Source organism: Cupriavidus sp. a3, from assembly GCF_051015765.1.
GTDB classification, from domain to species: Bacteria; Pseudomonadota; Gammaproteobacteria; order Burkholderiales; family Burkholderiaceae; genus Cupriavidus; species Cupriavidus oxalaticus_A.
Window position 1 is genome coordinate 3,386,380 of sequence record NZ_CP170643.1, and the last position, 112,427, is coordinate 3,498,806.

Consider the following 112,427-nt stretch of genomic DNA (forward strand, 5'->3'; position numbering starts at 1 on the left):
CCCCGTGAAGTCAAAGCCCTGCCTAAGCGCTACACCGTCCGGTTCCTCAGAAAGGACCTTAACTGAACGGCATTACCTGTCCAAGGCGGCCTTTTCCTCTGCAACGGCGCGACGGTCGCCGCTATGGCTTACTTCTTAAGCACCAGGTCGCCCGGCAGCGACTCGATATACGCAGCGATATCCTTCAACTCCTTGCGCGTGAACGGACGCGGCTTGCCATCCTTGCCGGTCACGGCCGGATTGGCGTTGACCTGGCCGGCCATGATCGCATTGGAGCGGCCCACCAGCGCGTTGCCCGACACCTGGTACGACGCCATCGCGTGGTACAGGTAGTCGGCATGCTGGCCGGCCAGCTTGGGATAGTCGGGCGAGATCGGCTTGTTCAGGCCCTCGCCGTGGCAGGCCACGCAGGCACCCTTTTGCACCAGCGCCTTGCCGTTGGCGAGGTCGGCGGCCGAAGCCGGCAGTGCGGCGGCACCCAGCACGAGTGCGCCGAGCGCGATCGAAAGCGTCTTGAGCGTCTTCATGATGGGTCTCTTACTTCAGGGCGTTGTTCTGGGTATTCGGCTTCTGCTGCGAGTAGTAGGCCGCCACGTCGGCGATTTCCTGCTCGGTCAGCGTGGCCGCGATGCTGCGCATGGTCGGGTGCTTGCGCTCGCCCTTCTGGTACGCCTTCAGCGCGTTTTCGATGTACTTGGCGCTCTGGCCGCCCAGCATCGGCACTTCATAGATCTCGGGGAATGACGCACGGTAGCCCGGAATGCCGTGGCATCCGATGCACATTGCAACCTTGTCCTTGGCAGCGTCTCCATTGCCCTTGACTTCCTGTGCCTGCGCGCCCATTGCAGCCGCGCCCAGCACCACCATCGTGAGGAGCTTTTTCATTGTCTTTGCGGATTGGAAATTAAACCGTGCGTGACCTGCCCTGCCGGGCGGAGACGGTTTCAGAATGCTTCTGGGGGAAAGCCTGGCTTGTCGGTGGGGTTGCAAGAGTTGCAACCCGCCAGACCCGCCCAGACATTCGGCATCCGGGATCATTGCCGTGATGTGGAACACATTCTGGAACCACCTCGCGCAATCGCCGCGACCCGGGCGGGCCGCTGGGACTTCTGAGCGCGGACTGCCGGATACTGGAGAACTGGACGTGGGGGCGCGTCAAACCGGCGCATTGTACAGCAGGCGGCACCTGGCAGTCCAGCAACCGCCCCTCGTTGCAGGCCGCCTGTCAGGCCCGCCCAACACGAACCACAAAGGTCTTTTATACTGGCCCACTCCGGGAAAGCGCACGACCGTTCGCAGACGCTCGATGGCAGGCCCGGACGAACCATACCGCCCATAATGAAAGCGCGCGTGACAGCGCGAAGAGACTGCGCCAAACACGCCAACCCGGCCCGAACCGACCAAGACAGGGCCGTCACCTCCAGGTTGCCTCATGTCAAACACCGCCAACGCTTCCGCCCAAGCTTCTTCCGCCCAGCAGGCCCGTTTCGAGGGCAGTGACCAGTATGTCGCCACCGACGACCTCAAGCTGGCCGTCAACGCCGCGCGCACGCTGCAGCGCCCGCTGCTGATCAAGGGCGAGCCCGGCACCGGCAAGACCATGCTGGCCGAGGAAGTGGCCGCCGCGCTCGGCATGCCGCTGCTGCAGTGGCATATCAAGTCGACCACCAAGGCGCAGCAGGGCCTGTACGAATACGACGCGGTCTCGCGCCTGCGCGACTCGCAGCTCGGCGACGACCGCGTGCACGACATCCGCAACTACATCGTCAAGGGCGTGCTGTGGCAGGCCTTCGAGGCCGACCAGCAAGTGGTGCTGCTGATCGACGAGATCGACAAGGCCGACATCGAATTCCCCAACGACCTGCTGCGCGAACTCGACCGCATGGAGTTCTACGTCTACGAGACGCGCGAACTGGTCAAGGCGAAGCACCGTCCGCTGGTGATCATCACCTCGAACAACGAGAAGGAACTGCCCGACGCCTTCCTGCGCCGCTGCTTCTTCCACTACATCAGGTTCCCGGACGCCGACACCATGCAGCAGATCGTCGACGTGCACTACCCCGGCATCAAGCGCGAGCTGGTCGCCGCCGCGCTGGAATCGTTCTACGAGATGCGCAACCTGCCGGGCCTGAAGAAGAAACCGTCCACCTCCGAGCTGATCGACTGGCTCAAGCTGCTGATGTCCGAGGACATCCCGCCCGATGCGCTGAAGAGCCCCGACAAGAAGGCCGCGATCCCGCCGCTGCACGGCGCGCTGCTGAAGAACGAGCAGGACGTGCACCTGTTCGAGCGCCTGGTGTTCATGAACCGCGCCAACCGCTGAGCGAGCATTCTGTCATGACCGCTTTTGCCAAACCCGTGACCCTGGCCGGCAAGCACGCCACGCTGGAGCCGCTGCGACCCGAGCATGCCGACGGCCTGCGCGCCGCCTGCGCCGACGGCGAGCTGTACAAGCTCTGGTACACCAGCGTGCCCGCGCCCGAGCGCATGGAAGCCGAGATCGTGCGGCGCCTGGGCCTGCAGGAGCAGGGCTCGATGCTGCCGTTCGCGGTGCGCGACGCCGCGGGCGAACTGGCGGGCATGACCACTTACATGAATATCGACGCGGCCAACCGGCGCGTGGAGATCGGCTCGACCTGGTACGCGCGCCGGGTCCAGCGCACGCCGCTGAACACCGAGTGCAAGCTGATGCTGCTCGGCCATGCCTTCGACCAGCTCGACTGCATCGCCGTTGAATTCCGCACGCACTGGATGAACCAGCAGAGCCGCGCCGCGATTGCGCGCCTCGGCGCCAAGCAGGACGGCGTGCTGCGCAACCACCAGCGCATGCAGGACGGCTCGTTGCGCGATACCGTGGTGTTTTCGATCATCGCCAGCGAATGGCCGACGGTGCGTCAACACCTGCAATTCCAGCTTGACCGTCCGCGCTGAAGCGGCCGCCTATCACCTGAGCAAGGCATCATGCTGATCGACTTCTTCTTCTCGCTGCGCCACGCCAAGCTGCCGGTCTCGGTCAAGGAATACCTGACCATGCTGGAAGCGCTCAAGGCGCAGGTCATCACGCCCTCGATCGACGAGTTCTACTACCTGTCGCGCATGACGCTGGTCAAGGACGAGAAGCACTTCGACAAGTTCGACCAGGCCTTTGCCGCCTACTTCAAGGGTGTGGAAAGCCTGGTTGACTGGAAGTCCGACATCCCGCTCGACTGGCTGCAGAAGACGCTGGAGCGCGAGCTGTCGGCCGAGGAAAAGGCCAAGATCGAGGCCATGGGCGGCCTCGACAAGCTGATGGAGCGCCTCAAGCAACTGCTCGAGGAGCAGAAGGAAAAGCACGAGGGCGGCAACAAGTGGATCGGCACCGGCGGCACCTCGCCGTTCGGGCACGGCGGCTACAACCCCGAAGGCATCCGCATCGGCGGCCCGAGCAAGGGCAACCGCACCGCGATCAAGGTGTGGGAAGCGCGCACCTACAAGGACTACGACGACCAGGTCGAACTGGGCACGCGCAACATCAAGGTGGCGCTGCGCCGCCTGCGCCGTTTTGCGCGCGACGGGGCCGACACCGAGCTGGACCTGGACGACACTATCCACTCGACCGCGGCCAATGCCGGCCTGCTCGACATCAAGCTGCGGCCCGAGCGCCACAACAAGGTCAAGGTGCTGATGCTGATGGACGTGGGCGGCTCGATGGACGACCACATCAAGCGCGTGGAAGAACTGTTCTCGGCCACCAAGACCGAGTTCAAGCACCTGGAGTACTACTACTTCCACAACTGCCTGTACGACTACGTGTGGAAGAACAACCGCCGCCGCCACGCCGAGAAACTGGCCACGTGGGACCTGCTGCACAAGTACACGTCCGACTACAAGATCATCTTCGTCGGCGACGCGACCATGAGCCCGTACGAGATCCTGCAGCCCGGCGGCTCGGTCGAATACAACAACGCCGAGGCCGGCGCGGTGTGGCTGAACCGCATGACCGAGCAGTTCCCACACTTCGTCTGGCTCAACCCCGAGCCCGAAGGCCTGTGGCAGTACCGCCAGTCGATCACGGTGATCAACCAGCTGATGAAGGGGCGCATGTACCCGGTCACGCTGGCGGGGCTGGAATCGGCGATGAAGGTGCTGTCGAAGTGAGTGAGTGAATGCCGCGTTAGGGACGATCGGCCTGTTCCCTTGCGCGGCATCACCCGCCGCTTTCGTACTGCAGCAGCGCAGACCACTCGCGGCAGGCCTTCTTGTCGGCCGGGTTCTCCCCGGCGCAGTTGGTGCCGGCCGGGCTCGGGCCGGCATTGACACCATGGCCTGGCGCCCGAACAGCCGGCCGCCCTGGTTGGAGTTGCCGGCGTCGAGCGCTGAGCCGCGCAGCGGCGCCCGCCTTGGCTGCGGCGAGTCAGTCCACCGTGATCCCTGCCTGCCGGATGAACCTGCCATAGCGCGCCCGGTCGGCGATCTGCCGCTCACCGTACGCGCGGATGCTCATCGGCTCCGCCGTGCCGCCCAGCTTCCTGACGCTTTCCTGTAGCGGCGCAGCGGACAGTGCCTGGTTGATCTCGCGGTTCATGCGTTCCAGGATGGCCGGCGGCGTGCCTGCAGGCGCATAGACCCCGAAGGTCGAATCGCCGTCCACATCCCGCAGGCCGGCTTCGGCCAGCGTGGGCACATCGGGGAACTGCGGTGCGCGCCGGGCGCTGGCCACCGCGAGCAGGCGCAGCTTGCCGCTGGCAACGTATTGCAGCCCCGGCCCCGGGTCGAACATGAACTGGACCTGCCCCGCGAGCAGGTCGCCCAAAGCCGGCGCCGCGCCCTTGTACGGCACGTGCACGGCATCGAGCCCACCCGACCGCTTGAACATTTCCGCCGCGATATGCGGCGTGCTGCCGTTCCCGGCCGAGCCGTAGCTGAGCTTGCCCGGATGCTCGCGCACGTAGCTGACGAACTCGCCCAGCGTCTTGACCGGCAGCGAGGGATGCACCAGCAGGTAGACCCGCACCAGCGCCACGGATGCCACGGGCGTCAGGTCCCTGAGCGGGTCGTAGGGCATCTTCTTGTAGAGGAAGGGATCGATCGCCACCGCACCGCCGGAGGTCAGCAGGAAGGTGTATCCATCCGGCTGTGCCTTGGCCACGGCATCGCCGCCGACGATGCCGTTCGCGCCGGGCCGGTTATCCACCACCACGGGGCGTTTGAGCGCTTCGGACAGGGTCGGTGAAATGCCGCGGGCCAGCGTGTCGGCCGCGCCGCCGGCCGGGAAGTTCACCACCAGCCGGATCGGCTTCACGGGCCACGGCGTGGCATTGCCTTGTGCAGCCGCGCTGCCGGCCAGGCCCAGCGCGCACATTGCCACGGCAATGGGGCGCGCAATGCGGGAAGGGAATCGCATATGCTTTGTCTCCTGAATGTTCTCGTTATGTGCGGGCGGCCAGTGGCCGCCACCGGCCACCACCGGCCACCACCGGCCGTCCTGCTCAGAACGGATACTGCCTCGGCGTGGTCTGCATCGTGATCCAGCGCAGTTCGGTAAAGGCCTCGATGCCGGCCTTGCCGCCAAAGCGGCCATAGCCGCTGGACTTGACACCGCCGAACGGCATCTGGGCTTCGTCATGCACGGTGGGCCCGTTGACATGGCAGATGCCCGACTCGATGCGCCGCGCGACTTGCATGGCGCGCGCGATGTCGCGCCCGAACACGGCAGCGGAAAGCCCGTACTCCGAATCATTGGCGCAGGCGATGGCCGCTTCCACGCCACTGACGCGCACGACCGCCTTGACCGGCCCAAACGATTCCTCGTGGTAGATGTCCATCTCCGGCGTGACATGATCGAGCACGGTCGCGGCCATCAGCGTATCCGTGGCCTTGCCGCCGCAGGCGAGCTTCGCGCCCTTTGCCAGCGCATCGTCGATCATGGCGTTGCAGCGCTCGACCGTGCTCATGTCCACCACCGAGCCCAGCACCGCCGGCCCCGAGCGCGGATCGGCAAGCGGCAGCGCGGCGGCACGCGCGGCAAACCATGTCACGAATTCATCGGCCACGGCGGCATCGACCACGATGCGCTCGGTGGACATGCAGATCTGCCCGGAGTTGGCGAAGGCGCCGAAGATGGCGGCGTCGACCGCGGCATCGAGGTCGGCATCATCGAGCACCACCAGCGGCGCCTTGCCGCCCAGTTCGAGCACCGCCGGCTTCAGGTGGCGCGCGCAGGCCTGCGCAATCAGCCGGCCCACGCGCGTCGAACCCGTGAAGTTGACGCGCCGTACCGCCGGATGGGCCACCATGGCCTCCACCACCTCGGCGGCGTCGGCCGGCGCATTGGTGATGAAGTTGACCACGCCCGGCGGAAAGCCAGCTTGCGCGAGCGCATCGATGATCAGGCCATGCGTTGCCGGGCAGATCTCCGAGCCCTTGAGCACCACGGTGTTGCCGCAGGCAAGCGCGGTCGCCACCGCACGCACGCCGAGGATGACCGGCGCGTTCCAGGGCGCGATGCCAAGCACCACGCCCGCGCCCTGCCGCACCGCCATGGCAACGCTGCCCGGCACGTCAGACGGAATCACGTCGCCATGAATGTGCGTGGTCAGGGCGGCCGCCTCCTGCAGCATGCCGACGCCCAGATGCACGTTGAAGCCGGCCCACTGGGCCGAGGCGCCGGTCTCCGCCGCCATCGCCGCCGCGATCGCCGCCCCCTTGCTTTCCAGCGACTGCGCGGCGCGCATCAGCAGCGCCCGGCGATCGCCCGGGCCCGTATCGCGCCACGCCGGGAAGGCATCGGCCGCTGCCGCCACGGCGGCCAGCGCATCCGCCTTGCCGGCGGCCGGGGCGCGCGTGGCGACGCTCTGGTCCAGCGGGTTGCGGCGCTCGAAGGTTGCGCCGCTGGCGGCCGGCGTACGCTCGCCGCCGATCAGCATGGTGATGGTCTGCATGGTCTGTCTCCTCTGTTGTTCTGGCATGCCGGCGCGGCATGGAAAGGGAAAGCGGCTAGGCCACCTCGATCTCGACCACGGTCGGCACGCTGGATTGCAGCGCCGTGGCCAGCGCATCGGGCAGCGCTGACGCGGTGCGGATCCGCACCGCCTCGCAGCCATGGCCGCGCGCGAGCGCCACGAAATCGAGGTCGGGCAGAGCCGTGCCCACCAGCGGATCGCCGTGGCCGAAGCCGAAGGTGGGCGCGAATTCCTGCAGCGCCGCGTAGCGGCGGTTGTTCAGCACGATGAACGTGATCGGCAGTTTCAGCTGCGCGGCGCTCCACAACGCCTGGATCGCGTACATGCTGGACCCGTCGCCGACCAGGCCGATCACCTTGCGCCCTGGCTTGCCCAATGCCACGCCAACAGCCGCCGGCAGCCCGAAGCCCAGGCCGCCGCTGCACATCGTGTAGAAGGTCTCGCTGCGCACGATCGGCAGGTAGCGATGCATCACCGGGCGCGCGCTCGGCGCTTCCTCGACGATGATCGACTCCGGATCGCGCAGCTCGGCCAGGGTCTGCAGCACGTAGGCCACGCTCATCGGCGCGCCCGGCTGCGCGCGCGGCGCGGGCTGCCTTGGCGGCGGGGCTTCGCGGCGCGGCGGGGCGGGACGGGCCAGCAGGCCGGCCACACCCTGGCGGATGCTGCCGACCGCGCTCGTGCCCGCCGGTGCCCAGGCTGCGGCACTGGCGTCCTCGGTCAGCTGGACCAGCTGCGCGCCCGGCGGCACGTGCGGGCCGAAGCCCTCCACGTGATAGGTGAACGCGGGTGCGCCCACGGCAAAGATCAGGTCATGCCCGGCCAGCAGCGCGACGATCTTCTCGCGCATGGCCGGCAGGAATCCGGCAAACAGCGGATGGTCTTCGGGAAAGCCGCAGCGCCCTGACATCGGCGCGACCCACACCGAAGCCTGGTGCCGCTCGGCCAGCCGCACGACGTCATCCCAGGCGCCGTCACGATCGACGGCCGCGCCGACCACCAAAGCGGGACGGCGGCTGGCGTCGAGCGCGTCGCCGATCTGCGCGAGCAGCGCGGGCTGGGCCCCGATCTCGGTGCTGACCGTGCGCGGCAGTACCGGCTCGCAGGGACGGGCCCAGTCATCGGCCGGAATGGAGATCAGCACCGGCCCGCGCGGCGGCTGCATGGCGATGTAGTAGCCGCGCGCAATCGCCAGCGGCACGTCTTCGGCGCGTGCCGGCTCGCAGCTCCACTTCACGTATGGCTTGGGCAGCTCCGTTGCCTGCGCCGAATAGAGGAACGGTTCGTACGGCAGGATCGAGCGCGCCTGCTGGCCGGCAGTGATCACCAGCGGCGTGCGGTTCTTGAAGGCAGTGAAGATGCTGCCCATGGCATGCCCGACGCCGGCGGCCGAGTGCAGGTTGACGAAGGCGGCGTTGCGCGTGGCCTGGGCGTAGCCGTCGGCCATGCCGACCACGACCGACTCCTGCAGGCCCAGCACGTAACGGAAATCAGCAGGGAAATCCAGGAATAGCGGCAGTTCGGTCGAGCCGGGATTGCCGAACACCGAAGTCATGCCAAAGGCCCGGAGCAGGTCCAGGACGGCGCCGCGGACAGTGACAGGCAGCTGGGGTGGGCTGGAAGGGGCGATAGGCGCCATGGCGGTCGGTTCCTAGGGCTGGGATGGGTTGACTTGCGCCACAGTATGGACACGCTGCCCTTGCCTGAAAATTGCCAATTCCGGGCAAAGTCATTACCATTCTGCATGACCCTCGATCTGCGCCAAATCCAGGCCTTCCTTGCTGTCTGCGAGCACCGCAGCCTGGGGCGCGCCGCGGCCCACCTGAACCTGACCCAGCCGGCGCTAAGCCGTACCATCCAGCGGCTGGAAGCCCAACTGGGTGCCCCGCTGTTCGAACGCTATTCCACCGGCATGGTGCTGACCGCCTACGGCGAGGCGCTGCTGCCCCACGCCACCCTGCTGCGCCACGAAGCCGACCACGCCATCGAGGCCGTCCGCGCGCTGCGCGGGCTGGCCAGCGGCACCATCCGTGTCGGCGCCGTCGCCAGCGTGGTCAGCGGCGTGCTGCCGCAGGCCATCGAGGCCGTGCTGGCGCGCTGGCCCAATCTGCGGCTGCGCATCATCGAAGGAGTGGGCGATTTCCTCGCCGATGCGCTGGCCAAGCGCGAGATCGACCTGGCCATCGGCATTGCCCTGCCGGAAAACGACGAGATCTGCGCCGTCAGCGATGTTGGCTGGAGCGATACCAGCTACGTGGTGGCCGCAACCGGCCATCCGCTGATGGGCAAGCGCGGCCTGAAGCTGGCCGATACGCGGGGCTGCCACTGGGTGATGCCGCCGCGCGGCACCGCGCCGTTCGAGGAACTGCTGCGTCTGTTCGCGCGGCATGAACTGGCGCCGCCCGAGATCGTTGCCGAAACGCGCTCGATCATCGCGCTCAAGAGCCTGGTCGCGCGCGCCGGCTTCCTCAGCTGGATTGCCGAGCCGATGTACCAGGCCGAGCAGAAGGCCGGGCTGATCCACCCGCTGCCGATACCCGGCGCCAGCGCGCCGCGCCGGCTGACCGTCTACCGGCGCCGGCACGGCATCCTGCCAGCGCCGGCAGTCAGGCTGCTGGAGCAACTGCGTAACCTGACTGCAACGCAAGCCTAGCGCGCCGGACCCGCTTGCCCGGACGAGGCGGCCCGTGATCCGGCGGCCGGCACATCTGCACCCTCCATCACCCACTTGCGGAAAATCTGCAGCGCCGGCAGGTGCTGTTTCTGCTCCGGATAGCACAGGTAATAGCCTTTCTTTGCCAGCACCTGCGCCGGATGCGCGACCACCAGCGCCCCGCTGGCGAGTTCCTGTTCGATCAGGCAGCGCGGGATCAGCGCAATGCCCAGCCCCGACAGCGCGGCCTGCGTCAGCAACGAGAACTGGTCGAAACGCGCGCCGCTCCACGCCTGCCGCGTGGTTACGCCGAGCGTGGCGAACCAGTCGGGCCAGGCCTCGGGCACGGTGGTGTGGTGCAGCAGCGGATAGTGCAGCAAGGCGGCCGGCGTGCGCGCGACGCCGTGCGGTTCCTGTGCCAGCAGGCCCGGCCGGCATACCGGTAGCACTTCGCGTCCGGTCATGTAGTCAGCCAGGCTGCCTGGCCAGACGCCATCGCCGAAGCGGATCGCCGCATCCAGATCCGGCTCGGAAAAATCGTAGCCCTGCGCATGCGGCACGAATTCCAGCGTTACCTCCGGATGCCGCGCAAAGAACTGCGGCAGGCGCGGGATCAGCCACTTCGCGCCCAATGTCGGCATGCTTGCGATATGCAACACGCCGCCGCGGCCCTGGCGCGCCATCAGTTCGACGGTGGCGGCCTCCAGTTCGTTGAGGCTTGGCCCGATGCGCTCCAGGTAGCGCTCTCCCGCCGTGGTCAGCACCAGGCGCTGACGCACGCGCTCGAACAGCTCCACGCCAAGGTAAGCCTCCAGGCTGCGCACCTGCTTGCTGACCGCCCCCTGCGTCACATGCAGTTCGCGTGCGGCGACGGTGAAACTGTTGTGCCGGGCCGCGGCCTCGAAGGCCTGCAACTCGGTCAGCGACGGACACATGCGTCGCATAATTCACCTCTACTTCACGACCAAATGGAATGAGCTAGGGATTTTATTTCGTTTGCGAGGGTCCTGCCTGGACGAGCAGAATCGTGAAAACGCCTTTGTCTCTTTCTCGATACCTTTCCCCACACATCATGCAACGTCGCCACCTCCTCCGCGTCCTGGCCGCCACCTCGGCCGCCCTCGCCACCGGCCTGTCGTTCAGCGCCGCCGCCCAGTCCGGCTACCCGACCAAGCCGATCACGCTGGTCGTGCCCTTCCCCGCCGGCGGCACCACCGATATCGTCGCGCGCATCGTTGCCGACAAGCTCGGCCAGCAACTGGGCCAGGCCGTGGTGGTCGACAACCGCGGCGGCGCCGGCGGCAGCATCGGCACCACCTTCCTGTCGAAGGCGGCGCCCGACGGCTACACGCTGGGCATTGCCACGGCCTCGACCCACGGCATCAACCCTGCGGTCTACCCGCGCCTGTCCTACGATGCAACCAAGGACTTCACCACCATCACCAACCTGGCCTCGGTGCCGAACGTGATGAGCATCAACCCGGCGGTCAAGGCCACCGACATGAAGTCCTTCATCGCGCTGGCGCAATCGCAGCCGAACAAGCTGGCCTATGGCTCGGCCGGCAACGGCAGCGTCTCGCACATGATGGGGGAACTGTTCAAGATGAGCAGCAAGACCGAACTGCTGCACGTGCCGTACAAGGGCGTGGGCCCGGCGCTGAACGACGCGCTGGCCGGCCAGGTGCAGGTGCTGTTCGACAACCTGCCGTCGTCGCTGCCGTTCATCGAAGGCGGCAAGCTGCGCGCGCTGGCCGTGGCCGCGCCCAAGCGCGTGGCGGCGCTGCCGAACGTGCCGACCTTCGCCGAGCTGGGCCTGGGCGAGGTCAACGACGCCGCGTGGTTCGGCCTGATCGCGCCGGCCAACCTGCCGGCCGACATCCAGAACAAGCTGCATGCCGCCGCCGTCAAGGTGCTGGCAACGCCGGAAGTCAAGGCCAAGCTGGAAAAGCTGGGCGCGACCCCGGTGGGCGACACCCCGGCTCACTTCGCCGCGCAGATCAGGAGCGAAGTGGCCAAGAACAAGCGCGTGGCCGCGGCCGCCAAGATCTCGCTCGACTGACCACTGGCGCAGCACCATGACCGATACCGACCGAACCACCGCGGATAGTCCGTACTTCCTGTACCAGCCGGAGGGCGAGCCCGCCCCGCTGTTCCTGGATTCGCCGCACAGCGCGACCACCTACCCGACGGACTTCCGCCCCGATCCCGCCCTGCCGCTGCAGCTGCTGCGGCAGGCCGAGGACACCTTCGTCGATGAGCTCTACGCCGGCGCGCCGGCGCGCGGCATCCCGCTCTTGTGCGCGGGCTTCCCGCGCAGCTACCTCGACGCCAACCGCGCGCTGGAGGAAATCGACGAAGCCCTGCTCGACGCCCCCTGGCCCGGCGCGAAGCAGGAAACCTCCAAGACCCGGCTTGGCAAGGGCCTCGTCTGGCGCGTGCTCGACAGCGGCGAGGCGATCTACGACCGCAAGCTCGGCGTCGAAGAAGTGCAGTCGCGCATCAACCGCTGCTACCTGCCCTACTACGCGCAGCTACAGAAACTGGCCGATCACGCCGTCACCAGCCACGGCAGCGCCTGGCACATCAACTGCCATTCGATGCCGAGCCACGCCGCGCCATACGCGACCGAGTTCCCCGGCCTGGAGCATCCCGACTTTGTCGTCGGCGACCGTGACGGCACCACCTGCGACAAGCGCTTCACCGACCGCATCGAAGGCGTGCTCAAGGACATGGGCTACGAGGTCTGGCGCAACCACCCCTACAAGGGCGTGGAAATCGTGCGCGTGGTCGGCCAGCCGCAGGCCGGTCGCCACAGCCTGCAGCTCGAGGTCAACCGCAAGCTGTACATGGACGAGGTGGGCCTGACCCACACCGCCGGCTTCGCCAAGCTGCGCCATGACCTGAACGCACTGCTCGACGATTTGCTGCGCTTTACGCGCGCGATGCCCTCGCGCGTGGCCTGAGGCGTTTGCCAACGCACCACGGCCGGGCCGCGCGGGATCACCGCGGACCGGCCGTGCGGGTTCCCCGCAGTTGTGCGGCGTGGGAAATATCTGCTAGAAAGCAGGCCCCTTCCTGCGCGTCGTCATTGCGTTAGAAGAATAGGTAACAAGATTTAGGAACTTTGCCGGATAGGTTTCCTCTATCATGGCATTCCTTTGCGAAGCTACCCGGCCTGCCGGCCCCTGCGCCGGCAAGCCAATCCCAGAACGCGAACACCGCAAACACTGTGATCCGACGAATTTCCGAACTGCTCGGCAGCCGGCTCCGCATGGTGGCTGCCGCGGTGGCCGGTGCGATCGGGCTGGCGGGCTGCGCCAACATGCCGGCCGACGAGGCCGCCGCGCAGGCCCCTGCTGCCGCCGCCCCGACGGCCGCTCCTGCCCGGCCCGCCCCCGCTCCTGCCGCTTCCTCCACCCCGCCCACCAAGACCATCACCCTGCCCGATCGCGGCCGTGTCAGCCTGTCCGAGTACCGCGCACGCATGCGCGAGCAGCTGATGAAGACCGAGAACGCCAGCAGCGACGTGGCCGACTGCGCCGCGCACGCCAGCTGGGTAGTGCCGCGCTCGGCCAGCTACGATGCCCTGAAGATCCCCACCGGCGCGCTCGCCGCCGGGCAGGCCACGACCGAGCCCTGGAGCGGACGCTTCTCGCCCGGCAAGCAGGCCGTGCCGGTCAGTACCGTGGTGACGTTCAACGCCACCGCACACAAGCGCCGCGGCGACGACTGGCAGCCCGTGCGCGTGCGCTGCGGCTACGACGACGGCATGATGCTGGCGTACGAACTGCAGGACCCCGGCGGCGCCACCATCAGCGAACCCGCTGCCGCGCCTGCGGTGCCCACGTCGAGCCAGGCCACGTCGTCCGGCAAGAGCCGCAAGGGCAAGGGCAAGAGCACGGCGTCGTCGAAGTCGGGCAAGTCTTCGGCGGCCAAGTCGACCAAGTCGGCTTCGTCGAAAGCGGCGTCAGGGTCGGCGAAGACGAGCAGCACGGCCAAGAAGAAGCAGTAAGCTCGCTGGTTGTCTCCCCTCTCCCGCCCCTCTCCCATCAGGGAGCGGGGAGCAAACCCTCAGCGTGCGAGAGAGACACCACCTCAGCCCAGGTAATCCAGGATCGCCTGCAGCATCGCCGTACCCAGCAGCGCGCTGCGCGCGCCGTTCCAGCCCACCGCCGGATCGGGCAAGTCGGCGTTGTCCTTGAACGGCATTTCCAGCGTCAGCGCCAGGCAGCCGAAGGTATGGCCGATGTACTTGGACGCGAGCTTGAGCGCGTCGGCGTTGTACTTGCTGGCGGCATAGCCGTGCACGTCCTGGAAGTCCGGCGAAGCACGCTTGAAGGCTTCGATGAAGCGCTGCTGCTCGCGCCGGCGCGCTTCGGTAAAGCCGGGCAGCATCTCGCTGCCGGCGACGAAGTTGTACGGCAGGCCCTCGTCGCCGTGGATATCGAAGAACATGTCGCACCCCGTGGCCTCGATGGCGCGGCGCACGTGGTAGACCTCCGGGCTGGTATCCGCGCTGGGCGACATCCATTCGCGGTTCAGGTTGGCGCCGGCGGCGTTGGTGCGCAGGTTGCCGCGCGCCGAGCCATCCGGGTTCATGTTCGGCACGATATGGAACACGGCGCGCTCGAGCAGCCTGCGCGCGACCGGATCGCCGGCCCAGATGCCGGTGCCGGTCAGCCGCTGCAGCACGCCTTCGACAAACCATTCGGCCATGCTCTCGCCCGGATGCTGGCGCGCGATCATCCAGATGGTCTTCTTGCCGGGGCCGGGCTGGCCCAGCGTGGCGCGGGTCATGTCGCGCCCGTCGACGGTGCTGCCCAGGTGCGACAGCTGCGCCAGCGGCGAGCGCTGGCAGCTCGCCAGCAGCGACAGGTGGCGCTCGTCGGGATAGGGCTCGAAATACGCGAACCAGACGCTGTCGTGCTCCGGCGTGAACTCCACCGTCATCACCTTGCCGTCGAAGCTGGTCGGCACGCGGAACCAGTGCGCGCGGTCATACGAGGCCACCGCGCGGTAGTCGCGCCAGCCATCCGGATAAGTGCAATCGCCCGCGTTGAGGAAGTGCATCCGGCACGCCTGCCCCGCCGCGCCCTGCAGGCGGAAATGGAACCACTGCCGGAAGTCGGCGTGCGAATCGGCGCGGATGCGCAGGCGGATATCGTCGGCACGGTCGAGCGCCTCGACCTCGATGGCACCCGAATCGAAATGCGAGGAAATATGCAGGGCGGAAGGCATGGCTGGCGGTCTCGTTTCGTTAGGGTTCGGTCTTCCGGGGTTCAGTCTTCCAGGCGGCGGCGGAACACCCAGCGGCCGGCGTCGGAAGCGGAGGCGTCGAAGGCATAGCCGTCCCCGGCGAAGCGCTTGAGCTTTTCCGGCTCGGTGATGCGGTGCGTGACCGCGTAGCGCGCCATCGTGCCGCGCGCGCGCTTGGCGTGGAACGAGATGATCTTGTAGCGCCCGCCCTTCCAGTCCTCGAACACCGGCGTGACGATGCGTGCCTGCAGCACCTTGGGCCGCACCACCTTGAAATACTCTTCCGAGGCCAGGTTGACCAGCACTGGCGAGCCTTCCTGCTTCAGCGCAGCCATGTCGCCGTTGATCGTCTGCGTGACCTCGTCGCCCCAGAATGCATACAGGTCCTTGCCGGCTGCGTTGTCGAGGCGCGTCCCCATTTCCAGCCGGTAGGGCTGCATCCAGTCCAGCGGACGCAGCACGCCGTACAGGCCGGACAGGATGCGCAGGTGCTTCTGCGCGAAGCCGAGGTCCTCGGCGCTCAGCGTCTTCGCGTCGAGACCGTCGTAGACGTCGCCGTTGAAGGCCAGCACCGCCTGCTTGCTGTTGGCGGCGGTGAACTCGGGCGACCACTCGGCATAGCGCGTGACGTTGAGCACGGCAAGCTTGTCGGAGATGTCCATCAGCGTGCCCACGTCCTGCGGCGCGAGCTTGCGCAGGCGCTCGATCAGCGTGGCGGAACGGTCGATGAAACGCGGCAGCGTATGGGTCTTGATGCGCGGGGGTGTCTCGTAGTCCAGGGACTTGGCGGGAGACAAAACGATGAGCATGGCAAAATCGCGGCTATAGCCAAGGACAAACCAGCCAAGATTGTAGCGAATGCGCCTCGACAGTACCGGAACCGACCATCCCGCCAGCCCCGCCGGCATCACATCCGCGCCAGCGGGCGCACCCTGCGTGGTGCTCGACTCCAATATCTGGGTCGACCTGCTGGTGTTTCGCGACCCGCATGTCGAGCCGATCCGGCACGCGCTCGAAGCCGGCGCCATCGCCCCGGTGATCCGCGCCGATTGCCGTGAAGAACTGCGCCGGGTGCTGGCTTATCCGCAATTTGCCCGCTTCGAGGTGGATATCGACGCCGCGCTGGCCACCGTCGACCGCCTGGCCCGCCTCGAACCGCTGCCGCCGCAGGACGAGGCCGACGCCATCAGGCTGCCCCGCTGCAAGGACACCGACGACCAGAAGTTTGTCGAACTGGCCCACTTTGCCGGCGCGGCGTGCCTGGTGTCGAAGGACAAGGCGGTGCTCAAGCTGCGCAGCCGGCTGCGCCGCTCCAGCGGCGTCGAGGTGCTGACGCCGCCGGGCTTCGGCGCCTGGCTGGCCGCGCGGGTCGACACCGCCGCCAGCACCGCCGACATCACAGCCAACACCACGGCCGATCCGCTTTAGAATTGCCGGATCGCGCGCGCGGCCGGTCCGGCACGCGCGCCCTCCCCTTACCGCATCGATACGCCCGCAACATGTCCGCAGACACCACGCTCGCCCCGCTGACCCCGCCACCCTCGCGCCTGCCCGGCGTCGGCACCACCATCTTTACCGTGATGTCGGCCCTGGCCATCGAGAAGAACGCCGTCAACCTGGGCCAGGGTTTCCCGGACTTTGATTGCGACCCGAAGATCGTCGATGCCGTCGCAGGGGCCATGCGCGCCGGTCATAACCAGTACCCGCCGATGGCGGGCGTGCCGCGCCTGCGCCAGGCCATCGCCGACAAGATCGCCGCGCTGTACGGCCACCAGTACAGCTGGGAGTCGGAAATCACCGTCACCGCCGGCGCCACGCAGGGCATCCTGACCGCGATCCTGTGCGCCGTGCACCCGGGCGACGAAGTGATCGTGCTCGAGCCCTGCTACGACAGCTACCTGCCCGCGATCGAACTGGCCGGCGCCACCGCCGTGCCGGTCACGCTGGAGGCGCCCGAGTTCCGCGTGCCCTTCGACAAGCTCGCCGCCGCGATCACGCCGCGCACGCGCATGATCCTCATCAACACGCCGCACAACCCCACCGGCACGATCTGGCGCGCGGGCGACATGGACAAGCTGGCGCAGATCCTGGCCGGCACCGACATCCTGCTGCTCTCCGACGAGGTTTACGAGCACATGGTCTACGACGGCCAGCGGCATGAATCGGTCTCGCGCCATCCCGAGCTGGCGCGGCGCAGCTTCGTGATCTCGAGCTTTGGCAAGACTTATCACGTGACGGGCTGGAAGGTCGGCTACGTGGCCGCGCCGGCCGCGCTGATGGCCGAGTTCCGCAAGGTGCACCAGTTCAACGTCTTCACCGTCAATACGCCGGTGCAGCATGGCCTGGCCGACTATATGGCCGATCCCGCGCCGTACCTGGAGCTGTCGGCCTTCTACCAGGCCAAGCGCGATTTCTTCCGGGCGGGACTGGCCGGTTCGCGCTTCAAGCTGCTGCCCTCGGATGGCACCTACTTCCAGTGCGTCGACTACTCGGCCATTTCCGACCTGAGCGAGGCGGACTTCGCCATGTGGCTGACGCGCGAGATCGGCGTGGCGGCGATTCCGGTGTCGGCGTTCTATACGCAGCCGCGCGAGTCGGGCGTGGTGCGATTCTGTTTTGCCAAGAAGGAAGAGACGCTGGCGCTGGCGCTGGAACGGCTCGCCAGGCTCTGAGCAGGCCCGCGGACCCTGCCCCCAAAACATAAACGCCCACGATGTCATCGCGGGCGTTTTGCTTTGTCGCGAGGATGCGCCGACGCTTACTTGCTCCGGCTCATCATCAGTTCCGTATTCGCCTTCCGGTCCGCATTGACCTTCTGCACCGACTCGCGCTGCGACAGCGTCTTCAGGTAATCCTTGACCGGCAGGTCAGCCAGCATGTCCGTGCCATAGATGATCTTGGTGCACGACGACACCAGCGGCAGGTGCACCGCCGCCGCGCAATCGGCCAGCGTGAAGCTCTCGCCCGCGATATACGGCGAGAATTTCGCCAGCCTGGCAAACGCCGGGATATAGCGCGTCAGCAGCTTGTGCTGGCGCTCCTTGACGTTGTCGCTGACCTTGCCGCCGAAGAACGCTTCCGGATACAGCTCGCGCGCCGTCAGCTCCAGGTACAGCTCCAGGAAGGTGACGATCTCGCGCACCTTGCCGGCCTGCAGCGGGTCCTTCGGCAGCAGCGGCGTCTGCGGGAAAGCCGCCTCCAGGTATTCGACGATGACTTCCGACTCGCACAGCGAGCCGGATTCGGTGATCATGTAGGGCACCTTGCCTGCGGGCGAAGCAGCCGGGTCGGTCTCGCCGATCCAGGCGAGCACCTCTTCGAACGGCACGTTCTTTTCCAGCAGCGCCAGCTTCACTTTGTTGTAGTAGTTGCTGGCGGCAAAACCGCAGAGCTTCAGCATGTCGTCTCTCTCCATTGTTGGAATGATCGCCCGCGCGAGCACGGGTCTGAGGGGGATTGTGGACCATCCGTAGCCTGCCGTGTCCGGCCTGGCCGATCAGCGCACGCCGCCTGCCCTTCCGGTCTGTTCGGAAAGATGCAAAAAACGTACGATCGTGCTAATTTAACCACAACTTTTGGGACGAATGATGAGCACTTTCACCATCGACACGCTGGGTGTCGTCGGCACCGGCGCCATGGGACGCGGCATTGCGCAGATCGCCGCCCAGGCTGGCCTGACCGTGAACCTGTACGACGCCAACCCGCAAGCTGTGGCCGCCGCCCGCCAGTACCTGCAGGACACGCTGGCCAAGCTCGCCGACAAGGGCAAGATCAGCGCCGCCGACGCCCAGGCCACGCTGGCCCGCGTCAAGCCCTGCGGCGCGCTGGAAGACCTGGCCGGCTGCGACATGGTGCTGGAAGCCATTGTCGAGAAGCTCGAAGTCAAGCGCGACCTGATCGCCAGGCTGGAAGCGATCCTGCGCGAGGACGCCATCATCGCCTCTAACACCTCGTCGCTGTCGATCACCGCGATTGCCGTCGGCGCGAAGCACCCGGGCCGCATCGCCGGCTACCACTTCTTCAACCCGGTGCCGCTGATGAAGGTGGTCGAAGTCATCGACGGCCTGTCGGGCGACCCCGCGGTGGGCGACGCGCTGATGGCGCTGTCGCGCCGCATGGGCCATACGCCGGTGCGCTGCAAGGACATGCCGGGCTTCATCGTCAACCATGCCGGCCGCGGCATGAACATCGAAGGCCTGAAGGTCGCGCAGGAAGGCGTGGCCGAGTTTGCCGACATCGACAACATCATGCGCGAGCAGGCCGGCTTCCGCATGGGCCCCTTCGAGCTGATGGACCTGACCGGGCTGGACGTGTCGCACCCGGTGATGGAGTCGATCTACAACCAGTTCTACCAGGAGCCGCGCTACCGTCCGTCGCCGATCACCGCGATCCGCGCGGTCGGCGGGCTGATCGGCCGCAAGGCCGGCGCCGGCTTCTACCGCTACGCCGATGGCCAGAAGCAGGTGCCGGCGGCCGCCGCTGTGCCGGGCGCGCGCCCGTCGAGCGTCTGGGTCAGCCATGACAGCGAGCGCGGCCACGCCATGGTGACCAAGCTGCTGGGCGCGCTGGGCGTGACCCCGGAAGGCGGCAACAAGCCGTCGGCCGACGCGCTGATCATCGTCACGCCGCTGGGCCTGGATGCCACCACCAGCGCGCTGCAGCAGGGCCTGGACCCGGCCCGCACCGTCGCCATCGACACGCTGCTGCCGTTCGAGGCCACCAAGCGCCGCACGCTGATGACCACGCCCGCCACCAGCGCCGCCGCGCGTGACGCCGCGCATGGCCTTTTTGGCAGCGACGGCGTGCCGGTCACGCTGATCCGCGATTCTGCCGGCTTTGTTGCCCAGCGCGTGCTCTGCTGCATCATCAATATCGCCAGCGATATCGCGCAGCAGCGCATCGCCACGCCGGCGGACATCGACCTTGCCGTGAACCTCGGCCTCGGCTACCCGAAGGGCCCGCTGGCCCTGGGCGACGCGGTCGGCCCGCAACTGGTGCTCGAGACGCTGCGCAACATGGAAGCGCTGACCGGCGACATGCGTTACCGCCCGAGCCCGTGGCTGTGGCGCCGTGCCGGCCTCGGCCTGTCGCTGCTGGCCGAAGAGCAGTAAGCCCGTTCCTTATCGTTTTAAGAGCCCGGTTTTCCAGAGTCCGCCCCCATGCCCGCACAACTGCTATCCGAACGCGTCGACTCGACGCTGGTCCTGACCATCTCGAACCCGGAGGCGCGCAACGCGCTGCACCCGGACATTTATGCGGGCTCCAAGGCGGCGCTGGACGCGGCCGCCGCCGACGATACGATCCGCGCGGTGATCTTCACCGGCGCCGACGGCATGTTCTGCGCCGGCGGCAACCTGAACCGGCTGCTGGGCAACCGCAGCCAGCCGCCCGAGGTGCAGGCCGCCAGCATCGAGGTGCTGAACGGCTTTATCCGCTCGCTGCACGCCTTTCCCAAGCCGATCATCGCGGCGGTGGAAGGCGCGGCCGCGGGCGCGGGCCTGTCGCTGGTGCTGGCGTGCGACTTCGTGGTCGCGGCCAGCGACGCCAAGTTCGTGATGGCCTACGTCTCGGTCGGCCTCACGCCCGACGGCGGCGGCTCGTACGAACTGGCGCGCGCCCTGCCGCGCCAGCTCGCCAGCGAGATGATGATGGAAGGCAAGCCCGTCAGCGGCGAGCGGCTGGCCCAGTTCGGTCTCGTCAACCGCGTCACGCCGCCGGGCGAGGCGCTGGCCGAGTCGCTGCGCCTTGCCGCAGGGCTGGCCAGGCAATCGCCACATGCGGTCGGCCGCATCAAGGGCCTGATCAACTATGCGGCCACGGCTTCGCTCGACGAACACTTGCTGGCCGAGCGCGACAACTTTGTAGCCGCGCTGCATCACCCGGATGGCGGCGAAGGCATCAGCGCCTTCCTTGAAAAGCGCAAGCCGCAGTACCGCTGACGGACCCGGACGGGCGGCTGCCCGTCTTCATGGCAATCCCGCGGCAGACGGGCAGGCCAGCTACAACACAAGGAGACAACGCATGGAATTGCCGCCGTCCTCGCGTCGCCGCATCTACCTGATGCGGCACGGTGCCGTCTCGTATTTCGATGAAGCCGGGCGCCCTGCCCTGCCGGAGATGGTGCCGCTCAACGAAACCGGCCGCATGCAGGCCACGGCCGCCGGACGCGCCTTTGCCGCGGAGCACATCCGCTTCGACCGCGTCATCGTCAGCGGCCTGCCGCGCACCGTGGAGACCGCCGAGCGCGTGCTGGCCGAACTGCCCGACATGGACGGCGTGGTGCCCGAAGTCTGGCCCGAATTCCAGGAGATCCGCGGCGGCGATCTGTCCGCGATCGCCGACGCCGACCTGCGCGACGCCTTCGTCGGCGCCTTCGAAGGCGAAGTGCCGGAAGACAAGCGCTTCCTCAACGGCGAGACCATCGGCGCCTTTCTCGACCGCGTGCTGCCCGGGCTGGATCGCCTGCGCGAAGACCCGGAATGGGATACCGTGCTGATGGTGCTGCACGGCGGCACCAACCGCGCCATCCTGTCGCAGGCCATCACCTGCGGGCGGCGCGTGCTGTTCGGCTCGCTGCTGCAGACGGCGGGCTGCATCAATGTGCTCGACATGGGCGACGGCCCGCTCGACTGGGTGGTCCGCATGACCAACTACTCGCCGCCCACGCCCGTCCACAGCGGCTCGCGCCACACCACCATGGAAGTGCTGCTGCACCAGTATTTGCGCGGACGCCAGCCGGCCGCCTGAGTCACCCCAGCCATCCAACCGAACCCGAACACAAAACCAACGGAGACAGCATGACGAGCAACGTATCGCACTTCGAGGGCACGCGCCCGGTGGCAGACCAGCAACGCTTCGACACCGGCGCGCTGGAAGCCTGGATGCGCCAGCACGTGGAGGGCTTTGCCGGCCCGCTGACCGTCGAGCAATTCAAGGGCGGACAGTCCAACCCGACCTTCAAGCTGGTCACGCCGGGCCAGACCTATGTGATGCGCGCCAAGCCCGGCCCCAAGAGCAAGCTGCTGCCGTCAGCGCATGCCATCGAGCGCGAATACCGCGTGATGGCCGCCCTCGCCGGCACCGACGTGCCGGTGGCGCGCATGTACGCGCTGTGCGAAGACGAATCGGTAATTGGCCGGGCCTTCTACATCATGGAATTCGTCGCCGGCCGGGTGCTGTGGGACCAGTCGTTGCCCGGCATGGACAATGCCGAGCGCAGTGCCATCTATGACGAGATGAATCGCGTCATCGCCGCGCTGCATACCGTCGACTACAACGCCATCGGGTTGGGGGACTACGGCAAGCCCGGCAACTACTTCCAGCGCCAGATCGAGCGCTGGACCAAGCAATACAAGCTGTCGGAGACCGAGTCGATCCCGGCCATGGATGCGCTGATGGACTGGCTGCCGCAGCATATTCCCCAGGAAGACGCGGACCTGACGTCGATCGTGCATGGCGACTACCGGCTCGACAACCTGATGTTCCACCCCACCGAGCCGCGCGTGCTGGCGGTGCTGGATTGGGAACTGTCCACGCTGGGGCATCCGATGGCGGATTTCAGCTACCACTGCATGAGCTGGCATATCGCACCGGGGCAGTTCCGCGGGATTGCGGGGCTGGACTATGCGGGGCTGGGGATTCCTGACGAGGCGACGTATCGCCGCATGTACGAGCAGCGCACCGGGCGTGCGATCACTGGTGACTGGAATTTCTATCTTGCCTTCAGCATGTTCCGTATTGCCGGGATTCTGCAGGGGATCATGAAGCGCGTGGTGGATGGAACGGCTTCGTCGGCGCAGGCTACAGATGCGGGTAAGCGGGCGCGGCCGATGGCGGAGATGGGGTGGGAGTATGCGAGGAAGGCTGGGGGGTAAGGAAATAGCTATGCTCGGGCATCTTGGTCGCTAGCCGTTGAACCGCTGTTGTCGCTGATGGTGACATGTTATCGGCCGTTGCTGCGTCGCTGTCGCTGTTGGTGACATGCTGTCGGCCGTTGAACCGCCTGGTTCCGCCCTCCTGGGCGGGTCACTTTTTGGCCGAGCGCCAAAAAGTAACCAAAAAACGCGTCGCCTGAGCGGCTGGCTATCAAGTTGGCGGCGTGGGTGGTTCGGCCGGCGGTGATTTCCGTTTGGGCTTCGTCGCCGTTCGAGCCTGCTAACGCCAGGTGAGTTAGGGATAGTGCCTGGCGTTAATCGACTATTGAACGATCCCCATGCCGGGCGTAGGCAACCTGCTGCATGCCATATCGGTGGGACGCCTTCGGCTGCGCTGCGCGCGGACCCTAATGTGGCAGAGCGCCGATCTCGCCCTGGCCATTGCCGTCGCCGCCCAGCGAGCGCAGCGATGCGGGTTCGGGCCAGGACACCTCACCCGCGAGACTGAGCCGCGCGCAGCGCAGCCGTAGGCGATGATGCGATACCGCAGGGAGCAGGCGGCCTACACCCGTCCTGGGGATAGTTCAAAAGTGGGGATTCGTCAGGCACCCACACTCACTCACCTGGCGTAGCAGGCGGGCATCGCGACCACGCTTCACTGAGACCAACGCCGCCCATATAGCCAGAAGCGCCAAATTGGCTCAGCCAGCCGCAGGCGACGCGCTTTTTGGTTACTTTTTGGCGCTCGGCCAAAAAGTGACCCGCCCAGGAGGGCGGAACCAGGCGGTTCAACGGCCGACAGCATGTCACCAACAGCGACCACGATAGCACGCTGAAAACCGCCCCCTTAATCCCCCACCGCCACCCCCTCCCTCCGCGGATCCGCCCCACCCGCCCAAACGACCTTCCCATCTGGCCCCTGCCGACGCACGATAGCCTGCGTGCCGCTGGTCATCTCAATCTCGGCAACCTGATGCCCGCGCTGCTGCAGCGCCTGCACCAGCCCCGGCGACACCAGCCCCTTCTCCACTTCAGTAGGCCCATTGCGGCTGCCGAAGTTACCCATGCCGATCGCAGCCTGCGGATCCATATTCCAGTCCAGCATCCCGACCAGCGTCTTGGACACATACTCGATGATCTGTGAGCCGCCGGGCGAACCCACCGTGGCCACGAGCTGCCCGGTCTGGCGGTCAAACACCAGCGTTGGCGCCATCGACGAACGCGGCCGCTTGCCCGGCTCGACACGGTTGGCCACCGGCTTGCCATTCTCGCTCGGCAAGAACGAGAAGTCGGTCAGCTGGTTGTTCAGCATGAACCCACGCACCATCAGATGCGAGCCGAAGTACGACTCGATCGTAGTGGTCATCGAGATCGCGCCGCCGCGGTCATCGACCGCGACGATCTGCGAGGTGGACATGCGCGGCGGCGAGCGGTCCGGGGCATACGCCACCGCAGGGCCCGGCGGCACGCCCGGCTGCGCCTTGCCCATGCTCTTGTCGCCGATCAGCTCGGCGCGCGACGCGAGGTAGTTCGGGTTGACCAGGCCGGCCACGTCGATCTGCACGAAATCGGCATCCGCCACGTAGAGGCCGCGGTCGGCATAGGCCAGGCGGTCGGCTTCGGAAATAGCGTGGACCGCGTCCGGATTGGCTTCCACCTGCGCGGGCGTGTTGACGTTTTGCGGCTTGAGCGCTGCCAGCGCGTACTTGGGATTCTTGGTCTCCAGCGCCTGCAGCGTGCCCAGGATCTGCGCAATCGCGATACCGCCCGATGACGGCGGCGGCATGCCGCAGATCTTCCAGCGCTTGTAGTCGGTGCAGACCGGCACGCGCTGCTTGGCCCGGTAATCGCGCAGGTCAGCCATCGACAGCGAGCCCCGGTTGGCGCTGCCGTTGACCTTGGCGACGATGTCCTGCGCGATCGGGCCACCGTACAGCACGCCCGCGCCGCGCCGAGCGATATCGCGCAGCGTCTGTGCGAGCCTGGGGTTCTTCAGCACCGTGCCGGCCGGCTTGGGCTTGCCCTGCGCATCGAGGAAATACGCGGCCATCTCCGGCGAGTTGGCCAGGAACTTGTCGGCCGCCACCTGCGTGTACAGGCGCTGCGAGATCGGAAAGCCCTTCTCCGCCAGCGAGATCGCCGGCTCGAACAGCTTGGCCCAAGGCAGGCGCCCGTGCTGCCGGTGCGCCATCTCCAGCGCGCGCATCACGCCCGGCGTGCCGACCGAACGCCCGCCGATCTGTGCCTCGCTGAATTCCATCGGCTTGCCGTCGGTGCGCATGAACAGGTTTTCGGTGGCACCCGCGGGTGCGGTCTCGCGGCCGTCAAAAGCCTGCACGCGCTTGCCGTCCCAGTACATGATGAAGGCGCCGCCACCGATGCCGGTGGCTTGCGGCTCGACCAGCGTCAGCACGGCCTGCATGGCGATGGCGGCATCGATCGCCGAGCCGCCCTGGCGCAGCATGGCGCGCCCGGCCTCGCTGGCCAGCGGATTGGCCGCTGCGGCCATATGGCGCTGCGCATAGACCGTCGACATGCCGGCGCGGTAGCCGGAAGCAACCTCCGGGGCAGGCGGCATGGGTGCCGCGGGCGCCGCCGCGGCCGGCGCGGCAGCTGGCTCAGCCGTTGCGGCGGGCGTCCCTGTCCCTCCGCCCTGCGTTCCACACGCGCCAAGCAGCGCGGCCGTAGTCAGGGCCAGCGTGCTGCGCCACACCATCGAACCGAGGTCAAAGCGGGCCATGCGATGTCTCCTGGGGAAGGAATCAGGCGATTGTAGTGGCGATCGCCGCATGCGGGGGTGGGGCGAAGTCTGATTTCCGTCACCTGACAGAGCGTGCAGCGAAAAAAACCGGAGGGTTTAACCCCGCCGGCTACCGTGCGCCGTTTCATGGACAGGCCTCCACGGCGTCCCGCCAGCGGCCCACCAGGAGAACAACATGCAACTTCACGCTCCGGTCGTGACCACCGTTGGCGCCCGGCGGACCCGGGCCGCAGCTGCCTGCTGCGCAACCGCGCTGGCACTGGCGCTGTCGGCCTGCGGCGGGCATTCGCCTGCGCTGACGCAGGCGCCGCAATCCGCTCCGCCGGTCCCGACCCCGGCCCCGGCGCCCGCGCCGGTCCTGGACCACGCCGCCGAAGTGGCCAAGGCCGCAAATGCCGCGCCCGCGGCCGAAATGCGCGCCATCGCACCCCATGCACCGCTGGCCATGCCGCGTCCCTACCACCTGCCGCCACCCCAGGCCGCGGACCGCGAGCGCTACGGCCAGATCGAAGAGAACGGCGTCAAACTGGTCGCGCAGGCCCCGGTATCCACCTTCAGCATCGATGTCGACACCGGCAGCTACAGCAATATGCGCCGCCTGCTCAATGCCGGCCGCCTGCCTCCCGCCGATGCCGTGCGCGTGGAGGAATTGCTGAACTACTTCCCGTACGACTACGCCCAGCCCGCCGACGGCCGGCCCTTCGCCGTGCATACCGCGCTCGCGCCCGCGCCCTGGCATCCGTCCAACGTGCTGCTGCGCATCGGCATCAAGGGCAAGGACATCGCCAGCGGCGCGCTGCCGCCGGCCAACCTGGTATTCCTGGTCGACGTGTCGGGGTCGATGGACTCGCCCGACAAGCTGCCGCTGCTCAAGTCGTCGCTGAAGCTGCTGGTGAACAGGCTGCGCGCGCAGGACCGCATCACGCTGGTCACCTATGCCAGCGGCACCCGCGTGGCGCTGCCGCCTACGCCGGGCAGCGACAAGGCCGCAATCAGCGCCGCCATCGACCAGTTGGTGGCCGGCGGCAGCACCGCTGGCGCCAGCGGCATCGCGCTGGCCTACCAGGCCGCGCAGCAGGGCTTTATTGCGGGCGGGATCAACCGGGTGCTGCTGGCCACCGACGGCGATTTCAATGTCGGCGTCACCGACTTCCGGCAGCTCAAAGGCATGGTCGAGGAAAAGCGCAAGTCCGGCGTGTCGCTGTCGACGATGGGCTTCGGCACCGGCAACTACAACGAGCAGTTGATGGAGCAGCTGGCCGATGCCGGCGACGGTGCGTACTCGTATATCGACAACCTGATGGAAGGCAATAAGGTGCTGGCCAACGAGATGAGCTCGACACTGGCCACCATCGCGCGCGACGTGAAGATCCAGGTGGAATTCAACCCGGCGACGGTGAAGGAATACCGGCTGATCGGCTACGAAAACCGCATGCTGGCGCGCGAGGATTTCAACAACGACAAGGTCGACGCCGGCGACATCGGCGCGGGCCATACGGTGACCGCGCTGTACGAGCTGACGCTGGCCGGCCAGCCCGGGCTGGTCGATCCGCTGCGCTACCAGCCCACCGCGCCCACCACGCCCACCGGGCCCGCATCCGGCCGCGACGGCGAACTGGCGCATGTGAAGCTGCGCTACAAGCTGCCTGCGGCCAGCACCAGCCAGCTGATGGATATCGCCGTGGCGCGGCAGGCGATCCGGCCCCTGGCCCAGGGCGACGACGACTTCCGCTTCGCCGCCGCCGTCGCCGGCTTCGGCCAGGCGCTGCGCGGCGGCAAGCACACCGGCAACTGGGGCTACGCCGAGGCGCACGCGCTGGCGCAGGGCGCGCGCGGCGCCGACCGCTTCGGCTACCGCGGCGAATTCCTCAAGCTGGTCGACCTGGCGCAAAGCCTGGCCACCAGCAAGCCGGGAGATGCGGCTGGCGCGGTTCCCGAGCGTGCGGCGCGCTGACAACATCCCGGCGCAGGGCAGCGCAGCGCTTGGCTGCCCCGCCCTGCGTTCTCCTATACTCGGGCGCATGCAGGCTCCAGACCCCGTCCCCCCTCGCCCAGTGGCCTCATTGGCCCCGTTGGCCCCGTTGGCCGCGCTGCCGGACCAGGACCTGATGCTGCTGGTCGCTTCGGGCATCATCGAGCAACCCATCGCCGAACTGTTCCGCCGCCATAATGCCGGCCTCTACAACTACGTGGCGTGGCTGTGCCAGGGCAACACCGGCGAGGCCGAGGACATCGCGCAGAAGGCCTGGATCAAGCTGATGACCCGCTGCGGCGACTACCAGCCAGCCGCGGCGTTCCGCACCTTCCTGTGCCAGATCGCGCGCAATGCCTGGCTCGACCAGGTGCGCAGCGCGGATGCGCGCCAGCGCCACGACACGGACGACGGCGAGCCGCCGGAGCTGCCCGCCGATGACCTGTCGCCGGAAGCCGAGCTGCAGTTGCGGCAGCATGCGCACCACGTCCACCGCGCACTGCTGCAACTGCCGGCGGCACAGCGCGAGGTGGTGGTGCTGCGCTTCTTCAGCGACATGAGCGTCGAGGATATCGCGCAGATGCTGGGCGAGAAGTTCGAAACGGTGAAGAGCCGGCTGCGCTACGCCTTCGCCCGGTTGCGTGCCGAGCTGGCGGGCGGCGTCCCGGGCGCGCGGGAGCGTGGGCCATGAGCGCCGCCGACCGCTTCATCGACGGGCAGGACCGGCTTGCCGCGTTGCTGAAGGAATTGCCCGCCTACATGCCACCGGAGCGGCTGGCCGCCGCCGTGCAAGCGGCGGCGCACGCGGCCCAGCAGGAAGCGGACGCGCGCCGCGCCGGCACCCGGCCATTCGGCCTGCCATTCGGCCTGCCATTCGGCCTGCCATTTGCCGCGCCGCCGGGGCTGGCGTCCGCGGTGCTGGACGAAGCCGCGCGGCTGCAGGCAGCGCAGGCGGGCCGGCGCGATGCGGTGCTGGCCGGCATCGCTGCGGGCCAGCCGGCGGCGCAGGCGCTGGGTGCGCCTGTCAGCGATGCCACGCGCGACTGGCTGGCGGCGCAGGCGCGCAGCGCTGCCGCCGCGCAGGCAGTCGAAGGGGCGAAGCACGCCGGACGAACAGAACAGGCACGAACGGCACGCGCACGCCGCTGGTGGCGCTCACTCGGTGCGGTAGCCAGCGTAGCGGCCGTGGCCGGGCTGACCACCAGCATCGTGCTGCGGCAGATCGACGAAGGCGCCTTGCAACCGGCCACCGGCGTCGCAGTCGGCGAGGCTGCGGCACCGGCGGCCGGGGACGCTCCTGCGTCAACGCATGAAGCACCCGTCGCCGCTCCGGCGAACCCCGCCCCGCCAGTGCCCAAGGCCTCTTCGTCGGTATCGCGGGAGCAACGGCAGGAACGCGAAGCCACCCCGCGCCAGCGCGCGCAGCCGCCCGCCGAGCGCAAGGCGACGCCACGCGGCGAAACGCGGGCCATGCCCGCCCCAGCCCCAGCCCCAGCCCCAGCCCCAGCCCCAGCCACCGACAGCTTGCCGCCACAGGCTCCCGCCGTCGCAGCGGCTCCGCCAATGCCCGCGTACTCCGCCATGGCGGAATCCGCGCCTGCTCCGGCGGCACCACCCTCACCGCCCTCACCGCCGGCGGCAGCCGCCCCGCGTGCCGATTTCGCGCGCAAAGCCGCCCCGCCGCTGGCAGCGGCGCGCGCACCCGCTGCCGCCGCGGCGATGGTCGTGTCGGTACAGGAGGATCCCGCGGCGATCGCGGCGCGCATGCAGGCAACCATGCCGCTCGGCGTATGGGCAGCGGAACCGGACAACGCGGAAATCAGGGAATGGGTGGAACGGCTGTGGCAGTCGCTGCCGGCGGGGCAGCGCCCACCGTTGCCGTACGCGGTGCAGCCTGACCGCACGCTGGCGCCGGGCCAGGTACGCATCGGGCTGCAGCACCGCGCGCCGCAGTGAGCGCGGCGGTGCCTGGTTGGTCGGGGAAGATCAGCGCGTGGTGAACGACCAGGCCAGGTCCACCGGCTGCGAACCCAGCCGGCCGGTCACGCGCACGTTGTAGCGCTGGCCGCTCGCCAGCGGTGCCACCGGCGTGCAGATCGCCAACCCGCGCGCGGCGCTGGACAGGCCCGACGAACGGCTGTCGACCTTCAGGCAATTGACGCTGGCGCCTTGCGCGTCGGTGATGGCGAAGTTGTCGGCATCGAACTGCAGCGAGGTGTTGATCGCCTGCAGCGAGACCGGGTAGCCCACGGTCTTGCCTTCGTAGCCCGGCGCCGGGTTGGGGCTTTCGGAGTTGACCCAGCTCGCCGGCACATCGGCCTGGCCGTTGAACGGGTAAGCCACCATCTGGTTGTCGCTGCCGCCCTTGGACGCATCCGCCAGGTCGATGGTCTGGTAGTAGCTCGCCGAGGTGCCGCTGCCGTTCGGGCCCACGCTTTCGGCAAAGCCGCTGCCGGCCGAGCCGTAGCTGCCGAGCAGCGCGGCGCGATGGAACGGTGCGTTGATCAGGTCGGAGACAAGCGCATCCTTGGGCGTCATCGACAGGTTGGCGTTGGCCACCGAGGTCCAGCGATTGGCACCGGCCACCACTTCCGCGGTGGCATTGGTCGGATAGGCAGCCTGGATGCGCTCGTTCGGCGTGGCACCGGTATAGCCAGGCTTGCCGCTGACTTCGTCGTGCGTCAGCGTGGCGTTGGCCAGCATGTATGCCGTGTGGTTCTGCGCCACGGTGTTGAGCGGGTCGCGCGCGGCCAGCGGCGGCAGGCCGACCTGCTCGCGGCGGTAGTTGGCGTAGCACAGGCCCGCACTGCGCGGTTCGTCGAGCACGCGGTAGTTGCTGACCGCGCTGCCGCGCGGCGGCAACAGCGTGATGCCGCTGCCTGCCGCGGGCGCCGGTGCCGCACCGCTGACGGTGTAGCAGCCGCCGGCCGTGGTCGGCGTGGAAGACGTCGAGCCAGGCGTCGAGCCAGGGCTCGTGCTGGACTGGGTGCCGGATTGCGAGGAGCCCTGCGGCGTGCCGGCGGACGTGCCGCCGCTGCCGCCGTCCCCACCGCCGCCACAAGCGGACAGGGCCAGCACGGCAGCGGCGCAGAGGCCGGTCAGGGTGAACGTGGTGTGCCGCGCGCGTCGCGGCAGCGTCGGTTGGCAATCAGCAAGCAAGCGTGTCCCGGTCATCGGTCTGGATGTGTCGTAGTCGTGGAATAAGGCATCTGCCTGAGGGATCCGCACGCGCGGACGACCGACGCGTGAGGCGCCGGAGGCAGAAAGACCGGTCGATGGTATGAGCGTGACCCGGCAGGGTCTAGCGTGCGAACAAATGCTTACGTGTGAACCGCGCGCGGAGCACGGGGGCGGCGTCCGGCGCACGTTGAGGCAACCGGCATGCGGCGCGCACTCCGCTTAGCCAGCAGGCGTCACATCGGCGGTACCGCCACCGAGCGATGTCATCACCGCCATCAATTGCTCGCGCAGCCACCTGTTGGCGCCATCGTTCTCGCCGCCCGCATGCCAGTACAGGTGCAGTTCCAGCGTCGGCACCTTGAACGGCAGGGACAGCAACCGGTTGGCGTAAGGCTCGTTAGCGATGCGCGCATAGCGCAGCGGCAGCGTGGCCAGCAGATCGGTGCAGCTGACCACGCGGCATGCGGCGGCATAGTGCTGGCAGCGCAGCCTCACGCGCCGCGTCAAACCCATGCGGTGCAGCGCCTGGTCTTCCAGCCCCGCGCCGCGGCGGCGCGATGACACGTGCACGTGCTCGGCCGCCAGGTAGCGCTCCAGCGTCAGCTCCTTCTTCACCAGCGGATGATCGCGGCGTGCCAGCACCACCATCGGGTCGTTCATGAACGGCGCGTGGTGGATGGCCGGCGACACCGGCAGCAGGATATCGATCGCGGTGTCGATGGTCCCCGCCAGCAGCTCGGACTCCATCTCGCGCCGGTCAAAGCGGATCGCGGCGATTTCCACGTGTGGCGCCATCGCCGTCACCCGCGCCATCAGCGGCGGCAGCAGCGTCGATTCGAGCGCGTCGCGCATGCCGATGGTGAAGCGCCGCACCGTATTGGTGGGATCGAAGTGCGGCGTATCCTGCAGCGTCCGGGCAAACGACTGCAGCGCGCCGCGCACCTCGCCGGCCAGCGAACGGGCCAGCGGCGTGGGCGCCATGCCCTGCCCGCGCCGCTCGAACAGCGGGTCGTCGAACAGCGTGCGCAGCCGCCCCAGCGCATGGCTGACAGCCGGCTGCGTCAGATTGAGCTGGCGCGCGGCCGCGGTGATGCTGCCTTCGCTGTAGATGGCGTCGAACACCACGAAGAGATTGAGGTCGATGCGGGAGAGCTGCATGGCAGCGATTCTGTCATGGAATGCAGGGAATTGATACTGCCAAATCCAGAAAATTCATTTTTCTAATTACCAGCTTTCAGATAGAGTGCATTGCATCGGCGAAGTCTGCCCGAACGACGAAGCCAACCAGCGCCGTTGCCCGCCGTTGCCAATGCGCGGCGCCCATCGATCCGTAGCGAGGAGACCACATGGATTTCGAGTACAGCCCGAAGGTCAAGGAAATGCAGGCCAAGCTGCTGGCCTTCTTCGACAAGCACATCTATCCGAACGAGAAGCGCTTCGCCGAGGAGATCGACGCGAACCGCCGCGCCGGCAACGCCTGGGTCCCGACCAAGGTGATCGAGGAGCTCAAGCCGCTGGCGCGCGAAGCCGGCCTGTGGAACCTGTTCCTGCCGCGCTCGCCGCGTGCGCCGCAGGGCCTGTCCAACCTGGAATACGCCACGCTGTGCGAGATCATGGGCCGGGTGCCCTGGTCCGCCGAGGTCTTCAACTGCGCCGCGCCCGACACCGGCAACATGGAGACGCTGGAGCGCTATGCCTCCGAGGAACTGAAGGACAAGTGGCTGGAGCCGCTGCTCGCCGGCGAGATCCGCTCGGCCTTCCTGATGACCGAGCCGGCGGTGGCCTCGTCGGACGCCACCAACATCGAATGCCGCATCGAGCGCGATGGCGACCACTACGTCATCAACGGCACCAAGTGGTGGTCCTCGGGCGCCGGCGACCCGCGCTGCAAGGTCTACATCGTGATGGGCAAGACCAATCCCGACGCCGGCCGCCATGAGCAGCAGTCGATGGTCGTGGTGCCGGCCGACACCCCGGGCATCACCATCAAGCGCTTCCTGCCGGTGTTCGGCTACGACGACGCGCCGCACGGCCACATGGAGATCGAGCTGAAGAACGTGCGCGTGCCGGTCTCGAACATCCTGCTGGGCGAAGGCCGCGGCTTCGAGATCGCGCAGGGCCGCCTCGGCCCGGGCCGCATCCACCACTGCATGCGCAGCATCGGCGTCGCCGAGCGCGCGCTGGAACTGCTGTGCAAGCGTGCGCTGTCGCGCGTGGCGTTCGGCAAGCCGGTGGCCAGCCAGGGCGTGACCCAGGAACGCATCGCCGAAGCGCGCTGCGAGATCGAGATGGCGCGCCTGCTGACGCTCAAGGCCGCGTACATGATGGACACTGTCGGCAACAAGGTGGCCAAGGCCGAGATCGCGATGATCAAGGTGGTGGCACCGAACGTGGCGCTGAAGGTAATCGACTGGGCCATCCAGGTGCATGGCGCCGCCGGTGTTTCCAGCGACTTCCCGCTGGCCAACTGGTGGGCGCACCAGCGCACGCTGCGCCTGGCCGACGGCCCGGACGAGGTGCACCGCAACGCCATCGCCAAGCTGGAACTGGCCAAGCACATGAACGTGAACCCGGACAGCATCAAGATGCCGGTGGCGCGCGGCTTCTAAGCGCCCGGCCGGGCGCTGGCGCTTCGTGCGCCGGCCCCGGGAATGCTCGCCCCTGACGCCAGTATGGAAACGCGCAGCCAGCCTGCGCGTTTTTTTCTTCTGTGCTTAAATCGCCCGGTTCGCCACGTCAGTGGTTGGCGTGGCAGTCACCACGATCGCAGCCAGGGGAGCCATTGCGATGATCGACGTCTATACCTGGGCAACGCCCAACGGCCACAAAGTCCACATCATGCTTGAGGAATGCGGCCTGGAATACAAGGTCCATCCGATCAACATCGGCGCCGGCGACCAGTTCGGCGACGACTTCCTGAAGATCAGCCCCAACAACAAGATTCCCGCCATCGTCGATCCCGACGGTCCGGACGGCAAGCCGATCTCGCTGTTCGAATCGGGCGCGATCCTGCTGTACCTGGCCGGCAAGACCGGCAAGTTCCTGCCCGAGGACGTGCGCGGCAAGTACGACGCGCTGCAGTGGCTGATGTTCCAGATGGGCGGCGTCGGCCCGATGCTGGGCCAGGCGCACCACTTCCGCATCTACGCGCCGGAGCAGATCGAATACGCGGTCAACCGCTACACCAACGAAGCCAGGCGCCTGTACGGGGTGATCGACACGCAGCTGTCGAAGCACGAATGGCTGGCCGGAGACCAGTACACCATCGCCGACATCGCCACCTTCCCGTGGCTGCGCAGCTGGCAGAACCAGGGCGTCGAGCTGGACGAATACCCGAACCTGAAGCGCTGGTTCAACGAGATCGCCGAGCGTCCCGCGGTCAAGCGCGGGGTCGAGGTGCTGGCCAGCGCGCGCAGGGCGCTGCAGGACGACAAGGCGCGCGAGGTCCTGTTCGGCGCCACTCAGTACAAGCGGCACTGAGTGCCGGCCCGGGCATGGCCCCGGGCCGCCGCGGTGTTCAGGCCGCCACCAGTGCCGGCATGCTGGCATGCCCCCTGGCCAGCCCGCCGGTGCACCGCGCGGCCTGGCCGTTCCCGTCTTCGGTTTCGTTTCCGCCTGCGCGGTCGTTCCCGCCTTCGCTCTGGTTCCCGCGCCCGGCCGGCGGTCCAAAGCAGCACAGCAGGCCAGTGCCAGGCATGAGCACGTGGAGACGACAGGTTTCATTCGCATCCGGCGCGTAAAGCGCGCCGGGCTGCAGGAACGCCGCCTCGTCAGCCTCGTCCGCCGCCGCAGACTCCGTCCCGCGCCAGTACAAGCCCGCAGCACCGCGATAGCACAGCGCCCAGCGCAAGCCGCTCGCGCGCAGCCGCTGCGCCCAGTCGCCACTCGTGTCATCGAGCTGGACGAACCCAGGCCGCATGCCTGACGGGCCTTGCAGCGCGCCTCCGCCCCGGGCTGCGCCGGCCATGCCGTCAGGGTCGTCCGCATCCACCTCCCCCAGCTTGCAGCCACGCGCGCCAGCGGACAGCGACACCGGCGCCGCGGCGGCGTCCTGCGCCACCGCGCGCACCAGGATCGTATCGACCGTCGCGCGGACCTGCATCGGCACGCCGGTGGCAGGCGCGAACAACTCGCCGCCGCCCGTCAGCAGGCTGCCGCGCCCGGGCGCCGACACGCGCAGCCCGCCGCGCAGGCAGGCCCACCACTCGGGCCGCTGCGCTATGAACTCGGGCTGGGCCTCTCCAGCGCGGAGAAAGACGTAGTCGCAGGTTTCGCCAAGCCCCGCCGTGGCAGGCAGCAAGCGCGACTGGAAACCGATGGTCAGGTCCGCCACCGCATGGTGGCCGGATGGGAAGGCGCGCATCCGCGCCTCGAACAGCGTGAAGATCTGCATGGTAATTCCCTGAGCGGGGCGACAGGATGCGGTCATCCTGTCCGCGCAATGCGGCGCCCGCGCGAAAGCGTCGCGCCGGCATCGCACATTGGTCCCGTCTGGCACGGCCATGCAAGCCGCCCGATGTCATGCCATCGTGCCGCGCCATATGCACTGGCGCATCCCTTATTCCGCGGATCGGGCATCGATAGTGAGGGGGAGAATAAGTTGTCGTGGCCTCAAGGTCAAACCCTTAGCCTCAGAACACTCTGAACTTCCTACGATCCCATGACTACTCGAAATCTCAGACTTTTCGGATTGCATCTCGCCTGGCTGCGCAAGCAGCGCGGCTGGTCCCAGGAAACGCTGTCGCTCGAAAGCGGTCTGGCGCGCTCCTACCTGAGCGGCATCGAAGGGGGCAAGCGCAACCTGGCGCTGATCAACATCTGCACGCTGGCCGAGACCCTTGCGGTCCCGCCATCCGAAATGCTGGACTTCGCCCGCCACGATGTCAGCGAGTTGCAGGTGGAGCAGCCGCCGATGCCCTACGGCAACCGGCAGCAGGCAGCCATCGAAGCCACCGTCCGCCATATGGCCGAACTCAACGAGCCCGAGTTGAACCTGGTGGCGGCGGTTGCGCGGGCGCTGGCGGGCAAGGGCAGCTTCCGCCCGCCGGTGAGCTATGTCAAACCCGGCGCCAGGGCCGCCGCGGGCGACGTCGAGTCCTAGACGCCGAGCATGCCCTGCCGTTCGATGAAGCGGATCACTTCGTCCAGGCCCTGTCCGGACTTGACGCTGCCCATCACGAATGGCCGGGCGCCGCGCATCTTGCGGGCATCGCTCTCCATCACTTCCAGGGACGCGCCGACGTACGGCGCGAGGTCTGTCTTGTTGATCACCAGCAGGTCGGACTTGGTAATGCCAGGGCCGCCCTTTCTCGGAATTTTCTCACCGCCGGCTACGTCGATCACGTAGATCGTCAGATCAGAAAGTTCTGGGCTGAAAGTTGCTGCGAGGTTGTCGCCGCCGGACTCGATGAACACCACGTCGGCATCCGGGAATCTCGCCAGCATGCGGTCCACCGCTTCCAGGTTGATCGACGCATCCTCGCGGATGGCGGTGTGCGGGCAGCCGCCGGTTTCCACGCCCATGATGCGTTCGGCTGGCAACGCGCCGGAGATCGTCAGCAGGCGCTGGTCTTCCTTGGTGTAGATGTCGTTGGTGATCGCGACCAGGTCATAGCGGTCGCGCATGGCCTTGCACAGCATCTCCAGCAGCGTGGTCTTGCCGGAGCCAACCGGGCCGCCGACGCCGACGCGCAGCGGAGGGTTCTTCTTGGTACGGGCCTGGGTCATGGTGGTTGTGGAATCAGGAACGGAACAGCCGGGAGTACTGCGTTTCGTGTCGTGCGGAAAGCAGGCCCAGCATCGGGGAAAAGGTCGACAGTTGCGGTGGCGTGGAATCGGCACGGCGCGTGGCTTCGTCCACGGTTTCCAGCACCGCCGCGTGAAGACGGCGCAGCATGTGTTGCCCCGCGACCTGGCCGAGCGGCACCGCCTTGATCGCGGCGGCAACCTGGTTCTCGGCCCAGTTGAAGCAATAGGCTGCCAGGCCGTCGCGGGCGTCGACCTCCAGTGCAACGCACGCTGCCGTGAAGGCGGTTGGCAGGCAGACCGGCGATAGCGATGCCAGCGCCTCGCGCAATGCTGGCGTGCCCCACTCCATCTGGCCGATCAGCTTCGACAGCGACCAGCCCATCTGCTCGGTCTCGAGGCGAAGCTCCGAGGTTTCACGGGTGGCGTGGAACCAGTCGTTCCAGGCCTGCACCGCAGCCGTGTCGCCGGCACGCCAGCAGCGATGCAACAGCAGCCACAGCGGCGCTTCGCATTGGGCCTGGACGTGCAGCAGGTTGTCGCGGACCCAGCGCTCGGCCGTCCGGGCATCGTGGATGCTGCCGGCTTCGATCGCGGCTTCAAGGCCTTGCGAATAGCTGAAGCCGCCGATGGGCAAGGCAGGCGATGCGAGATGCAGCAGGGAGATGAGTTGGTGGAGGTTGGTCATCACCGGATCACTGGCTTACCGCCCTACGTCTCAATGCTTATGCCTGCAATTCGCATCGTGAACATGATCCGCCTCGCCATGCTCGTGATCATGACCATGTCCGTGCGAGTGCGAGTGCGAGTGCGAGTGCGAGTGCCCATGATGCTCATGAAACACCGCCTGCGCCGCCGCATAGTCCTCGGCAAACGTAGCATCGTGCCCATGCTTGTGCCCGCCGCCATACGCCCCGGCTTCCGGCTCGAACGGCAGTTGCGCGCGCCCGGCGCGCACGCCCAGTCGCTGCAGCATGTCGGCCAGCACCGGGTCGTACTCGAGCCGCAGATAGTCGCGCCCGATCTCCACCGGCGTGTGCCGGTTGCCAAGGTGATACGCCGCGCGCATCAGCGCATGCGGATCCTCCGAGCGCACATCCAGCACGGCCTCCGCCGCGGCCTGCACTTCGACAAAGCTGCCATCCTCGGCCACCAGCAAATCGCCACCCCGCAGCACCGTGCCGCGCGGCAGGAACAGCGCGGCCTCGGTGCCGTTGTCGAGCATCGCGCGCAGGCGGCTCTTGCTTCGTTCGTTGAAAGGCAGGACCAGCTTGGGAGCGCGGCGCACCAGCACCGGCGCGATGCCGTGCGGGGCGCTCAGGAACTTGTCGATCTTCAGCATGCGCGATGCGGGGCGCGGGCCCCGGCGGTTCAGAACAGGAAATAGCGCTGCGCCATGGGCAGCTCGGTGGCGGGCTCGCAGGTCAGCAACTGGCCGTCGGCGACGACCTGGTAGGTCTCCGGATCGACCGTGACATGCGGTTGCCAGTCATTGTGCACCATGTCGCGCTTGCTGACCGTGCGCGTGCCGCGCACCGCCGACAGCGTCTTGGCGAGCCCATAGCGCTCGCCGATATCGGCCGCCAGTGCCGCCTGCGAGACAAAGGTCAGCGAAGACCGGTGCAGCGCCCCGCCCGCCGACGCGAACATCGGCCGGTAATGCACCGGCTGCGGTGTCGGGATCGACGCATTGGGATCGCCCATCGCCGCGGCGGCGATCATGCCGCCCTTCAGGATCAGGCTCGGCTTGACGCCAAAGAACGCCGGACGCCACAGCACCAGGTCGGCCCATTTGCCGACCTCGACCGAGCCAACCTCATGCGCGATGCCATGCGTCAGCGCCGGGTTGATGGTGTACTTGGCGACATAGCGCTTGACGCGGAAGTTGTCGTGCCCGCCGCGCGCATCGTGCGGGTCGCCGGGCAGCTTGCCGCGCTGCAGCGCCATCTTGTGCGCGGTCTGCCAGGTGCGGATGATGACCTCGCCGACGCGGCCCATGGCCTGCGAGTCGCTGGAGATCATCGAGAACGCGCCGAGGTCGTGCAGGATATCCTCCGCGGCGATGGTTTCGCGGCGGATGCGGCTTTCGGCGAAGGCGATATCCTCGGCGATCGACGGATCGAGGTGGTGGCACACCATCAGCATGTCGAGGTGCTCGTCCAGCGTGTTCACCGTGTAGGGCCGCGTCGGGTTGGTCGACGACGGCAGCACGTTGGCCTCGCCGCACACCTTGATGATGTCCGGCGCATGGCCGCCGCCGGCGCCTTCGGTGTGGTACGTATGGATGGTACGGCCCTTGAATGCGGCGATGGTGGCCTCGACAAAGCCGGCCTCGTTCAGCGTATCGGTGTGGATCGCCACCTGCGTATCGGTCGCGTCCGCCACCGACAGGCAGGTGTCGATCGCCGCCGGCGTGGTGCCCCAGTCCTCATGCAGCTTCAGCCCGATCGCACCAGCCTCGACCTGCTCCAGGATCGGCGCCTGCTGGCTGGCGTTGCCCTTGCCGAGCAGGCCGATATTCATCGGGTAGGCGTCCGCCGCCTGCAGCATCCGTTCCATGAACCACGGCCCCGGCGTCACGGTGGTGGCGAAGGTGCCCGTCGCCGGGCCGGTGCCGCCGCCGATCATGGTGGTGACGCCGCTCATCAGCGCCTCTTCGATCTGCTGCGGGCAGATGAAGTGGATATGGCTGTCGATGCCGCCCGCCGTGACGATCATGCCCTCGCCGGCGATCACCTCCGTACCAGGCCCCACCACGATGGTCACGCCCGGCTGGATATCCGGGTTGCCGGCCTTGCCGATCGACGCGATGCGCCCGTCCTTCAGCCCGATGTCGGCCTTGACGATACCCCAGTGGTCGACGATCAATGCATTGGTGATGACCGTGTCGACGCAGTCCTTCGCCATGCGCTGGCTCTGGCCCATGCCGTCGCGGATCACCTTGCCGCCGCCGAACTTCACTTCCTCGCCGTAGATGGTGAAGTCCTTTTCGACTTCGACGATGAGCCCGGTATCGGCCAGCCGCACGCGGTCGCCGGTGGTGGGTCCGAACATCTCGGCATAGGCCTGCCTGGAGATCCTTGCCATCACAGCGCTCCCATGATCTTGCCGTTGAAGCCGTAGACGATGCGGTCGCCGTCCAGCGCCACCAGTTCGACGGTGCGGGTCTGGCCGGGCTCGAAACGCACCGCCGTACCGGCCGCGATATTCAGCCGGAAGCCGCGCGTGGCTTCGCGGTCGAACGACAGCGCGGTATTGGTCTCGTAGAAATGGAAGTGCGAGCCGACCTGGATCGGCCGGTCGCCGGTATTGGCCACCGTCACGCTGACCGTGGCGCGGCCGGCGTTGAGTTCGATCTCGCCATCGGCGGGTATCAGTTCACCGGGGATCATGGTGTGTCTCCTCAGGCCACCAGCTGGCCGGCGCCGTACAGCGCCACGCCGGCACCGGCCAGGCGGGCGAGCCAGCTGGCATGGCGGCGCAGCAGCATGCCGGCGCCGATGCCGAGCAGGTGCAGCGCCATGGTCGCGACGGCAAATCCGCCGACGTAGGCCAGCACCGCGGGCAGCGCCTCGGCAGTGGCCGGCAGCTCCGCGCCATGCGCATAACCGTGGAACACCGCAAAGCCGCCAACCAGCAACGCGCTGGCCCAGGCCGGCAGTTTGGCGCGCAGCGCCAGCAGCAGACCGACCACCAGCAACGACACGGCAATCATCGGTTCCACCGCGGGCAGCGCCATGCCGGCCAACCCAAGCGCGGCACCGGCCAGCATCAGCGCGACGAAGACCAGCGGCAGGCGCAGCGTATCGGCGGCCGAGCGGGCCACCAGCGCGCTCCATACGCCCACCGCCGCCATCGCCAGCAGGTGGTCGGCACCGGTGAACGGGTGCGCCAGGCCGGCCCACAGGCTGGCGCCGACGGTGGCGGCGTCATGGCCGGGGTGCGCCAGCGCGGCGGTGGCGGCAACGGTCAGGGTGGTGCCCAGGGCAAGGCGCAGGCAGGCGGAACGGTTCATGTCGGCTCTCGGTTTGATTTGTTGTTCGAAGCGGTCGAAATCGGACGTCAAGGCGAAGGCTCAGACGATGGGGTGGTGCACGGTCACCAGCTTGGTGCCGTCCGGGAACGTCGCCTCGACCTGAATCTCGGGGATCATCTCGGCGATGCCATCCATCACGTCGTCGCGCGTCAGCACGGTGGTGCCTTCGTGCATCAGCTCGGCCACGGTGCGGCCGTCGCGCGCGCCTTCCATGATGGCGGCGCTGATCAGCGCCACCGCTTCCGGATAGTTGAGCTTGAGCCCGCGCGCCTTGCGCCGTTCGGCCAGCAGCGCGGCGGTGAAGATCAGCAGCTTGTCCTTCTCTCTCGGCGTCAGTTCCATCTCTTGTTCCTTGTCTGTCTTGTTGTCCGGTCGTGGCCTAAGTTGCCCACAGCCGCAGCGGCCGCGCCGCCACGCCGTGCATCGGCTCGCGCAGCGCGCTCCAGCCGTCGACCATCACGTGGCGCACGGCTTCCATCTGCCGGCCGAGCACGCGCACCAGCAGCATCGACTGGCCATGGGCTGCCAGGCAGGTCACGCCTGCGCGCAGTTCCGGGCCATAGGGCAACTGCTCCGCCAACGCTTCCGCCAGTTGCTGCGTGGCGCCCTCGCCCACCGCCCACAGCGTGCCCTGCACATTGAGTCCGTCGAGTCCCGCCACCGCGGTGCGCAGCGGCGAACCCGCATCGAGATGCGACTGTTCGATCCACAACGCGCGCTCGCCGGCGCCGACGCGGGTATCGAGCCACAGCGCGCCACGCGCCCATTGCTCGCCCGATGCCTGCCGGCCCAGCACCACGGCATCCCAGCCGATCGCGCTGCCGCCCGGCGCAACGTCGAGCACTGTCGAGATACGTGCGCGCGCATCGTCGAACACGATGTTCTCCTGCGGCAGCCAGTCCAGCCGCGCCCCCGCGCCGACCGACAGCCGCACCTGCTGCGCCGCGTCGCGGCCGAGCGACTTGTACCACTTGGTGGCGCCGGGCGTGGCCAGCACCGCGTGGGCACCGGCCTCGACCGTCACCTCGATATCCAGGCTGTCGCCGCCCGCCACGCCGGCCGGCGGATGCAGCATGACGGCATGGCAGATGCCGCCTTCGGGATACAGCGGTTTCTGCACCAGCAGCGGCCCCTGGTGGCGGCGCTCGACCAGCGCGGTGCGTTCGCCGCGTTGCGCAAAGCGCAGCCGCAGGCTGGCCTGCCATGCGGCGGGCACGGCGAGTGATGAAGGAAAATCGGGATGACGCATGGCGTGGCAAAGCCGGCGGCGGGCGCGCAATGGCGGGGTTGCAGATAATCATAGCGCGCCGCCTGCCTGGGCGGAAAGCGGCGTGCGATGCGCATTCCCCGTTCCACGCCTACACGGCAATCAGCTCCCGTACGCCGTCCTGCTCCATGCTGGCCCCGGCACCCCGCGCGACCACCTCGCCCCGGCTCATCACCACATAGTGGTCGGCGATATGGCGCGCGAATTCGTAGTACTGCTCGACCAGCAGCACCGTCATGCCGAACTCGTCCACCAGCAGCCGCAGCGCGCGGCCAATGTCCTGGATGATCGATGGCTGGATGCCCTCGGTCGGCTCGTCGAGGATCAGCAGCTGCGGTTCGCTCATCAGCGCCCGGCCGATCGCAAGTTGCTGCTGCTGGCCGCCGGACAGGTCGCCGCCGCGGCGCTGGCGCATGGTGCGCAGTACCGGGAACAGCTGATAGATGCGATCCGGCACACCCGCTGGACGCGCGCGGCTGGCGGCACCGATCAGCAGGTTCTCCTCGACCGTCAGCCGCGGAAAAATTTCGCGCCCCTGTGGCACATAGGCCAGCCCGGCGGAAACGCGCTCGTACGGCGCCTTCTTCTCCAGCGGCTTGCCGTCCCAGTGGATGCTGCCGCTGCGCGTCGGCACCACGCCCATCAGGCATTTCAGGAGCGTGCTCTTGCCCACGCCGTTGCGGCCGAGCAGCGTGGTCAGCCTGCCCGCCGGCACGTCGAAGGAGACGTTGCGCAGGATATGGCTGCCGCCGTAGAACTGGTTCAGTGCGTTGACCTGCAGCATGCCTATCTCCCCAGGTAGGATTCGATCACGCGTTCGTCGCGCTTGACGCTGTCGAGCGTGCCTTCTGCCAGCACGCTGCCTTCGGCCAGCACCGTGACCTTGCCGGCAGCGCCGGCCAGCGCGGCGACGAACTCCATGTCGTGTTCCACCACCATCATCGAGCAGCTGCCGCGCAGGCCGTTGAGCAGGCTGGCCAGCTGCATGGTCTCTTCATCGGTCATGCCGGCCACGGGCTCGTCGAGCAGCAACAGCTGCGGCTGCTGCATCAGCAGCATGCCGATCTCCAGCCGCTGCTTCTGCCCGTGCGACAGCAGGCCCGCGGGCCGGTAAGCCTCGTCCTCCAGGCCGGTCAGCGCCAGCGTCTCCTCGATGCGGCGATGCCCCTCGCCGGTCAGCCGCGCGCGCAGCGACGACCACCAGCGCTTGTCGGCCTTCATCGCCAGCTCCAGGTTCTCCCACACCGCGTGCTGCTCGAACACGGTCGGCTTCTGGAACTTGCGGCCGATGCCGACCTGCGCGATGCGCGGCTCGGTCATCCGCATCAGGTCGATGGTCTGGCCCAGGAACACGCGCCCGCTGACATTGGCATTGCGCGGCCCGGTCTTGCCGGTGATGACATCCATCATCGTGGTCTTGCCCGCGCCGTTGGGACCGATCACGCAGCGCAGTTCGCCATGGTCGATCGACAGGTTCAGCTTGTTGAGCGCGCGGAAGCCGTCGAACCGCACGGTGACGTCTTCCAGGTACAGGATCGGGCCGTGCGACACATCGATGGTGCCCGGCTCCAGCACGCGGCCCAGCCCGGTGGCATCGCCGCTTTCGGCCTGGCCGTGTTCGAGTGCGGCGTTCATGCTTCACCTCCGGTGCGGCCCGCCACCGCGGGCGTGGAAACGGGCTCAGGCTCGGACGGCACCGCGGCGGCAGCGCGGCGCTCGCGCAGGCGCTTCCACAGGCCAATCACGCCATCGGGCAGGTACAGCGTCACCAGCACGAACATCGCGCCCAGCAGGAACAGCCAGTATTCGGCGAAGTGGGCGGTGAAGAGCGTCTTGGCACCGTTGACCAGGAACGCGCCGATGACCGGCCCGATCAGCGTTCCGCGCCCGCCCACGGCAACCCACACCGCCATTTCGATCGAGTTGCCGGGCGACATCTCGCCCGGGTTGATGATGCCGACCTGCGGCACGTACAGCGCGCCGGCGATGCCGCACAGCACCGCCGAGAAGGTCCACACGAACAGCTTGTAGCCGAGCGGGTTGTAGCCGGAGAACATGACGCGCATCTCCGCATCGCGCACGGCCGTGACCACGCGGCCCAGCTTGGACGTGACAATGTAGCGGCAGGCAACGAAGCCCCCGAGCAGCGCCACGAAGGTCAGCACAAAAAGCGCCGTGCGCGTCTGCGGCGCGGCGATGGCGAACCCCGCGATGCGCTTGAAATCCGTGAAGCCGTTGTTGCCGCCGAAGCCGGTCTCGTTGCGGAAGAACAGCAGCATTGCCGCATACGTCATCGCCTGCGTGATGATGGACAGGTACACGCCCTTGATGCGCGAGCGGAAGGCAAAGAAGCCGAACAGCCATGCCAGCACGCCCGGCACCAGCACCACCAGCAGCAGCGCATAGCCAAGATGGTCCGTGCCGTGCCAGAACCACGGCAGCTCCTTCCAGTCGAGGAACACCATGAAATCCGGCAGGTCGCTCTTGTACACGCCTTCGCGCCCGATCGAACGCATCAGGTACATGCCCATGGCATAGCCGCCCAGCGCGAAGAACAGGCCATGGCCGAGGCTCAGGATGCCGCAGTAGCCCCACACCAGGTCGAGCGCGATCGCCGCCAGCGCAAAGCACATGATCTTGCCGACCAGCGTCAGCGCATATGCCGACAGGTGCAGCGGATGGCCTTCCGGCACCAGCAGCGCGCACACCGGCACGCCGATGCCGACGACCACGGTCAGTACCGCCAGCGCCATCCAGCCGCGCGGCGAGAACAGCGACTGGCGTTCCGGCACGGCAAGCCGGAAAGGTGTCGCGGAAGAATCGGGTTGGAATCGCTGCATCATGCCTCCGCGCTGCGCCCCTTGAGCGCGAAAAGTCCCTGCGGCCGCTTCTGGATGAAGAGCACGATCAGCACCAGGACAAAGATCTTGGCCAGCACCGCGCCATAGAACGGCTCGATGAACTTGTTGATGATGCCCAGCCCGAATGCGCCCACGATGGTGCCGGCCAGCTGCCCCACCCCGCCCAGCACCACCACCATGAACGAATCGATGATGTAGGCCTGGCCCAGGTCGGGACCGACATTGCCGATCTGCGACAGCGCACATCCGCCGAGCCCGGCGATGCCGGCACCGAAGGCGAAGGCGTAGCTGTCGACCTTCCACGTGCGCACGCCCACGCACGCCGCCATGGTGCGGTTCTGCGTGGTGGCACGCACGAACAGCCCCAGCCGCGTGCGGTTGAGCACCGCCCACGCCACCGCCACCACCGCCAGCGCGAACAGGATGATGACCACGCGGTTGTACGGGATCACCAGTCCCGGCATCCATTCGAAGCCGCCGCTCATCCAGCCGGGATTGGCCACTTCCACGTTCTGCGCGCCGAACAGCGTTCGCACCGCCTGCATCAGCAGCAGGCTGATGCCGAAGGTGGCCAGCAGCGTTTCGAGCGGGCGGCCGTACAGGTGGCGCAGCACCAGCCGCTCCAGCACGAAGCCGACTGCCGCCGCCGCCAGGAACGATGCCGGCAGCGCCGCGGGCAGGTACCACGCGAACGCATCCGGCGCATAGGCGCGGAACAGCGACTGCACCACGTAGGTCGCGTAGGCGCCGATCATCAGGAACTCGCCGTGCGCCATGTTGATGACGCCGATCAGGCCATAGGTGATGGCGAGGCCAAGCGCTGCCAGCAGCAGCACGCTGCCCAGGCTCAGGCCGGCGAACAGGTTGCCGATCAGCTCGGCGCGGCGCTGGTCGCTGCGCAGCTGGTCCAGCGCCTGCTGCGCGGCCAGGCGCACGTCCGCATCCGCTTCGCGGTAGTTGCCGGCGCTGTCGCGCTCGACCAGCGGCGCAAGCTTCTGGCGGCTCTGCGGGTTGCTGTCCGTGGCGAGGATGCGGATCGCTTCGAGGCGCGCGTCATGCGCGGCTGCGTCCGCCGGCTCCGCCAGCATCAGGTTGGCCCAGATCACGTCCAGGCTGGCCCGCAGGCCCGCGTCGGCCTCGGCCTTGCGCGCGGCTTCCACGGCGGCCAGCGAGGCGCTTTCCGGCTGGTCGCGCAAGGTGCCGATGGCCTGCGCGCGCACCGCGATGTCGGGCGACTGCAGCTGCAGGCTGCTGGCGGCGCTGTCGACCAGCGCGCGCAGGCTGTTGTTCAGGGTCAGGGATTCGAGTTCGTCCGGCTTGACCGTGACCGGCTTGCCGGTGATGGCATCGACCACCTTGTCGCCGTCCTGGCGCACCATGCCGACCGACGGCGCATATTGAAGGGTGTCGTCCTGCAGGGCCTTCAGGATCGGGCCGGCTTCAGCGGGCGATGCCTTGGTCACCGCGGACAGCGCGGCAGTCTTGGCATCGAAGTCGTCTTCGGCCAGCGGCTTCAGGTCGGCCTGCGTCAGCGCAGCGGCCCACGGCGCCGCGGCCAGCAGCAGCGCGGCCAGCAGGGCGCGCAGCCAGGGCACGACTTGAACGGATAAGGGATTGCGCATAGGAGCTTGCGATTGGCAGGAATGAAGCGAGCTTGTTGTTGCTCCCCTCTCCCGCAAGCGGGAGAGGGGAGCCGCATGGTGGCAAGCAAAAGAGGCTTACATCACCTTGTCCGGCTTCCCTTCATTGCCCGCGATGAACGGGCTCCACGGCTGCGCACGCACTGCCTTCGGCGTCTTCCACACCACCGAGAACTGGCCGTCGCCCTTCACCTCGCCGATCATCACCGGCTTGTACAGGTGGTGGTTCTCGCCCATGGTCAGCGTGAAGCCGTCCGGCGCCTTGAAGGTCTGGCCGTACATCGCCGCCCGCACCTTGTCGGTATCGGTGGTGCCGGCCTTCTTCACGGCCTGCGCCCACATATGGATGCCGACGTAGGTGGCTTCCATCGGGTCGTTGGTCACGCGCTTGTCGCCGCCCGGCAGGTTGTTGGCCTTGACCCAGGCCGCCCACTGCTTCTTGAAGGCGTCGTTCTGTGCGTTCTTGACCGACATGAAGTAGTTCCACGCCGCCAGGTGGCCGACCAGCGGCTTGGTGTCGATGCCGCGCAGTTCTTCCTCGCCCACCGAGAACGCCACCACCGGCACGTCCTTGGCCTTCAGGCCGGCGTTGCCCAGTTCCTTGTAGAAGGGCACGTTGGAATCGCCGTTGATCGTGGAGATCACTGCGGTCTTGCCACCCTGCGAGAACTTCTTGATGTTGGCGACGATGGTCTGGTAGTCGCTGTGGCCGAACGGGGTGTAGACTTCTTCGATGTCCTTGTCGGCAACCCCCTTGCTCTTCAGGAAGGCGCGCAGGATCTTGTTGGTGGTGCGCGGGTAAACGTAGTCGGTGCCCAGCAGGAAGAAGCGCTTGGCACCGCCGCCTTCCTTGCTCATCAGGTATTCCACCGCCGGGATCGCCTGCTGGTTGGGCGCGGCGCCGGTGTAGAAGACGTTCTTGGACATTTCCTCGCCTTCGTACTGTACCGGGTAGAACAGCAGCGAGTTCAGCTCTTCATAGACCGGCAGCACGGACTTGCGCGACACCGAGGTCCAGCAGCCGAAGGTCACCGCGACCTTGTCCTTGCTGACCAGCTGGCGCGCCTTCTCGGCGAACAGCGGCCAGTTGGACGCCGGGTCCACCACCACCGGCTCGAGCTTGCGGCCGAGCACGCCGCCGCTCTTGTTGATCTCGTCGATGGTCATCAGGGCCACGTCTTTCAGCGACGTCTCCGAGATGGCCATCGTGCCGGACAGCGAGTGCAGGATGCCGATCTTGATCGGCTCCTTGGACTGCGCCATGGCCAGCGGGCTGGTACCGATCATTGCCGCGGCGGCGATGGCCGACAGCTTCAGCATGTCACGTCGTTGCATTTGCAGCTCCCGTTTGTGGTGTTGGTCAGGGACTACGCTCCCCAGGGTGATGCATCTGCAACTAGCGTGCCACTTTGATAAACGAGCTGATACCCGCCCCGCCGGCGGCAGACGGCGTGCTGGCGCGCCGCGCGGGGTGTGCCGCGATCCGTGCCAGCCCCCGCGCACCAGAGCTGTGCGGGCGGCGAACGCACCACTCCCGTGCAGCGACGCAATTCTGTGCACGCCGCTTGCGAAAGGCGCCAGCCGGTGCGCACCACCGCACCAGGGCCGGGCACCATGCCAACGGCCGGCGGCGCAAATAAAAACGGGGCCCCTCGCGGGGCCCCGTTTTTCGATGCCAGGACGCCAGTCCTTACATCACCATCATGTTGGTGTTCAGGTTGTGCATGATCCACAGCGAACCCGCCACCACGATCACCAGGATCAGCGCCGTGAACAGCAGCGCGATCACGTTGCTGCGCTGGTCGGACGACGTGTCCAGGTGCAGGAAGTACTTCAGGTGGACCAGGATCTGGACCGCGGCCATGCCTAGGATGATCCACAGGATCGTGCCCTTGTCCATGCTGCCGTCCATCACCAGCTTGAACGGGATCACGGTCAGGATCACCGCCAGGATGAAGCCGATCGCGTAGCCCTTGAAGCTGGCGTGCGTGCTGTGCGAGTCGTGCGCGGCATGCGCGCCATGCGAATCACGAGTGGCGTGCGCCGCCGGTGCGTTGTGTTGTGCCATCACAGATGTCCCATCAGGTAGACCACGGTAAACACGCCGATCCAGACCACGTCCAGAAAGTGCCAGAACAGCGACAGGCACATCAGGCGCTTGCTGAGCGTCGGGGTGATGCCCTTCTTGCCCAGCTGCCACATCAGCACGATCATCCACAGCATGCCGCTGGCGACGTGCAGGCCGTGGGTGCCGACCAGCGTGAAGAACGACGACAGGAACGCGCTGCGGCCCGGCCCGGCGCCTTCGGCGATCAGGTGGTGGAACTCGTTGATTTCCATCGCCATGAACGCCGCGCCCAGCAGGAACGTCACGCCGAGCCAGGTCTGCACGTGCTTGAGGCTGCGGTTCTGCAGCGAGATCATCGCCATGCCGTACGTGATCGAGGAGAACAGCAGGATGAAGGTCTCCACCAGCACGTAGTTGAGCTCGAACAGCTCCTTCGCCGAGGGGCCGCCTGCCAGCTCGCCGCGCAGAACGGCGAACGTCGCGAACAGCCCGGCGAAGATGATGCAGTCGCTCATCAGGTAGATCCAGAAGCCATACACCGTATTGGCACTGGTATCGTGGTGCGCATGGTCATGCGCGTCGGCGTGGGCCGAGGCGCCGGCCTGCGCGGGGATGCGGTCTAGGACTTGAGTCGACATGGTTCTCAGGCTTGCGAAGCAATGCGCTGCAGATGGCGCGTTTCAATCTGCTCGACCTCGGTGGCCGGCACGTAGTAGTCGATATGGTCGTCGTTGCTGCGGTGGATAAACGCCCACACCATGCCCACCAGGCCAACGATGGCCATCCACCAGATATGCCAGGTCAGGGCAAAGCCGAACACCAGGCTGAAGGCACCGATGATGAAGCCCGCGCCCGTGTTCTTGGGCATGTGGATCTTCTCGTAGCCTTCGGTCGGCAGGGTCTCGCCGCGGGCCTTCATGTCGGCGAACGCGTCCAGGTCACGCACCACCGGAGTGTGCGCGAAGTTGTAGAACGGCGGCGGCGACGAGGTGGCCCACTCCAGGGTACGGCCGCCCCACGGGTCGCCGGTCACGTCGGCCAGCTTCTTGCGGTCGCGGATCGACACGACGATCTGCAGCACCTGGAAGAAGATGCCCAGCGCCACGAACACCACGCCCACCACGGCCAGGTACAGCCACGGCGTCCACGCCGGGTTGTCGGTGTGGTTCAGGCGGCGGGTCATGCCCATCAGGCCCAGCACGTACAGCGGCATGAAGGCGAAGTAGAAGCCCACCAGCCAGCACCAGAAGGCGCACTTGCCCAGGCGCTCGTTCAGCGTGAAGCCGAACGCCTTCGGCCACCAGTAGGTGATGCCGGCCAGGTAGCCGAACAGCACGCCGCCGATGATCACGTTGTGGAAGTGGGCGATCAGGAACAGGCTGTTGTGCAGCACGAAGTCGGCAGCCGGCACGGCCATCAGCACGCCGGTCATGCCGCCGATCACGAAGGTGATCATGAAGCCCAGCGTCCACAGCACCGGCGAGGTCATCTGGACCCGGCCGCGGTACATGGTGAACAGCCAGTTGAAGATCTTCACCCCGGTCGGGATGGAGATGATCATGGTCGTGATGCCGAAGAACGCGTTGACGTTGGCGCCCGAGCCCATCGTGAAGAAGTGGTGCAGCCACACGATGAACGACAGCACCATGATCGCGGCGGTCGCGTACACCATGCCCTTGTAGCCGAACAGCTTCTTGCCCGAGAACGTGGAGATGACTTCAGAGAAGATACCGAACGCCGGCAGGATCAGGATGTACACCTCGGGGTGGCCCCAGATCCAGATCAGGTTCACGTACATCATGGCGTTGCCGCCACCGTCGTTCGTGAAGAAGTGGGTGCCGATGTAGCGGTCCAGGCCCAGCAGCGCCAGCGTCACGGTCAGCACCGGGAAGGCGGCCACGATCAGCACGTTGGTGCACAGCGCGGTCCAGGTGAACACCGGCATGCGCATCAGGGTCATGCCCGGGGCGCGCATGCGCAGGATCGTCACCAGGAAGTTCACGCCGGTCAGCAGCGTGCCCAGGCCCGAGATCTGCAAGCTCCAGAGGTAATAGTCCACCCCCACGCCAGGGCTGTAATCCAGGCCCGACAGCGGCGGGTAGGCCAGCCAGCCGGTCTTGGCGAATTCACCGACGCCCAGCGAGACGTTGACCAGCATGGCGCCCGCCACGAACAGCCAGAACGACAGCGTGTTCAGGAACGGGAAGGCCACGTCGCGCGCGCCGATCTGCAGCGGCACGACCAGGTTCATCAGGCCGGTCATCAGCGGCATGGCCACGAAGAAGATCATGATCACGCCGTGGGCGGTGAAGATCTGGTCGTAGTGCTCGGGCGGCAGCACGCCGGTGGCGCCATTGGTGGCGAGCGCCAGCTGGGTACGCATCATGACCGCGTCGGCAAAGCCGCGCAGCAGCATGATCAGCGCGACCAGGCAGTACATCACGCCGATCTTCTTGTGATCGACGGACGTGAACCACTCATTCCAGAGATAGCCCCACTTCTTGAAATAGGTGATCGCGCCCAGCAGCGCGGCACCGCCCAGGGCGACGCCGGCCAGCACGACCATGATGATCGGCTCATGAAACGGAATCGCCGACAAACTCAACTTGCCAAACATCATTGCTCCCAGGATTACGCGCCCGCCGGCAGCTTGGCCGGCGTGGTCATCGACAGCTGCTCTTCACCGAGGGTATTGCGCGACGTGCAGATCGGGCCGCCCTTGAAACCCCTGTCGGCAACCGCAGTGCCGCTGTGGTCCATGTACTTGTGCAGGATGTTGTGGAAGAGCTGGTCTTCCACCTTGCCGTAGTACGTGACCGGCTCCCTCTCGCTGGGTTGTGCCAGCGTCTTGTAGCCTTCAACGCCCAGTTCGGTCGACGAGGCGCGAACCTTGGCGACCCACTCGTCGAACTCGTAGTTCGACATGGCGACCGCCTTGAACTTCATGCCCGAGAAGCCGCCGCCACTGTAGTTGGCGGACACGCCGTCATACGAGCCGGCATGGTTGGCGATCAGGTGCAGCTTGGTCTCCATCCCTGCCATGGCGTACACCTGGCTGCCCAGTTGCGGGATGAAGAACGAATTCATGATCGAATCCGAGGTGATCTTGAAGTTCACCGGGGTGTCGACCGGGAACGCGATCTGGTTGACGGTCGCGATCTTCAGTTCCGGATAGATGAACAGCCACTTCCAGTTCAGCGCCACCACCTCGACGGTGACCGGCTTCTTGTTCGATTCCAGCGGCTTGTACGGGTCCAGGTCGTGCGAGGACTTCCAGGTGATGATGCCCAGCGCGATGATGATCAGGCACGGGATCAGCCACACCACCACTTCGATCGCGGTCGAGTGCGACCAGTCCGGCTCGTAGCGCGCCTTGGTATTGGACGCGCGGTACTTCCAGGCGAACACCAGCGTGAGCACGATCACCGGCACCACCACCAGCAGCATGAGCCAGGTGGCGATCAGGATGATGTTCTTGATATCGACGCCAACCTGCCCTTTCGGGTCGAGCAGCGTCATGTTGCAGCCGGCCAGCAGGAGCAGGCCGAGGCAGGGCAGGAACCGCGTCCAACGCGGCAGTATTGGTTTCTTCATGTCACGACTGGTTTGGTTACACCGCGCTTTGGGCAAAAGCGTGGCTAAACCGCCTGATGCTCGCGCAAGAGGCGTGGGGCTATGGGAAAACCGGAAGGACGTGTCCTTAGCTGGCGTTGCGGTCGGGCGGCGAATCTAACGCCGGAGGACCATGCGGCCTTGCAACGCCATGAACACGGAAGGACAACTGACTGCGCGCGCTGCAGGCCCTGTGGGACCTTGCCGGCGCTGCGGCACCTGGTGGCCGAAACCGCGAACGGTCCCGGCTCAGTACAGCGGCCGGGTAGCGTTGGAATACGAGGTTTTTGCACTTCCCGACGGACTTGCCTTCAGCAACCTGGTGGCAAGCGCGGTTTTCGGCCGGGGAGCGCAACACGTAAAACATCGTGGGCGCGAATGTACCGCAACGCAACATTGAGGGTAAACCCAACGCCACAGAACACAGAGTTCAGATAAACGGACAATCATGTGCTGTCGCCGCATCGCAGCACTTGATTGCCGTCAAGATCACAATTTCGCCTATAAATATGCATAAAGCCGCGCATTGGCGCGGCTTTGTGGGTGCGACATTTTCGTGTGGCATATTGTCGCAGTGCGTCAGAACCTTTGTCGCACCTCAACACCACACGGTGGATGTGGGGTCATCCGTAGCGGCGGGAAATTGACTCCGCGACACATACCGGGCGCTCGCTGCCCTCGCGCTCGATCGTCACCTCCCAGGTGGACTGCGCACCCACCAGTTCCGGCGACTTTGGCAGCGGATCGAGCCGTTCGACCTTGAGCAGCTTGATTCGTGCCCGCAATTTGCTGCCCACCGGCACCGGCGCGGTGAAGCGCACGCGGTTCAGGCCATAGTTGACGCCGATCTTCGACGGCATGTGCAGCGCGTTGTGCATGAACTTGGGCAGCAGCGACAGCGTCAGGAAGCCATGGGCGATCGGGGCGCCATAGGGCGACTCCTTCTTGGCGCGCTCCACGTCGACGTGGATCCACTGGTGGTCGCCGGTAGCCTCGGCAAACTGGTTGACCTGCTGCTGGGTCACCTCCATCCAGTCGCTGACCGCGACTTCCTGCCCTTGCAGGCCTTCCAGCTCTTCCAGCGTTGCGATGGTACGCATTTCGGTTGTCTCCTCGATGGGTGGGTGGATGTGTCGTTATGCGGGGCGGCGGCCGTACATGCCCATGCCCTTGACGGTGCAGACCAGTTCGCCGCGCTGGTTGGTGGCTTCCCACTGGGTATGCACGATGCCGCGGTCCGGCTTCGATTGCGAGGCTCGCGTGTCCAGCACGTTGAGCACCACGGTCAGCGTGTCCCCGGCATAGACCGGCTTGATCCAGCGGATCTCGTCCACGCCGGGCGAGCCCATGCTGGCCGACTTGCCGGTGGTGCTCAGCACCAGCAGGCGCATCATGATCGAGCAAGTCATCCAGCCGCTCGAGATCAGTCCGCCGTAGATGCTCTTGGCAGCCGCTTCCTTGTCGATATGAAACGGCTGCGGGTCGTACTGGCGGGCAAAGGCGAGGAGTTCTTCCTCGGTGACGACGTAGGAGCCCAGTTCGCGGCGGCTGCCGACCTCAAAGTCCTCGAAATACAGCATTGCTTGTCTCTCCGTAATTGTTAGCCTGGGATGGCGACGGCCTTGTCCCGACGATGATCGCATGCATGCCAGTGCTCAGCGTCCGTATTTGCCGAACCCGTTCCTAACAGCGCGCAAAGAAAAAACCGCGCCTGGGAATACGGCGCGGTTTTGACTGGCATGGCAGACGAGAGGATCAGGCTGCTTCCTGGAACCCCGGCTGGGCGGCAAACCGGCCCAGGTGGTGATCCACGTCACCGAAGGTGGTGTTGATCAGCGTCAGCCGCTTGAACATATGCGCCGCCGGCAGTTCGTTGGTCACGCCCATGCCGCCGTGGATCTGCACCGCTTCCTGGCCGACCGTGCGCGCTGCCTGCCCCACGCGCGCCTTGGCGGCGGAAACGTAGCGGCGGCGCTCTTCCGGCGTGGCCTCTTCAAAACGGGCAGCGGCCAGCAGCGTGATCGAACGCGACTGCTCGGCATGGATGAACATCTCGACCATGCGATGCTGCAGCGCCTGGAAGCGTGCGATCGGCTGGCCGAACTGCTGGCGCGTCTTGGCGTATTCCAGCGTGGCTGCGTTGAGCGTGTCCATCACGCCCACGGCCTCGGCGCACAGCAGCACCGCGGCATAGTCGGCCACCTGCTCGACCAGCGCGAAGCCCTTGCCGGCCTCGCCCAGCAGTTGCGCCGGCGCGTCCTGGAACGTGATGTCGGCCGCGCGCAGGTTGTCGATGGTGCGATAGTCCTTGATGCTGACACCGGCGCCCTTGGCATCCACCAGGAACAGCGAGATGCCATCCTGGTCGGCATCGCCGCCGCTGCTGCGCGCCGACACGATCAGCTTGTCGGCCTGGCCGCCGTGCAGCACCACGGTCTTGCGGCCGTTGAGCTTGCCGTCGCGGGCTGTAACGCGCACGTTGTTCAGCTCATAGCGCGCCTGCGGCTCGTTGAAGGCCACGGCCAGCTTCAGCTCGCCGCCGGCGACCTGCTCCAGCAGCGCGTCCTGGCCGCCGGCCAGGCCCAGTGCGTAGGCACCCACCACGGTGGCCAGGTACGGCTCGACCACCAGGCCACGGCCCAGCTCCTGCTGGACCACCATCATGTCGAGCGCCTTGCCCGAGAAGCCACCCTGCGCTTCCGGCACCGGCAGCGCGGTCAGGCCGAGCTCGACCAGCGAGCCCCACGCGGATTCGCCGTAGCCGGCGGCGCTTTCGTAGTTCTTCTTGCGGTCCTCGAAACCGTAGTCCTTCTCGACAAAACGGCGGACGGCGTCGGCCAGTTGCTTCTGTTCGTCGCTGAGATTGAAGTTCATGTTACCTATCTCCTTCCTGTCCTCACAGCCCCAGAATCATCTGGCTGATGATGTTCTTCTGAATTTCGTTGGACCCGCCGTAGATGGAGGTCTTGCGATAGTTGAAGTAGTACGCGGACAGCGGCGCGGCGTCGTCGTAGCCGGTCACCGCATGCTCGGTCTCGCACTCCAGGTAGGCCGTGTCGAACGGCTGGGCGTACGGGCCGACGGCCTCGACCATCAACTCGGTCAGCAGCTGCTGGATCTCGGTGCCCTTGATCTTGAGCATCGACGCCTCGGGACCGGGGCCCTTGCCGGCGGCTTCGCTCGACACCACGCGCAGCACCGTGATCTCCAGCGCCATCAGTTCGATTTCCAGCGCGGCCACCTTGGCGCCGAACACCGGATCCTCCAGCAGCGGCTTGCCGTTCTTCTGCTGCTGGCGCGCCACGCGCTTCAGGAAGCCCAGCTCGCGCTTGGAGTTGCCCACGCGGGCAATGCCGGTACGCTCGTGGCCGAGCAGGTACTTGGCGTAGGTCCAGCCCTTGTTCTCTTCGCCGACGCGGTTCTCGACCGGCACCTTGACGTTGTCGAAGAAGACCTCGTTCACTTCATGCTCTTCGTCCAGCATGATGATCGGGCGCACGGTGATGCCCGGGGTCTTCATGTCGATCAGCAGGAACGAGATGCCTTCCTGCTTCTTGGCTTCCGGATCGGTGCGGACCAGGCAGAAGATCATGTCGGCGTGCTGGCCGAGCGTGGTCCAGGTCTTCTGGCCGTTGACGATGTAGTGCTTGCCGTCCGAAGTCAGCTCGGCGCGGGTCTTCAGCGAGGCCAGGTCCGAACCCGAGCCCGGCTCCGAATAGCCCTGGCACCACCAGTCGGTGCAGTCCAGGATGCGCGGCAGGTAGTACGACTTCTGCTGCTCGTTGCCGTACTTCATGATCACGGGCGCAACCATGGCCACGCCGAACGGCAGCACGCCGGGCGCGCCGACGCGGGCATTCTCTTCGTCCCAGATATGGCGCTGGGTGGCGTTCCAGCCGGTGCCGCCGAATTGGACGGGCCAGTGCGGCGCCGACCAGCCCTTGCCGGCGAGGATCTTGTGCCAGCGCACCAGGTCGTCGCGGTTCGGACGGCGGTGGTTGAGAATCTTGCTGCGGATGTCCGCCGGCAAGTTGGCTTCGAGCCAGCTACGCACTTCCTCGCGGAAGGCGTTGTCGGACGCCGAGTAGTTGAGATCCATGCCCGTCTCCATGATGGTGCCGGCATCGTCTCAGGCTGCCGGCGGTTTGTTCTGCCTTGCGCGTCATGCGCCGACAGCAACGGGCACAGGACGCAATTCAGTGAGCCGTCTGCTTCAGCGCATCCGGCACGATAAGCGGGAAAGTCTCGATGCCCTCCTCGGCCAGCGCCTGCACTTCCTCCGGCGAAGCCGAGCCGCGGATTCCGCGTTCCGGCGCTTCATCGTAGTGCATGCGCCTCGCCTCCTCGGCAAAGCGGTCGCCAACGTCCTCGGTCTGGGCCAGCACCTGCTTCACTGCCTTCATGTACAGCGCTTGCAGTGCCGCCGGTGCCGCGGCGGTTGCCGCTGGCTGCGCCGGCTTGCCAGCCGCCTTCGGCGCGGTCGCGCCTGACAGGTTCAGGCGCGGCGCGCTGGGCAGCCGCGTCACGGCATGGTCGCCACAGACCGGGCATTGGACGAGGTCGCGCGCGATTTGCGACTGCGCTTCTTCCTCCGAGGCAAACCAGCCCTCGAAACGATGGTCATGCGCGCAGCGCAGGTCGAGCACCTTCATGATCTTTCCAGCCCGTCAAAAGCTATATTATCCGCGAATCGAAATTTTGTGAACGGTCGTGCTAAATTTTTTCGAACGACCGTTCGTAGAACGAACATGCAGTGTTCAGCACATACGTTTATCGCCCCACAACCAGCTTAGCGCAGTGCGCGCCCCGCTGCCGGAGCGAGTCAGCCCGGCACCGTTTGCTCGCCCGGCTGCCACGCGCCGGAAACGATTTTCTCCAGCCAGAACGCGCCGATGATGGTCTTCACATCGCTGATGCGGCCGCTGCGCACCCAGTCGATCACCTGCCCCACCGGCGCGATGAACGTCTCCAGGAACTCGCCATCGTCCAGCTGCGCCTCGCCGTGCGTCAGGTCGCGCGCCAGGAAGACGTCGATGAATTCGGTCGAGTAGGAGATGACCGGGTGGATGCGAGTCAGGTAGTCCCAGCGCCGGGCCGTATAGCCGGTCTCTTCCTGCAGCTCGCGCTCGCCGCAGCGTTGCGCGCCCTCTTGCGGGTCGAGCTTGCCGGCCGGGAATTCCAGCATGACTTCGCCGACCGGATAGCGGAACTGCCGTTCCATCAGGACGGTGCCATCGTCGAACAACGGGATCATCATCACCGCGCCCGGATGCACGATGTACTCGCGCCCGGTCTGCTTGCCATCGGGCAGGCGGACGATGTCTTGCTTCAGGGTGAGGAATTTGCCGCGATGGACCGTGGCCGAGGCGACGCAGACTTCCTTCAGTGCGTCGTCGTTCGCGGTGTGGCCGGCGGGGTCGGCGAGAGACTGGGTGCCGCGTTGGATCTTGTCGGTCATGAACGCTCCGGATCAGGCAGGCCCGGCGCCGACAAGACCGGCTTCAGGCCGTGCGGTGTTTGACGAGGTATTGCCAGGTGAAGCCCGGGAAGGCGAACACCAGCATCATGCAGGCGGTGATGGCGTAGAACTGCCAGCCCTGCGGGAAGGCATTGCCGAGGCTGGCCTCGACGGCGAAACCGGCGGCACCGGCCACCGCGTACCAGACGATCAGCTCCAGCAGGCGCAGCCACAGCGGCTTGCGCGCCCACCGGAGCGGGATCGCCATGAACAGGCGCTGGTTCACAAACGGCAGGTTTGCACTGATCAGTGCCAGCAGTATGACAAACCAGCCGCTTGCGGATGATGCGCTCATGGACGTTGGCCGATCAGGAGCCCAGGGTCGAGCGGATGGCCTGGTAGCACAGGTTCATCAGCGCGGCCGGGAAGAAGCCCAGCACGATCACGGCGGCGCCGTTCAGCGTCAGCATCGAGCGCAGGCCGGCGGTCGCTTCCAGCTGCTCTTCGCCAGCCGGCTCATCGAAGTACATCAGCTTGACGATGCGCAGGTAGTAGAACGCGCCGATCAGCGAGAACATCACCGCCACCACGGCCAGCCAGCTCATGCCAGCCTTGATTACCGCGTCCAGCACGGCCAGCTTGGCGTAGAAGCCCACGGTCGGCGGGATGCCGGCCAGCGAGAACATCATCACCAGCATCAGGAAGGCGAACCACGGGTTGCGGCGCGACATGCCCTTCAGGTCTTCCAGCGTCTCGGCCTCGAAGCCCTTGGTGGTGCGCAGCAGGATGATGCCGAAGGTGCCCAGCGTGGTCAGCAGGTAGGTCACCGAATAGAACATCGCCGAGCTGTACGCATCGGCGGCGCCGTCAGCCTTGTTGGCCACCACGCCCGACAGCAGGCCCAGCAGCACGAAGCCCATGTGCGAAATGGTCGAGTACGCCAGCATCCGCTTCAGGTTGGACTGGACGATGGCGGTCAGGTTGCCGATCGCCAGCGACACGATCGACAGCACCACCAGCATCATCTGCCAGTCATTGGCCAGCGGCAGCAGGCCTTCCACCAGCACGCGGATAAACAGCGCGAACGCGGCAACCTTCGGGCCGCCCGCGATCAGCAGCGTCACCGCGGTCGGCGAACCCTGGTAGATATCCGGGATCCACATGTGGAACGGCGCGGCGCCCAGCTTGAACGACAGGCCGGCGACGATGAACACCACGCCAAAGGCCAGCATCGTGGTATTGACGCGGCCCGACTCGACCACGCGGAACACCTCGCCCAGGTTCAGCGAACCGGTGGCGCCGTACATCATCGAGATGCCGTACAGCAGGAAGCCCGAAGCCAGCGCGCCCAGCACGAAGTACTTCATGGCCGATTCCGAGGTCACGCGCGATTCACGGCGAAGCGCCACCAGCGCGTACGACGACAGCGACAGCAGTTCCAGGCCCAGGTACAGGGTCAGGAAGTTGTTGCCGGTGATCATCACGATCTGGCCGCCGAGCGTGAACAGCGCGAGCTGGTAGAACTCGCCGGCGAACATGTTGCGATCGGCCAGGTAGCTGCGCGTATAGACCAGCGTGACAAACAGGCCGGCGGCGCAGAACGCCGACAGCACGTTGGCCATCGGGTCGATCACCACCAGGTTGGAGAACGCGTAGTGCGTCTCGCCGCTGGCGGCGTTCAGGCCGAACCATACGGTCAGTACCAGGGTGGTCAGCAGCGACAGCGGATAAGCCACGCTTTGCTTGCCCCTGCCGCGTGCAAGGTCGATCCAGTTGACCGCGCCAATGGCGATCGCCAGGAAGATAATCGGCGCCACGGGGGCGAATGTCGAGGACGGTTGCATATTGATATCTCTCCCCGCTTACAGCTTGGACTGCGCCGCGTGCTGCAGCAGGTTGACCACGGACGGGTGCATCGCGTCGGTAAAGGGCTTCGGGTGCAGGCCCATATACAGCGTCATGATGGCCAGCAGGCCGAGCATGACGAACTCACGCTTGTTCAGGTCGACCAGCTCGCGCACGTGCTGGTGCACGACGTCGCCGAAGATCACGCGCTTGACCATCCACAGCGAATAGGCAGCGCCGAAGATCAGGGCGGTGGCAGCCAGCAGGCCGATCCAGAAGTTGAACTTGACGGCGCCCAGGATCACCATGAATTCACCGACGAAGCCCGAGGTAGCCGGCAGGCCGCAGTTGGCCATCGCGAAGAACACAGACAGCGCGGCGAACTTCGGCATGGTGTTCACCACGCCGCCGTAGTCGGCGATCTGGCGCGAGTGCACGCGGTCATACAGCACGCCGATGCAAAGGAACATGGCGCCCGAGATAAAGCCGTGCGAGATCATCTGGATGATGCCGCCTTCGACGCCGATATCGCTGAAGATGAAGAAGCCCAGCGTGACGAAGCCCATGTGGGCGATCGACGAGTACGCCACCAGTTTCTTCATGTCGGCCTGCACCAGCGCCACCAGGCCAATGTAGATCACGGCGATCAGCGAGATCGTGATGATGAACGGAGCCAGGTAGTGGCTCGCGTCAGGCGCGATCGGCAGCGAGAACCGCAGGAAGCCGTAGGCGCCCAGCTTCAGCATGATGGCGGCCAGCACCACCGAACCGCCGGTCGGCGCTTCCACGTGGGCGTCGGGCAGCCAGGTGTGCACCGGCCACATCGGCACCTTGACCGCGAAGGCGACGAAGAAGGCAATGAAGATCGCGATCTGCTCGTTCATCGACAGCTTGGCCTGGTGCCATTGCAGGATGTCGAACGTGCCGGTCTTGTTGTACAGGTACAGCAGCGCGACCAGGGTCAGCAGCGAGCCCAGCAGCGTGTACAGGAAGAACTTGAAGGCCGCGTACACACGGTTCGCGCCGCCCCAGACGCCGATGATGATGTACATCGGGATCAGCGTGGCTTCGAAGAACACGTAGAACAGCATGCCGTCGAGCGCGCAGAACACGCCGACCATCAAGCCGGACAGGATCAGGAACGAGGCCATGTACTCGGCCACGCGCTCGGTGATCACTTCCCAGGCCGAGATCACCACGATCACCGTGATGAATGCGGTCAGCACCACGAACCACATCGAGATACCGTCGACGCCCAGCAGGTAATGGATGTTGAAGCGCTCGATCCAGTTCGCCTTTTCGATGAACTGCATCGCCGCGCTGGCGCGGTCGAAGTGGAATACCAGCGGCAGCGTCACGACGAAGCTGGCGATCGAGCCGAACAGCGACATCCACCGCACGAAGCCCGGGCTGCGGTCCGAGCCGAAGGCCAGGATCAGCAGGCCGAAAAAGACAGGCAGCCAGATTGAGAAAGACAGAACCATTTCTATGTTTTCCTTACTTGGTGCCTATCACTTGGTGCCGATCACACCGGTGACCGTCAGCGTCAGCAGCACCAGCATGCCGACGATCATCGCAAATGCGTAGTGGTAGATATAGCCCGACTGCAGGTAGCGGCTGGCCGAAGCGAACGAAGCCACCACACGCGCCGCGCCGTTGACGAACAGGCCGTCGATCACGCTCTGGTCGCCGCCCTTCCACAGGCCGGTACCGAGCAGGCGTGCGCCGCGGGCGAACACGGCCTGGTTGATGGCGTCCATGTAGTACTTGTTGTCGAGCAGCTTGTACAGGCCCGAGAAGCGGTTCGCGATAGCCTCGGGGATATCCGGGCGCTTCATGTAGAAGAACCACGACAGCACGACACCGGCAATGGCCAGCCACAGCACGGGCGTGGTCAGCGAGTGCAGCGCCATCGGCACCCAGCCGTGGAAGGCTTCCTTCAGCTCGGCCATGGCGTGGTGGTTCTCGCCGACGAAGATCACGTCCTTGAACGCGACGCCCATCTTGAAGAAGTTGCCGAACAGCATCGGCTCGATCGCGATGGCGCCGATGATCACCGACGGAATCGCCAGCAGCACCAGCGGCAGCGTCACCACCCACGGCGACTCGTGCGGCTTCTCGCCGGCGGACAGGCCATGGTGGTGGTCGAGCGAGACTTCCTCGTCCTCGTGGTCGCCCTCATGGTGCTGGTGCGCATGGTTCTGGCCCCAGCGCTCCTTGCCGTGGAAGACCAGGAAGTACATGCGGAACGAGTAGAACGCGGTCACAAACACGCCAGCCAGCACGGCGTAGTAGGCAAAGCCCGAACCGGCGATATGCGACTCGGCCACGGCCTCGATGATCGAGTCCTTGGAGTAGAAGCCCGCGAAGAACGGCGTGCCGATCAGCGCCAGCGAACCCACCAGCGAGGTGATCCAGGTGATCGGCATGTACTTGCGCAGGCCGCCCATGTTGCGGATGTCCTGGTCGTGGTGCATGCCGATGATGACCGAGCCCGCGCCCAGGAACAGCAGCGCCTTGAAGAAGGCGTGGGTCATCAGGTGGAACACGGCCACCGAATAGGCCGACGCACCCAGCGCCACGGTCATGTAGCCCAGCTGCGACAGCGTCGAGTAAGCGACCACGCGCTTGATGTCGTTCTGGATGATGCCCAGGAAGCCCATGAACAGCGCGGTGATGGCGCCGATCACCAGCACGAACGACAGCGCGGCGTCCGACAGCTCGAACAGCGGCGACATGCGCGCGACCATGAAGATGCCGGCCGTCACCATCGTTGCCGCGTGGATCAGTGCGGAAATCGGGGTCGGGCCTTCCATCGAGTCAGGCAGCCAGACGTGCAGCGGGAACTGCGCCGACTTGCCCATCGCGCCGATGAACAGGCAGATGCACGCGACGGTGATCATCATCCAGTCGGTGCCCGGGAAAACCACGGTAGCCAGCTGGTCACGCGCGGCGAATACTTCGGTGTAGTTCATGCTGCCGCTGTAGGCCAGCAGCAGGCCGATGCCCAGGATAAAGCCGAAGTCACCGACACGGTTGACCAGGAACGCCTTCAGGTTGGCGAAGATCGCGGTCGGGCGCGTGTACCAGAAGCCGATCAGCAGGTACGACACCAGGCCCACCGCTTCCCAGCCGAAGAACAGCTGCAGGAAGTTGTTGCTCATCACCAGCATCAGCATCGAGAAGGTGAAGAGCGAGATGTAGGCAAAGAAGCGGTTGTAGCCGGGGTCTCCGTCCATGTAGCCGACGGTGTAGATATGCACCATCAGCGAGACGAAGGTCACCACGACCATCATCATCGCGGTCAGCGAGTCGACCAGGAAGCCGACCTCCATCTTCAGGTCGCCGATGGCCATCCACTCGTACACGGTGCCGTTGTAGCCGGCGCCGTTCATCACGTCGAGCAGCACCATCACCGACAGCACGAAGGAAATGGCCACGCCCAGGATGGTCGAGGTGTGGGCCACGATCCGGCCGCCGCGCGACTCCGAGGAAAACAGGCCAAAGAACTTGGTACCGAACAGGCCGGCGATCGCTGAGCCGGCTAGCGGCGCCAGCGCGATCGCGAGCAGCAGGTTGGGGTTGAGCGTGGTTGCCATAGGACGCTTATTGGTGTGCGGTCGGTGAGTCTTGGTTATCTGCGTAGTGCGGCACGGATCAGTACTTCAGGGTGTCCATGTCGTCCACGTTGATCGTATCCAGGTTGCGGAACAGCACGACCAGGATTGCCAGACCGATTGCCGACTCGGCGGCGGCCACCGTAAGGATGAAGAAAACGAAAACCTGACCAGCCAGGTCGCCCAGGTAATGCGAGAAGGCGACAAAGTTGATGTTCACCGCAAGCAGCATCAGTTCGATCGCCATCAGCAGCACGATCACGTTCTTGCGGTTCAGGAAGATGCCGACGATGCTGATCGCAAACAGGATCGCACCGAGCACGAGGAAGTGGGCGAGAGAGAGCACAGCGTTTCTCCGGGCTTTAGTTCTTATTGGCGGCAGCCGCGGCTTCCGTCTGCGGGTTCTGGACATCGGCCTGCATCGGCACCAGGCGCACGCGCTCGTCGCGGCGGGTGCGCAGCTGCGCCGACACGTCCTGGGCCTTGGTGTCCTTGCGGCGGCGCAGGGTCAGCGCCACGGCGGCGATGATGGCCACCAGCAGGATGATGCCGGCCACTTCGAAGGCGTAGATGTAGTCGGTGTAGATCAGCTTGCCGAGCGCGGCGCTGTTCGAGTAGCCCGGCTCCTGCGAACCGCTGGCGGCCACCGGCGTGGTGGTGCCGATGAAGTTGCGCACCAGCACGATCGCCATCTCGGCAATGATCAGCGCGCCCACCACCGAGGCCATCGGCACGTAGGTCCAGAAGTCGCGGCGCAGGTGCTCGATATCGATATCGATCATCATCACCACGAACAGGAACAGCACCATCACTGCGCCGACATAGACCAGCACCAGCAGGATGGCGAGGAATTCCGCCTTGAGCAGCATCCAGATCGCGGCTGCCGTGAAGAACGACAGCACGAGGAACAGTGCGGAATGCACCGGGTTCTTCGCAGTGATGACTTTCAGTGCGGAGAGCACCAGCACCAGCGCAAAGACATAGAAGATGGTGGTCGTGAGTTCCATGGTTCCTATCGGATCCTCTCAGGGCCGTCCGGCACAAGCCTTCCCCTTCGGGTGGCCCGCTCCTGCGGCATCCTTGCTTTGGCCCCTCACATTGGAGGGACCGTATTCAAATTCGGTGGCAGAAGCAGCCAGGTCTGTTACTGGTGGCCGCCCTGCCGTTTGGCGCATGCGCCGGTCAGCGATACTTGGCGTCGGCAGCCTTGGCCGCCGCGATCTGCGGCTCGTAGCGGTCGCCCACTGCCAGCAGCATGTCCTTGGTGAAGTACAGGTCGCCGCGCTTCTCGCCGTGGTACTCCAGGATCTGCGTTTCCACGATGGCGTCGACCGGGCAGGCCTCTTCGCAGAAACCGCAGAAGATGCACTTGGTCAGGTCGATGTCGTAGCGGGTGGTGCGGCGCGTGCCATCGTTGCGCACGTCCGACTCGATGGTGATGGCCAGCGCCGGGCACACCGCTTCACACAGCTTGCAGGCAATGCAGCGCTCTTCGCCGTTCGGATAGCGGCGCAGCGCGTGCAGGCCACGGAAGCGCGGCGAGATCGGCGTTTTCTCTTCCGGGAACTGGACAGTGATCTTGCGCGCGAAGAGATAGCGGCCGGTCACGGCCATGCCCTTGAAGAGTTCCTTCAGGAGCAGGCTGTTGAAGAAGTCCTTGATGGCGAGCAGCATGACGATTGCTTCCTAGTATTTCCAAACGGTGCGTGCCGCGGCACGCACTGTCCTTTGGCCGTTCAATGCCAGATGTTCCAGGGCGACTTGATCCAGATCGCCACGATGATCAGCCACGCCACGGTCAGCGGAATGAACACCTTCCAGCCCAGGCGCATGATCTGGTCATAGCGGTAGCGCGGGAACGAGGCGCGGAGCCAGATAAAGACCGACAGCAGCAGGAAAACCTTGATCAACAGCCAGAAGAAGCCGGGGACCGCGTTGGTGATCACGCTCGAGAACGGAGGTGCCCAGCCGCCCAGGAACATCAACGAGGTCATCGCCGAGATGATGATCATGTTGATGTATTCGGCCAGGAAGAACAGCGCGAAGCCCATGCCCGAATATTCGATCATGTGGCCGGCCACGATCTCCGACTCGCCTTCCACCACGTCGAACGGGTGGCGGTTGGTTTCGGCCACGCCCGAGATGAAGTAGACACCGAACATCGGCAGCAGCGGCAGCCAGTTCCACGACAGGATGTTGATGCCCATGTCGGCGAAGTAGCCGGTGTTCTGGCCGTTGACGATGGCCGACAGGTTCAGGCTGCCGGCAACCATCAGCACCGTCACCAGCGCGAAGCCCATGGCGATTTCATACGACACCATCTGTGCCGCGGCACGCATGGCGCCGATAAAGGCGTACTTGGAGTTCGAGGCCCAGCCGGCCAGGATCACGCCGTAGACGCCGACCGAGCTGATCGCCATCACGTACAGCAGGCCGGCGTTGACGTCCGCCATCACCACATCGGCCTGGAACGGAATCACGGCCCAGACCGCGACGGCAGGCATCAGCACCATCAGCGGCGCGATCAGGTACATGCCGCGGCTGACCTGCGTCGGCATCATGACTTCCTTGAGCAGCAGCTTCAGCACGTCGGCGATCGGCTGCAGCAGGCCGAGCGGGCCGACGCGGTTCGGGCCCAGACGCACGTGCATCCAGCCGATCAGCTTGCGCTCCCACAGGATCAGGTAAGCCACGCACAGCAGCAGGGGCACCACGATCAGCACGGCGCGGATCAGGATCCACAGCGGCGTCCAGTACGCGCCCAGTACGCCCTGCCCTTGCGAGGTAATCCAGTCAATCATGTCTTCTTCTCGCTCTTGTTCTTACGCCGTGGCCACGGCGCCGGCTTTGGCCGGTGCCAGGTCGATGGCCTTCTCTACGGTGACCGTGCCGAACATGCCGCCCAGGCCCATGGCCGCCGGCGTTGCCGCCGGCACGCGCACGGTGTTGGCCGGCAGCGTGGCTTCGAGCACGGCCGGCAGCACCACGCTGCCCTGCCCTTGCGTGACGCGGACCGGGTCGCCCGACTGGATGCCCAGGCGCGCAAACAGGTCGGCCGGCAGCGCGATCTGCATGGCGCGGCGCGCGGCAGCGGTCAGCTGCAGCGAGTCGGCGCGGCGCACGATCGGGTCGGCGTGGTAGATCGGCACGTCGGCGATGCGTTCGATGCCGTTGGCGGCAGCGGCGGCAACGCGGATCGGCGCGTCGGTGGCATTGTCCAGCTGTGCCTCGACCGGGGCCGACAGCACTTCGGCACGGACCGACTCGGCGGTTTCGTAGTCGAAGCCGGCAACGTCCAGCAGGTTGCCCAGCACGCGCAGCACCTTCCAGCCCGGACGCGACTCGCCCAGTGCGCGAACCACGCCGTTGAAGCTCTGTGCCTTGCCTTCGCAGTTGACGAAGGTGCCCGAAGTTTCGGTGAACGGCGCTACCGGCAGGATCACGTCGGCGTACTGCATGGCAGCTTCCGAACGGAACGGCGACAGCACCACCACCGTGTTGGCCTGCGACAGTGCAGCCAGGGCCTTGCCCGGATCGGCGGTGTCGAATTCCGGCTCGGTGTTCAGCAGGATGTAGGCCTTGCGCGGCGTGTCCAGCATTGCCTGCGCGTTGGCGCCGCCTTGCTTCGGCAGCGCGCCTGCGACGTAGCCGCCGACGGTGTTGGCCGCTTCGGTCAGGAAGCCCAGCGTCGCACCGGTTTCGGTGGCGATCCACTGTGCCAGCGCATGCAGCGCCGAGAACTGCGGATGACGCACGGCCTCGTTGCCGAGGAACACGGCACGGCGCTCGCCCTGCAGCAGCGCTTCTGCCGTCTTCGCGGCGACCTCGCCACCGTCGAAACCATCGGTGCCGGCCGGGGCGGCGACGCCCTTGGCGGCGGCCACGGCACGGGCCACGCCGGCGAGCGCGGCAGTCCAGCCGGACGGGGCCACGTCGATGCGGGTCGCCGGCATCAGCAGGTCTTCACCGCCGGCACCCAGCACGGCCACGCGGGCGCCCTTCTTGGTCGCCTGGCGCAGGCGCGAGGCCAGCAGCGGATGATCCTTGCGCAGCGACGAGCCGATCACCAGCACGCGTTGCAGCGCGGTGACGTCGGCCACCGGCAGGCCGAGCCACGGCGCGCCCTTCAGCGCGGCCGAGAAGTCGGACTGGCGCAGGCGGAAGTCGACGTTGTCGCTGCCCAGGCCACGCACCAGCTTGCCCAGCAGGAACAGTTCTTCCAGCGTGCTGTGCGGGCTGGCCAGCGCGGCGATCTGGTCGGCGCCATGCTCGCGCTTGATGCCGGCCAGGCCATTGGCCACGTATTCCAGTGCGGTCTGCCAGTCGGTTTCCATCCATTCGCCGCCCTGCTTCAGCAGCGGGCGGGTCAGGCGGTCGGCACTGTTCAGGCCTTCATACGAGAAGCGGTCCTTGTCGGAGATCCAGCACTCGTTGATGTCTTCGTTTTCCAGCGGCAGCACGCGCATCACACGCTGGTTCTTGGTCTGCACCACCAGGTTCGCGCCCAGGCCGTCGTGCGGCGAAACCGACTTGCGGCGGGCCAGTTCCCAGGTGCGGGCCGAGTAGCGGAACGGCTTGCTGGTCAGCGCGCCGACCGGGCACAGGTCGATCATGTTGCCCGACAGTTCCGAGTCAACCGTCTTGCCGACGAAGGTGGTGATCTCCGAGTGCTCGCCGCGGTTGAGCATGCCCAGTTCCATCACGCCGGCCACTTCCTGGCCGAAGCGCACGCAGCGGGTGCAGTGGATGCAGCGGGTCATCTCCTCCATGGAGATCAGCGGGCCCACGTTCTTGTGGAACACCACGCGCTTCTCTTCCTTGTAGCGCGACTCCGAGGCACCGTAGCCCACGGCCAGGTCCTGCAGCTGGCACTCGCCGCCCTGATCGCAGATCGGGCAATCCAGCGGGTGGTTGATCAGCAGGAATTCCATCACGGACTTCTGCGCCTTGACTGCCTTCTCCGAATTGGTGAAGACCTTCATGCCGGGGGTCACCGGCGTGGCGCAGGCAGGCAGCGCCTTCGGGGCCTTCTCGACCTCGACCAGGCACATGCGGCAGTTGGCCGCGATGGACAGTTTGCGGTGGTAGCAGAAGTGCGGGATGTAGGTGCCCAGCTTGCGGGCCGCTTCCATCACCAGGCTGCCCTCAGCAACCTCAACCTTCTTGCCGTCGATCTCTAGTTCAACCATGTTCTGCCACGCTTAGATGTAGGCCGGAACCATGCACTGCTTGTGTTCGACGTGATATTCGAACTCTTTCCAGTAGTGCTTGAGCATGCCGCGGACCGGCATCGCCGCGGCATCGCCGAGCGCGCAGATGGTGCGGCCCATGATGTTTTCCGCGACGTTGTTGAGCAGGTCCAGGTCTTCCTGGCGCCCTTCTCCGTGTTCGATGCGATTGACCATGCGATACAGCCAGCCGGTGCCTTCGCGGCACGGCGTGCACTGCCCGCACGATTCCTCAAAATAGAAGTACGACAGGCGCAGCAGCGAGCGGACCATGCAGCGCGTCTCGTCCATCACGATCACCGCGCCCGAGCCCAGCATCGAGCCGGCCTTGGCGATCGAGTCGTAGTCCATGTCGGACGCCATCATCAGGTCGCCCGGCACCACCGGCGCGGACGAACCGCCCGGGATCACCGCCTTGATGCGCTTGCCGCCGCGCATGCCGCCGGCCAGTTCCAGCAGCTTGGCGAACGGCGTGCCCAGCGGGATCTCGTAGTTGCCGGGACGCTCGACATCGCCGGAGACCGAGAAGATCTTGGTGCCGCCGTTGTTCGGCTTGCCCAGCTTCAGGTAGTTCTCGGGACCGACGGCCAGCAGGAACGGCACCGCGGCGAAGGTCTCGGTGTTGTTGATGGTGGTCGGCTTGCCATACAGGCCGAAGCTGGCCGGGAACGGCGGCTTGAAGCGCGGCTGGCCCTTCTTGCCTTCCAGCGATTCCAGCAGCGCGGTTTCCTCGCCGCAGATGTAGGCGCCATAGCCGTGGTGGGCGTGCAGCTGGAAGCTGAAGCCCGAGCCCAGGATGTTGTCGCCCAGGAAGCCGGCAGCACGCGCCTCTTCGAGGGCTTCCTCGAAGATCTTGTACTCGTTCCAGATCTCGCCGTGGATGTAGTTGTAGCCCACGGTGATGCCCATCGCGTACGCGCCGATGGCCATGCCCTCGATCAGCGAATGCGGGTTGTAGCGGATGATGTCGCGATCCTTGAACGTGCCAGGCTCGCCTTCATCGGTGTTGCAGACCAGGTACTTCTGGCCCGGGAACGTGCGCGGCATGAAGCTCCACTTCAGGCCGGTCGGGAAGCCCGCGCCGCCGCGGCCACGCAGGCCCGAGACCTTGACGTCGGCGATCACCTGCTCGGGCGGGATCTTTTCGGTCAGGATGCGCTTCAGTTGCTGGTAGCCGCCACGCTTGACGTAGTCTTCCAGGTGCCAATTCTTGCCGTCCAGGCCGGCCAGGATCAGCGGCTGGATATGGCGGTCGTGCAGACTGGTCATGTTACTTGCCCCCCTTGGCGGCTTCAGCCTTCAGCTCGTCGACAAGCGCGTCGAGCTTGTTGTCGCTCATGAAGCTGCACATGCGGGTGTTGTTGACGATCATCACCGGCGCGTCGCCGCAAGCGCCCATGCACTCGCCCTCTTTCAGGGTGAAGCAGCCGTCAGCGGTGGTCTCGTTGTAGTCGATCCCGAGCTTGCGCTTCAGGTACTCGCCAGCCCGCTCGCCACCCGACAGGGCGCACGGCAGGTTGGTGCAGACGGCGAGCTTGAATTTGCCCACCGGCTTGGTGTCGTACATGTTGTAGAAGGTCGCCACCTCTTCCACCCACACGGGCGGCATCTCGAGGTAGTTGGCGACGAACTGCATGACTTCGGGGGAAACCCAGCCCACCTCGCCCTGTGCCACGGCAAGCGCCGCCATCACGGCCGACTGCTTCTGGTCGGCCGGATACTTCGCGATCGCGCGATCGATTTCCTTGAGAGCTTCTGCTGATAGCATGGTCATTGCAGTAAAACGGCGGAGGCAGCGCCACTGGGCGTCCATCCGCAGGTTTGCAGCCGTCGCTGCCGTTCCGCCGGCGGGCCTTAGGCCTTGCCGGTCCGCCGCGGGTCTTCCGGGCCGCTCCGCTCGGCGGAGCACCTCGGAAAGCGCCCGGATCGTCGTCCGGGCCGGCGGTCCGTGATTAGCGGTCGATCTCGCCGAAGACGATGTCTTGCGTGCCGATGATCGTTACCGCGTCAGCAATCATGTGTCCCTTGGCCATTTCGTCCAGCGCGGCCAGGTGCGGGAAGCCAGGCGCACGGATCTTCAGGCGGTACGGCTTGTTCGCGCCGTCCGAGATCGCGTAGATGCCGAACTCGCCCTTCGGGTGCTCCACCGCTGCATACGCTTCGCCTTCGGGCACGTGGATGCCTTCGGTGAACAGCTTGAAGTGGTGGATCAGTTCTTCCATGTTGGACTTCATGTCCACGCGCGAGGGCGGCGCCACCTTGTGGTTATCGGTGATCACCGGGCCCGGGTTGCGGCGCAGCCATTCGATGCACTGCCTGATGATGCGGTTGGACTGGCGCATCTCTTCCACGCGCACCAGGTAGCGCGCGTAGCAGTCGCCGCCCACGCCCACCGGCACGTCGAAGTCCACCTTGTCGTACACCTCGTACGGCTGCTTCTTGCGCAGGTCCCACTCGATGCCCGAGCCGCGCAGCATCGGGCCGGTAAAGCCCATCTGCATCGCACGTTCCGGGCTGACCACGCCGATGTTGACCAGGCGCTGCTTCCAGATCCGGTTGTCGGTCAGCAGCGTCTCGTACTCGTCGACGTACTTCGGGAAGCGGTTGGTGAAGTCCTCGATGAAGTCCAGCAGCGAGCCCGAACGCGCTTCGTTCATCGCCTTGATGGCGCGCTCATTGTGGATCTTCGAGGCACGATATTGCGGCATCGTGTCAGGCAGGTCGCGGTAGACGCCGCCCGGACGATAGTAGGCCGCGTGCATGCGCGCGCCCGACACCGCCTCGTACATGTCGAACAGGTCTTCGCGCTCGCGGAAGGCGTACAGGAACACCGCCATCGCGCCAACGTCGAGAGCGTGCGCACCGATCCACATCAGGTGGTTCATGATGCGGGTGATCTCGTCGAACATCACGCGGATGTACTGCGCGCGGACCGGCACTTCCAGGCCCAGCAGGCGCTCGATCGCCATCACGTAGGCATGCTCGTTGGACATCATCGACACGTAGTCGAGACGGTCCATGTAGGGCACGCTCTGGATCCAGGACTTCTGTTCGGCCAGCTTCTCGGTGGCACGGTGCAGCAGGCCGATGTGCGGGTCGGCGCGCTGGATGACTTCGCCATCCAGCTCCAGCACCAGGCGCAGCACGCCGTGTGCGGCCGGGTGCTGCGGGCCGAAGTTCAGGGTGTAATTCTTGATGTCTGCCATGGCGCGTTCTCAGTGCTCCAAACCGCCGTACTTGTCCTCGCGGATCACGCGCGGCGTGATTTCGCGCGGCTCGATCGTGACCGGCTGGTAGATGACCCGCTTCTGTTCGGGGTCGTAGCGCATTTCGACAAAGCCGGAGACCGGGAAATCCTTGCGGAACGGGTGGCCGACGAAACCGTAGTCGGTCAGGATGCGGCGCAGGTCCGGGTGGCCGTCGAACACGATGCCGTAGAAATCGAAGGCTTCGCGCTCGAACCAGTTCACCGAGTTCCACACGTCGATCAGGCTGGCCACCACCGGGAAATCGTCATCCGGGGCGAACACGCGCACGCGCAGGCGCCAGTTGTGGGTGATCGAGAGCAGGTGCGAGACGGCGGCAAAGCGCGGGCCGTCCCAGGCGCCGTCGCCGAAGTCGGAATAATCCACGCCGCACAGGTCGATCAGCTGCTCGAAGCGCAGCGAGGGATCGTCGCGCAGGATGCGGGCGGCTTCCAGGTAGTCGTCGGCCTTGACGATCAGCGTCAGTTCGCCGGTCGCCTCGATCAGTTTCTGCACGCGCTTGCCGAGAGCCTTCTCGAGCGCGGCCTTCAGGATGTCGAGCTTCGCCATTTCAGCCCTTGCGCGCGATGGTGTTGGTACGCTTGATCTTGTTCTGCAGCTGGATCACGCCGTAGATCAGCGCCTCGGCCGTCGGCGGGCAGCCCGGCACGTAGATATCCACCGGCACGATCCGGTCGCAGCCACGCACCACCGAGTACGAATAGTGGTAGTAGCCGCCGCCGTTGGCGCACGAGCCCATCGAGATCACCCAGCGCGGCTCCGCCATCTGGTCGTAGACCTTGCGCAGCGCGGGGGCCATCTTGTTGCACAGCGTGCCGGCCACGATCATCACGTCCGACTGGCGCGGCGACGGGCGGAACACCACGCCGAAGCGGTCCAGGTCATAGCGCGCCGCGCCGGCATGCATCATTTCCACGGCACAGCAGGCCAGGCCGAAGGTCATCGGCCACAGCGACCCGGTGCGGGTCCAATTGATCAGCTTGTCAGCGGTAGTCGTGACAAAGCCTTCGTTGAGAACGCCTTCGATTGCCATTTCACATCACTCCCAATCGAGCGCGCCCTTTTTCCAGATGTAGACGAAGCCCACGATGAATTCCAGCAGAAACACGCCCATGGCGATGAAACCCGGCCAGCCGATATCCCTCAGGGCAACACCCCAGGGAAACAGGAAGGCGGTTTCGAGATCGAACAGGATAAAAAGGATGGCGATGAGGTAGTAGCGCACGTCGAACTTCATGCGCGCATCCTCGAATGCTTCGAAGCCGCACTCGTACGGCGACAGCTTCGCGGGATCGGGCTTGTTCGGACCGAGGATCCGACCAATCGACATCAGTGCCACGCCGAGCACGACACCGAAGATGATGAAGATGAGAACGGGGAAGTAGGCTTCGAGATTCAAGGTACGGCCAGCCTTATCTGGAATGTTGTCAACAGCACCAGCTGAAGCGGCGTCCTGTTGCCCACCCCAGGCGCTAAGCCACGAGAATCATGGCGCGCCGCCTTGCGGACTGCCGGAGTCCCACGCTCGGGTGCATTGCCCGGCCAGGGACTCCGATCAAGTTGTTTGGTGCCGACGGCGAGACTCGAACTCGCACAGCTTTCGCCACTACCCCCTCAAGATAGCGTGTCTACCAATTTCACCACGTCGGCTGGGGGAGAAACAATATTGCCTGGCGCCGGGTTTTCAGGCCCTTCAGGACTCTCGCTGGGGCGTTTGCCTTCGCTTAAGCCCCATCGCTGGGGAATCGTTTCAAGCCTTGCATTCTAACCTAAATTTCTTGCTTTGTTCAACGCACAACTGCAAAAAAACTCAGGAATCCGCCGCAAGGCAATCGGATTATTTCGGTACAGCGGGACCTGCGGGCGCCGAAGCGTCAGCAGCGGCGGCCGGGGCAGCGGCCGGGGCCGATGCGCCTGCCGTGGCCGGGGCCGAGGCCGGGGCGGCACCCATCACGCCCAGCGACGCAGCGGGCTTGTAGTTGCCCAGCAGCGTCAGCGCCAGCGTGCACACGAAGAACAGCGTGGCCAGCACGGCGGTGGTGCGCGACAGGAAGTTTGCCGAGCCGGTGGCACCGAACAGGCTGCCCGAGGCGCCCGAGCCGAATGCCGCGCCCACATCGGCGCCCTTGCCATGCTGGATCAGCACCAGGCCAATCACGCCCAGGGCCGACAGCACCTGCAACACCACCAACAAAGTCTTGAAGATTGCCATTTGATTTAAATAAGCGTTACTTGCCTGGTTACTTCCTGATCGAAACGAACCGAACGATCGGAACGGCCGGCATTCAGGCGTTGCCGATCGCGAGAAAATCTTCCGACTTCAGCGAGGCGCCGCCAATCAGCCCCCCGTCGATATCGGCCATGGAAAACAGTTCGGCCGCATTGTCGGGCTTGACGCTGCCGCCGTACAGGATGGCCATGCGCTGCGCCACGCCGGCGTCGCGCGCCGCAACCTTGGCGCGCAGGAAAGCGTGCACGGCCTGCGCCTGCGCGCTGGTCGCGGTCTTGCCGGTACCGATCGCCCAGACCGGCTCGTAGGCCAGCACCACGCGGCTCAGCTGCTCCGCCGACAGCGCGTCCAGCACTGCCTGCAGCTGGCGGCCGACGACGGCCTCGGTCTGATCGGCCTCGCGCTCGGCCAGCGTTTCGCCGACACAGACCACGGGGACGATACCGAATTCCAGCGCGCGCAGCGCCTTGGCAGCCACGACCTGGTCGGTTTCGCCATGGTAGGTGCGGCGCTCCGAGTGGCCGACCAGGGCATAAGTGCAGCCGAACTCACCCAACATCGAGGCAGCAACCTCACCGGTGAAAGCGCCACGCGCTTCGGCCGAGACATCCTGTGCACCCCAGGACACTTGCGAGCCGTTCAGCAGCGCCTGGCATTGTGCAAGATAGGGGAACGGTGCGCACACCGCCAGCGACGCACGCGCCACGCCGCCCTTGATCCCCTCCAGCAGCGCCGCGTTCGCAGCCAGGCTGCCATGCATCTTCCAATTGCCGATGACGAGCTTTTGTCTCACGAGGTGCCCCTCCAAAATCAAACCCGCTATTGTAGCGTGTGGCAGGGGCGGGGGCTACCGCCGCCCGACAACGGCGGGCGGCGGCATTTTGTTGCGTGACTTCGGCGCCGTCAGGCGGCGCACGGCATCACCAGGTCAGCACGATCTTGCCGATATGCTCGCTCGACTCCATCAGGCGGTGCGCGTCGGCGGCCTGCGCGGCCGGAAAGACCTGGTGGATCACCGGCTTGATCTTGCCGCCGGCCAGCAGCGGCCACACCTGCTCGTGCAGCGCCGCGGCGATCTTGCCCTTGAACGAGGCCGGCCGCGGACGCAGCGTCGAGCCGGTCACGGTGATGCGGCGGCGCAGGATATCGCCGAGCGGGATCTCGGCCTTGGCGCCGCCCAGCAGCGCAATGATGACGATGCGGCCATCGTCGGCGATGCACTTGAGCTCGCGCGCCAGGTACGGGCCGGCGACCATGTCGAGGATCACGTCGACGCCCTTGCCGCCGGTCAGCGCGGCCACCTCGGCAACGAAATCCTGGGTCTTGTAGTTGATCGCGCGATCGGCGCCCAGGTCCTCGCAGGCCTTGCATTTTTCATCGGTGCCGGCGGTGACGAATACCTTGAAGCCCAGCGCCTTGGCGATCTGGATCGCGGTGGTGCCGATGCCGCTGGAGCCGCCCTGGATCAGCAGCGTTTCATCCTTGCCACGCGGGCCGTGGCCCAGGTAACCGCGGTCGAACACATTGCTCCACACCGTAAAGAAGGTCTCCGGCAGCGCGGCGGCTTCGATATCGCTCAGGCCATCGGGCGCCGGCAATACCTGCGCCAGCGGCGCGGTGCACAACTGCGCGTAGCCGCCGCCCTGCACCAGCGCGCAGACGCGGTCACCCACCTTGAGGCCGAAGCGGTTGTCGGCATGCGACAGGTCGCCACCGACCACCACGCCCGCCACTTCCAGGCCAGGCAGGTCCGACGCGCCCGGCGGCACCGGATAGTTGCCGGTGCGCTGGAATACGTCCGGGCGGTTCACGCCGGCGGCGGCCACGCGGATCAGCACCTCGCCCGGGGCGGGCACCGGATCGGGCCGCTCGGTCAGCTGGAGGACTTCGGGGGCGCCGTATTCGCGGATCTCGATGGCTTGCATGCTTCTTTGCTCCTTGTCTTTGCTCGGTGTGAGCGTTGGCTCGATGGGGGCTCGATGGGTTGCCGCAGTGTAAACAAAAAAACGGCCGGGCATCGCCCGGCCGTTTTTCCGCGGCACCGCCTTGCGGCGGCACCTGTGGGACATTACTGCCCCGCTTACTGCTGCTGCTCCGAGCCGCCGCCCGGTGCTGCCGGGGCAGCGCCTTCGCCAGCGTTGATCGGGCTGATGCTGCCGCCCTCTTCGGCCAGCGCGGCCTTCAGCGACAGGCGCAGGCGGCCCTTCTCGTCGGCCTGGATCAGCTTGACGCGGACCTGCTGGCCTTCCTTCAGCCAGTCCTTGATGTCCTTCACACGCTCGTTGACGATTTCCGAGATGTGCAGCAGGCCATCCTTGCCCGGCAGGATGTTGACGATGGCGCCGAAGTCCAGCAGCTTCAGCACGGTGCCGTTGTAGATCTTGCCCACTTCGGCTTCCGCGGTGATGCCCTCGATGCGGCGCTTGGCTTCGGCCATGCCTTCGGTCGAGGTCGAGGCGATGGTGATGGTGCCGTCTTCCTGGATGTCGATGGTGGTGCCGGTTTCCTTGGTCAGCGCCTGGATGGTCGAGCCGCCCTTGCCGATCACTTCGCGGATCTTGTCCGGATGGATCTTCATGGTGATCATGCGCGGTGCGTGCTCCGACAGCTCGGTGCGGGCGTGGCCCATGGCTTGCTGCATGTTCGACAGGATGTGCAGGCGGCCTTCCTTGGCCTGCGCCAGCGCGACCTGCATGATCTCCTTGGTGATGCCCTGGACCTTGATGTCCATCTGCAGCGCGGTGATGCCGTTGTCGGTACCCGCCACCTTGAAGTCCATGTCGCCTAGGTGATCTTCATCGCCCAGGATATCGGTCAGCACGGCGAACTTGTTGCCTTCCAGGATCAGGCCCATGGCCACGCCGGCCACGTGCGCCTTGACCGGAACGCCGGCATCCATCAGCGCCAGGCAGCCGCCGCAGACCGAAGCCATCGACGACGAACCGTTGGATTCGGTGATTTCCGAAACCAGGCGGATGGTGTACGCGAACTCATCGTCCTTCGGCAGCACCGGGATCAGTGCGCGCTTGGCCAGGCGGCCATGGCCGATTTCGCGGCGCTTCGGGCTGCCCACGCGGCCGGTTTCACCGGTGGCGAACGGGGGCATGTTGTAGTGGAGCATGAAGCGGTCGCGGTATTCGCCGGCCAGCGCGTCGATGATCTGCTCGTCGCTCTTGGTGCCCAGCGTGGCCACCACCAGCGCCTGCGTCTCGCCGCGGGTAAACAGCGCCGAGCCGTGCGCGCGCGGCAGCACCGACGAACGGATCTCGATCGGGCGCACGGTGCGGGTGTCGCGGCCGTCGATGCGCGGCTCGCCGTTCAGGATCTGGCCGCGGACGATCTTGGCTTCCAGGTCGAACATGATGTTGCCGACTTCCACCTTGTCGGCTTCCACGCCGGCTTCGGCCAGTGCGGCGGCCACGTTGGCCGTCACTTCCTTCAGCTTCTGGCTGCGGGCCGACTTCTGGCGCAGCTGGTAGGCCTCCTGCAGCAGCGGCAGCGCGACTTCGGTGACCTTGGCGATCAGCGGCTCGTTCTTGGCGGCCGCGGTCCAGTCCCACTCGGGCTTGCCGCCTTCGCGCACCAGTTCATGGATGGCGTTGATGGCGGTCTGCATCTGCTCGTGGCCATAGACCACGGCGCCCAGCATCACGTCTTCCGAAAGCTGGTTGGCTTCCGATTCGACCATCAGCACGGCGCGCTCGGTGCCGGCGACCACCAGGTCCAGGTCCGAGGTGGCGATCTGCGAGCGGGTCGGGTTCAGCAGGTACTGGCCGTCCTTGTAGCCCACGCGCGCGGCGCCCACCGGGCCGCTGAACGGGATGCCCGACACGGCCAGCGCGGCCGACGCGCCGATCAGCGCGGGGATGTCGGCCGGCACTTCCGGGTTCAGCGACACCACGTGCACCACCACCTGCACTTCGTTGTAGAAGCCTTCCGGGAACAGCGGACGCAGCGGACGATCGATCAGGCGCGAGGTCAGGGTCTCGTTTTCCGACGGACGGCCTTCACGCTTGAAGAAGCCGCCGGGGATCTTGCCGGCCGCGTAGGTCTTCTCGATGTAGTCGACGGTCAGCGGGAAGAAATCCTGGCCCGGCTTCGGGTTCTTGGCGGCGACCACGGTCGCCAGCACCACGGTGTCTTCCACATCGACCAGCACGGCACCGCCGGCCTGGCGGGCGATTTCGCCGGTTTCCATGCGGACCTTGTGCTGGCCCCACTGGAATTCCTTGACGACCTTGTTGAACATGGACATATGCATTCCTTGTCTTGCGTGCACGCCGCGATCACTGCTTGCGATCGTTGCGCAGCGTGCCACGCCTGCGTTCTCAGCCGCAGGCTAACTGCCGGAGACAGCTGCAGTCGCAGGGAAGTGCTATGCCATTCCAGCGCGGCACTGTTGCCGATGCCGCGCTGGAATGACACAAAGCCCCGTTTCCTTGGCCGGTCCGGATACTAAAACCAGAAAAAAGAACAACTTACTCCGTTGCGCGCCTTGCCGCAACGGGGTCCGGCGAATCGAAATCCTCGCCGGAAGCAGTGAAGCGAAAATCACTCCAACCACCTGCAGCATTCCCGGCCGGCGCGGAATCGCCCGGCCAGAAAAGCAAAATGCCTGCCCCAGCAATGCTGAAGCAGGCATCCAGGCCTCACGCGAAACCGTGCAAACCCAGGAATCGCGCTGCCATCGTACGCAACCTCTTGCGCAAGCTTACTTGCGCAGGCCCAGCTTTTCGATCAGGGCGCGGTAGCGGTCGGCGTCGTTGGACTTGAGGTAGTCCAGCAGGCGGCGGCGGCGGCTCACCATGCGCAGCAGGCCGCGGCGGCTGTGGTGATCCTTCATGTTGGCCTTGAAGTGCGGGGTCAGTTCGTTGATGCGGGTGGTCAGCAGGGCCACTTGCACTTCGGGGCTGCCGGTGTCGTTGGCGCCACGGGCGAACTGCTTGATGACTTCGGACTTGTTGATATCGGCGACTGCCATGATGATTTCCTTTCACTTGCGACCGCCACAGCGCGGGATGCGCCGCATGCGTCGTGTCACGGATTTGCCGCCATCCGGCCAGGGGCCAGTCGACGACAGCCGCGCATTATAGCCGAAAAGGCGCGCGAGGAGAATCGCAACCGCGGAGCCTGCCGGGGCTCAAGGGCGCTCCATCCGGCACGTGGTCGGCAGCGTGGTCTGCGCCGCCTTCAGCTTGCGCACGGTGCGGAAGCCGTAGCCCGAGCCCTCGTTATCGAAACGCACCGCACCGCCCTGCTTGTCCATCACGGACACATAGAGCGGCTGCAGTACCTGGTGGTCCTCCGCGCGGACGGTGGCCTCATGGAAATCGTTGACGTAGCGCATGTTCTCCAGCGCCCGCGCCACCTTGACCGCATCGGTGGTGCCCGCTTTCTCGATGGCGCGCGCCAGCATTTCCACCATCATCTGCATGCGCAGATGCACGTAATCGTCCTTCGGCTCGGGGTAACGCGCGCGGAACTGCTGGTAAAACGCATCCGAGGCAGCGCCACCCACGTTCGGGTGCCATTCGGCCACGGCCAGCACGCGGCCGACGCCGGCATCGCCCATTGCCGCGGGCGCCCCCAGGCCGTTGCCGTAGAAGGTGTAGAACTTGGCCTGCAGCCCGCCCTCGCGCGCGGCCTTGACCATCAGGGTCAGGTCATTGCCCCAGTTGCCGGTGATGACCGCGTCCGCGCCGCTTGCCTTGATCTTGGCGATATAGGGGGCAAAATCCTTGATCTTGCCGATCGGATGGAATTCGTCGCCGACGATCTGGATGTCCGGTCGGCGCGCGGCCAGCATCTCGCGCGCCGAACGCGCCACCTGGTGGCCGAAGCTGTAGTCCTGGTCGATCAGGTAGACCTTGCGCACGGACTGGTCCTGCCGGATCACCTCGGTCAGCGCCTGCATGCGCATGTCGGCGCTGGCGTCGAAACGGAAATGCCAGAAGCTGCAGTTCTCGTTGGTCAGGCTGGGATCGACCGCCGAATAGTTCAGGAACAGCACGCGCGCATCGGGCTGGCGCGCATTGTGGCGGTTGATGGCAGAAACCAGTGCGCCCGCCACGGCCGAGCTGTTGCCCTGCAGGACGAAGGGAATGCGCCGGTCGGTCAGCGCGCGCAACTGGATCAGGCTTTCGTCGACATTGCCCTTGCTGTCGAATGTCACCAGCTCGAAGAGCCGCGCGCCCTCGGCGGTCTTGACGCCGCCGCGGGCATTGACGCGCTCGATCGCCAGGCGCAGGTTGCGCGCCACCGCCTCGCCCGCGTTGGCGAACGGGCCGGAAAGGCCGTCGATCATCCCCAGCCGGATCGGCTCCTGCGCGGACGCGCCTGCCGGCACAACCGCCGCCACTGCCAACAACAAGCCACCCAGCCAACCTCGCAACCGCGCCACACCCTGCATAGTCTCTCCCGGAAAGCGGTGGATGGTACGGCAGCACGCCGGTAGTGCGCAAATCACGGCCGCCTCCACTGCATCTGCCGCGATTCGCGTCGAATGCCGTCGTATTCGGCGAAGTAGCGGAGGAAAGCAGCGCCAGGACCACACAAGGCAGGCGGAGAACTACACTTTCGATATCACCCAGGCATTGACCGAGGCCGTCATGAACCCTGCAATCGCCGGCGGCGCCCGCCGGTTCTTACTGGCGCTTGCTGCCGCCCTGCTCTGCGCCTGCTCCACGCTGATGCCGGTCCAGGAAGGCACCAAGCTTGTCGGCCAGCCCAAGGCGGCGGTCCAGGCCATGTTCGGGCCGCCCACCGATATCACCGATATCTACAACCTGCCCGACGGGACCTCGCGCTGGATCTACTCCAAGCAGCCGCTGGGCCAGTACGCCTATGGCGCCGAGTTCGACCGCAACGGCAACCTCACCAGCTTCCGCAATATGCTGTCGACGCCGGAGCTGTACAAGGCGCAGGTCGGCACCTGGACCCGGGAGGATGTGGCGGAGCATTTCGGCGTGACGCGCCTGCCGGTCGAATATTTTCCGCGGATGCGCAATGAAGTCTGGTCCTACCGCTTCCGCCATGAAGACGTATGGCCATCGCTGTTCCACTTCTATTTCGACGATGCCGGCGTCCTGCGCCGGACCCAGATCACGCCCGACCCGCTCTACGACCCCGATGAAAGATTCCGCCGATGGTAGGGGCGATGGCAGGCGCACATGAAAAAGCCCGCCATCCCCGGGTCGGGAATGGCGGGCTTGGTCCGTACGCTCAGGCCGGGTAAGCCGTCCGCCGTCTTACGCAGAAGCCTTGGTCAGATCTGCGGATTGATCTTCTGCACGGCCTTGTCGTGCAGCTTGTTCAACGCGGCCAGGTAGGCCTTGGCCGAGGCGGCGACGATATCCGGGTCGGTCCCCACGCCGTTGACGATGCGGCCGGCCTTGGACAGGCGCACGGTCACTTCGCCCTGGGCCTCGGTGCCGCCGGTGATCGCATTCACCGAATACAGCACCATCTCGGCACCGCTGGCCACGCGCGACTCGATCGCATGCAGCGTGGCGTCGACCGGGCCGTTGCCCTCGCCTTCGCCGCTCTGCTCCTGGCCGTCCATGCTGAACACCACGCGTGCATGCGGGCGCTCACCGGTCTCGGAACGCTGCGACAGCGAGATGAAGCGGAAGTGCTCGTTCGCGTCATGCTGGGCCTCGTTAGAGACGATGGCCATGATGTCTTCATCGAAGATCTCGGCCTTCTGGTCGGCCAGCTCCTTGAAGCGGGTGAAGGCAGCATTGACTTCGCTCTCGCTGTCGAGCTCGATGCCGAGTTCCTGCAGACGCTGCTTGAAGGCATTGCGGCCCGACAGCTTGCCCAGCACGATCTTGTTGGCGGTCCAGCCCACGTCCTCCGCGCGCATGATCTCGTAGGTGTCGCGCGCCTTGAGCACGCCATCCTGGTGGATGCCCGAGGCGTGCGCGAAGGCGTTGGCGCCGACGACGGCCTTGTTCGGCTGCACCACGAAACCGGTGATCTGCGATACCAGCTTGGAGGCCGGCACGATCTGCGTGGTGTCCACGCCGACGTCCAGGTCGAAGTAGTCGCGGCGGGTCTTCACCGCCATCACCACCTCTTCCAGGCTGGTGTTGCCGGCGCGCTCGCCCAGGCCGTTGATGGTGCACTCGACCTGGCGCGCACCGCCCAGCTTGACCGCGGCGAGCGAGTTGGCCACTGCCATGCCAAGATCGTTATGGCAGTGCACCGACCAGATCGCCTTGTCCGAATTCGGGATGCGCTCGCGCACCGAGCGGATCAGCGCCGCGTAGCCCTCCGGCACGGCATAACCCACGGTGTCCGGCAGGTTGATGGTGGTCGCGCCCTCGGCGATCACGCCTTCGAGCACGCGGCACAGGAAGTCCATGTCCGAGCGGCTGCCGTCTTCCGGCGAGAACTCGATATCGTCGGTGAACTGGCGCGCAAAGCGCACTGCCAGGCGAGCCTGCTCGTACACCTGGTCCGGCGTCATGCGCAGCTTCTTCTCCATGTGCAGCGCGGACGTGGCGATAAAGGTGTGGATGCGGAACGAGTTGGCGGGCTTGAGCGCTTCGGCCGCGCGGGCGATGTCCTTGTCGTTGGCGCGGGCCAGCGAGCAGATGGTCGAATCCTTCACCACCTGGGCGATCGAGCGGATGGCTTCGAAGTCGCCGTTCGAGCTGGCCGCAAAGCCGGCCTCGATCACATCGACCTTCAGGCGTTCCAGCTGGCGCGCGATGCGGATCTTTTCCTCGCGGGTCATGGAAGCGCCGGGCGACTGCTCGCCGTCACGCAAGGTGGTGTCGAAAATGATGAGTTTGTCAGACATTTTGTGGAGCTCCTGAGTAGCTTCTGGTGTGCCGTCCCCGGCCTGCCGTGTCCGGGGCTTACCGCCTGTTCCGCGCTCCACGGCTGTGGAATGCAAAACGCCCCGGCGTGCACGAGCAGGCCGGGGCGTTGGTGTTCCTTACGGATTCCGCGCTAAGGGTAGCGTTGTCCTCAGCGCGCGCGCGTCCCGACCTGATGGCCTAGTAGGCCACCTAGGGTGGTGCGGGCGAGTAGGACTTGGCGCGAAATCATGGGAGCGACTATAGCCGGTTTGGCGCGCCCGTGCAATACAGGGTTTTGCCGCACGCGCCCGCGGATCTGTGCGCGCCTCGCCTCAACCCTTGGGCGGGATGCGCAGCTTCTGGCCGGGGTAAATCTTGTCCGGATGCGACAGCATCGGCTTGTTGGCCTCGAAGATCTTGTTGTACTCGGCACCGTTGCCATAAGCGGCCTGCGCGATCGCCCACAGCGTGTCGCCCTTGACCACGGTATGCCATTGCGACTCTGCCGACTCGACGTTCACCGACATCTTGTCCTCGACCTTGTCCACGCCCTCGACATTGCCGGCGCACAGGATGATCTTCTCGCGCGTGGCCTGGTCCGGCGCCACGCCGAACACCGTCACCAGACCCCGCGAGCCATCCACCTGCACCATCAGCCCGGTGGCATCGAGCCCCATCTTCCTGATGTACGCCTCGATCGCATCGCCCGCGGCACGGTTGGCGGCATCGACCTTCTCGGCCGACGTATCCGCCGCCGCGGCCTGCTGCGCCGCCTTGGCCTCGCCGGTGCCGAACAGCTTTTCCCCCGCTTCCTTGATGAAGTCGAACATGCCCATGACATCCTCCTGACGGTAAGTGGAAAACACTGCAGAGTGCCACGGCCAGCGGCCGCGGCGTAAAAACAACTGTGAAACCGGGAAAGCACGAAGGGCGCCTTAGCGCCCTTCCCTGCCCACAACCATCAACCGTTGCCGCCGTTTCCGCCATTGCCGCTTTCGCGCGCCTTGCGGACCCCGCCCGGCTGCCCGTGCAGGGCACGCCAGCCCCACAGCACGTAACCCGAGATCGCGTAGGCGACGAACAGCCCGAACAGCGCCACCGGCGGATCGGTCGACACCACCACGAACAACACCAGGACCAGCACCATCATGCCGAACGGCACGCGGTAGCGGACATCCAGCGCCTTGCCGCTGTAGAACGGCGCATTGGACACCATCGACAGCCCAGCGTACAGCGTGATGCCGAACGCCACCCACGGCATCCACAGTTCCTTGACCGGCAGCTTGTTGTCGATCACCAGCCAGACAAAGCCGGCGACCAGTGCCGCGGCAGCCGGGCTGGGCAGGCCCTGGAAGAAGCGCTTGTCGACCACGCCGATATTGGCGTTGAAACGCGCCAGCCGCAGCGCCGCGCAGGTGCAGTAGACGAAGGCCGCGATCCAGCCCCACTTGCCGAGGTCATGCAGGATCCATTCGTACATCACCAGCGCCGGCGCGACGCCGAACGAGGTCATGTCCGACAGCGAGTCATACTGCTCGCCGAACGCGCTCTGCGTATTGGTGATGCGCGCCACGCGCCCGTCCATGCCGTCGAGCACCATGGCCGCGAAGATCGCGATGGCGGCCACGTCAAAGCGCATGTTCATCGCCTGCACGATGGCGAAGAAGCCGGCGAACAGCGCCGCGGTGGTGAACGCATTGGGCAGCAGGTAAATGCCGCGGCGGCGCGGCCGCTGGCGCTCATAAGCGATGTCGTGGTCGTCCGCGGCATCGTCGTCATAGTCCTCGGCACCGCGCAGCTGGTTATGGCGGAACGGGCGCAGATGCGTCACGTTGCCGCTGCTGCCCCGTTTGTTACGTCGATTGAAGGCAACCATCGCAGTCCTCCTGTGTTCCTGTCGTCCTGGTCAGGCCTTCGCTCACTTCACGTCGAGTTCGGCGAGGATCGTCGACGACGCCGACACCTTCTCGCCAATGGTCACGCGCGGACGCGCGTCGAGCGGCAGGTACACGTCCACGCGCGAGCCGAAGCGGATGAAGCCATAGCGCTGGCCGCGCGCGAGCTTGTCGCCGGCCTTGGTGTAGCAGAGGATACGGCGCGCCACCAGGCCGGCCACCTGCACCAGCGTGACCACCTGGCCATCGGTCGCGCGACGGATGACCACCGCATTGCGCTCGTTCTCGACCGAGGCCTTGTCGAGGTCGGCGTTGACGAACTTGCCCGGGAAATATTCGACCTTCTCGACCGCGCCGTCGACCGACACGCGGTTCGAGTGCACGTTGAAGACGTTCATGAAGACGCTGATCTTCAGCGCCTCGCGATTGGCGTACGGATCCATGGTCTTCTCGACCACGACGATGCGGCCGTCGGCCGGCGCCAGCACCGCGTTGGGCGCCGACGGGATCGGGCGCGGCGGATCGCGGAAGAACTGCAGCACGAACACCGTGATGATCCACAGCGGCAGCGCCCACCAGAAGCCCGCGCTGGCGTGCACCAGCAGCGAAATGACAAAGGCGCCGGCCAGGAACGGCCAGCCTTCACGGGCGATCAGCGGATGAGGATAGTTCATGCAGTACGTGTTTCGGTGGAGTCAAAATCAGGGCGAGGCGGTGCGGCAGCGGCGATATCCGCCGGGGCGGCGCTGGCCGGCTCATGTCGGTTACGTGCCACGGAGCAGCATCAGGCGCACGCCTTGCCCGAAAAGTTCGACAAGGATAACAAAAAGCCGTTCAGGTCCCGGCAGTCCCCTTCCGATGATAGAAGGGCAAGGCACGGAACGCTGAACGGCTTCGGCCCGCCGCCGTGCGGCGCGGGCCATCAGGCAGCGCTACAGATCAGTTCTTCGACTGGTCGACCATCTTGTTCTTGGCGATCCACGGCATCATCGCGCGCAGCTTCTCGCCCACCACTTCGATCTCGTGCTCGGCGTTCAGGCGGCGGCGCGAGATCAGGGTCGGGGCGCCGGCCTTGTTCTCCAGCAGGAAGCTCTTGGCGTATTCGCCGGTCTGGATGTCCTTCAGGCACTGCTTCATCGCCTTCTTGGTCTCCTCGGTCACCACGCGCGGGCCGGTGACGTACTCACCATATTCCGCGTTGTTGGAGATGGAGTAGTTCATGTTGGCGATGCCGCCTTCGTAGATCAGGTCGACGATCAGCTTCAGTTCGTGCAGGCACTCGAAGTAGGCCATTTCCGGCGCGTAGCCGGCTTCCACCAGGGTCTCGAAGCCAGCCTTGATCAGCTCGACGGTACCGCCGCACAGCACGGCCTGCTCGCCGAACAGGTCGGTTTCGGTTTCTTCGCGGAAGTTGGTCTCGATGATGCCGGCACGGCCGCCGCCGTTGGCGGTGGCGTACGACAGGGCGATGTCACGGGCGGCGCCGGACTTGTTCTGGTGCACGGCGATCAGGTGCGGCACGCCGCCACCTTGCGTGTACGTGGCGCGCACGGTGTGGCCCGGGGCCTTCGGCGCGATCATGATCACGTCCAGGTCGGCGCGCGGGATCACGGCACCGTAGTGCACGTTGAAGCCGTGGGCGAAGGCCAGCGCGGCGCCTTCCTTGATGTTGGCGTGCACTTCGTTCTTGTACACGTCGGCGATCTGCTCGTCCGGCAGCAGGATCATGACCACGTCGGCGCCCTTGACGGCCTCGGCCACTTCCTTGACCTGCAGGCCGGCGTTGGCGGCCTTGTTCCACGACGCGCCGCTCTTGCGCAGGCCGACCGTCACGTTGACGCCCGAATCCTTGAGGTTCAGCGCGTGGGCGTGGCCCTGCGAGCCATAACCGATGATGGTGACGTTCTTGCCCTTGATCAGCGAGAGGTCGGCGTCCTTGTCGTAAAACACTTTCATGATAAATCCTTCAATCTCTGTCTTTTATATGAGGGGGGCGGCATCCTCGTGCGCATTGTGTGCGCACGGATCGCGCCGCCCGGGGGATACTGCTTGAACCTGTGCGATTGGCTGCGAGCGGCGCCGGATCAGACCTTCAGGATGCGCTCGCCGCGGCCGATGCCCGAGCCGCCGGTACGGACGGTCTCCAGGATGGCGGTACGGTCGATCGCGTCCAGGAACGCATCGAGCTTGACGCCGTTGCCGGTCAGCTCGATGGTGTAGGTCTTCTCGGTGACATCGATGATGCGGCCGCGGAAGATGTCGGCGGTGCGCTTCATTTCCTCGCGCTCCTTGCCCACCGCGCGCACCTTGACGAGCATCAGCTCGCGCTCGATGTGCGCGCCTTCGGTCAGGTCGACCACCTTGACCACCTCCACCAGGCGGTTCAGGTGCTTGGTGATCTGTTCGATGATGTCATCCGAACCGGTCGTGACGATCGTCATGCGCGACAGCGAGGAGTCCTCGGTCGGCGCCACGGTCAGCGTCTCGATGTTGTAGCCGCGGGCCGAGAACAGGCCCACCACGCGCGACAGCGCACCGGCTTCGTTCTCCAGCAGGACCGAAATGATGTGTCGCATTACAGGTCCTCCGCGCCGAGCAGCATTTCGGAAATGCCCTTGCCCGCCTGGACCATCGGCCAGACGTTTTCGGTGGGATCGGTCTGGAAGTCCAGGAACACGGTACGGTCCTTCAGGCGGAACGCCTCGCGCAGCGCCGGCTCGACGTCAGACGTCTTCTCGACGCGCATGCCGACATGCCCGTAGGCCTCGGCCAGCTTGACGAAATCGGGCAGCGCGTCCATGTAGGAATGCGAGTAGCGGTTGTCGTACTCGATCTCCTGCCACTGGCGCACCATGCCGAGGTAGCCGTTGTTGAGCGAGCAGATCTTCACCGGGGTGTCGTACTGCAGGCACGTCGACAGTTCCTGGATGCACATCTGGATCGAGCCTTCACCGGTGATGGTGACGACTTCCTTCTCCGGGAATGCCTTCTTGATGCCCATCGCGTACGGCAGGCCCACGCCCATCGTGCCCAGGCCGCCGGAGTTGATCCAGCGGCGCGGCTCGTCGAACTTGTAGAATTGCGCGGCCCACATCTGGTGCTGGCCGACGTCGGAGCAGATAAAGGCGTCGCCGTGGGTCAGTTCCCAGATCTTTTCCACCACGTACTGCGGCTTGATGATCTCGGAGCTGCGGTCGTACTTCAGGCAGTCCACCGAGCGCCATTGCTCGATCTGCTCCCACCACTTGGCCAGGGCTTCGCGCTTGGGCTTGACGTCGCTGGCCTTGAGTTGTGCGATCAGTTCCTGCAGCACGTCCTTGACGTTGCCGACGATGGGAATATCGACCTTGACGCGCTTCGAGATCGAAGACGGGTCGATATCGATATGGATGATCTTGCGCGCCTGCGAGGTGAAGTGCGACGGGTTGCCGATCACGCGGTCGTCGAAGCGGGCACCGATGGCGATCAGCACGTCGCAGTTCTGCATGGCCATGTTGGCTTCATACGTGCCGTGCATGCCGAGCATGCCGACGAACTGCTTGTGGGTGCCGGGGAACGCGCCCAGGCCCATCAGCGTGTTGGTCACCGGGTGGCCGGTCATCGCGGCCAGCTGGCGCAGTTCATCGCTGGCATTGGCCAGCACCACGCCGCCGCCGCTGTAGATGTACGGACGCTCGGCGTTCTGCAGCAGTGCCACCGCCTTGCGGATCTGGCCCGAGTGACCCTTGTTCACCGGGTTGTACGAGCGCATGTCGATCGACTTGGGGTACTCGTACTTGCAGGCATTGCGCGAGACATCCTTGGGGATGTCCACCACCACCGGGCCCGGACGGCCGGTGGAGGCAATGAAGAACGCCTTCTTGATGGTCGCGGCGAGGTCGCGCACGTCCTTCACCAGGAAGTTGTGCTTGACGATCGGGCGGGTGATGCCGACGGTGTCGCACTCCTGGAAGGCGTCCTGGCCAATGGCGTGGGTCGGCACGTTGCCGGTGATCACCACCATCGGGATCGAGTCGAGGTACGCGGTGGCAATGCCGGTGACGGCATTGGTCACGCCGGGACCGGAGGTCACCAGGGCGACACCCACCTTGCCGGTTGCGCGTGCATAGCCGTCTGCGGCATGGACCGCGGCCTGCTCGTGGCGCACCAGGATGTGCTCGAACTTCTTTTGCTTGTGGAGCTCGTCGTAGATATACAGCACTGCGCCGCCGGGGTAGCCCCAGACGTACTCGACGCCTTCTTCGGCAAGTGCGTGAACGAGGATTTCCGCCCCGATCATTTCGGGTGCGGCAGATGAATTGCTGTCTGCGTGGGAGAATTCCGCGCTGGGCATGTTCATTTCAGTCCTTTGCAATTTTCGGCAAAAAATTGTTTGGATGCTCTCTGCCGAACTTGTGGCTCGGGTTCAAGCGGTGCGCGTCTGCATGGAAGACCGCCTCATAAGCGGCCGGATGAGACAACCACTGATGTCGTGTGAACCGTCGATGATACTGCAATGCACCAGCGCGGTCTATGGTTGTTTTGCGCCGGTTTATAGGGTTTTACGCAGGGGCAGATGCCGGTTTCCCGCTGCACATTGTCTCTCCCTCAATACAAAGTGGTACATGCGCAGGTTTTTTTGCTAGCATCGCAGCACCTTGCGCATGCTACGGGCCGTACGCAGCACATTCCACATTCGCAAGGCTGAGCAATCGACGCCGCACCAAGCTGCACACCAAGCCGCACTCTGCCTGAATGGCCACCGACCAGGAACTGACCGATTTTCTCGCCAGCGTCGAACGCCGCGCCTTCAAGCAGGCCGTGTTCGCGGTGCGCGACGACGAGGCGGCGCTGGATATCGTGCAGGACGCGATGATCAAGCTGGCCGAGAAATACGGCGACAAGGGCGCCGCCGAATTGCCGCCGCTGTTCCAGCGCATCCTGCAGAACACCATCCACGACTGGTTCCGCCGCCAGAAGGTGCGCAACACGTGGGTCACGTTGTTTTCCAGCCTGCGCGACGACCGCGACGGCGGCGACGATAGCGACCTGCTGGAAACGCTGGAGGCGCAGGCCGGCTCCGAATCGGCGGAAAGCAGCGCCGACAAGGTCGAGCGCGCGCAGGTGATGCACATCATCGAGCAGGAGATCCAGCGCCTGCCGGCGCGTCAACGCGAGGCATTCCTGATGCGTTACTGGGAAGATATGGACGTTGCCGAAACCGCAGCCGTCATGGGCTGCTCCGAGGGCAGCGTCAAGACGCACTGTTCCCGTGCCACGCATACTCTGGCGCAAGCCCTGCGCGCACGGGGGGTCCGACTATGAGCATAAACGAGAGAGATATCCGCGAACGCCGGTTCGCCCATGAGATTCGCACGGCACTCGATGCCAGTGCCGAGGCATTGCCGGCCGACATTGCCGAACGGCTCGCCGCCGCGCGCCGGATTGCGCTCGCGCGCAAGAAGGCCGAAGTGGCCGTGCCGGTGCCGCAATTCGCCATGCCGGGACCGCATGTCCCGGTGTTCGACGATGACGACTCGCCGCTGCACCGCGCCGGTGCCTGGCTGCGCCGCCTGGGCCTGATCTGGACGCTGGTGGCGCTGGCCGCCGGCCTGATGGGCATCTACCACTGGCAGCAGCAGAAACGCGTCGAAGAACTGGCCGATGTCGATGCGGCCATGCTGCTCGACGACCTGCCGCCCACGGCATACGCCGACGAGGGCTTCCACGTCTTCCTGAAACACGGGCAATAGCATGGCGCCCGCACTGCCCCGCCCCGACGCCCTGCGCCGCCGGCTGGCCGCGCTGCTGCTGGCCGTATCCGGCGCCGCGGCCGGCTGGTCCCTGCTGCCAGCCGCCGCGCACGCGCAAGGCGCCTCCGGCGCCACGCCGGCACACGCGGCAGCCAGCGCGCGCCCGGCATGGTCCGAGCTGAGCCCGGTCAATCAGCGCATCCTGGCGCCGCTGCAGCCGCTGTGGGACACCCTGCCCGAACTGAACCGCCGCAAGTGGCTGCGCATTGCCGAGCGCTACCCGAAGTTCTCGCCGGAGGAACAGGCGCGGCTGCAGGCGCGCATGGCTGAATGGATCAGGATGACGCCCCAGCAACGGCGGCTGGCGCGCGAGAACTACCAGATCACCCGCGCGCTGCCGGCCGAGAAGAAGGCCGAGGCCTGGGACAAGTACCAGCAACTGCCGGAAGAGCAGAAGAAGAAGCTGGCCGCCGCGGAGCGCGTGCCGAGCCGGCCTGGTGCCGTCAGCGCGCTGCCGAGCACCAAGCGCCTGCCGGGCGGCACCAGCCACGCGGTCCGGCACGAGCCCAGGTCCGCCGGCGCGGGCGGCAAGCCTGCCAGCGAAGCCCAGGCCGCTTCTGCCGTGGCCGCATCGCCGGCAACGGCATCCGCGCCCGCAGCGCTGCCGGCCACTCCAGCCAGCGCCGCGACCGCCGCGGCCGCCAGCACCGCTACGGCTGTACCGGAAGCCGCTACCGAGGCCGCCGCGGCCTCCGAAGGCACGGCGCGGCAGTAGTCGGCCCGCCCGATGGGTGGCCGCCGTGCCCTTTGGCATAATGGCTGTCTTGCGCGTCCCGCGCGCGCTTGCGCCGCCCTTCTTCGCCTGACATGCCCGCTGCCACCACCCTCGACCCCAAGCCCGCCGCAGCTCCCGCGCCCGTGGCACCGCCGCTGCGCCGCCGCATTGCCTGCATGCTGTACGAAGGCGTATTGCTGTTCGGCGTGATGAGTGCTTCCACTGCCTGCTACCTGCTGCTGCGTCCGCTGCTGCGGCAGGTCGGCGCGGACGGTCCGCTGGCGATCCAGCTGTGGAGCTTCGTGGTGATGGGCCTGTATTTCACCTGGTTCTGGCAGCGCAACGGCCAGACCCTGGCCATGCAGACCTGGCGCATCCGCGTCGAGAACGCCGCCGGCGCGCCTCCGCGCTGGCCGCAGGCGGCGCTGCGCTACGTGCTGGCCTGGCTGTGGCTGCCGCCGTCGGCGGCGCTCGGGCACTGGCTGGGGCTGGTCAAGGGCCCGTTCGTCGGCGTGCTGTGCGCCGGCCTGCTGGTCTGGATCCTGCTGGCCTGGCTCGACCCGCGCCGGCAGTTCCTGCATGACCGCCTCGCCGGCACGCGGCTCGCGGACCTGCGCACGCCCAGGGCATGACGTTCGGCGCCGCCGGCATCCGCCGCCTGGCGGTGACCGCGCAGGCGGCCGCGGCGCTTGGCATCGGCGCCGCCCTGGTGCGGCTGGCTGGATGGCCCTGGCCGGGCGCGCTCGCCGCCGGCGTGGCGATGATCCTCGGCGGCTTCGCCGCCGGCATCGCCTTCGCCTTCGCCTTTACCGGGCGCGGCCTGTGGGTGGCGTCAGGCCACCGCCCGCCCGCGCCGCCGCAAGAACTCGCCGCTACACGCCGCCCGTTGCGCGTGCCTGAAGCACTGCGCTGCTACCTGAACGAGATCCGCTCCGTGCTGCGCATGTTCGACTGGCTGCAGCCGTTTCGCGCCCGCGCGCCCTTTGCCCCGCCCGCCGACGCCCTGCCCGGCCGCGACGCACCGCCGGTGCTGCTGGTCCACGGCTACGCCTGCGGGCAGGCGATCTGGCTCGACATGCAGCCCGCGCTGGCGGCCGCGGGCTACCGCTGCGAAGGGATCGACCTGCTGCCGGTCTTCGGCGATATCGACGACTACGCGCACGCGCTGCTCGGCGCGATGCGGCGCGTGACCGCAGATTACGGCCGTGCGCCATTGCTGGTGTGCCACAGCATGGGCGGGCTGGTGGCGCGCGCGGCGCTGCGGCTGGCTGGCGACGAGGACCTCTGCGCCGGCATCGTGACCCTCGGCACCCCGCACCATGGCAGCGCGCTGGCGCGCTTTGGCGGGGGTCATAACGCCAGGCAGATGCGCTGCGGCAGCCTGTGGCTTTCCGCGCTTGCCAGCGCGGAAAGCCCGCGCCTGCGCGCCCGCATGGTGTCGGTGTTCAGCTGGCACGATTCAATCGCCGGGCCACCCTGCACCGGCTGGCTCGAGGGTGCCGGGCATATCGCGCTGTCAGGCATCGGCCATGTGTCGCTGCTGCGGCATCCGGCGGCGATCCGGGCGGTGCTGGATGCGCTGCGGGAACTGTCGGCACGCGGACGCTAGCCGACATCGGAAGCATCGCGGCTGTCCTGCTTGCGCCACGGTTTCCCACGCTTCACAAGTCAGTCATGTTTCCGTCACGGCGCCGTCATCGCGCGCTGGCTGAATGCAGCCATCGCCGCTACCGGGACTGCCATGGTGCAAGCACTCCGATCCGCCCGCGGATACCTGTCGAAGGCCGCGCAACTGAAGCAACGGCTGCGCCGCAGTTCCGGCGGCAGCTGGGATACCGCGGCACCGCTGAGCGCGTTCCTGCCTCCGGGCCTTGACGCCGCCGCCCTCGCGCCGCTGCGCGAGCAGCCGGACACCTATCCGGCCGAGGCGCACAAGATCCACCGCTACCGCGCCATCTGGCTGTCCGACATCCACCTGGGCACGCCCGGCTGCCAGGCCACCTACCTGCTCGACTTCCTCAAGCACAACGAATCCGACCAGCTCTACCTGGTCGGCGACATCATCGACGGCTGGCAGCTGCGCCGCGGCTGGTACTGGCCGCAGAGCCACAACGACGTGGTGCAGAAGCTGCTGCGCAAGGCGCGCAAGGGCACCGAGGTGATCTACGTGCCCGGCAACCACGACGAAGCCGCGCGGCAGTTCGACGGCATGGCATTCGGCGACATCACCGTGCGCGAAGAGGCGGTCCACGTCACCGCCACCGGGCGCCGGCTGTGGGTGGTGCACGGCGACCTGTTCGACGGCGTGGTACAGCACGCGCGCTGGCTGGCCTACCTGGGCGACTCGCTGTACACGATGATCCTGGCGCTGAACCGGCACTTCAACCGGCTGCGCGCGCGGCTGGGCTTCCCGTACTGGTCGCTGTCGCAGTTCCTGAAGCACCAGGTCAAGAACGCGGTCAACTACATCAGCGCCTTCGAGACCGCGATGGTCGACGAAGCGCGCCGGCGCGGCTGCGATGGCGTGGTCTGCGGCCACATCCACAAGGCCGAGATCCGCGAGGTCAACGGCCAGCTCTACTGCAACGACGGAGACTGGGTGGAAAGCCTGTCGGCATTGGTCGAGACCATGGAGGGCGAGCTGAAGATCGTCTACTGGACCACGCTGATGGATCCGCCCGAACCGGCCGCCCGCCGCCGGCGCCGTGCCGCGGTGGCAGGCTGATGCCGGCCCCGCATTCCTCCCGCGCCCCTGATTCCGCATTGCCCTTCCAACGCCCCCTAGGAGGCTGCATGAAGATCCTGATCGTCACCGATGCCTGGGAACCGCAGGTCAACGGCGTGGTGCGCACGCTCAAGTCCACGCGCCGCGAGCTGGAGGCACTGGGCCACACGGTCGACATGATCACGCCGCTGGAATTCCGCACGGTGCCGTGCCCGACCTACCCCGAGATCCGGCTGTCGCTGTTGCCGTCGGCGCGGGTGCAGCGGCGCATCGAAGCATTCGCTCCCGATGCCCTGCATATCGCCACCGAAGGGCCGCTCGGCCTGGCCGCGCGGCGCCACGCGCTGCGCCGGCACCTGCCCTTCACCACGGCCTACCACACGCGCTTCCCGGAGTACGTGCAGGCGCGCTTCGGCGTTCCGCTGGCCTGGACCTACCGCTTCCTGCGCTGGTTCCATGGCCCGGCGCAGGCGGTGATGGCGCCGACGCCGGTGGTGCTCGACGACCTGCACCAGCACGGCATCGACCACGGCGTGCTGTGGACGCGCGGCGTCGACCTCGACATCTTCACGCCGCAGCGCGCCAACGTGCTCAACACGGCGCACCCGATCTTCCTGTACGTGGGCCGCGTCGCGGTGGAGAAGAACGTCGAGGCCTTCCTGGCGCTGGACCTGCCCGGCTCCAAGTGGGTGGTCGGCGACGGCCCCGCGCTGTCCGCGCTGCGCGCGCGCTATCCGGGCGCCAATTACCTGGGCGTGCTGAGCCAGCCGGAACTGGCCCGGGTGTATGCTTCGGCTGATGTCTTCGTGTTCCCCAGCCGCACCGACACCTTCGGGCTGGTGCTGCTGGAGGCGCTGGCCAGCGGCCTGCCGGTGGCGGCGTACCCGGTCACCGGCCCGATCGACGTGCTGGGCGACAGCCCCGCGGGCGTGATGCACGAAGACCTGCGCGAAGCCTGCCTGGAAGCGCTGCGCATCGACCGCGCCACGGCCCGAGCCCATGCCGAACGGTTTTCATGGCGCGCCGCCTCCGAGCAGTTCCTGGCCCACTTGCGGCCGTTCGCTGCCGGAAAGCCCGGCGGCGCGGCGGCCCAACCCGCATCGCAAAGCCATGCCGAAACCCCATCCGGAGCTGCCGTCCGACCCGCCCCTGCAGAGGCCGCCGGCAGCCCAGACCGCTGACTACACGATCGAGCAGAACCCCCACAAGGGCAACCGCGGCCTGGCACGCGCCTGGCACGCCGCCATCAACTCGCTGTCCGGCCTGCGCTACGCGGTGCTGGAGGAAAGCGCGTTCCGCCAGGAGCTGACGCTGGTGGCGATCCTGGCGCCATGCGCCTTCCTGCTGCCAGTGGGGGTGGTCGAGCGCATCCTGCTGCTCGGCACGCTGCTGGTGGTGCTGATCGTGGAACTGCTCAACTCCAGCGTCGAGGCGGCCATCGACCGGATCTCGCTGGAACGCCACAGCCTGTCCAAGCGCGCCAAGGATTTCGGCAGCGCCGCGGTGCTGCTGGCGCTGGTGCTGTGCGGCGGCACCTGGCTGGCCATTGCCGGGCCCCACGTGGTGCAATGGGTGCGGGCGCTGGCGGGCTGAATCCGGGGCAAGGCGCCAGACGGGAGGTGGCCCGGGCCGATTGCTTATAATCGCAACCCTGCCACGATTCACCGATCGACCGACCGCCCGGACGCCCATGGAACCGAAACCGCAAACCGGCCCCCGCCGCACCAGGGACCGCATCCTCGACGTCTCGCTGCGCCTGTTCAACGAAGTCGGCGAACCGAACGTCACCACCACGACGATCGCGGAAGCGATGGAGATCAGCCCCGGCAATCTCTATTACCACTTCCGCAACAAGGACGACATCATCAACTCCATCTTCGTGCGCTTCGAGCAGGAGATGGAGCGCCGCCTGAAGATGCCGGACGACCACAAGGCGACCCTGGACGAAAGCTGGGGCTACCTGCAGTACATGTCCGAGTTCCTGTGGAACTACCGCTTCCTGTATCGCGACATCAACGACCTGCTGGCGCGCAACCGGATGCTGGAGACCAACTTCAAGCGCATCGTCGAGCAGAAGCAGCGCTTCGCGCACGAGATCTGCCGGCAGTTCCTGGAAGACGGCGAGATGGAAGCCACGCCCGAGCAGGTCGAGGCGATCTGCACCAACATGGTGGTGATTGCCACCTACTGGCTGTCGTTCCAGTTCGTGCAGCATCCGCGCCAGTACAACGATGCCGAGCAGATCCGCGGCTACCTGCACGGCTCGAGCTACCACATCTTCTCGATCCTCGCGCCCTACCTGCGCGGCCGCGCGCGCGAGGCCTTCGACCAGCTGGCCCGCGACTACGCGGCGTCCAAGGCAGCCGCCGAGGCGGCAAAGGAAAAGAAGTGAAATCCGTCTGCGTCTATTGCGGCTCCAGCCCTGGCAACCGCCCCGAATATGCCGAGGGCGCGCGCCTGCTCGGCCGCACGCTGGCCGAGCGCGGCCTGGCGCTGGTCTACGGCGGCGGCAAGGTCGGCCTGATGGGCACCGTGGCCGACGCGGTGCTGGAACACGGCGGCACCGTCATCGGCATCATCCCGGAAGCGCTGATGCAGAAGGAAGTGGGCCACCGCGGCCTGACCGAACTGCACGTGGTGCGCAACATGCACGAGCGCAAGCAGATGATGGCCGACCGTGCCGATGCCTTCATCGCCATGCCCGGCGGCGTGGGCACCTTCGAAGAGCTGTTCGAGACCTTCACGTGGCTGCAGCTGGGCTACCACGACAAGCCGGTGGGGCTGCTCAACGTCGGCGGTTTCTACGACGGCATGCTGGGTTTCCTCGGCCATGCCGTGCAGGAAGGATTCCTGAAGCAGGTGCATGCCGACCTGCTGCATGTGGCGGACCTGCCCGGCACGCTGCTGGACCAGCTGGCCGCCGCGCCGCGCGTGCGCGTGGACAAGTGGCAGCAGGCCCGCGACAAGACCTGACGCCCGGCGCGGATCCTGCCGCGCCTAGAACGACGAGCCCGGCCGCTGCAGGAACGCCAGTTCCTCCGCCGTGCTCGGCCTGCCCAGCACCGCGTTGCGGTGCGGGAATCGGCCAAAGCGCGCGATGATCTCGCGGTGCTTGTCGGCCCACTCCACCACATCCACCTTCCCGCCACTGGACTCGCGCAGCTGCGTCATCAGCCGCACCGCCTCGTCCTGGTCTTCCAGCGCTTCCGAATGCTCGAACGGCATGTAGCAGAACATGCGGTGGTAGTCCGTCGGCAGCTCGCGGTCCATGCCGGTCGCGACGATGCGCCTGGCCAGCGCCAGCGCCTGCGCATCGGTGCCGAAGCTGCGCGGATCGTTGCGGAACATGTTGCGCGGGAACTGGTCCAGCAGCACCACGCGGGCACAGGCGCCTTCGGGGGTGACCGACCAGTCGTCCGGCGCGCCCTCGCTGGCGACCTGCCAGTCAGACAGGAAGTGCGTGCGGATGCGGTCGTCGAAATCATCCGACTTGGTGAACCATGCGCGGCGCTCGGTATTCCAGGCCGCCGAACCAGGCTGGTCGAACCAGAAATCGAGCACGCGGCAGGCACCTTCGGGCAGTTGCACGGACATGGGTGGAGATTCTTTCTCAGTGAGCAGGGGAAGGAAGGCGCCTCAGCGCGCCACGTTGCGCATCCATTTTTCCTGAATACTACTAACTATTAGTGGACTGCAAATCATTGATTTCATTAACCTTTTCCTTACTAACAGATTTTCATGGCAACTGGCGCGCGCTAACAGCCGGGCAGTACCGTGAGCTTGCCATCCAGTTGCGCCCGGAGTCGAGCGTTCTCGTCGCGCAACGTTTCGTTAAGCGATGCCAGCCTTGCAATGTCACCCTTGGCTTCTATGTTTTCCTTGCGCAACTCGACATTACGGCGCCTGGCGTCCTTCAGTTCGGCAGCCTTGGCATCACGCTGCTGGCGGGTGCCTCGGCCCATTTCCTCGCGAATCTCTTCAGCGAAATCGGGATAGACGTTGTGGATGGTGGGTGGCGTCACACCGGCCTCAAGAGCGACTGCAGAAATGCTCATTCTCACCCCTTTTTCCCGAACCCGCGTTCTGGCGAGCTTAAGGCTTGCCAGCGTCATCTCGCGATCGCGTGGCCTAGGTTCCCGCTTTAGGGTGGCGTCAGAGGATTTCATGATGGGATGCAGTCGTTTTTGTAGGCTTCCGCTTGTTCGCCAGACGGCAGAGCAATGCCGAGATCACTCAAAACCTGCTGTGAGCTTCGTATCGCGCGCTGCACCTTCTGTGCGACGGCAGGACCGCAATCAATGGCCGCTAGGCGTAGGTTGTCAAGATGAATCATCTGCCATGCGGAACCGTGATCGCTGTCGATGACACTGTGGGAGCATCCGGCGCAGCGGCCAGGGTCGTAGACCCCCTGCCCCCTGCAGCCTGCGGTGCCGCTCAGACACCAACCATGACCGGTACTACGCAGGTTGATCACCTCGGCGGTATGTAGCAGCAGATCCTCCATATCGCGAACCGCCGTCGCTCGAGTCTGCATCAATTGTCGACCGGCGCCGCCGCTGAGCAATGCGTCAGGCCGCATCCAGCCTTCCATTAGCGCGGCACGAGCCGCAATCTCCTCGTCCCTCAATTCCCGATACAAGGCCTGGTCCTGACGAGGATTGGCCGCATAGAGCTCGGTCCACGACATGGAGGCGTGCTTAAGTTGCCATTTGAGGAAAACCAGCCCCATTCTTCCGAGACGGGAGTTGGCCACGTTATAGGCGAAAGTGCGTCGACACTGGTGGTTGGCCAAGCTGGGCCAATCCGTACCGACGCCTGCAGCATCGGCCAGCTTCTTGAGTTGCTCATTGCAGGCGCCCACAGTCATCACAGTCACGCGGGAGCCAGTCCCTAAATGATCCGAGCGCTTCGAGTCCACCCCCAAAAACAGGTGGTTCCGAATCTCACGGACATCGTTAAGACGCTGCACCGCCTCCACGAGCGTCATACGCTCTGGCGCCCTCCCCTGCTGGAGAAGCGATTCGAGCCAACGCGCCTCGTCCGCCAAACGCTGCTGAAGCGGCTCGGCAAAACGCTGCAAGACAACCAGCGCCTGGATGGCCTCAGGAGGAACGAGGTAGTCCACCGGGCCTTGGCCAGTCTTGATTTCCCGTGTATGCACCCAATGGAAAGTGACCCCATTGTGTGACTCGCTTCGCCAACAATCGCGGGTGATACCCATTGCCTCGCTATTGCGCATGCCCGAGACGACCTCTATCAGGTACAACGCGGCATCCCGCACCCGGGTCAGCGCATACGAGAAAGTCGTGATCCTTCCCGAATCTCGCGCTTGAAACAGCGCGTCAGCCGATTCTAGAGAAGCCTCGCAGTAGCTGAACAGTTTTCGCTGCGCGGAACGTGGGATGACAGGTGTCTTTGCGACGCGACCAGCTTTAGCATTTTTTTGGTCGTCATTGCATGTACAGGCCTTCCCAAGGCTAACTCCTCCCCACGGATGTTCGGTGAGCGGATAAAACACTTCCAGCGGAAAGTGCCAGACCAAGTCGATGAGTTTCAATTTATTTCGGATGGTGTCTGGCTCAATTCTTTTCTTCAACTCCGAAATATAGTCCGACAGATGGAGTGCGCGAAGCTGACTGAAGTTGCTGATGCCTATAGAAGCCAGGTAGCGAAGCACCGGCAACCCCGCAATTGCTGCATGTATCACGGACCTCGCTGCCCAAGGTTTGCCGCGAGGTCCTCGACGCAAAGCACAATAGAGGGCGGCCCTGGCATCGTTGAGCAGCGCCTCGGGGATGTCATCGGGCCAGTCGAACTCATGTTCGCGCCATGTCCTATTTTCTGCTTTTTGCTCCGAACCCATGGCCCATGTTGAGTCGCCGATGCGACTGACCGGATATTCGTTACCAAAATCGTCAGCCACCGCAGTCACCACGACCACATCCCGCTCCGCCTGCGACAGGCCCACGAGAGTGCTCGGTTGCCGTGACAAGAGGTCAAACGCTCGCGGACATGCCTGGACTGGAAGCGTGGAGATGGCAGTAACGGAAGCGGTGCGTCGCTCCCCATCGGATACTTCGGGCCCATCCCCGGCCACTGCAGTTGCGCCTATAGGACTCCGCGCGCTCGTGCTCTCTCGCTTATGAGGCATGATTGTCTTCCTTAGCATCACTTATGTAGGAAGCGGTGGCTGCGGCATCTGCGCCAGGCGTTGACGCCCGCGCACGCCTGCTCATCGTCATCTGGTGCTCCCAGAATGGATGCAACCGCTTCTGCGCCATGCGTCGCGCTTCGCTGACAATGCGGGGAGGGAATTGCCGTTTCGTAAAGTTGTCAATGTACGGAATCGCGAGTCGATAGCGGTCACGAAGGTCCTCGAGTGCGTAGTCACTGGTGCGCTCCGGGCCCCTTGTCGCGTCAAGGTATGCCAACTCAGCCCTCGCAAATGCCTGAAAGCTGAACAGCCGCCAGAGTTCATCCACCGTTCCAACGATGGCAAAGCTGGAACAGAAAAGGCACATGACAAAACGATCGCAGTGGTTGTGACCATCCTGCGGCGCGTACTCTCCGTTCAGCGTGTCCTGACATCCCGCCACCGGGGTGCGCTCCGGCGCCAAGGTCACAGGCATGATCTGGACAACGCAGGGGGATGGAGTAATCGCCGCGCCGTGGACGCCATCATGGCGCATCGGGTCCAGATATTCCTCGTTCATGAATTCGGCGGCTTCTTTCCGTCGCGCTTCGTTCATGGAGGGATAGTTGCCACCTGCCACGCGTGGCGTATTGCCCATTAGGTTTGCCGTCTTCGCCAAGTCTCCGTCAGTGACACGCAGTGCCCGGTCAAAAAACGACTTACGCAGACGACTGAGATTGAGGCGCAGCCTTTCACCATTGTCCGAACGCAAGTCGTGACGAGTAATCAGTGCCCTGATCGCATACGATAGCGTCACAAGCGTCAGGGCGGTGACGGCATTCTTTTCAGCCGGACTTTGGGAGAGATATAGCCATACCCGGTTCCGAAACCGGTGTGGCGCTCTTTCTAGCAGCGCCTCGGTACTTCGGATAGCTTGTTGCACGACGGCACCCTCAGCCAAACCGAAAAAAATCTCTTCATCGTCGTCACCGCTCCCCGCCGAAGGCGCCGCCCGACCGGGCTTCGACTCCACTTTCTTGCTGCGCCCCTTCCGTGTGCGCATACGTATCGTGCCGGGAAACAGGCCGGGGAACATGCTGTTGCGGTCCAGTTCGAGGATCGGCGTGGGATTGTGTCCTTGTCGGTGTGCGACCAACAACAGCCTTAGCGCCTGGACGTCCATGGGTTTAAGCTCCAGATGCCCGTGATGGATTGCAACGAGATCGGTCTTGATCGCATTTGCCACCCTCTCCTGCTCAGCATCGCTCAGACTCGTCTGTCGGCTCTCCCCATTGCCCACGGGTAAAGCCCCTCTCCGAAAAAAGCGCGTCGGCTCCCCCGCAATGTATCCCTGCTTGAACATCTGGAGCAGCATGGACTTGACCCCGTTGCGCCGGGCCCGCACCGAACTTTCACGGTTACCGGCTTGCTGTCCGCGTAGTCGCAACCAATTGACGAACGCCTCGGTGTGCAACGGCGATAGCGCCGCCGGCGTGGCAACGCGCGGCGCCTTTTCCCCCTCGGTCAGAAAGATGAAGAATTGCTTAATATGGCTTCCGTAGGTGAAGATCGTGCTGGGTTCCCGCGAGCCCGAGAGGAAGAGCGATCGCAAACAGGCCACGACCGCCCACACCCACGCGTCGATTCCGCGGCCCAGCCAGTCATTAAGGTTGATGTTTGTTTCACCGCGGACAAACCGTGCGTCCGGCCCTAGAAGCGCCTTCGCATCAATGCACGCCTCGCCGGGATTGCCGATGTAAGGCGCGGTGACCTTCTGCGCCGCACCGGCGTGAAACTGCTCACGGCGCACAGCGCTTACTTCATAGTTCTTCTTTCTCGCCATGAGAGAATTTTGGGTAATGAATAGCTACGAGCGATGGCATTTGGCGCTATACGCGCGGAGATGCGGTGTTACGTCGTAGAGGCTGTCAAACTCATTCATCATGGCTAGCGCCTCCTTACCCAGCATCCGCTCAATCTGCCGGAGGTACACCATCGTCGTGTTCACGCTTTCGTGACCAAGGCGATCTCGCACATACATGAGCGGCTCCAGTTCGATCTGCGGATTCGCCCTGAGGAGCAGCAGCGTGTGGATGGCGTAACTGTGTCGGAGCATCAGCGGCTTGATAGGAAATCCCACTCTAGTTCCTAGATCCTTCATCACTTTCCGCGCCGACCCTTTGCTATACGCGTTCCCATGTACCGTCAACAGGAGTGTGTCTTGCTTACGCCCAGCGACAACATGCCGGTTTCGTTCGAATTGGGCATAGGCATGCATCTCCTCCATCAGGCTGTAGGGCACATGTACGGTTCGTCCCTTTCCAATCTTGATCTTCATATCACGCGGGCTAAGGAACACGTCGATGAGCGTGCCTGGCTTCAGATCAGGCCGAGCAGCCGGGTCGAAGACATAGGCCAATGGAAAGGTGCGTGCTTCGCATGACCGCAGGCCGGCGCGCGCCATCAGGTCGAAAAGCAAACGCTGTGCAGTGGACCGGATCGCTGACCGAGCGGTACGCACCTCCTCAGCAGTAAGGAAGGCCGGTTCCTCTTCCCATTCATCGAGCAATACGTCGGAGCTGAGCAGCATCCGACTACCGCCCTCAGTGTCGTGGACGACGACCTCTGAGTAGCTGACCGGCATTTTCGCGATCATTCCGCGCCGCATCGCCCATTCGTACATGCCGACGACGCGCTCTAGACGACCATTAATGGTGCTTGGATCTAGCTTCAAGTCGCTGGCCTGCCAGTCCCGGTACACAGTCACGACACTTTGGCCCTCCGAATCAAAAGGCTCATCCCACGCTACACCATTGGCATGAAGGTAGCTCGCGTAATCCCACAGCTCCCGCCCGTAGTTCTCCCAAGTCGCAATCTCCAGCTTCTTGCCTTTTTCCAGCAGACGCCAACGCAGGTAGGCGTGGAATGGTTGCGCCGGCGTCATGTCGTCGTTGAGAATCAAAGGAAATCCGGGGCGCGGACGATTGGCAAAAATGTAGTCTTCCGTGGCAAGAACGAACCTCATGTTCAGCATTCCACGCCGCATCTGCGGCTCTTTTGAATGGCGCCCAATCATCCGCTCCCAGCCTAGGCGCATAGTTGGGCCAACAGACCTGCACCCACGTCTCGGCAAAAACCCAACTCGGTCCAGTCATTCATTGTGTCGGCGTTGGCTTATGACGTTTGCTCAAAGTCGATGCACTCGCCAGTCGACACCCTCCCGCAAGAGACTCATCGAATGATCTTCAACGACGCCGTACGCGAGGAAGTATCGGTAGATGCTGGCAGACGAACTTGCCACCGTGCTGAGTGCGCTCGCCCGTCAGCGATCCGGGCCCGACTTGCGCGGACCGTTTTTCTCGACAAGAAGCAGACGAGCGTTCGCCCGCGCCTGAAGGCAAATCGCGCGAGCCCAGCCGCTTTGACTCCAGCCAGGACGCAAACTCGGAGAGACATCGAAGGTGGCCGCGAATTGTGGACGGGGATACGTACGCGGCGACCCAGTGGTCGGCGCAGGACCCTCTTTGCTGTGGCCCCGAGGCCAAGGTCAAGTTCGGAGGGCAAAAAAGCACAGGGAGTGCTTCTACATGATCCGTGCGGCACTTCACATTGACGACTTTCACAGCGTTGCTCCGGGCTGTTGATTCAACGAATCGCCAGTTTGCGAGCGCGTATGAGTGACGCCCGGAAGGTCTATTGGCGTTGACCCGGCGTAGACGAAGGCATTCGGCTGATGCGCGACTCAAAATTGAACTCCCAGGACTTGGGCCGCGCAATGCCGAGTTCCATGCACTATATGCATCTCACGCCGACGCCGGCATGACATGCAGACACGACGAAATCGCGTCACGGCAGGCGTGTCTGCTGTCAAGACGCATGACCACGCCCTTACAGAGACCTAGCCAAACCGACCTTTTGCATTTTTCCTTACCACCCTCAATGTAAGGCTAATTATGTTGCCCCGCCTGGCGAAAAAATTCGGACACATGCCGGAGCGGCCAAGGCATGCGCCGCAAGGAGTAGTCTGGCTCGACGCTTTACTGGGGTGTCGCCCCCCCCCTCCGTCAGCCCAGTGGCTGACTTGTGTGGAACTCGGCACAATACGGGAGTTCTCGCGCTTCGAGTACGTCCCCGACGACCCGCATGCCTATTCCGCCCTTTACCGACTTTGGCCTTCTGCCCGAAGGCATCCACGTGTGTTCGCCCGAGGAAATCGTGGATCGCTACTGCGCCAATCCGAATCGCCAAGCGATCTGGGAGCGATTTCTCCACTGTTGCGCCGAACTGCGTGATCTGGGGTGGGTGCAGTCAGTGCTCGTCGATGGCGGCTTCACCAGTGACAAGCCAGTGACGAAAGACATTGATGTGGTCATCGACGCCAACCATCTGGACGACGCGAGCTTCTACTCAGCGTGGGTGTGGTGGGTCGCAAACCGTCAGCGGATCATGGACGACCTCACCGTGGACCTGTGGCTGCACCACCAAATGATGCCAAATGACCTGTCGCAGTTCTTCTGCTACGTAAAAGAACCGGAGCGGCTGCAACGGGGCGCCCCCGAAGGCGTCAGAAAAGGTCTCTTGAGGATTTCGTTATGAGCGCTGTCGATCGGCTGCATGCAAAAGCTCGGTACTGGCAGGGCCAGATCGCCGGCATCGTGGCGTTGTCCCAACGCCTGGGCAAAGACACCCCACCGCTGGATCACCTGTACCAGCAGCTTGAACGGCTGTACGAAGACGAATTTCCGCTCGCAAAAACGATCGACTCGTCTGATCTGGTTGCCCACTTTCTCGGCCCCGCGGTCGAATCCGACACGCCGGCGGCGTCCGTCGTAACCTACGCGCTCGGGGTCCTGCGCGAGCAGATCCTTGGCGTCTCACGCTCGCTGTCGTTACTGGGGGAAACCGAAGGCGACCTGCCCGAAGCGCTGGAACCACAACTGTCGGGCCTGGCCAAAGGAAGTTTGTTTGTCGGAATCCGCATTCCGACGGCGGAAGACTCGCAGGAAAAGGGCCAGATTGAAATTGCCGAGGCGCTTCACCCGCTGTCTGAGCAGTTGCGCGGCGCTGTTCGCGGCTTGGCAGTGGTGTCCAAACACATCAGTGATGATGAGATTGATGAGGGGCTACGCGCAGACATTCCCGACCCCGGTTTACGAGACGCATTGGTGGTGGCGGCGAGCCGGATCGCACCGACAGGGAGAAAGGGCATCAGCTCGGTGGGTCTGTCGTCAAAAGGCGCAGAAGGCGTTGCGCCACTGACACCAAGAAGCCGCACGGTTCTGCGCCAGGCCATTGCCAAGCCCAAGAATCAGGGTTACTCGATGGGCGAATTTGCCGGGGCCATCCGAAAAGTTGACCTGGATGCGCGCCGATTCGAGATCCGCAACGTCGCCGGCATCGGACGCCTGCGGTGCGCCTATCTGCAAGATCTTTCCCGGCACGTCTCCTCCGCGCTCGGGCACTATGTGCGCGTCAAGGGAACCTATGAAACCGCAGAATCCGGTATGCCGCGCATGCTTTATGTCGATGAAATTACGCTGCTTGAACGCCCACAAGAACAGCGGTCATTGATTTAGTTGGAAGGCCAAGGTCCAAGGCGCCGCACGATTGCCGAACTCCACCTTTGGAGACAATCACCCAACCGCTGCATCTACGTCTTGCCCAAGCGCAATGAAAACAAGCGCCCGGACCTACAGGACCGCCCCATCATGACTGAAACATCGATGGATTGCTCGATTAGACGATCCCTTTGGCACCCGAGTAAGGGCAAGGTGGAGAGACTCTATCAAGAGGAACTCCTGAAAATAACGCAGCCGCTTCTGATTCTCAGGGAAGCCGGGATAGATATGGCCTGCATCTGGCCGACCTGCAGAACGCAGGCTGCTTTTCTGAAGAAGCTTCTCTCGGCAATTCCCCCGCCCGTCCGATTTGCTTCCGAGACGCTTATGGCCACGCGTGGGATGGTCACGGGAATCTGCCGGACTGGCTGCAGCGCGCCGTGAACGCTGGCCAGTCGATCGAGCATTTTCGTGTAAAGCCATAGGGCGGGAGACATGGATGCCGTCGCCCGACCAGTTCTCCACTTCTACCATTGAAACATGACCGAAACCGCGCGTTACGTTGCTGAGTTGGCACGGCGGGAGGGGATCGAGTATTCGGCGACCTACGCCGACGAATGGGCCACAGCGGTGACCGGGCTACTGGGTGACGAGGTGACGCCTGATGCAACGGATGATCTGCTCGTTGCCCTTACGCGCGCTGGCAAGCTGTCCCCCCGCGACATGGTCGCCTTAGTCATCGCGCATCATAGGGAACTGAAACAGCACGTTTAACGTCGTCCGTCCGTTTGGATGGGCTGGACTACGGCACCGGCCTTCGCACCATTCCACGGACGGATAGGTTCCCAGCGCGATACGTCGGCTCCTTAGCGGCCGCCGCGACAGGCCATCTACAGGTCCACCAGCGCGCATCCGACCGAGACCGGCCATGAAGCGCCGTTGGGAGGCCTTCATGATCGGTCACTCGAAGGTCGGTTTCATCACTGATAGCGGCCGCTTCCGCCAGAGCTTCTGCAAGAGCGGGTCAGTGCCTGCGTCGATTAGCGCTCCCTTGTCTTGAGGTCGCGCGCTGGCGGAAAATGGCCCGTCATCTGGCCTGCCGCGGAAACGTCAGGATAAAACGGGTCTTGCCCGCGGACGACTCTGCGGAGATCTTTCCCCCGTGAGCGACCATGATTGCCTGCGTGATCGACAAGCCCAGCCCCACACTGTCGGTCTCCGCCCGGGTCCGTGACTTGTCGGCACGAAAGAACCGGTCAAAGATGGACGGCAACAGCTTCGGGCTGATCTCCTCGCCCTCGTTTTCCACGACGATGGTTGCATTGCCGGGCTGCTCGCTGGCCTCGACCAGGATCCGCTTGCCTTTGGGCGTATAGCGCAGGGCGTTCGACAGCAAGTTGCTGAGCGCGCGGCGCAGCATCAGGCGATCGCCGACGATCCTGGCCTTGCCCTGCAGGTGCAAGTGCACGCCCTTGTCTTCCGCGAGCGCGTCATAGAACTCGAACAGCGCGCGCACCTCGTCGGTGACATTGATGGCCTCTTCGCTGGGCAACGTGATGCCATGCTCCATTTTTGCGAGATAAAGCATGTCGGATACCATGCGGCCCAGACGCTGCAACTCTTCGGCATTGGAGGCAAGTACCTCGCGATATTTTGCGGCGTCGCGTGGCTGGGACAATACGACGTGCGTCTGGGTCATCAGGTTCGTGATCGGCGTGCGCAATTCGTGCGCGAGATCGGAAGAAAACTCAGAAAGACGACGAAAGTCGTCCTGCAAGCGTTCGAGCATGGCGTTGAGGGTGACCGCCAGGTCCGCCATTTCCACCGGGACTGCATCCACGGGCATGCGCGCATCCAGCTTGTGCGCATTGACGCCGCTGGCGCGCGAGGCCATCAGCCGCAACGGCGACAGGCCGCGCCGGGCTGCCCACCAGCCGAAGAGGCCGCTCGCGATCGCCGCCAAGGTGATATAAAAGGCCAGGGATTTTCGAAAAGCATGCATGAAGTGGGCATGTATTTCCGTGTCCATGCCCACCATGATGGACAACGGGCCGCCCTGCCCATCGGCAACGGTGGCCAGGGCGCGCATCCCGCGGTACTGCTGGCCGCCCTGCTCCCAGACAAAGGCGTTGTCGCCTTGCCGCAGCCGGGCAACAGCCTCGAACGCACTGCCGAAATCAAACCCGCCGGTCGCATACAGCGCCTGCCCCTGAGCGGTCTGGACATGCGCCACGAATCCAGGATGGTGCTCCACCATTTCCTTCAGCCGGGCCGGAAGTCCTTCGACCGGCTGTTCAGCGGCAATTCTCTGAATCAGTCGAATGTTGTCGTCCAGGACCACATAGTCCTCAATGGCAAAATGGTGGTCCATCGCCAGCCAGATCAATATCCCCAGACCCAGCAGCACGACCGTGGATGACAGGGAAAACAAGATTGTCAACCGCATGGTCAGCGACAGACGCTGATTCATTCCTCGCCCTCCGGCATTTCGAGCACGTAACCCATGCCTCGGGCCGTCCGGATCAGCTTGGGCTCGAAATCGTCATCGATCTTCGCTCGGAGACGGCGAATGGCGACATCAATGACGTTGCTGTCGCTGTCAAAATTCATGTCCCAGACCTGCGAGGCAATCAACGAGCGGGGCAGGACTTCGCCGCGGCGACGGGCCAGCAGTTCCAGCAAGGCAAACTCCTTGCTGGTCAGAGGAATCCGTCGACCCGCGCGGGACGCCCGTCGCCGCGCCAGGTCGAGTACGAGGTCCCCGACCTGGATGCGGTCCATCGCCAGTTGTGCGGTACCGCGACGCAACAAGGTACGCACCCGGGCCAGCAGCTCTGAAAATGCAAAGGGCTTGACCAGGTAATCATCCGCACCCAGCTCAAGCCCCTTGACCCGGTCGGCCACGCTGTCGCGCGCGGTCAGGAACAAGACCGGAACGGCGTTTTCAGCGTCACGGATGGCCTTCAGGATGCGCCAACCATCCACATCGGGCAGCATCACGTCGAGGATGACGAGATCGTAGGACTCATTCATGGCCAGGTGCTGGCCGTCGATCCCGGTGACGGCCAGATCGACGACGAAGCCGGCCTCGGTCAAGCCCTGCCGAAGGTACTCGCCAGTCTTCGATTCATCCTCTACTACCAACAGCTTCATTGCGAGCCTCCCGAAATTGGACTGCGAGCAAGCGTTCGAGGCGTGCCCTGCCTGCGGCTAGTCTACCCAGACGCCACCAAAATGACCGGAACCTTACCGAAATGTAATGTTGGAGTCAGTTCGCGGTAGCCTCGTCCTCGTTACTCTCAATGCGCCGCCAGAGACGCGGCCATCCACAGGACATAAGGACAAATTTCATGCGACGCGACCGACCGTCTGGCATTGTGCTGCCCCACCTTCCCCGCCGTCGTTTCGTGCAAGGCCTGGCGGCAGGCGGTGTCATGGCGGGACTGGCCGGCCTTGGCGGCGGCGCATGGGCGCAGGCAGATGCCCTTGCACGCGCCGGATACGGCACTGCCCCGGTCCTGCGCGGCACGGAATTCGACCTGGTAATCGCGGAGTCAGCCGTCAACTTCACCGGCAAGCCTGGTGTGGCCACAACGATCAATGGCATGCTGCCCGGTCCCACGTTGCGCTGGCGCGAAGGCGACACCGTCACCATTCGCGTCACGAACCGGCTCAGTGAGCCAACCTCGATCCACTGGCACGGCATCATCCTGCCGTTCGAGATGGACGGCGTCCCGGGGATCAGCTTCCCCGGCATTGCTCCGGGGCAGACCTTCACCTACCGCTTCAAGGTGAGCCAGACCGGCAGCTACTGGTATCACTCGCATTCCGGCTTCCAGGAAATGACCGGCGTGTACGGCGGCATCGTGATTGACCCGGCCTCTGGCAAGGGCCCGATCCAGGCCGATCGCGACTATACGGTATTGCTGTCCGACTGGACCGATGAGGATCCGATGCGAGTCCTCTCGAAATTGAAAGTCCAGAGCGACTACTACAACTACAACCAGCCAACGGTCGTCGACTTCTTTCGGGACGTCTCCAGCGAGGGCATGAAGACCGCACTCGCCAAGCGAAAGATGTGGAACGAAATGCGCATGAACCCGACCGACCTGGCGGACATCTCGGGGGCGACGCTGACATACCTGACCAATGGTGTCACGCCGGCAGGCAACTGGACGGGCCTGTTCAGGCCCGGCGAGAAGGTGCGGCTGCGCTTCATCAATGGCGCCGGCAACACCTTCTACGACGTGCGCATTCCTGGCCTGAAGCTCAAGGTGGTGCAAGTCGACGGCCAGGATCTGGAGCCCATCACCGTAGACGAATTCCGGTTCGGGCCGGGCGAAACCTGCGATGTGGTGGTGGAGCCCCGCGACGATGCCTACACCATCTTCTCCCAGGCCATGGACAGGTCGGGCTATGCCCGTGGCACGCTGGCGGTCCGCGAAGGCCTGAGTGCATCGGTTCCGGCCCTCGACAAGGTCGAGTGGCTGACCATGGCGGACATGATGGGCGACATGGGTGGGATGAACCATGGCGGGATGGATCATGGCGGCATGAACCATGGGGGCATGGATCACGGCAGCGCGGGCATGCAAAGCATGGATCATGGCGCGATGAACCACGGGGCGGCGCCAATGGACCACAGCCAGCACGCCATGGCTGGCATGGGGGCGGACGATTCCCTCAAGGTTCCAAGCACCAAGGCGCGGCATGCGAAGACCGAATACGGCGCCAGCACAGATATGCGCGTCGACATGGCCCGCACCAATCTGGACGATCCCGGCATCGGCCTGCGCAACAACGGCCGCAAGGTTCTCACGCTGGCGGACCAGCACACCATCGGCGGCCCCCTGGATGCCCGAGGGCCCGGACGTGAGGTGGAGCTGCACCTGACCGGCAATATGGAGCGCTTCACCTGGTCATTCGACGGCGTTGAGTTCGGAAAGTCGAGCCCCGTCTATTTCAAGCACGGGGAGCGGCTGCGCGTGATCCTGCACAACGACACGATGATGACCCATCCCATGCACATGCATGGAATGTGGAGCGAACTCGAGTCTCCGGATGGCAAGTTCCAGGCGCGCCGGCACACGATTGCGGTACAGCCGGCACAGCGCATCAGTTTCCTGGTCACCGCGGACGCCCTCGGCCGCTGGGCGTGGCATTGCCACCTCATGATGCACATGGATGCGGGCATGTTCCGCGAAGTATTGGTGGCTTGACCTCAAACTGAAGACGCATAACCCGACGCATAACCCATGCACAAGCACACAAGAACAGTCGTCGCCGCCGTGATCGCATCCGCAGGCATGAACGTCGCCTGGGCGCAGCACTCCCACACGACAGGCGTTCAGGCGGAGTCAACGTCCGCTGCCCCAACGGAAGACGCCAGGACCGTCTCGCAACCGAAATCCCCGGACCAGGCCGGAAGCATGCAAGGCATGGACCACGGCGCCATGCAAGCCATGGACCAGGGTGCGATGCAAAGCATGGACGATAGTTCGATACAGACCATGGATGACGGTGCGACGCAAGGCGCGAACCAGGACTCGATGCAAGGCATGGACCATGGCGACATGAACATGCAAGGCGGAAGCGCACCGCCAGATGCCCGCGATCCGCACGCTTATTCAGGTGGATACCAGCTTGGTGCTGGCAAGTATGCGCTGGGGCAGACCCGGTCGCTGCATATGGCTGACGAACACCTGTTTGCTTCCGTCCTGGTGGACCGCCTGGAGTGGGCGAAGGGGAGCGACAGCAATGCCATGGCTTATGAAGCCCAGGCATGGTTCGGCAGCACCTACAACAAGCTCGTGATCAAGGCTGAAGGCGAGGCAGAGAAGGGCAAGGTGCACGAGGCCCGCACCGAACTGCTGTGGGGCCATGCCATTGCCACCTATTGGGATACCCAGTTAGGCATTCGGAACGACGCCGGCTACGGGCGCCCTGCCCGCAACTGGCTGGCATTCGGTGTGCAGGGCCTGGCGCCATACTGGTTCGAGGTAGACGCAACCGGCTACGTAAGCACCGAGGGCCGGACCGCGCTGCGCCTGTCGGCCGAGTACGAATTGCTGATTACGCAGCGCCTGATCCTGCAGCCCCGGATCGAAGCGAATTTCTATGGCAAGAACGACCCGGAGGTCGGTATCGGCAGCGGCCTGGCCAACGGCGCCCTGGGCATTCGCCTGCGCTATGAGATAAACCGTCAGTTCGCACCGTATATCGGCGTCGAGCGCTACCAGACCTTTGGCAATACAGCCGACATGGTCCGTGCGTCAGGCGGCCGTAGTGGCGAGACTCGCTTCGTCGCGGGTGTTCGCATGTGGTTTTAACAATATATTCAACCCGCATCTGCATCTATCTGGAGTCATCATGCAAGCGCCCCGCTTCCTCTTTCAAGCCACGATGGCAGTCGCCGCAGCCCTGGCCAGTTCTTTGGCTTTCGCCCATCCGAAGCTGGTTTCGTCGACGCCTGCCGACAAGGCCGAGGTTTCTGCGCCGCAGACAATCGAACTGAAGTTTTCGGAAAACCTGATGACCAAGTTCTCCGGTGCCAACCTCGTCATGACCGGCATGCCGGGCATGGCCGACCATGCGCCGATGAAGGTCGCCGCCAAGGTTGCCGGCAGCGACGATCCCAAGACCATGGTCATCACCCCGACAAAGCCGCTGGTACCGGGTACTTATCGCGTGGACTGGCGCGCCGTGTCGTCCGACACGCATCCGGTCAACGGGAATATCGGCTTCACCGTCAAGTAATCGGCCGATGGACTGGGTCACCGTTACGGTGCGCTTTGCACTCTATCTCGACCTGGCGACGCTATTCGGCCTGCCGATGTTCGGACTCTATGCGCTTCGCCGGGAAGAATTGGCGTCGCGCATCGGATCCAGTCATGTGACCGTCACCGCGATTGTCGCAGCGACCGGCATCGTCCTGTCGCTCGCGAACATGGCGGTGATGGCCAAGAGCATGACCGGCGCCTCCGAGTACTCGGCGTTGCAGAGCCACGTTGTCGAAATGATTGTGACGGGCACAGATTTCGGCGCCGCCTGGACGGTACGCCTGGCTGCGCTGTTCGTCTGCCTGCTGCTGGCGTTGTTTGCGCGCCGGCGGCCATCGTTTCAGTTCGGCGCTCTCGCCGCCACCGCCGGCGTTGCCCTGTCGACGCTCGCCTGGGCGGGCCATGGCGCCATGGATGACGGTGGCGCGCGATACCTTCACCTTGCCTCCGATATCGCGCATTTGCTGGCCGCAGGTGCCTGGGTCGGCGCGCTGGTGGCGTTCGTGATGCTGT

At 65.4% G+C, this 112,427-nt stretch carries 109 protein-coding genes and 1 tRNA gene (1 of these 110 running past the window's edge); 38 read left to right on the top strand and 72 right to left on the bottom strand.

Annotation, left to right across the window (positions count from 1 at the left end; translation table 11 throughout):
* Positions 1-128: 128 nt before the first annotated feature.
* Positions 129-527 (bottom strand): c-type cytochrome, encoded by a 399-nt coding sequence (locus ACAD63_RS16260; protein WP_135704912.1) that lies wholly within the window; start codon positions 525-527, stop codon positions 129-131.
* 10 nt (positions 528-537) lie between these two features.
* On the bottom strand, positions 538-885 hold the full coding sequence (locus ACAD63_RS16265; RefSeq protein WP_133097676.1) for a c-type cytochrome: 348 nt from the start codon (positions 883-885) through the stop codon (positions 538-540).
* Between the two features lie 547 nt (positions 886-1,432).
* Between ACAD63_RS16265 and ACAD63_RS16270 the strand changes: the two genes are divergently transcribed.
* From ACAD63_RS16270 to ACAD63_RS16280, 3 genes are read left to right on the top strand one after another with little or no spacing between them, the layout of a single operon-like run.
* Complete coding sequence (locus ACAD63_RS16270) at positions 1,433-2,323, top strand: AAA family ATPase (protein ID WP_133097675.1); 891 nt, start codon at positions 1,433-1,435, stop codon at positions 2,321-2,323.
* A 14-nt stretch (positions 2,324-2,337) separates the two neighbouring features.
* Complete coding sequence (locus tag ACAD63_RS16275; protein ID WP_133097674.1) at positions 2,338-2,931, top strand: GNAT family N-acetyltransferase; 594 nt, start codon at positions 2,338-2,340, stop codon at positions 2,929-2,931.
* Between the two features lie 30 nt (positions 2,932-2,961).
* Positions 2,962-4,137 carry a vWA domain-containing protein gene (locus ACAD63_RS16280; protein ID WP_135704911.1) on the top strand — a complete coding sequence of 392 codons (1,176 nt, stop codon included), beginning with the start codon at positions 2,962-2,964 and terminating at the stop codon, positions 4,135-4,137.
* A 256-nt stretch (positions 4,138-4,393) separates the two neighbouring features.
* On the opposite strand, the gene ACAD63_RS16285 is transcribed toward ACAD63_RS16280, so the two are convergent.
* The 3 genes from ACAD63_RS16285 to mdlC form a co-directional block, all read right to left on the bottom strand.
* Positions 4,394-5,383, bottom strand: a complete 990-nt coding sequence (locus ACAD63_RS16285) for a Bug family tripartite tricarboxylate transporter substrate binding protein (protein ID WP_133097672.1) — start codon at positions 5,381-5,383, stop codon at positions 4,394-4,396.
* 85 nt (positions 5,384-5,468) lie between these two features.
* On the bottom strand, positions 5,469-6,920 hold the full coding sequence (locus ACAD63_RS16290; protein ID WP_195428094.1) for an aldehyde dehydrogenase: 1,452 nt from the start codon (positions 6,918-6,920) through the stop codon (positions 5,469-5,471).
* A 55-nt stretch (positions 6,921-6,975) separates the two neighbouring features.
* The gene (mdlC, locus tag ACAD63_RS16295) at positions 6,976-8,580 is read right to left on the bottom strand and encodes a benzoylformate decarboxylase (RefSeq protein ID WP_135704908.1); all 1,605 of its coding nucleotides are present in this window, start codon (positions 8,578-8,580) and stop codon (positions 6,976-6,978) included.
* 105 nt (positions 8,581-8,685) lie between these two features.
* Between mdlC and ACAD63_RS16300 the strand changes: the two genes are divergently transcribed.
* Positions 8,686-9,594, top strand: coding sequence for a LysR family transcriptional regulator (locus tag ACAD63_RS16300; RefSeq protein ID WP_240745942.1), 909 nt, complete (start codon positions 8,686-8,688; stop codon positions 9,592-9,594).
* Here ACAD63_RS16300 and ACAD63_RS16305 read toward each other — a convergent pair.
* Positions 9,591-10,538, bottom strand: coding sequence for a LysR family transcriptional regulator (locus tag ACAD63_RS16305; RefSeq protein WP_133097668.1), 948 nt, complete (start codon positions 10,536-10,538; stop codon positions 9,591-9,593). The genes ACAD63_RS16300 and ACAD63_RS16305 overlap by 4 nt on opposite strands.
* A gap of 128 nt (positions 10,539-10,666) precedes the next feature.
* Between ACAD63_RS16305 and ACAD63_RS16310 the strand changes: the two genes are divergently transcribed.
* From ACAD63_RS16310 to ACAD63_RS16320, 3 genes are all read left to right on the top strand, one after another.
* On the top strand, positions 10,667-11,653 hold the full coding sequence (locus tag ACAD63_RS16310) for a Bug family tripartite tricarboxylate transporter substrate binding protein (protein WP_133097667.1): 987 nt from the start codon (positions 10,667-10,669) through the stop codon (positions 11,651-11,653).
* A gap of 16 nt (positions 11,654-11,669) precedes the next feature.
* The gene (locus ACAD63_RS16315) at positions 11,670-12,557 is read left to right on the top strand and encodes an N-formylglutamate amidohydrolase (RefSeq protein ID WP_133097666.1); all 888 of its coding nucleotides are present in this window, start codon (positions 11,670-11,672) and stop codon (positions 12,555-12,557) included.
* A gap of 266 nt (positions 12,558-12,823) precedes the next feature.
* Complete coding sequence (locus ACAD63_RS16320; protein ID WP_434032962.1) at positions 12,824-13,606, top strand: BspC domain-containing protein; 783 nt, start codon at positions 12,824-12,826, stop codon at positions 13,604-13,606.
* Between the two features lie 83 nt (positions 13,607-13,689).
* Here ACAD63_RS16320 and ACAD63_RS16325 read toward each other — a convergent pair whose 3' ends face one another.
* Positions 13,690-14,832 (bottom strand): M14 family metallopeptidase, encoded by a 1,143-nt coding sequence (locus ACAD63_RS16325; protein WP_135704906.1) that lies wholly within the window; start codon positions 14,830-14,832, stop codon positions 13,690-13,692.
* Between the two features lie 41 nt (positions 14,833-14,873).
* Positions 14,874-15,659, bottom strand: a complete 786-nt coding sequence (gene yaaA, locus ACAD63_RS16330; RefSeq protein WP_133097664.1) for a peroxide stress protein YaaA — start codon at positions 15,657-15,659, stop codon at positions 14,874-14,876.
* Positions 15,660-15,708: 49 nt separating this feature from the next.
* On the opposite strand from yaaA, the gene ACAD63_RS16335 reads away from it, so the two are divergent.
* Positions 15,709-16,278 (top strand): PIN domain-containing protein, encoded by a 570-nt coding sequence (locus ACAD63_RS16335; RefSeq protein WP_133097663.1) that lies wholly within the window; start codon positions 15,709-15,711, stop codon positions 16,276-16,278.
* Positions 16,279-16,349: 71 nt separating this feature from the next.
* Positions 16,350-17,522 carry a pyridoxal phosphate-dependent aminotransferase gene (locus tag ACAD63_RS16340; protein WP_195428095.1) on the top strand — a complete coding sequence of 391 codons (1,173 nt, stop codon included), beginning with the start codon at positions 16,350-16,352 and terminating at the stop codon, positions 17,520-17,522.
* Positions 17,523-17,608: 86 nt separating this feature from the next.
* Here the strand turns inward: ACAD63_RS16340 and ACAD63_RS16345 are convergent, their stop codons facing one another.
* Entirely contained in the window at positions 17,609-18,250 is a 642-nt protein-coding gene (locus ACAD63_RS16345; protein ID WP_133097661.1) for a glutathione S-transferase, read from the bottom strand.
* 187 nt (positions 18,251-18,437) lie between these two features.
* Here ACAD63_RS16345 and ACAD63_RS16350 point away from each other — a divergent pair, with 187 nt between their 5' ends.
* The 4 genes from ACAD63_RS16350 (at position 18,438) to ACAD63_RS16365 (ending at position 22,724) form a co-directional block, all read left to right on the top strand.
* Positions 18,438-19,961: a 3-hydroxyacyl-CoA dehydrogenase gene (locus tag ACAD63_RS16350; protein ID WP_135706235.1), complete on the top strand. Its 1,524-nt coding sequence runs from the start codon at positions 18,438-18,440 to the stop codon at positions 19,959-19,961.
* A gap of 48 nt (positions 19,962-20,009) precedes the next feature.
* Positions 20,010-20,789, top strand: a complete 780-nt coding sequence (locus ACAD63_RS16355) for an oxepin-CoA hydrolase, alternative type (protein WP_133097660.1) — start codon at positions 20,010-20,012, stop codon at positions 20,787-20,789.
* 82 nt (positions 20,790-20,871) lie between these two features.
* On the top strand, positions 20,872-21,597 hold the full coding sequence (locus ACAD63_RS16360; protein WP_133097659.1) for a histidine phosphatase family protein: 726 nt from the start codon (positions 20,872-20,874) through the stop codon (positions 21,595-21,597).
* A 50-nt stretch (positions 21,598-21,647) separates the two neighbouring features.
* Entirely contained in the window at positions 21,648-22,724 is a 1,077-nt protein-coding gene (locus ACAD63_RS16365) for a phosphotransferase (RefSeq protein ID WP_133097658.1), read from the top strand.
* An 847-nt stretch (positions 22,725-23,571) separates the two neighbouring features.
* Here ACAD63_RS16365 and ggt read toward each other — a convergent pair.
* Positions 23,572-25,464, bottom strand: coding sequence for a gamma-glutamyltransferase (gene ggt, locus ACAD63_RS16370; RefSeq protein ID WP_195428100.1), 1,893 nt, complete (start codon positions 25,462-25,464; stop codon positions 23,572-23,574).
* A 196-nt stretch (positions 25,465-25,660) separates the two neighbouring features.
* On the opposite strand from ggt, the gene ACAD63_RS16375 reads away from it, so the two are divergent.
* The 3 genes from ACAD63_RS16375 to ACAD63_RS16385 all read left to right on the top strand — a co-directional run bounded on the left by ACAD63_RS16375 (position 25,661) and on the right by ACAD63_RS16385 (position 29,413).
* Positions 25,661-27,439: a vWA domain-containing protein gene (locus ACAD63_RS16375; RefSeq protein ID WP_434032963.1), complete on the top strand. Its 1,779-nt coding sequence runs from the start codon at positions 25,661-25,663 to the stop codon at positions 27,437-27,439.
* A 100-nt stretch (positions 27,440-27,539) separates the two neighbouring features.
* The gene (locus ACAD63_RS16380) at positions 27,540-28,148 is read left to right on the top strand and encodes a sigma-70 family RNA polymerase sigma factor (protein ID WP_434032964.1); all 609 of its coding nucleotides are present in this window, start codon (positions 27,540-27,542) and stop codon (positions 28,146-28,148) included.
* Complete coding sequence (locus tag ACAD63_RS16385; RefSeq protein WP_434032965.1) at positions 28,145-29,413, top strand: hypothetical protein; 1,269 nt, start codon at positions 28,145-28,147, stop codon at positions 29,411-29,413. The genes ACAD63_RS16380 and ACAD63_RS16385 overlap by 4 nt, the downstream gene beginning before the upstream one ends.
* Positions 29,414-29,443: 30 nt before the next feature.
* On the opposite strand, the gene ACAD63_RS16390 is transcribed toward ACAD63_RS16385, so the two are convergent.
* Together ACAD63_RS16390 and ACAD63_RS16395 are read right to left on the bottom strand one after the other, a co-directional pair.
* The gene (locus tag ACAD63_RS16390; RefSeq protein WP_135704899.1) at positions 29,444-30,631 is read right to left on the bottom strand and encodes a CAP domain-containing protein; all 1,188 of its coding nucleotides are present in this window, start codon (positions 30,629-30,631) and stop codon (positions 29,444-29,446) included.
* A 225-nt stretch (positions 30,632-30,856) separates the two neighbouring features.
* Complete coding sequence (locus tag ACAD63_RS16395) at positions 30,857-31,795, bottom strand: LysR family transcriptional regulator (protein WP_063241508.1); 939 nt, start codon at positions 31,793-31,795, stop codon at positions 30,857-30,859.
* Between the two features lie 188 nt (positions 31,796-31,983).
* Between ACAD63_RS16395 and ACAD63_RS16400 the strand changes: the two genes are divergently transcribed.
* The gene (locus ACAD63_RS16400) at positions 31,984-33,246 is read left to right on the top strand and encodes an acyl-CoA dehydrogenase family protein (protein ID WP_133094192.1); all 1,263 of its coding nucleotides are present in this window, start codon (positions 31,984-31,986) and stop codon (positions 33,244-33,246) included.
* A gap of 178 nt (positions 33,247-33,424) precedes the next feature.
* The gene (locus ACAD63_RS16405) at positions 33,425-34,117 is read left to right on the top strand and encodes a glutathione binding-like protein (RefSeq protein ID WP_133094250.1); all 693 of its coding nucleotides are present in this window, start codon (positions 33,425-33,427) and stop codon (positions 34,115-34,117) included.
* Between the two features lie 37 nt (positions 34,118-34,154).
* Here the strand turns inward: ACAD63_RS16405 and ACAD63_RS16410 are convergent, their stop codons facing one another.
* Positions 34,155-35,030: a hypothetical protein gene (locus tag ACAD63_RS16410; protein ID WP_434032966.1), complete on the bottom strand. Its 876-nt coding sequence runs from the start codon at positions 35,028-35,030 to the stop codon at positions 34,155-34,157.
* 267 nt (positions 35,031-35,297) lie between these two features.
* Here ACAD63_RS16410 and ACAD63_RS16415 point away from each other — a divergent pair, with 267 nt between their 5' ends.
* Positions 35,298-35,738: a helix-turn-helix domain-containing protein gene (locus tag ACAD63_RS16415; RefSeq protein WP_133094190.1), complete on the top strand. Its 441-nt coding sequence runs from the start codon at positions 35,298-35,300 to the stop codon at positions 35,736-35,738.
* Here ACAD63_RS16415 and ureG read toward each other — a convergent pair.
* The 45 genes from ureG to ACAD63_RS16640 form a co-directional block, all read right to left on the bottom strand.
* Positions 35,735-36,364, bottom strand: a complete 630-nt coding sequence (ureG, locus tag ACAD63_RS16420) for an urease accessory protein UreG (protein ID WP_013956047.1) — start codon at positions 36,362-36,364, stop codon at positions 35,735-35,737. The genes ACAD63_RS16415 and ureG overlap by 4 nt on opposite strands.
* A 13-nt stretch (positions 36,365-36,377) precedes the next feature.
* A complete protein-coding gene (locus tag ACAD63_RS16425; protein WP_133094189.1) occupies positions 36,378-37,070 on the bottom strand; it encodes an urease accessory protein UreF in 693 nt (230 codons plus the stop codon).
* Between the two features lie 30 nt (positions 37,071-37,100).
* Positions 37,101-37,724, bottom strand: a complete 624-nt coding sequence (gene ureE, locus ACAD63_RS16430) for an urease accessory protein UreE (RefSeq protein WP_133094188.1) — start codon at positions 37,722-37,724, stop codon at positions 37,101-37,103.
* 29 nt (positions 37,725-37,753) lie between these two features.
* Positions 37,754-39,469, bottom strand: coding sequence for an urease subunit alpha (gene ureC / locus ACAD63_RS16435; protein WP_135704895.1), 1,716 nt, complete (start codon positions 39,467-39,469; stop codon positions 37,754-37,756).
* A complete protein-coding gene (locus tag ACAD63_RS16440; protein WP_133094186.1) occupies positions 39,469-39,774 on the bottom strand; it encodes an urease subunit beta in 306 nt (101 codons plus the stop codon). Before ACAD63_RS16440 ends, ureC begins: the two co-directional genes overlap by 1 nt.
* Before the next feature lie 11 nt (positions 39,775-39,785).
* Positions 39,786-40,397, bottom strand: coding sequence for a HupE/UreJ family protein (locus tag ACAD63_RS16445; protein WP_135704894.1), 612 nt, complete (start codon positions 40,395-40,397; stop codon positions 39,786-39,788).
* A 60-nt stretch (positions 40,398-40,457) separates the two neighbouring features.
* Positions 40,458-40,760, bottom strand: coding sequence for an urease subunit gamma (locus ACAD63_RS16450; RefSeq protein WP_133094184.1), 303 nt, complete (start codon positions 40,758-40,760; stop codon positions 40,458-40,460).
* Between the two features lie 37 nt (positions 40,761-40,797).
* Complete coding sequence (locus tag ACAD63_RS16455; protein ID WP_133094183.1) at positions 40,798-41,667, bottom strand: urease accessory protein UreD; 870 nt, start codon at positions 41,665-41,667, stop codon at positions 40,798-40,800.
* Positions 41,668-41,776: 109 nt separating this feature from the next.
* Positions 41,777-42,469, bottom strand: a complete 693-nt coding sequence (gene urtE, locus ACAD63_RS16460) for an urea ABC transporter ATP-binding subunit UrtE (RefSeq protein WP_133094182.1) — start codon at positions 42,467-42,469, stop codon at positions 41,777-41,779.
* Positions 42,470-42,471: 2 nt separating this feature from the next.
* Positions 42,472-43,320 (bottom strand): urea ABC transporter ATP-binding protein UrtD, encoded by an 849-nt coding sequence (gene urtD / locus ACAD63_RS16465; protein WP_135704892.1) that lies wholly within the window; start codon positions 43,318-43,320, stop codon positions 42,472-42,474.
* On the bottom strand, positions 43,317-44,525 hold the full coding sequence (gene urtC, locus ACAD63_RS16470) for an urea ABC transporter permease subunit UrtC (RefSeq protein WP_135706234.1): 1,209 nt from the start codon (positions 44,523-44,525) through the stop codon (positions 43,317-43,319). Before urtC ends, urtD begins: the two co-directional genes overlap by 4 nt.
* On the bottom strand, positions 44,525-46,168 hold the full coding sequence (urtB, locus tag ACAD63_RS16475) for an urea ABC transporter permease subunit UrtB (RefSeq protein ID WP_135704891.1): 1,644 nt from the start codon (positions 46,166-46,168) through the stop codon (positions 44,525-44,527). The genes urtC and urtB overlap by 1 nt, the downstream gene beginning before the upstream one ends.
* Positions 46,169-46,264: 96 nt before the next feature.
* Positions 46,265-47,521 (bottom strand): urea ABC transporter substrate-binding protein, encoded by a 1,257-nt coding sequence (gene urtA, locus ACAD63_RS16480; RefSeq protein WP_135704890.1) that lies wholly within the window; start codon positions 47,519-47,521, stop codon positions 46,265-46,267.
* A 355-nt stretch (positions 47,522-47,876) separates the two neighbouring features.
* Positions 47,877-48,254 (bottom strand): cytochrome o ubiquinol oxidase subunit IV, encoded by a 378-nt coding sequence (gene cyoD, locus ACAD63_RS16485; RefSeq protein WP_135704889.1) that lies wholly within the window; start codon positions 48,252-48,254, stop codon positions 47,877-47,879.
* Positions 48,254-48,892, bottom strand: a complete 639-nt coding sequence (cyoC, locus tag ACAD63_RS16490) for a cytochrome o ubiquinol oxidase subunit III (RefSeq protein ID WP_063241489.1) — start codon at positions 48,890-48,892, stop codon at positions 48,254-48,256. The genes cyoD and cyoC overlap by 1 nt, the downstream gene beginning before the upstream one ends.
* A gap of 5 nt (positions 48,893-48,897) precedes the next feature.
* Positions 48,898-50,871: a cytochrome o ubiquinol oxidase subunit I gene (cyoB, locus tag ACAD63_RS16495; protein WP_133094248.1), complete on the bottom strand. Its 1,974-nt coding sequence runs from the start codon at positions 50,869-50,871 to the stop codon at positions 48,898-48,900.
* 14 nt (positions 50,872-50,885) lie between these two features.
* Positions 50,886-51,848, bottom strand: a complete 963-nt coding sequence (cyoA, locus tag ACAD63_RS16500; RefSeq protein ID WP_135704888.1) for a ubiquinol oxidase subunit II — start codon at positions 51,846-51,848, stop codon at positions 50,886-50,888.
* Between the two features lie 641 nt (positions 51,849-52,489).
* Positions 52,490-52,966 (bottom strand): MaoC family dehydratase, encoded by a 477-nt coding sequence (locus ACAD63_RS16505; protein WP_135704887.1) that lies wholly within the window; start codon positions 52,964-52,966, stop codon positions 52,490-52,492.
* A gap of 36 nt (positions 52,967-53,002) precedes the next feature.
* The gene (locus tag ACAD63_RS16510) at positions 53,003-53,446 is read right to left on the bottom strand and encodes a MaoC family dehydratase (RefSeq protein ID WP_133094176.1); all 444 of its coding nucleotides are present in this window, start codon (positions 53,444-53,446) and stop codon (positions 53,003-53,005) included.
* Positions 53,447-53,621: 175 nt separating this feature from the next.
* Positions 53,622-54,740 (bottom strand): acyl-CoA dehydrogenase family protein, encoded by a 1,119-nt coding sequence (locus ACAD63_RS16515; RefSeq protein ID WP_135704886.1) that lies wholly within the window; start codon positions 54,738-54,740, stop codon positions 53,622-53,624.
* Between the two features lie 22 nt (positions 54,741-54,762).
* Positions 54,763-55,965, bottom strand: a complete 1,203-nt coding sequence (locus tag ACAD63_RS16520) for an acyl-CoA dehydrogenase family protein (RefSeq protein ID WP_135704885.1) — start codon at positions 55,963-55,965, stop codon at positions 54,763-54,765.
* Between the two features lie 97 nt (positions 55,966-56,062).
* Complete coding sequence (locus ACAD63_RS16525; RefSeq protein ID WP_133094173.1) at positions 56,063-56,518, bottom strand: DUF1178 family protein; 456 nt, start codon at positions 56,516-56,518, stop codon at positions 56,063-56,065.
* A gap of 170 nt (positions 56,519-56,688) precedes the next feature.
* Positions 56,689-57,324 (bottom strand): NUDIX domain-containing protein, encoded by a 636-nt coding sequence (locus ACAD63_RS16530; RefSeq protein ID WP_195428132.1) that lies wholly within the window; start codon positions 57,322-57,324, stop codon positions 56,689-56,691.
* A 43-nt stretch (positions 57,325-57,367) separates the two neighbouring features.
* Positions 57,368-57,679, bottom strand: coding sequence for a DUF2818 family protein (locus tag ACAD63_RS16535; protein WP_434032967.1), 312 nt, complete (start codon positions 57,677-57,679; stop codon positions 57,368-57,370).
* A gap of 13 nt (positions 57,680-57,692) precedes the next feature.
* Positions 57,693-59,168, bottom strand: a complete 1,476-nt coding sequence (nuoN, locus tag ACAD63_RS16540) for an NADH-quinone oxidoreductase subunit NuoN (RefSeq protein WP_434032968.1) — start codon at positions 59,166-59,168, stop codon at positions 57,693-57,695.
* An 18-nt stretch (positions 59,169-59,186) separates the two neighbouring features.
* On the bottom strand, positions 59,187-60,653 hold the full coding sequence (locus ACAD63_RS16545) for an NADH-quinone oxidoreductase subunit M (protein WP_135704884.1): 1,467 nt from the start codon (positions 60,651-60,653) through the stop codon (positions 59,187-59,189).
* Positions 60,654-60,680: 27 nt separating this feature from the next.
* A complete protein-coding gene (gene nuoL, locus ACAD63_RS16550) occupies positions 60,681-62,768 on the bottom strand; it encodes an NADH-quinone oxidoreductase subunit L (protein WP_133094169.1) in 2,088 nt (695 codons plus the stop codon).
* 58 nt (positions 62,769-62,826) lie between these two features.
* A complete protein-coding gene (nuoK, locus tag ACAD63_RS16555; protein ID WP_029044763.1) occupies positions 62,827-63,132 on the bottom strand; it encodes an NADH-quinone oxidoreductase subunit NuoK in 306 nt (101 codons plus the stop codon).
* 16 nt (positions 63,133-63,148) lie between these two features.
* A complete protein-coding gene (locus ACAD63_RS16560; protein WP_135704883.1) occupies positions 63,149-63,793 on the bottom strand; it encodes an NADH-quinone oxidoreductase subunit J in 645 nt (214 codons plus the stop codon).
* Between the two features lie 175 nt (positions 63,794-63,968).
* Positions 63,969-64,460 carry an NADH-quinone oxidoreductase subunit NuoI gene (gene nuoI, locus ACAD63_RS16565; protein WP_042884667.1) on the bottom strand — a complete coding sequence of 164 codons (492 nt, stop codon included), beginning with the start codon at positions 64,458-64,460 and terminating at the stop codon, positions 63,969-63,971.
* A gap of 62 nt (positions 64,461-64,522) precedes the next feature.
* Complete coding sequence (nuoH, locus tag ACAD63_RS16570) at positions 64,523-65,587, bottom strand: NADH-quinone oxidoreductase subunit NuoH (protein WP_135704882.1); 1,065 nt, start codon at positions 65,585-65,587, stop codon at positions 64,523-64,525.
* Positions 65,588-65,608: 21 nt separating this feature from the next.
* Positions 65,609-67,975 carry an NADH-quinone oxidoreductase subunit NuoG gene (gene nuoG / locus ACAD63_RS16575; RefSeq protein WP_434032969.1) on the bottom strand — a complete coding sequence of 789 codons (2,367 nt, stop codon included), beginning with the start codon at positions 67,973-67,975 and terminating at the stop codon, positions 65,609-65,611.
* A 12-nt stretch (positions 67,976-67,987) separates the two neighbouring features.
* Positions 67,988-69,283: an NADH-quinone oxidoreductase subunit NuoF gene (gene nuoF / locus ACAD63_RS16580; RefSeq protein WP_133094165.1), complete on the bottom strand. Its 1,296-nt coding sequence runs from the start codon at positions 69,281-69,283 to the stop codon at positions 67,988-67,990.
* Between the two features lies 1 nt (position 69,284).
* The gene (gene nuoE, locus ACAD63_RS16585; RefSeq protein WP_133094164.1) at positions 69,285-69,782 is read right to left on the bottom strand and encodes an NADH-quinone oxidoreductase subunit NuoE; all 498 of its coding nucleotides are present in this window, start codon (positions 69,780-69,782) and stop codon (positions 69,285-69,287) included.
* Between the two features lie 184 nt (positions 69,783-69,966).
* Complete coding sequence (locus tag ACAD63_RS16590) at positions 69,967-71,220, bottom strand: NADH-quinone oxidoreductase subunit D (RefSeq protein WP_434032970.1); 1,254 nt, start codon at positions 71,218-71,220, stop codon at positions 69,967-69,969.
* A gap of 9 nt (positions 71,221-71,229) precedes the next feature.
* Positions 71,230-71,829, bottom strand: coding sequence for an NADH-quinone oxidoreductase subunit C (locus ACAD63_RS16595; protein WP_434032971.1), 600 nt, complete (start codon positions 71,827-71,829; stop codon positions 71,230-71,232).
* A gap of 1 nt (position 71,830) precedes the next feature.
* Positions 71,831-72,313, bottom strand: a complete 483-nt coding sequence (locus ACAD63_RS16600; protein WP_011297145.1) for a NuoB/complex I 20 kDa subunit family protein — start codon at positions 72,311-72,313, stop codon at positions 71,831-71,833.
* A 6-nt stretch (positions 72,314-72,319) separates the two neighbouring features.
* Complete coding sequence (locus tag ACAD63_RS16605) at positions 72,320-72,679, bottom strand: NADH-quinone oxidoreductase subunit A (protein ID WP_010809131.1); 360 nt, start codon at positions 72,677-72,679, stop codon at positions 72,320-72,322.
* A 166-nt stretch (positions 72,680-72,845) separates the two neighbouring features.
* Positions 72,846-72,930, bottom strand: a tRNA-Leu gene (locus tag ACAD63_RS16610).
* 187 nt (positions 72,931-73,117) lie between these two features.
* Complete coding sequence (secG, locus tag ACAD63_RS16615) at positions 73,118-73,492, bottom strand: preprotein translocase subunit SecG (RefSeq protein WP_133094161.1); 375 nt, start codon at positions 73,490-73,492, stop codon at positions 73,118-73,120.
* A 73-nt stretch (positions 73,493-73,565) separates the two neighbouring features.
* Complete coding sequence (gene tpiA, locus ACAD63_RS16620) at positions 73,566-74,270, bottom strand: triose-phosphate isomerase (RefSeq protein WP_240745985.1); 705 nt, start codon at positions 74,268-74,270, stop codon at positions 73,566-73,568.
* A gap of 160 nt (positions 74,271-74,430) precedes the next feature.
* The gene (locus ACAD63_RS16625) at positions 74,431-75,435 is read right to left on the bottom strand and encodes an NAD(P)H-quinone oxidoreductase (protein WP_135704880.1); all 1,005 of its coding nucleotides are present in this window, start codon (positions 75,433-75,435) and stop codon (positions 74,431-74,433) included.
* Between the two features lie 155 nt (positions 75,436-75,590).
* A complete protein-coding gene (pnp, locus tag ACAD63_RS16630; RefSeq protein ID WP_434032972.1) occupies positions 75,591-77,765 on the bottom strand; it encodes a polyribonucleotide nucleotidyltransferase in 2,175 nt (724 codons plus the stop codon).
* 456 nt (positions 77,766-78,221) lie between these two features.
* Positions 78,222-78,491: a 30S ribosomal protein S15 gene (gene rpsO, locus ACAD63_RS16635; RefSeq protein ID WP_010809136.1), complete on the bottom strand. Its 270-nt coding sequence runs from the start codon at positions 78,489-78,491 to the stop codon at positions 78,222-78,224.
* Positions 78,492-78,650: 159 nt separating this feature from the next.
* Positions 78,651-79,919, bottom strand: coding sequence for a branched-chain amino acid ABC transporter substrate-binding protein (locus tag ACAD63_RS16640; protein WP_135704879.1), 1,269 nt, complete (start codon positions 79,917-79,919; stop codon positions 78,651-78,653).
* Between the two features lie 199 nt (positions 79,920-80,118).
* On the opposite strand from ACAD63_RS16640, the gene ACAD63_RS16645 reads away from it, so the two are divergent.
* Complete coding sequence (locus ACAD63_RS16645; protein WP_434032973.1) at positions 80,119-80,661, top strand: hypothetical protein; 543 nt, start codon at positions 80,119-80,121, stop codon at positions 80,659-80,661.
* A 113-nt stretch (positions 80,662-80,774) separates the two neighbouring features.
* On the opposite strand, the gene ACAD63_RS16650 is transcribed toward ACAD63_RS16645, so the two are convergent.
* From ACAD63_RS16650 to ACAD63_RS16680, 7 genes are all read right to left on the bottom strand, one after another.
* Positions 80,775-82,316 (bottom strand): 2-isopropylmalate synthase, encoded by a 1,542-nt coding sequence (locus ACAD63_RS16650; protein WP_063241466.1) that lies wholly within the window; start codon positions 82,314-82,316, stop codon positions 80,775-80,777.
* Positions 82,317-82,649: 333 nt separating this feature from the next.
* Positions 82,650-83,153 (bottom strand): peptidoglycan-binding protein LysM, encoded by a 504-nt coding sequence (gene lysM / locus ACAD63_RS16655; RefSeq protein ID WP_434032974.1) that lies wholly within the window; start codon positions 83,151-83,153, stop codon positions 82,650-82,652.
* Between the two features lie 125 nt (positions 83,154-83,278).
* On the bottom strand, positions 83,279-84,193 hold the full coding sequence (pssA, locus tag ACAD63_RS16660) for a CDP-diacylglycerol--serine O-phosphatidyltransferase (RefSeq protein WP_133094154.1): 915 nt from the start codon (positions 84,191-84,193) through the stop codon (positions 83,279-83,281).
* Between the two features lie 42 nt (positions 84,194-84,235).
* The gene (locus ACAD63_RS16665) at positions 84,236-84,886 is read right to left on the bottom strand and encodes a phosphatidylserine decarboxylase (protein WP_133094153.1); all 651 of its coding nucleotides are present in this window, start codon (positions 84,884-84,886) and stop codon (positions 84,236-84,238) included.
* 265 nt (positions 84,887-85,151) lie between these two features.
* A complete protein-coding gene (gene ilvC / locus ACAD63_RS16670) occupies positions 85,152-86,168 on the bottom strand; it encodes a ketol-acid reductoisomerase (RefSeq protein WP_092314074.1) in 1,017 nt (338 codons plus the stop codon).
* A 128-nt stretch (positions 86,169-86,296) separates the two neighbouring features.
* On the bottom strand, positions 86,297-86,788 hold the full coding sequence (ilvN, locus tag ACAD63_RS16675; RefSeq protein WP_116308864.1) for an acetolactate synthase small subunit: 492 nt from the start codon (positions 86,786-86,788) through the stop codon (positions 86,297-86,299).
* Positions 86,788-88,551 carry an acetolactate synthase 3 catalytic subunit gene (locus tag ACAD63_RS16680; RefSeq protein WP_133094152.1) on the bottom strand — a complete coding sequence of 588 codons (1,764 nt, stop codon included), beginning with the start codon at positions 88,549-88,551 and terminating at the stop codon, positions 86,788-86,790. The genes ilvN and ACAD63_RS16680 overlap by 1 nt, the downstream gene beginning before the upstream one ends.
* Before the next feature lie 395 nt (positions 88,552-88,946).
* Between ACAD63_RS16680 and ACAD63_RS16685 the strand changes: the two genes are divergently transcribed.
* From ACAD63_RS16685 to ACAD63_RS16730, 10 genes are all read left to right on the top strand, one after another.
* The gene (locus ACAD63_RS16685) at positions 88,947-89,516 is read left to right on the top strand and encodes an RNA polymerase sigma factor (protein ID WP_133094151.1); all 570 of its coding nucleotides are present in this window, start codon (positions 88,947-88,949) and stop codon (positions 89,514-89,516) included.
* Entirely contained in the window at positions 89,513-89,944 is a 432-nt protein-coding gene (locus ACAD63_RS16690) for a DUF3619 family protein (RefSeq protein ID WP_135704877.1), read from the top strand. Before ACAD63_RS16685 ends, ACAD63_RS16690 begins: the two co-directional genes overlap by 4 nt.
* A 1-nt stretch (position 89,945) precedes the next feature.
* Positions 89,946-90,719, top strand: a complete 774-nt coding sequence (locus ACAD63_RS16695) for a DUF3106 domain-containing protein (protein ID WP_133094149.1) — start codon at positions 89,946-89,948, stop codon at positions 90,717-90,719.
* A 92-nt stretch (positions 90,720-90,811) separates the two neighbouring features.
* Positions 90,812-91,351 (top strand): RDD family protein, encoded by a 540-nt coding sequence (locus ACAD63_RS16700; RefSeq protein WP_133094148.1) that lies wholly within the window; start codon positions 90,812-90,814, stop codon positions 91,349-91,351.
* Positions 91,348-92,328: a lipase family alpha/beta hydrolase gene (locus ACAD63_RS16705; RefSeq protein ID WP_195428140.1), complete on the top strand. Its 981-nt coding sequence runs from the start codon at positions 91,348-91,350 to the stop codon at positions 92,326-92,328. Before ACAD63_RS16700 ends, ACAD63_RS16705 begins: the two co-directional genes overlap by 4 nt.
* Before the next feature lie 132 nt (positions 92,329-92,460).
* The gene (locus tag ACAD63_RS16710; protein WP_195428142.1) at positions 92,461-93,444 is read left to right on the top strand and encodes a UDP-2,3-diacylglucosamine diphosphatase; all 984 of its coding nucleotides are present in this window, start codon (positions 92,461-92,463) and stop codon (positions 93,442-93,444) included.
* Positions 93,445-93,512: 68 nt separating this feature from the next.
* Entirely contained in the window at positions 93,513-94,625 is a 1,113-nt protein-coding gene (locus ACAD63_RS16715; RefSeq protein WP_135704873.1) for a glycosyltransferase family 4 protein, read from the top strand.
* Entirely contained in the window at positions 94,555-95,037 is a 483-nt protein-coding gene (locus ACAD63_RS16720) for a diacylglycerol kinase (protein WP_195428144.1), read from the top strand. Before ACAD63_RS16715 ends, ACAD63_RS16720 begins: the two co-directional genes overlap by 71 nt.
* A gap of 97 nt (positions 95,038-95,134) precedes the next feature.
* Positions 95,135-95,836 carry a TetR/AcrR family transcriptional regulator gene (locus ACAD63_RS16725; RefSeq protein ID WP_133094143.1) on the top strand — a complete coding sequence of 234 codons (702 nt, stop codon included), beginning with the start codon at positions 95,135-95,137 and terminating at the stop codon, positions 95,834-95,836.
* The gene (locus ACAD63_RS16730) at positions 95,833-96,417 is read left to right on the top strand and encodes a TIGR00730 family Rossman fold protein (RefSeq protein WP_133094142.1); all 585 of its coding nucleotides are present in this window, start codon (positions 95,833-95,835) and stop codon (positions 96,415-96,417) included. Before ACAD63_RS16725 ends, ACAD63_RS16730 begins: the two co-directional genes overlap by 4 nt.
* Positions 96,418-96,441: 24 nt before the next feature.
* Here the strand turns inward: ACAD63_RS16730 and ACAD63_RS16735 are convergent, their stop codons facing one another.
* The 5 genes from ACAD63_RS16735 to ACAD63_RS16755 all read right to left on the bottom strand — a co-directional run bounded on the left by ACAD63_RS16735 (position 96,442) and on the right by ACAD63_RS16755 (position 102,602).
* Complete coding sequence (locus ACAD63_RS16735; RefSeq protein ID WP_434032975.1) at positions 96,442-97,038, bottom strand: DUF924 family protein; 597 nt, start codon at positions 97,036-97,038, stop codon at positions 96,442-96,444.
* A gap of 161 nt (positions 97,039-97,199) precedes the next feature.
* A complete protein-coding gene (locus ACAD63_RS16740; protein ID WP_434032976.1) occupies positions 97,200-97,610 on the bottom strand; it encodes a TetR family transcriptional regulator in 411 nt (136 codons plus the stop codon).
* Entirely contained in the window at positions 97,607-99,412 is a 1,806-nt protein-coding gene (locus ACAD63_RS16745; RefSeq protein ID WP_434032977.1) for an integrase, read from the bottom strand. The genes ACAD63_RS16740 and ACAD63_RS16745 overlap by 4 nt, the downstream gene beginning before the upstream one ends.
* A 172-nt stretch (positions 99,413-99,584) precedes the next feature.
* A complete protein-coding gene (locus ACAD63_RS16750; protein ID WP_434032978.1) occupies positions 99,585-101,420 on the bottom strand; it encodes a hypothetical protein in 1,836 nt (611 codons plus the stop codon).
* 24 nt (positions 101,421-101,444) lie between these two features.
* Positions 101,445-102,602, bottom strand: a complete 1,158-nt coding sequence (locus ACAD63_RS16755) for a tyrosine-type recombinase/integrase (RefSeq protein WP_434032979.1) — start codon at positions 102,600-102,602, stop codon at positions 101,445-101,447.
* A 1,118-nt stretch (positions 102,603-103,720) separates the two neighbouring features.
* On the opposite strand from ACAD63_RS16755, the gene ACAD63_RS16760 reads away from it, so the two are divergent.
* The 4 genes from ACAD63_RS16760 to ACAD63_RS16775 all read left to right on the top strand — a co-directional run bounded on the left by ACAD63_RS16760 (position 103,721) and on the right by ACAD63_RS16775 (position 105,909).
* On the top strand, positions 103,721-104,173 hold the full coding sequence (locus ACAD63_RS16760; RefSeq protein WP_434032980.1) for a DUF6932 family protein: 453 nt from the start codon (positions 103,721-103,723) through the stop codon (positions 104,171-104,173).
* The gene (locus tag ACAD63_RS16765) at positions 104,170-105,153 is read left to right on the top strand and encodes a hypothetical protein (RefSeq protein WP_434032981.1); all 984 of its coding nucleotides are present in this window, start codon (positions 104,170-104,172) and stop codon (positions 105,151-105,153) included. The genes ACAD63_RS16760 and ACAD63_RS16765 overlap by 4 nt, the downstream gene beginning before the upstream one ends.
* A gap of 410 nt (positions 105,154-105,563) precedes the next feature.
* Positions 105,564-105,620, top strand: a complete 57-nt coding sequence (locus ACAD63_RS16770) for a hypothetical protein (protein ID WP_434034002.1) — start codon at positions 105,564-105,566, stop codon at positions 105,618-105,620.
* Between the two features lie 55 nt (positions 105,621-105,675).
* Positions 105,676-105,909 (top strand): hypothetical protein, encoded by a 234-nt coding sequence (locus ACAD63_RS16775; protein WP_434032982.1) that lies wholly within the window; start codon positions 105,676-105,678, stop codon positions 105,907-105,909.
* Between the two features lie 313 nt (positions 105,910-106,222).
* On the opposite strand, the gene ACAD63_RS16780 is transcribed toward ACAD63_RS16775, so the two are convergent.
* Both ACAD63_RS16780 and ACAD63_RS16785 read right to left on the bottom strand, forming a co-directional pair.
* Positions 106,223-107,605: a heavy metal sensor histidine kinase gene (locus ACAD63_RS16780; RefSeq protein ID WP_434032983.1), complete on the bottom strand. Its 1,383-nt coding sequence runs from the start codon at positions 107,603-107,605 to the stop codon at positions 106,223-106,225.
* Entirely contained in the window at positions 107,602-108,288 is a 687-nt protein-coding gene (locus ACAD63_RS16785; RefSeq protein WP_434032984.1) for a heavy metal response regulator transcription factor, read from the bottom strand. Before ACAD63_RS16785 ends, ACAD63_RS16780 begins: the two co-directional genes overlap by 4 nt.
* Before the next feature lie 197 nt (positions 108,289-108,485).
* Between ACAD63_RS16785 and ACAD63_RS16790 the strand changes: the two genes are divergently transcribed.
* The 4 genes in view from ACAD63_RS16790 to copD are tightly spaced (at most 40 nt apart) and all read left to right on the top strand, a layout consistent with a single transcriptional unit that may run on beyond the window.
* The gene (locus ACAD63_RS16790; RefSeq protein ID WP_434032985.1) at positions 108,486-110,354 is read left to right on the top strand and encodes a copper resistance system multicopper oxidase; all 1,869 of its coding nucleotides are present in this window, start codon (positions 108,486-108,488) and stop codon (positions 110,352-110,354) included.
* Positions 110,355-110,390: 36 nt separating this feature from the next.
* A complete protein-coding gene (locus tag ACAD63_RS16795; RefSeq protein WP_434032986.1) occupies positions 110,391-111,464 on the top strand; it encodes a copper resistance protein B in 1,074 nt (357 codons plus the stop codon).
* Positions 111,465-111,504: 40 nt separating this feature from the next.
* Positions 111,505-111,891 (top strand): copper homeostasis periplasmic binding protein CopC, encoded by a 387-nt coding sequence (gene copC, locus ACAD63_RS16800; RefSeq protein ID WP_434034003.1) that lies wholly within the window; start codon positions 111,505-111,507, stop codon positions 111,889-111,891.
* Positions 111,892-111,898: 7 nt separating this feature from the next.
* Positions 111,899-112,427 carry the 5' portion of a copper homeostasis membrane protein CopD gene (gene copD, locus ACAD63_RS16805; RefSeq protein WP_434032987.1) on the top strand. 389 nt of this gene lie beyond the right edge of the window, so only the first 529 of its 918 coding nucleotides appear in the window; it begins with the start codon at positions 111,899-111,901; its stop codon lies beyond the right edge, outside the window.

Bases quoted from the DNA above. Each gene is read 5' to 3' on its own strand.
- ACAD63_RS16665 (WP_133094153.1), bottom strand. From the start codon at position 84,886: ATGAACTATCCTCATCCGCTGATCGCCCGTGAAGGCTGGCCGTTCCTG.
- ACAD63_RS16400 (WP_133094192.1), top strand. From the start codon at position 31,984: ATGGATTTCGAGTACAGCCCGAAGGTCAAGGAAATGCAGGCCAAGCTG.
- ACAD63_RS16275 (WP_133097674.1), top strand. From the start codon at position 2,338: ATGACCGCTTTTGCCAAACCCGTGACCCTGGCCGGCAAGCACGCCACG.
- ACAD63_RS16720 (WP_195428144.1), top strand. From the start codon at position 94,555: ATGCCGAAACCCCATCCGGAGCTGCCGTCCGACCCGCCCCTGCAGAGG.
- ACAD63_RS16350 (WP_135706235.1), top strand. From the start codon at position 18,438: ATGAGCACTTTCACCATCGACACGCTGGGTGTCGTCGGCACCGGCGCC.
- mdlC (WP_135704908.1), bottom strand. From the start codon at position 8,580: ATGGCGCCTATCGCCCCTTCCAGCCCACCCCAGCTGCCTGTCACTGTC.
- ACAD63_RS16265 (WP_133097676.1), bottom strand. From the start codon at position 885: ATGAAAAAGCTCCTCACGATGGTGGTGCTGGGCGCGGCTGCAATGGGC.
- ACAD63_RS16680 (WP_133094152.1), bottom strand. From the start codon at position 88,551: ATGAACATGCCCAGCGCGGAATTCTCCCACGCAGACAGCAATTCATCT.
- lysM (WP_434032974.1), bottom strand. From the start codon at position 83,153: ATGGGCATGTTCGACTTCATCAAGGAAGCGGGGGAAAAGCTGTTCGGC.
- ACAD63_RS16410 (WP_434032966.1), bottom strand. From the start codon at position 35,030: ATGCAGATCTTCACGCTGTTCGAGGCGCGGATGCGCGCCTTCCCATCC.
- ACAD63_RS16735 (WP_434032975.1), bottom strand. From the start codon at position 97,038: ATGTCCGTGCAACTGCCCGAAGGTGCCTGCCGCGTGCTCGATTTCTGG.
- ureG (WP_013956047.1), bottom strand. From the start codon at position 36,364: ATGACCCAGGCCCGTACCAAGAAGAACCCTCCGCTGCGCGTCGGCGTC.
- ACAD63_RS16625 (WP_135704880.1), bottom strand. From the start codon at position 75,435: ATGCAAGCCATCGAGATCCGCGAATACGGCGCCCCCGAAGTCCTCCAG.
- ACAD63_RS16750 (WP_434032978.1), bottom strand. From the start codon at position 101,420: ATGGCGAGAAAGAAGAACTATGAAGTAAGCGCTGTGCGCCGTGAGCAG.
- ACAD63_RS16515 (WP_135704886.1), bottom strand. From the start codon at position 54,740: ATGAACTTCAATCTCAGCGACGAACAGAAGCAACTGGCCGACGCCGTC.
- ACAD63_RS16725 (WP_133094143.1), top strand. From the start codon at position 95,135: ATGGAACCGAAACCGCAAACCGGCCCCCGCCGCACCAGGGACCGCATC.
- ggt (WP_195428100.1), bottom strand. From the start codon at position 25,464: ATGGCCCGCTTTGACCTCGGTTCGATGGTGTGGCGCAGCACGCTGGCC.
- tpiA (WP_240745985.1), bottom strand. From the start codon at position 74,270: ATGCATGGCAGCCTGGCTGCGAACGCGGCGCTGCTGGAGGGGATCAAG.
- ACAD63_RS16355 (WP_133097660.1), top strand. From the start codon at position 20,010: ATGCCCGCACAACTGCTATCCGAACGCGTCGACTCGACGCTGGTCCTG.
- ACAD63_RS16705 (WP_195428140.1), top strand. From the start codon at position 91,348: ATGACGTTCGGCGCCGCCGGCATCCGCCGCCTGGCGGTGACCGCGCAG.
- ACAD63_RS16445 (WP_135704894.1), bottom strand. From the start codon at position 40,397: ATGAACCGTTCCGCCTGCCTGCGCCTTGCCCTGGGCACCACCCTGACC.
- ACAD63_RS16645 (WP_434032973.1), top strand. From the start codon at position 80,119: ATGAACCCTGCAATCGCCGGCGGCGCCCGCCGGTTCTTACTGGCGCTT.
- ilvN (WP_116308864.1), bottom strand. From the start codon at position 86,788: ATGCGACACATCATTTCGGTCCTGCTGGAGAACGAAGCCGGTGCGCTG.
- ACAD63_RS16405 (WP_133094250.1), top strand. From the start codon at position 33,425: ATGATCGACGTCTATACCTGGGCAACGCCCAACGGCCACAAAGTCCAC.
- ACAD63_RS16715 (WP_135704873.1), top strand. From the start codon at position 93,513: ATGAAGATCCTGATCGTCACCGATGCCTGGGAACCGCAGGTCAACGGC.
- urtE (WP_133094182.1), bottom strand. From the start codon at position 42,469: ATGCTGCAGGTCAACGCACTGAACCAGTTCTACGGCGGCAGCCATATC.
- ACAD63_RS16385 (WP_434032965.1), top strand. From the start codon at position 28,145: ATGAGCGCCGCCGACCGCTTCATCGACGGGCAGGACCGGCTTGCCGCG.
- urtD (WP_135704892.1), bottom strand. From the start codon at position 43,320: ATGAACGCCGCACTCGAACACGGCCAGGCCGAAAGCGGCGATGCCACC.
- ACAD63_RS16345 (WP_133097661.1), bottom strand. From the start codon at position 18,250: ATGCTGAAGCTCTGCGGTTTTGCCGCCAGCAACTACTACAACAAAGTG.
- ACAD63_RS16260 (WP_135704912.1), bottom strand. From the start codon at position 527: ATGAAGACGCTCAAGACGCTTTCGATCGCGCTCGGCGCACTCGTGCTG.
- pnp (WP_434032972.1), bottom strand. From the start codon at position 77,765: ATGTCCATGTTCAACAAGGTCGTCAAGGAATTCCAGTGGGGCCAGCAC.
- ACAD63_RS16280 (WP_135704911.1), top strand. From the start codon at position 2,962: ATGCTGATCGACTTCTTCTTCTCGCTGCGCCACGCCAAGCTGCCGGTC.
- ACAD63_RS16530 (WP_195428132.1), bottom strand. From the start codon at position 57,324: ATGACCGACAAGATCCAACGCGGCACCCAGTCTCTCGCCGACCCCGCC.
- ACAD63_RS16740 (WP_434032976.1), bottom strand. From the start codon at position 97,610: ATGAAATCCTCTGACGCCACCCTAAAGCGGGAACCTAGGCCACGCGAT.
- cyoC (WP_063241489.1), bottom strand. From the start codon at position 48,892: ATGTCGACTCAAGTCCTAGACCGCATCCCCGCGCAGGCCGGCGCCTCG.
- urtC (WP_135706234.1), bottom strand. From the start codon at position 44,525: ATGCAGCGATTCCAACCCGATTCTTCCGCGACACCTTTCCGGCTTGCC.
- ACAD63_RS16700 (WP_133094148.1), top strand. From the start codon at position 90,812: ATGCCCGCTGCCACCACCCTCGACCCCAAGCCCGCCGCAGCTCCCGCG.
- ACAD63_RS16300 (WP_240745942.1), top strand. From the start codon at position 8,686: ATGACCCTCGATCTGCGCCAAATCCAGGCCTTCCTTGCTGTCTGCGAG.
- cyoA (WP_135704888.1), bottom strand. From the start codon at position 51,848: ATGAAGAAACCAATACTGCCGCGTTGGACGCGGTTCCTGCCCTGCCTC.
- ACAD63_RS16390 (WP_135704899.1), bottom strand. From the start codon at position 30,631: ATGACCGGGACACGCTTGCTTGCTGATTGCCAACCGACGCTGCCGCGA.
- ACAD63_RS16590 (WP_434032970.1), bottom strand. From the start codon at position 71,220: ATGGCAGACATCAAGAATTACACCCTGAACTTCGGCCCGCAGCACCCG.
- secG (WP_133094161.1), bottom strand. From the start codon at position 73,492: ATGGCAATCTTCAAGACTTTGTTGGTGGTGTTGCAGGTGCTGTCGGCC.
- ACAD63_RS16415 (WP_133094190.1), top strand. From the start codon at position 35,298: ATGACTACTCGAAATCTCAGACTTTTCGGATTGCATCTCGCCTGGCTG.
- ACAD63_RS16290 (WP_195428094.1), bottom strand. From the start codon at position 6,920: ATGCAGACCATCACCATGCTGATCGGCGGCGAGCGTACGCCGGCCGCC.
- ACAD63_RS16285 (WP_133097672.1), bottom strand. From the start codon at position 5,383: ATGCGATTCCCTTCCCGCATTGCGCGCCCCATTGCCGTGGCAATGTGC.
- ilvC (WP_092314074.1), bottom strand. From the start codon at position 86,168: ATGAAAGTGTTTTACGACAAGGACGCCGACCTCTCGCTGATCAAGGGC.
- ACAD63_RS16710 (WP_195428142.1), top strand. From the start codon at position 92,461: ATGGTGCAAGCACTCCGATCCGCCCGCGGATACCTGTCGAAGGCCGCG.
- ACAD63_RS16455 (WP_133094183.1), bottom strand. From the start codon at position 41,667: ATGCGTCATCCCGATTTTCCTTCATCACTCGCCGTGCCCGCCGCATGG.
- ACAD63_RS16560 (WP_135704883.1), bottom strand. From the start codon at position 63,793: ATGGAACTCACGACCACCATCTTCTATGTCTTTGCGCTGGTGCTGGTG.
- ACAD63_RS16795 (WP_434032986.1), top strand. From the start codon at position 110,391: ATGCACAAGCACACAAGAACAGTCGTCGCCGCCGTGATCGCATCCGCA.
- ACAD63_RS16650 (WP_063241466.1), bottom strand. From the start codon at position 82,316: ATGTCTGACAAACTCATCATTTTCGACACCACCTTGCGTGACGGCGAG.
- ACAD63_RS16340 (WP_195428095.1), top strand. From the start codon at position 16,350: ATGTCCGCAGACACCACGCTCGCCCCGCTGACCCCGCCACCCTCGCGC.
- urtA (WP_135704890.1), bottom strand. From the start codon at position 47,521: ATGCAACGACGTGACATGCTGAAGCTGTCGGCCATCGCCGCCGCGGCA.
- ACAD63_RS16440 (WP_133094186.1), bottom strand. From the start codon at position 39,774: ATGATCCCCGGTGAACTGATACCCGCCGATGGCGAGATCGAACTCAAC.
- copC (WP_434034003.1), top strand. From the start codon at position 111,505: ATGCAAGCGCCCCGCTTCCTCTTTCAAGCCACGATGGCAGTCGCCGCA.
- ACAD63_RS16325 (WP_135704906.1), bottom strand. From the start codon at position 14,832: ATGCCTTCCGCCCTGCATATTTCCTCGCATTTCGATTCGGGTGCCATC.
- ACAD63_RS16270 (WP_133097675.1), top strand. From the start codon at position 1,433: ATGTCAAACACCGCCAACGCTTCCGCCCAAGCTTCTTCCGCCCAGCAG.
- nuoN (WP_434032968.1), bottom strand. From the start codon at position 59,168: ATGCAACCGTCCTCGACATTCGCCCCCGTGGCGCCGATTATCTTCCTG.
- ACAD63_RS16785 (WP_434032984.1), bottom strand. From the start codon at position 108,288: ATGAAGCTGTTGGTAGTAGAGGATGAATCGAAGACTGGCGAGTACCTT.
- ACAD63_RS16305 (WP_133097668.1), bottom strand. From the start codon at position 10,538: ATGCGACGCATGTGTCCGTCGCTGACCGAGTTGCAGGCCTTCGAGGCC.
- ACAD63_RS16685 (WP_133094151.1), top strand. From the start codon at position 88,947: ATGGCCACCGACCAGGAACTGACCGATTTTCTCGCCAGCGTCGAACGC.
- nuoH (WP_135704882.1), bottom strand. From the start codon at position 65,587: ATGATTGACTGGATTACCTCGCAAGGGCAGGGCGTACTGGGCGCGTAC.
- nuoE (WP_133094164.1), bottom strand. From the start codon at position 69,782: ATGCTATCAGCAGAAGCTCTCAAGGAAATCGATCGCGCGATCGCGAAG.
- ACAD63_RS16525 (WP_133094173.1), bottom strand. From the start codon at position 56,518: ATGAAGGTGCTCGACCTGCGCTGCGCGCATGACCATCGTTTCGAGGGC.
- ACAD63_RS16765 (WP_434032981.1), top strand. From the start codon at position 104,170: ATGAGCGCTGTCGATCGGCTGCATGCAAAAGCTCGGTACTGGCAGGGC.
- ACAD63_RS16365 (WP_133097658.1), top strand. From the start codon at position 21,648: ATGACGAGCAACGTATCGCACTTCGAGGGCACGCGCCCGGTGGCAGAC.
- nuoG (WP_434032969.1), bottom strand. From the start codon at position 67,975: ATGGTTGAACTAGAGATCGACGGCAAGAAGGTTGAGGTTGCTGAGGGC.
- ACAD63_RS16520 (WP_135704885.1), bottom strand. From the start codon at position 55,965: ATGGATCTCAACTACTCGGCGTCCGACAACGCCTTCCGCGAGGAAGTG.
- ACAD63_RS16505 (WP_135704887.1), bottom strand. From the start codon at position 52,966: ATGCGTACCATCGCAACGCTGGAAGAGCTGGAAGGCCTGCAAGGGCAG.
- ACAD63_RS16695 (WP_133094149.1), top strand. From the start codon at position 89,946: ATGGCGCCCGCACTGCCCCGCCCCGACGCCCTGCGCCGCCGGCTGGCC.
- ureC (WP_135704895.1), bottom strand. From the start codon at position 39,469: ATGGCAAGGATCTCCAGGCAGGCCTATGCCGAGATGTTCGGACCCACC.
- ACAD63_RS16425 (WP_133094189.1), bottom strand. From the start codon at position 37,070: ATGACCAACCTCCACCAACTCATCTCCCTGCTGCATCTCGCATCGCCT.
- ACAD63_RS16510 (WP_133094176.1), bottom strand. From the start codon at position 53,446: ATGCTGTATTTCGAGGACTTTGAGGTCGGCAGCCGCCGCGAACTGGGC.
- ACAD63_RS16545 (WP_135704884.1), bottom strand. From the start codon at position 60,653: ATGGTTCTGTCTTTCTCAATCTGGCTGCCTGTCTTTTTCGGCCTGCTG.
- yaaA (WP_133097664.1), bottom strand. From the start codon at position 15,659: ATGCTCATCGTTTTGTCTCCCGCCAAGTCCCTGGACTACGAGACACCC.
- ACAD63_RS16780 (WP_434032983.1), bottom strand. From the start codon at position 107,605: ATGAATCAGCGTCTGTCGCTGACCATGCGGTTGACAATCTTGTTTTCC.
- ACAD63_RS16755 (WP_434032979.1), bottom strand. From the start codon at position 102,602: ATGAGGTTCGTTCTTGCCACGGAAGACTACATTTTTGCCAATCGTCCG.
- ACAD63_RS16360 (WP_133097659.1), top strand. From the start codon at position 20,872: ATGGAATTGCCGCCGTCCTCGCGTCGCCGCATCTACCTGATGCGGCAC.
- ACAD63_RS16600 (WP_011297145.1), bottom strand. From the start codon at position 72,313: ATGGCAATCGAAGGCGTTCTCAACGAAGGCTTTGTCACGACTACCGCT.
- ACAD63_RS16640 (WP_135704879.1), bottom strand. From the start codon at position 79,919: ATGCAGGGTGTGGCGCGGTTGCGAGGTTGGCTGGGTGGCTTGTTGTTG.
- ACAD63_RS16315 (WP_133097666.1), top strand. From the start codon at position 11,670: ATGACCGATACCGACCGAACCACCGCGGATAGTCCGTACTTCCTGTAC.
- nuoF (WP_133094165.1), bottom strand. From the start codon at position 69,283: ATGACCAGTCTGCACGACCGCCATATCCAGCCGCTGATCCTGGCCGGC.
- ACAD63_RS16450 (WP_133094184.1), bottom strand. From the start codon at position 40,760: ATGGAACTGACGCCGAGAGAGAAGGACAAGCTGCTGATCTTCACCGCC.
- cyoB (WP_133094248.1), bottom strand. From the start codon at position 50,871: ATGTTTGGCAAGTTGAGTTTGTCGGCGATTCCGTTTCATGAGCCGATC.
- rpsO (WP_010809136.1), bottom strand. From the start codon at position 78,491: ATGGCAGTCGCCGATATCAACAAGTCCGAAGTCATCAAGCAGTTCGCC.
- ACAD63_RS16535 (WP_434032967.1), bottom strand. From the start codon at position 57,679: ATGAGCGCATCATCCGCAAGCGGCTGGTTTGTCATACTGCTGGCACTG.
- ACAD63_RS16595 (WP_434032971.1), bottom strand. From the start codon at position 71,829: ATGGCGAAGCTCGACATCCTGAAGGCCGCGCTCGAGAAGGCTCTCGGC.
- ACAD63_RS16790 (WP_434032985.1), top strand. From the start codon at position 108,486: ATGCGACGCGACCGACCGTCTGGCATTGTGCTGCCCCACCTTCCCCGC.
- ACAD63_RS16335 (WP_133097663.1), top strand. From the start codon at position 15,709: ATGCGCCTCGACAGTACCGGAACCGACCATCCCGCCAGCCCCGCCGGC.
- nuoL (WP_133094169.1), bottom strand. From the start codon at position 62,768: ATGGCAACCACGCTCAACCCCAACCTGCTGCTCGCGATCGCGCTGGCG.
- urtB (WP_135704891.1), bottom strand. From the start codon at position 46,168: ATGCGCAATCCCTTATCCGTTCAAGTCGTGCCCTGGCTGCGCGCCCTG.
- ACAD63_RS16760 (WP_434032980.1), top strand. From the start codon at position 103,721: ATGCCTATTCCGCCCTTTACCGACTTTGGCCTTCTGCCCGAAGGCATC.
- cyoD (WP_135704889.1), bottom strand. From the start codon at position 48,254: ATGGCACAACACAACGCACCGGCGGCGCACGCCACTCGTGATTCGCAT.
- ACAD63_RS16395 (WP_063241508.1), bottom strand. From the start codon at position 31,795: ATGCAGCTCTCCCGCATCGACCTCAATCTCTTCGTGGTGTTCGACGCC.
- pssA (WP_133094154.1), bottom strand. From the start codon at position 84,193: ATGGTTGCCTTCAATCGACGTAACAAACGGGGCAGCAGCGGCAACGTG.
- ureE (WP_133094188.1), bottom strand. From the start codon at position 37,724: ATGCTGAAGATCGACAAGTTCCTGAGCGCCCCGCACGGCATCGCGCCG.
- ACAD63_RS16375 (WP_434032963.1), top strand. From the start codon at position 25,661: ATGCAACTTCACGCTCCGGTCGTGACCACCGTTGGCGCCCGGCGGACC.
- ACAD63_RS16775 (WP_434032982.1), top strand. From the start codon at position 105,676: ATGACCGAAACCGCGCGTTACGTTGCTGAGTTGGCACGGCGGGAGGGG.
- nuoI (WP_042884667.1), bottom strand. From the start codon at position 64,460: ATGCTGCTCGCCATCAAGGACTTCTTCAACAGCCTGCTCCTGAAGGAA.
- ACAD63_RS16690 (WP_135704877.1), top strand. From the start codon at position 89,513: ATGAGCATAAACGAGAGAGATATCCGCGAACGCCGGTTCGCCCATGAG.
- ACAD63_RS16310 (WP_133097667.1), top strand. From the start codon at position 10,667: ATGCAACGTCGCCACCTCCTCCGCGTCCTGGCCGCCACCTCGGCCGCC.